Raw genomic sequence first — 110,046 nt, forward strand, 5'->3', positions numbered from 1 at the left:
CCGAGGGCGAGGGCGAGGGCGAGGGCGAGGGCGAGGGCGAGGGCGAGGGCGAGGGCGAGGGCGAGGGCGAGGGCGAGGGCGAGGGCGAGGGCGAGGGCGAGGGACATTTGGCGGCGGCTGCCAAACGCTGGTCACGGGCACCTGAGGGGCCGTGCTGTCCCATTAGGCGGTCGCCAGGTCGCCAGGTCGCCAGGTCGCCAGGTCGCCAGGTCGCCAGGTCACCAGGTCACCAGGTCACCAGGTCACCAGGTCACCAGGTCAGCCCCCCACCCCACACCCACCCACACGGCGGCACGGCCGCCCACGCGAGGACCCGCGTGGGCGGCCGCACCTCTTCCAGCCCCACTCAGACGCGCCGCCACAGCGCGGGTGTCGTGGGTGGCTCCCAGCCGACGATCGCGGTGTGCGCGATCTGGCACACGTACGAGCTCCCGCCGTACGTGACCTGGTCACCCACCCTGTACGCGGTTCCGGCTTTCCACGTACCACCGGGCGTGCCCGTCGGTGAGGTAGTCGGTGAGGTCGTCGGGTTGGTGGGCCCGGGCCCTTGGGGCACGTTCAGCACGAAGTCGAACGTGGCCTGCCGCCCGCCCCCGCCGGTGGTGACGTTCATCAGCAGCCGGGGGTCGAACAGCGAGTCGGTGGCGTTGCGGGGCTCGTTCGGGAAGTACAGCTGCGTGGTCAGGATCGGCCGACCGGGCGCCTGCACTTTCACGTGGATGTGCCTGGTGCGCCCCGGGTAGAGGCCGGGCACGATCGTCGTGAGACTGAAGCCTCCCGAGGTGTTGGTGAACTGGTGCCCTCGGAAGCGGTAGGTGGTGTTGTCGTAGTTCCCGGCGTTGTCGGCCTGCCAGAAATCCAGCAGCGCCCCGGCGATGCCCTGACACCCGAGACCGTAGACGGTGCCGGTCACCGTCAGCCTCGTCCCGTTGCCGTCGAGCATGGTGCTTCGCTGCGGCGAGTTCGGTTTGAAGTAGGGCCCCTCCATCTGCGGGGGCGTGGGGTCGTCGCCGTCGTCGCAGAAAGGCGTGGGGTCGAGGGACTGGCCCGACGGCGTCTTCTCGCCGGAGAACGCCGGCGCCGCGGCCATCACCAGGGGCGCGGGCAGTGCCACCATTGCGGCCTTGAGCAGGGTCTTGCGGCTCATCCCGGAGCGGTCGTCCTTTGTGGACTCGACCGCTGGTTCGCCGTTGTCGCCGGTCATCGCTGTCTCCTCGTCGTGCGGGGGATCTCGTCGAGCTAGATCGACGCTATTCGCGCGGCCCCTCACGGGTCGATGGACTCAATGCGGGGAACATGGTGATTTCGGCTCCCGCGCCGGTAGTCGCCCGGGCTCGTCCCGGTCTCGCGCCGGAAGAAGCGGCAGAAGTAGGCCGGGTCGGCGAAGCCGAGTTCGCGGGAGACCTGCCCGACTGTCAGGTCGGTGCCGCCCAGCAGCCGCCTCGCCTCGATGATCCGCGCCTCGCGGATGAGCTGCCCCGGCGTGCGCCCGGTGACGGCCTTCACGACCTCGCTGAGGTACCCGACCGAGACGCCGAGCTTCGCCGCGCAGGTCCGCACCGACGGGTCGGCGCGGTGCTCGCGCGCGACGAGCCGGCTGAACTCCTGCGCCACCGCGGTCGCCCGGTCGGACCGCCCGAAGACGCAGTCGTGCCCCGGAACCCGCCGGGCGCGCACCAGCAGCACGTGCAGGTAGGCCTGCAGGACGGTGAGGAAGTCGCGCTCACGCCGCCGGTGCTCCTCCTCCATCAGGCACAGCAGGGTCGCGAACTCGCCCGCCTCGGCCGCCGACAGTCCCAGCCACGGCCGTTCCGACAGGGCCTGCCAGGCGTCGCGGTCGGCGGGGTGGTCGAGGAGGAACCCCTCGGTGAACAGCAGCACGCGCCCGTCGAGCCCGGTGGCGTTCTGCCAGTGGTGCACCTGGCCGGGCGTGATGAACCCGATGTGCGGCGGCCGCAGGGGATGCGCGGCGAAGTCGATGACGTGGGCGCCGTCGCCGCCGGTCACCAGCACGATCTCGTAGAAGGTGTGGCGGTGCGGATAGTCGGCCCGCGATAAGGGCCCGATGGTGTCGAAGGTGCCCACGGCGAAGGGCACGACGTCCGGCTCGGGAACGCACAGGCGGTGCAGCGGAAGCGGGTCGGTGTCAGGCATGCCGGGTGACCAACGTGAGGCGGAGGGTGAACACTTAATGAGGTTTGACGATCGGCGCGGTGGACGCAAGTCGGACGAAACGCCGAATCGGCCGGCGGCTCACGAGGGCACGAAAAAGGCCAGACCCGCAGGTCTGGCCTTTTCTTCCCGGTCGGGATGGCGGGATTTGAACCCACGACCCCCTCGTCCCGAACGAGGTACGCTACCAAGCTGCGCCACATCCCGGGATTGCTCACGGCAGAGAAACACGCAGTTTCGTGCCGCCGGGCAATACTAGCCGACGTCCCGCGTCAGCCGCCAAGGGGTATCACCCCCGGGGCACGAGTGTGAGCACGCTCGCTTCCGGCGGGCACGCCAGGCGCACCGGGGTGTACGGACTCGTCCCCATTCCCGCCGAAACGTGCAGGTAGGCGTCGCCGTGCCGGGACAGGCCCTTCACGCGCTTGCGGTCGAGGTCGCAGTTGGTCACCAGCGCCCCGTAGAAAGGAACGCACACCTGCCCGCCGTGGGTGTGGCCGGCGGTGATCAGGTCGTAGCCGTCGGCGGCCATCGCGTCGAGGATCCGCCGCACGGGCGCGTGCGTGACACCGATCGACACGTCCGCGTCCGCCGACACCGGGCCCGCGACGGCCGGGTAGTCGTCGAGGTCGATGTGCGGGTCGTCGACGCCGGCCAGCTCGATCGAGCGCCCCCCGGCGGTGACGGTGGTCTTCTGGTTGTTCAGGTCGGCCCAGCCGCCCTTGACGAGCAGCTCGCGCAGGTCGTCGGTGGGCAGCGGGTTCCCCGGCTTGTTCACCTTGTTCTTGTTGAAGTACCCGAAGGGGTTCTTCAGCACCGGCCCGTAGTAGTCGTTCGACCCGAACACGAACGCGCCCGGGTAGTCGAACAGCGGCTCCAGCGCCCGCGCCACGCCCGGGACGGCGTCGGGATGCGCGAGATTGTCACCCGTCAGCAGCACCAGGTCGGGGTCCAGCGCCGCCAGCGACGCCGTCCAGTCCTGCTTCAGCCGCTGCCCCGGGGTCATGTGCAGGTCGCTGATCTGGAGGACGCGGAGCGGCTCGGCGTCGGCGGCCAGCACCGGAACGTCGAAGCGGCGGAGCGTGAACTTGAGCCGCTCGTACAGCGACGCGTAGGCCAAAGTGGCCGCCCCCGCGGCGGCGATGACGGACGCGGCGGCGATAACCCTGCGCTTTCCCATGCCTTACAGGGTAGTTTTACCCCTCATGAGCACGAGCAAGGGGCAGCTGGAGAACGACCTGCACGCGGCGATGAAGGCTCGCGACGAGCTGACGACCGCGACACTGCGGATGGCGCTGACGTCCGTCAAGAACGCCGAGGTGGCCGGAAAGGTCGCCCGGGAGCTTTCCGCCGACGAGATCGAGAAGGTCCTCGCCAAGGAGGCCAAGAAGCGCCGCGAGGCCGCCGAGGCCTTCGCCGACGCCGGGCGCGCCGAGTCGGCCGCGCAGGAACTGGCCGAGGAGCAGGTCCTGCTGCGCTACCTGCCGCAGCCTCTCGGCGAGGCCGAACTGGAGGCCCTCGTCGAGCAGACCATCACCGAGGGCGGCTTCGCCGGCATGGGCCAGATGGGCCAGGCCATGAAGGCCGTGCAGGCCAAGGTCGCCGGACGCGCCGACGGCAAGGCCGTCTCGACCCTCGTCCGCGCCAAGCTCGGCGCCTGAGGAGCAGCGCGCACCAGCGAGACGACGGCCCCGGATCCATTGTGGATCCGGGGCCGTCGTCACGTCAGTCGTCGCACTGGCCCGGCGGGAAGCAGGGGGAGGGCAAGTCCGGTAAGTCCCCGTCAGGTGGGTCGTCCCCATCGGTCGGCGGTGGATCGGCCTTCTTCTTGCCGGTGCTCACGTACAGGATGATCGTGCTGCCCTCGGCGGCGCGCCCGTCCGGGCTGGTCCAGTAGACCTGGCCCTTCGCGCAGTCGGAGCGCTCGCCCTGCACGACCTCGGTCTTGAAGCCGGCGTTGTCCATCTTGTTCTTGGCGTCCTCGACCGAGTCGCAGTTCACCGACGGCACGTCGCGCGGATTCTTGCCGTAGATCATCGCGTCGGAGGGCTTCTTGAACTCTCTGGCCTCGGTGCCCTTCTCGGCGGCGTTGAGGATGTCCTCCGACACCACATAGTGCGGTGCGGACCTCATGCCGTTCGACGACTTGCCGACGAAGTCGGGGTCGGTGTGGAAGGTCGCCAGCGCGTTGTTGCGGGTGTAGCCGGCGAACCAGAGCGAACCGTTGTCGGTGGTACCGGTCTTGCCGGCCACGTCACGCTGGCCGACCTGGAGCCCGCCGGGGAAAGTACCGCCGTTGCACTTGGCGGTCGATGAGGTGGCCGCGACCGGGCAGCGCGCCGCGTCGGTGGCCGCGCGGGCCACGTCCTGCGAGATGACCTGCTGGCAGGTCGGGTCACCCGCGGCGACGGGATTGCCGTCCCGGTCGGTGATCGACTGGATCGGCGTCGGCTCGCAGTACTTGCCCTCGGCGGCGACGGTCGCGTACGCGTTGGCGACCTCCATCGGCGTGGTCGCCGCGACGCCCAGGGTCAGCGTGCCCCAGCCGTCGGGCTCGCCGCAGAAGTCCTCAAGCGGCTCCTGGTCCTGGCAGCCGGGGGTGGCGCGCTCGCGGTCGGGCGCGTTGTGCCAGTCGATGCCCAGCTTCTGCCAGGCGTCGACGACCTTGTCGGCGCCGACGCGCTCGATGAGCTGCACGAAGTAGGTGTTGACCGAGCGGCCGAAACCGGACCACATGTTGAAGCGGCCGGTCTGGTAGTCGGCACTGTCGTTCTTCGGGCACCAGCGGTAGGAACCGTCGGGGAAGCGCGGATCGCAGGCCGAGTCGACCTTCTGGTAACCGGCGCTGTAGATCTTCGACGTGTACCGGTGCGGGCTCTGGAACGCCTGCGTCAGCGGGACGCCGTTCTCCAGTGCCGCGATCATGGTGAAGAACTTCGCCGTCGAACCGATCTGGTAGCCGCCGTTCCCGTCGCCGTCGGTGGTGAACAGCGGAACGGTCGTGTTGGGATAGGTGCCCTTGATTCCCTCGGCGGCCAGTTTCGGGTCGGAGTGCGGCGGGTTCTTGCTCGTGTCGAGGCTGTACTTGCGGTTGACCGCCATCGCCTTGACCCGGCCGGTTCCCGGCTCGATCACGACCGTGCCGAGCGCCAGGTGGCTGTTCTTGCTCTCCTGGTTGAGAATCGTCTCCATCGCCTCGGACTGCACGTCCGGGTCGAGCGAGGTGACGATCTTGTAGCCGCCCTGCTTCAGCTTCGCCAGCCGGTCGGCCGGCTCGGCGCCGAAGGCGGTGTTCTTTCCCCACCAGTCCTTGAGGAAGTCGCAGAAGAAGCCCCAGTCGTTGTGCTTCTTGGGTACCTCGACGCACTCGCTCGGCTGGGCCTTGAGCTTGAGTTCGAGCTTCTTGGCCTTCTCCTCCTCGGCGACCTGCGGGGTGATCTTCCCGTTGGCGACCATGCGATCCAGCACGTGGTTGCGGCGCTCGGTGGCGGCCTTGTCGTCGTTCTTGCTGGGGTCGTAGGCACCGGGCGCCTGGACCAGACCGGCGATGAAGGCGGCCTCGTTGAGCTTCAGATCCTTTGGCTTCTTGGAGAAGTAGGACTGCGAGGCGGCGTAGATGCCGTAGGAACGGTTACCGAAGAACGCGATGTTGAGATAGCGCTCAAGGATTTCGGGTTTGTCGAGTTCCTTCTCGATCGCCATCGCGTAACGCATTTCGCGGATCTTGCGGGCGGGAGTGTCCTCTGTGGCCTCGAAGATCTCTTCGTCGGTCTGTGCGTTGTATTTCAAGACATTCCGCACATACTGCATCGTCAAAGTCGACGCGCCCTCGGAAACTTCCCCGTCTGCGCTATTTGCCATGAGCGCACGCACAACCCCGCGGGGGTCTACTCCGTTGTGCTCATAGAAGCGAATGTCCTCGACGGAGATGATCGCGTCCTGCATCACCTGCGGGATGTCGGCGAGGGCGACGGGTTGACGGCTCTCGTCGTAGAAGGAGGTGATCAGCGTCTTGCCGTCATTGGCGTACACAGAGGTGAGCTGGGGGATCGGTTCGACCCGAAGCTCGTCGGGCAGGTCCTCGAAGGACTCGGCTCCGGCCTTCGCGGCCAGCCCGCCCACGGCGATGGCGGGGAAGGCCGCCGCCGCCACGACGAGCCCGGCCAGTAGTCCGCACACCAGTAGAGATGTGACGTTGTTGAGCAGGCTGCGGTCTCGGGGCATCCACTTCACCGCCTCAGAGTACGTGACCCGATCTGCGCGGCGGAGTGCCGCGTGCGGGGGTCCACAAGGGTTCATTGGGGGCGACGCTTCGACGAGTGTCGGGGGTTGTCTCTTCAGGGTAGTCGTAACCACATCGTGATCAACTTGCCGCCAAGGGGTAGCCATAACCCCGCAAAAGGGGTACTGTCCGAATCCGACAGCAACAGTGCGTAACTGATCGACTACACATTCGTTTGCCGCGCGACCGGTGAGGGGTGTTTACGTCATCAGACCTGGGGGCAAGAGGTACGTAACAAGAAGGTGGGGATGTGCTGATGGAGTTGATGGTCGACTGGGCGAGTCAGGCCGCGTGCCGGGAAGGTGACCCGGACGCGCTCTTCGTACAAGGCGCAGAGCAGAACGCCGCAAAGAAGGTCTGCCGTGGATGCCCGGTGCGGATGGAGTGTCTCGCCGACGCTCTTGACAACCGTATCGAATTCGGCGTCTGGGGGGGCATGACCGAGCGTGAACGCCGCGCCCTGCTACGCAAGCACACCGATGTTCGCAGTTGGCGGCGGGTCTTCGAGGCCGCACTCACCAAGGAAGCCGAGCAGCGTTCGGTTTCGAGGGGGCACAGTCTCACGCCGTCCGGCTTCTAGGCCGTGCGCGTTACAGCCGCCTGACTCGGGAGGTTCCCGGCATGTTCGAGTCAGGCGGCTTCTCATTGCCCGTCGGCCGCCAGCAGATCCCCGACATGCCGCAGCGCCTCCAGGTCGTGCACGTCCCCGGCCTGTGCTGCGACCCGCGTGGTGGGCACCCCTGGGTGCGCGGTGGTGAACCGGCCCGCGACCCGCTCCTCCCGCTCGGCCTGGGCGACCAGGTCGGCGTGAATGCGCAGGACACCTGCGGTGACGGGGGACAGTCCGTGCTCTTCGAGGCCCTCGGCGGCGCCCAGACTGCGCTGCGCGGACAGCCCGGCGACCCCGGTGGTATGCACCCGGTTCAGGATGAGCCCGGCCAGCGGCATGCGCTCCTCGGTGAGGCGGCCGGCGAAGTAGGCGGCCTCCCGCACGGCGTCGGGTTCGGGCGTGGCGACCACCAGGAACGCCGTCTCGCGGTCCTGCAGGACGCGGTAGGTCTGCTCGGCGCGCTGCCGGAAGCCGCCGAAGGTCGAGTCCAGCGAGGCTACGAAGGTGCCGATGTCGGTGAGCAACCGGCCGCCGAGGATCTTGGCGATCGTGTTCGTGAAGAACGACGTCGCCGCCGTCATCACCGAGAACACGCTGCGCCCGCCCCGCGCGGGGGCCAGCAGCAGACGCAGCATCTTCCCGTCGAGGAAGCGCGCCAGGCGCTGCGGGGCGTCGAGGAAGTCGAGCGCCGAACGCGACGGGGGAGTGTCGACCACGATCAGGTCCCAGGAGTCGGCCGCGCGCAGCTGCGCGAGCTTCTCCATGGCCATGTACTCCTGCGTGCCCGAGAAGGTCGAGCTCATCGCCTGGTAGAATGGGTTGGCGAAGATCTCGGCGGCCTTCTCCTCGCTGGTGTGCGAGAGCACGACCTCGTCGAAGGTCCGCTTCATGTCCAGCATCATCGCGTCGAGCTGCCCCCCGCGTGCCTGCTCGACCGTGCGCGGGGTGTTCGACAGCTCCGTCAGGCCCAGCGACTGCGCCAGCCGCCGCGCCGGGTCGATGGTCAAGACCACCGCGCGCCGGTCGTGCTTCTCGGCGGCGCGCAGCGCCAGCGCCGCGGCGGTCGTGGTCTTGCCGACCCCGCCCGACCCGCAGCACACGATGATGCGCACGTCGCGGTCGCCGAGCAGCGCGTCGATGTCGAGGCTCATCGGGGCTCCTCCCCTGTGAGCAGCTCCGCGAGGTGGTAGAGCCCGGACAGGTCGACGCCCTCGGGGAGCAGTGGCAGCTCGATCAGCGGGTAGGGCTCGCCGGCCAGTTCTGCACGTAGCCCCGCCTCCAGGTCGAGACGGACCTGGTGGGCGCGGACCTCTTCGAGCAGGCCGGTGACGACGGCCTTGTCGGCGGGGAGCCCGGCGGCGGTCAGGCCGCGCTTGAGCTCGGCCTGCGTGACGCGGGCGCCGGCGATGGGATCGGTGCGGACGTTGTTCAGGATGATCGACCCGATCGGCATCCCGTGCGCGCTGAGCTCGGTGATCGCGTCGGCGGTCTCCTGCACCGGCATCTCCTCCAGCAGCGTCACGACGTGCACGGCCGTGGTCGCCTTCGAACGCAGGATCGCCGCGACGCCCTCGCTCTGCGACTTGATCGGCCCGACCTTGGCGAGCTTGGCGGCCTCGGCGGTGACGTTCAGGAAACGCGTGATCCGCCCGGTCGGCGGAGCGTCGAGGACGACGGCGTCGTAGGCGCGCCTGCCGCCGGTCATGCGCGTCGTGGCCTCCTTGACCTTGCCGGTGAGGAGGATGTCGCGCAGGCCCGGCGCGATGGTCGTGGCGAAGTCGATCGCGCCGAGCTTCTTCAGCGCCCGCCCGGCGCGCCCGAGCTTGTAGAACATCGTCAGGTAGTCGAGGAGGGCCTCCTCGGCGTCGACGGCCAGCGCGTACACCTGGCCGCCGTGCGGACCGCGGGCGATGCGCCGCTCCTCGTAGGGAAGCGGGGGCACGTCGAACAGCTGGGCGATGCCCTGCCTGCCCTCGACCTCCACCAGCAGCGTGCGGCGGCCGCCGGCCGCCAGGGACAGCGCGAGCGCGGCGGCGACCGTCGTCTTGCCGGTGCCGCCCTTCCCGGTCACGATGTGGAGCCGGGTGCTCGCCAGCTTGTGGCGCGGGGTCTGTTTGGACATCAGGATCTAGGCTACGACGCCTTTCACGCCGGCGTCGCGAAGCCGCACACGTACCATTCGGGGTCCTTGACCACGGTGAACGTCCATGTCTGCGCCTCGGCGCCGGTGGGTGTGGTGCTGGACACGTCGGCGGTGACAGTGGCGTCACCGGAGTTTTCACTCGTTGTGGTGACGTGGTTCCAGGCGATGTCGACGTCTCGGCCGGTGGACTCCTCGGCGCTGGCCACGGCGTCGAGGTAGGCGGCGAAGTCGGAGTCGCGGATGGCCGGGCAGACGAACTCGCGGGCGGCCCGGGGGTCGCGGTCGGTGAGCAGTGCCCCGAGGAAGCCCTCGACGGCGTGCTCCGGGCTGACCGGGCCGCGATCGGCGAGTTTGTCGATCAGGAGGTATCCCCCGGCGGCCGCCAGCGCGCAGAAGGCGAGCAGCGCGACGAGGAGCGCGTAAGCGCCGGCCCGGCCGCGTGCCTTGCGAGGGGGCGTGTCCTCTGGCGGCGGCTCGTAGGGGGACTGCTCGGTGGTGTCAACGCCCGCGGGCTCATGCGTCATTTGTCCCCCCGAGGGAAGGCTAGGTATGCAGGGTAGCGCTCTGTGGTGTCTAACGTGGCGGTGTCGGCGAACGTGACGGGCCGGTGAGCTGTCGTGACGCTTTCGGTATCGTCGCGCCATGCAGAAATGGGAGTACGTGACCGTCCCGGTGCTGGTCCACGCGACCAAGCAGATCCTCGACAACTGGGGCGAGGACGGGTGGGAGCTCGTGCAGGTCGTGCCGGGCATGAACCCGGAGAACCTGGTGGCCTATTTCAAGCGGCCGAAGGGGGAGGGCAAGTGAGCGTTCGCGACAGGCTCGCCGAGCTGGGCCTCGAACTGCCGAAGGTCGCCGCGCCGGTGGCCGCCTACGTTCCGGCGATGCGCAGCGGCGACCACGTCTACACGGCCGGGCAGCTTCCGTTCAAGGACGGCGCGCTGCTGCGGACCGGTTACGTCGGCGGCGAGGTCAGCCCCGAGGACGCCAAGGAGCTGGCCGCGGTGTGCGCGCTGAACGCGCTGGCGGCCGTCGACTCCGTCGCGGGCCTCGACAGCATCGTGCGGATCGTGAAGGTCGTCGGCTTCGTGGCCTCCGCGCAGGGCTTCACCGGCCAGCCGGGCGTCATCAACGGCGCCAGCGAGCTGCTCGGCGAGATCCTCGGCGAGGCGGGCGTCCACGCTCGCAGTGCCGTCGGCGTCTCGGAGCTGCCGCTGGGCGCGCCGGTCGAGCTGGAGCTCATCGCCGAGGTGCGCTAGGGCTTGCGCGTAAGAGGGCCCCGGGTCTCCCGGGGCCTCACTTTTTCGCCGACGGCCGGGCGCGGACGTGCATGCGCTCGCCCTGGCGGCCGAAGAGGCTGAGGATCTCGACGGGCTCGGTGTCGGCGGAGCCGAACCAGTGCGGCGTGCGGGTGTCGAACTCGGCGGCCTCGCCGGGCCCGAGGACGAGGTCGTGCTCGGCGAGGACCAGCCGCAGCCGCCCGGCGAGGACGTAGATCCACTCGTAGCCCTCGTGGGTGCGGGGGTCGGGCTCGTCGCCGGTCGGGGGGATGACCATCTTGAAGGCCTTCGGCGCGCCCGGCTGCCTGGTCAGCGGGATGATCGTGGAGCCGAAGCCGGAGTCGACCGGGCGCAGCCGTACGCGCGGGTCGCCGACCTCGGGGGCGCCGACCAGCTCGTCGAGCGGGACGCGGTGGGCGCGGGCGATGGGCAGCAGCAGTTCGAGGCTGGGCCTGCGCTGGCCGGACTCCAGGCGCGAGAGGGTGCTCTTGGAGATGCCGGTGGTCTTCGACAGCTCGACGAGGGTGACGTTGCGGGAGGTGCGCAGCCGCTTGAGGCGCGGGCCGACCTCGGCGAGGGTGTCGGCGAGGTCGGGTTCGGGATGGTCGGGGTGCCGATGCTCGTGGGCCATGGGCTCATTGTCCCGGAAACGGCAACGAAGGTTGCCGGTATTCGCGGGGACCCGAGCGGAGGCGCGGATCACCCCGGCGGATGTCGACGCAGGTCGGCGGCCCGCCGTCCGACGGCCCGGCGGGGTCGGGCGTCCACAAGGGCCGAAGCGGGTTTTCGCGCCTCGCGCGACGGGCATTCGATCACTCCACCCCGAGGAGGAAACATGCCCGGTTTCATGTCCCGCGTCCGCCCGTCCAAGCCCGCGGCGATCTTCGGCGCCGTCGTCGGCGTCGCCGTCCTGATCTTCGGTTTCGTCTCGCTCGGCACCGAGGGGCCCTTCATCTGGTTGTGGGGGGCCATCGGCGTGGGCATCATCCTCTTCAACCTGTGGGCCGCCTTCTCGCAGCGGGGCGCGACCCAGGTCGTCGAGAGCGAGGAGCGCCGATGAGGCCCGACACCCCGCCCGACCGCCGCCGCCGTGCGGCCGGCGCGGCGTAGCCTTCCTCCATGGCCGAGAGCAAGGCGAGCACCCCGCTCGCGCTCAAGCGGCGGGCCCGCCGCGTCAACCGCGTGCTCGCCGAGACGCACCCCGACGCGCACTGCGAGCTCGACTTCACCAATCCCCTTGAGCTCACCGTCGCCACGATCCTGTCGGCCCAGACCACCGACGTGCGCGTCAACCTCACCACCCCGGCCCTGTTCGCGCGCTACCCGACCGCGGCCGACTACGCCGGCGCCGACCGGGCCGAGCTGGAGGAGATGATCCGCTCCACCGGCTTCTACCGCAACAAGGCCAACTCCCTCATCGGCCTGGGCCACGCCCTGGTCACCGAGCACGACGGGGAGGTCCCCGGGAAGCTGGACCAGCTCGTCAAGCTGCCGGGGGTGGGCCGCAAGACCGCCAACGTGATCCTCGGCGACGCCTTCGGGGTTCCCGGCATCACCGTCGACACCCACTTCGGGCGCCTGGTGCGCCGCTGGGGCCTCACCCGGGAGGAGGACCCGGTCAAGGTCGAGCACGCCGTCGGCGCGCTCATCGAGAAGCGCGAGTGGACGATGTTCTCGCACCGCACGATCTTCCACGGCCGCCGCGTCTGCCACTCCCGCAAGCCCGCCTGCGGCGCCTGCACCCTCGCCAAGCTGTGCCCGTCCTACGGGGAGGGCCCCAAGGACCCCTCCGTGGCCGTGAAGCTGCTCAAGGGCCCGCGTGTGCCCGAACTCGCCGAGGCGGCCGGCGTCGCCGATCTGCTCCCGGAGGAGACACCCGCGTGAAGTCCCGCACCTGGTTCCCGGCGATCCTCGCCGCCCTCGTCCTGCTCGTCTCGGCCTGCACGGGCCCGGACGACGACGCGGCGAGCGAGTCCACCGAATCGGCGGCGGGGGGCATCCCGTGCCCCGAGCCGTCGGTGATGCCCGCCGGGGGCGGTGACCCCATCACGGCGGTGACGCTGCCCTGCCTCGGCGGCGACGGCGAGGCGATGCCGCTGTCGGACGGGGCGCCGATGGTCATCAACATCTGGGCGTCGTGGTGCGCGCCCTGCCGCGACGAGCTGCCCTCGGTGGAGGCGTACGCGGCGAAGGGCAAGGTCGCCGTGCTGGGCGTGAACACGCAGGACACCGAGGACGCCGCGCGCTCCATCGTGGAGGACTTCGGCCTGACCTTCCCCTCGCGCTTCGACCCCGACGGCACGCTGCTGGCCACGCTCGGCAAGCGCGTCCTGCCGGTGACCGTGCTGGTCACCGCCGAGGGGACCGTCGCGCACACCTACAGCGGCCCGGCGCTGTCGGAGGACGCGCTGGCGGCGCTCGTCGAGAAGCATCTGGACGTCGCCTAGGCTCCGGCGCCGGGTAGCCTCCCTTGGATGATCGTGCCTCGTCGTACTCCCAGGCCGCGCCCATGAGGGCCAGGACCGATCTCACGTTGCCCGACTGGTGGCACCCGCTGGCCGACAAGGCCGCGGGCACCGAGGGCGAGCCGTGGGTGCGTCTGGCGCCGCCCAACATGGAGGGCCGCCACAGCGCCGTGCTCATCCTGTTCGGCGAGGGCGCGCACGAGGGCCAGACCGGTCCCGACGTGCTCATCTGCCAGCGCGCGGCGAACATGAACAACCACGCCGGACAGCCCGCGTTCCCCGGCGGCGGCACCGAGCCGGGCGACGCCGACGCGGTGGCCACCGCGCTGCGGGAGGCCAATGAGGAGGTCGGGCTCGACGCCGACAGCGTGGTGGTCGTCACGACCCTGCCCGAGGTGTGGATCTCGGTGAGCAACTTCCGCGTCACGCCCGTTCTGGCGTGGTGGCGCGACCCGCACCCGGTGCACGCGCGGCAGACCGAGGAGGTCGCCAGCGTCGTGCGCGTCCCCGTCAGCGAGCTCGTCGACCCGGCCAACCGGGTGCGCGCCCAGCACCCCTCGGGTTACGTCGGCCCGGCCTTCCAGGTCCGTGACCTGCTGGTATGGGGCTTCACGGCGGGAATCCTGTCGGCCGTGCTGGACCTCGCCGGCTGGTCGAAACCGTGGGGACCGGGGCGGCTGGTGCCCGTCTCGTAAGCCCCTGTCGATGGCGGTCGGCCCGTACCCTGGGACAAACGGCGACGAGGAGCTTGCATGAGCGGCGGCACGTTGGTGGACATCGTTATCGTGCTGCTGGCGCTGATGTTCGCGATCAACGGCTACCGCCAGGGTTTCGTCGTCGGCGTGATGTCCTTCCTGGGCTTCTTCGGCGGCGCGCTGATCGGCGTGAACCTCGCCCCCTACCTCATCGACTACTTCGAGGCGCCTCTGACGCGGGTGGTCATCGCGCTGGTCGCCGTCTTCGGCCTCGCCGTCGCCGGGCAGGCGGGGATGGCCACGATCGGCGCGCGCGTGCGCAGCACCATGCGCCGCAACGGCACCCGCACCGTCGACCATGTCGGCGGCGCGATCGTGTCGCTGCTGGCGGTGCTGCTGGTCGCGTGGATGGTGGCGACGCCGCTGGCCTATTCGAGCATCCCGGGCCTGGCAGGCGCGGTCCGCAACAGCTCGATCGTGCACATCATCGACGACTCGGTGCCCGAGCCGGTCAAGGGCGTCTACGACGCGCTGCGCCGCACGGTCGACACCAACGGCTTCCCCGACGTGTTCGGCGGGCTCGGCCCGTCGAATCCCCACGAGGTCGCCGCGCCCAACGAGGAGCTGCGCAACTCCGACGCGGTCATCGAGGCCCAGCCGTCGGTGCTGAAGATCCTGGGCGAGGCGCCCCGCTGCGACCGCCGTATCGAGGGCTCCGGCTGGGTCTTCGCGCCCGAGCGGGTGATGACCAACGCGCACGTCGTGGCCGGGACCGACAGCCTCGTCGTGGAGACCGCCGACGGGCACCTTCCCGGTCGCGTGGTCGCCTACGACCCTTCGCGCGACCTCGCCGTCATCTATGTCCCGGGCCTCGACGCGCCCGTCATGGACGTCGCCGACGGCCGCGCCGAGGAGGGCGAGGACACCATCGTCCTCGGCTATCCGATGGACGGCCCCTACACGGTCACGCCGGCCCGGATCCGCTCCTCCGGGCCCGTGCGGGGCCCGAACATCTATGACAACGGCGAGGTCACTCGCGATGTCTACGCGCTGCGCGCCCAGGTCATCAGCGGCAACTCCGGCGGGCCGCTGATCTCGACCCAGGGTGATGTCTACGGTGTGATCTTCGCCGCCGCCGTCGACGACAAGGACACCGGCTACGCGCTCACCATGGACGAGGTGACCCCGGTGCTCGACGCCGGCCGCGACGCCACCGGAGCCGTCGGCACGCAGGACTGCACCTAGGTCCTGGCGGCTACACGCCCTTGCCGCGGGTGTTGATCTCGGCGATGTTCTCGTTGATGCGGAAGATGACCGCGAGGTACTCCAGGAACATGCGCGTGAGCAGCACCGACAGGGCTACGCCGGGCGCGCCGATGAGCAGGATCGCGATGCCGAAGACCGGGTAGGTCGCGAAGCCGACGATGACCGAGACCAGGTAGCTCAGGCCGATCATCACCAGGCTCACGACATAGGTGATCTGGAGGAGGGTGGGCGTGGCGAAGCTGCGAAACGAGAAGTCGAACAGGGCCGTGAAGAAGCTCGGCTGGGCCGGTCCGGCGGCCGCGTAGTTGGCCGGTCCGGTGAACTGGCCCGTGGGCGGGGCCTGGTAGGGGCCGGTCGGGTACTCGGTGCCCGCCTGCGGCTGCTGGTAGTAACCGCCGGGCTGCTGTCCGTCGGTGTACTGCGGCTGCTGGGGTTGCGAAGCGGGGTCCTGAGGGTAGGTCATGCCATGCATGTTGCCACGAAGACGCCAGGCGGGTCCTGCGCGAATGGTCAGCCACAAAGGACGGAAGTACCGCGAAGACGCAGCGTGTCACGCGTGTCGCGGGTACAAATGAGAAAGATCGGCGCGTCCTGGCAAGTGCGTGCACTCGTACGCATAGACTCGGCTTGCGTCAATGTTGTGCGCAGTGGAGGTCGCGATGGATGAGGTACTGGCCCGGGCAGGGCTCTTTCAGGGCGTCGACCCCGAAGCGGTCGACGCGCTGACCAAGGAACTGGAGCACATCGAGGTCCGCAAGGGCCAGACTGTGTTCAACGAGGGCGAGCCGGGGGACAGTCTCTACATCGTCCTCAACGGCAAGATAAAACTCGGGAGGCGCGCCGCCGACGGCCGGCAGAACCTGATCGCGGTGATGGGCCCCAGTGACATGTTCGGCGAACTGTCGCTGTTCGACCCGGGTCCGCGCACGGCGACGGCCACGGCGGTCACCGACGTGCGTCTGGCACGCCTGGGCAAGTCGTCGCTGCGTCCGTGGATCACCGATCGGCCGGAGATCGCCGAGCAGCTGCTGCGCGTCATCGCGCGCCGTCTGCGCCGGACCAACGACTCCCTCGCCGACCTGATCTTCACCGACGTGCCCGGCCGTGTGGCCAAGAGCCTGCTGCAGATGGCCTCGCGCTTCGGTACCCGCGACGGTGGCGTGCTGCGAGTGACGCACGACCTGACGCAGGAGGAGCTGGCGCAGCTCGTCGGCGCCTCGCGCGAGACGGTGAACAAGGCCCTGGCCGACTTCGCCGCGCGCGGCTGGCTCCGGCTGGACGGCAAGAGCGTCATCATCATGGACCCGGAGCGACTCGCGCGCCGCGCGCGAGTGTTACGGGTAGAGGGGTGAGCACGCCCCTCGGTAAATTCACCGCGACGGCGGTCCCTTCCGGGGCCGCCGTTTCGCGTACCCGGGGTATGCCGGGCGGTTCCTCAGAGCGGGTCACCGCCGGCGACGTGGAAGTGCAGGTGCTTGGAGTCCTGGTAGCGGCCCAGGTTGGTCAGGACGCGGGCGGCGCCGTGCTCGGCGGTGACGCGCGCGGCGACGTCGCGCACGACCGCCAGGACCTCGTGAAGGGCTTCGACGCCGGCGTCGCCGAGGTCGATGAGCGAGGGGATGTGCGCCTTGGGGACGACCACGATGTGCACCGGCCAGTGCGGCCGGGTGTGGTGGAAGGCGAGGACGCCGGCGGTCTCGGCGACGACGTCGACAGGTGTTCGGCCGGAGAGGGCCTCGTCGCAGTAGAAGTCTTCGGTCACCACCCGACGGTAGCCGCCGGACGCGCACCGGGCCGTCGAGTGTCCACAAGGGACTAAACTGTTCGGCGTGAACACGCTGGCGCGCCTGATCAACGGGCCCGGCCTGATGCCCGGGCACCTGCGCGCCCGGCTCACCGGCGAGGATCTGGTCTTCCTCGCCGAACGGCTGAGGGGCTCCATCGTCTACCGCGACCTGCGCGCACCCGGCCACCGCGCGAACCGGCTGCGGTCGGCGGCCACGGGCGCCATCGGCATCAGCACGCAGGGCCTGGTCGTCTACGCCAACAAGGCCAAGCAGATCGACGTCCCGCACCGCCATCCGTTACGGCAGAGGATCGGCGTCCGCCTCGACGGCGAGCACAGGGTGCTGTTCACCTTCGAGCTCGGCCTGACCAACACGCTGCTGGCGGGCTCGGCCGAGGTCCGGCTGAAACTGCCGCCCGAGCAGGCCCGCAGGGTCGTGGGCATCCTGACCGCCGCCTGAGCCCGATGATCGCGCACAGTGGACGGTCGCGCGAGGGGGTCTAGGATCACCCCATGGGACTGGCCGGCGACATCGCCGCGGCGCTGCACGGCGCCCGCGAGACCATGGGCGACGCCCGTGCCGGAGCGCTGGCCGCCGCCGAGACCCTCGCCGCCGCCCGCGACAGACTCGCCGCCGTCACCGAGGGCACCTCCCGCGACGAGCCGGTGCGCTCGCTCGCCGCGCTCGAACAGGCCCGCGAGCACATCCGCCAGGCCGCCGCCGCACTGTCCACATGCGACGACACCGTCGGCGGCTACACCTGCGCCGTGCTCGGCTTCCCCACCGGGGCCACGAGAACCGCCCGCCCACCCGCCGGCGGCGGATAGCCGGGCGGCACGCGGCTACTTGACGAAGGCCGAACCGGTGCGCACCTGGTCCTGCTGGCGCGCGATGCAGTAGAAGGTCCGCTCACCGCTGTCGAAGTCGGCCGCCACCGGCGGCAGCACCTCGGTGATCCACGTCTCCAGCTCGTTCACGCCGACCAGCTGCTTGAGGACTTCCTTGCTCATGCAGGCGTTCTGCACGACCTCGGCGGCCGCGACGTCGGGATGGTTGGCCGAGGTCACCGAGTCCGGCAGCGCGCCGGTGGCGAAGGCCTCCCACTCGTGCTCGCTGGTGCACTCGGCCTCCTTGGCCGAGGCGACCCCCGAGTCGATGTTGAAGTCGTTGAAGCACTTCGGGGCCGTCATGCACCCCACGCCCTCGGCCTCGAAGCCGCACACCGGACCCGAGGCGCCCGTGGGCTCCCCGTCGCTTTCGGGCTCGCCACCGCTGAACAGCGACACGATGCCCCAGGTGATCAGGATCAGCACGACCAGGATCACCGCGCCGGAGATCACGAAGAACTTCGTGCGCGACCCGCCGTCGTCGCCGTCCTCACGACGCCGGTCAAGGCGGCTGCGGACGAGCTCGGTGCCCGGGATGCGCAACCGTGAGCGCTCCGGCGGCGGGGGCGCCTCGGGGTAGCGGCGCGAACCGGTGTCGGTCAGGTCGTCGGGCCCGTACGGCGGCGGAGGCGGCCCGGGGTACTTGGGAGCGTTGTCGTGCGGCGGCCACATCGGCGGCGGCGCCTGCTGCTCCCCGGGAGGAGGCCCGAAGTTGTGCTCGCCCGAGCGGTACGGATCGGCCGTGCCGGGAGGGGCGAAGGCGTGCTCGCCCGAGCGGTAGGCGTCGGCCTCGGCCGGGGGCCGCGACGGCGGGCGCGGCGGCGCGGTCGGGACCGGTGGGGGCGGCGGAGGAGCCTGGAACGGCGGTGGACCGGCCTGCGCGGGCTGCGGCATGGGCGGACGGCTCATCGGCGGCGGAGGGGGCGCCTGCATGGGCGGAGAGGGCAGCGGGGGAGCCGAGGGGGGCATCGGCGGGGCCGCGTTCGCTGCGGCCGGTACCGGGCGCGGCCGCGAACGTGGAGCGGAGGGGGCGGGCTGAGGCGGGACGGGGGCCGGCACCGGCGGGCGACGCGTGGGGGGAACGGTCACCGGCTTGGCCAGCGGAACACTGTCGAGCATCTCGCGGAACTGGTCGGCCGTCGGTCGGCCGTCGGGGTTGCTGGTCATCGCCGCGCGCAGCATGCCGACCAGTAGCGCCGAGGCGCCGGCGACGTCGGGGATGGGGCGCCCGAACAGTTCCATGACCTCGCGCAGGTCGCTGATCTCGCCGGTGAAGCGCGGCGGGTGTCCGGCCAGCAGCGCGTAGAGGGTCGCGGCGAGGGAGTACACGTCGCTGAACTGGCTCGCCGGCTTCATCTGGAGCGTCTCCAGCGGCGCGTACGCGGGCGTCAGGTGCCCGATCGTGGCGTGCACGCCGGTGTCGAGCACCGAGTCGGTGACCACGGCGAGGCCGAAGTCGGCGAGGACGGGTTTCCCGTCGGGCCGGATGAGGATGTTGGCGGGCTTGATGTCGCGGTGCAGGACACCCCGTTCGTGCGCGCCGGAGAGAGCGTCGGCCAGCTGCACGCCGATGTCGCGGACCTCGGCGTCGCTGATGGAGCCCTCGGCGTCGAGCCGGTCGGCGTAGGAACCCTCGCACAGCTCCATGACGACGTAGGGGCGGCCGTCGTCGGTGACGCCGGCGAAGTACAGGTCGACGACGTTCGGGTGACCCGACAGCCGGCCCGCGGCCCGCACCTCCTGCTCGAAACGGCTGCGCTGCTCATTCTGCGCGAACGGGCGCTTGTCGATGCGGAGCGCGACCTCACGGCCGGTGGAGACCTGGACGGCCCGGTAGACGACGGTGTAACCGCCGCGGGCTATGACCGACAGCTCGGCCAGGTCGGGTAGATCGGGGAGGTCGCCCGCTTCGGGGGACCAGAATTGAGCGCTCACGCAGGCAAAGGTAGAGCACGGCGGCTAGATCATGTATCCACCGTTTCGGCTCTTATCCGGATCAGTTGTGGCGAAGGGAAGCCCTTTATTCAGGATTTAATGAAACCCGGTGAGCCGTCCGGTTCCAACCGTTCCCGCCCGCGGCTCAGCGTGCCGGTTCCCGCAACGTTTCGTGCGCGTTGCGCAAGCGTGCCAGCAACTTGTCCGCCTCGCCTCGGTGACTGCGCTGCTCGGTCGAGTACGCCAGCGTGACGGCCTCCTCCGCGGCCGCGACGGCCTCCTCCTGACGGTCGTTGGCGGCCAGCGCCTTGGCGTAGGCCAGCTGGGCACCCACCCGGCTCGAAATGTCCTCACCGGGCGCCTCGACGGCCCGCTTGGCCCATCGCAGCGCCTCCTCGGCCCTGCCCTCGGTGCGCAGGACGTCGGCGTAGCGCGCCACGGCCCGGCGACGCGGGTACAGCAGGGTCGGGGAGCCCAGGTGCGCGGCGATGTCGCCGAACAGCCGCAGCGCGGCGGCGTTGTCGCCGCCGGCCCGGTGCGCCTCGGCCAGCAGGGCCAGCGGACCGACCCGCGCCGACTCCAGGACGTCGAAGGGGACCGCCAGCTCCAGGGTGGACAGCGCGGCGCGTTCGGCGCCCTCGACGTCACCGGCGTCGAGGAGGCAGTGCCCCAAGACCGTGCGGGCCATCCCGATCAGCAGGGGGTGGCCGGTGCGCAGACCGTAGGTCTCGGCGTCGAGGGCCAGTTCGCGAGCGTGGTCGGACTCGCCGAGGCCGCGCGCGACGACGGCGCGCACGACCAGCGCCAGACCCCGGCCCCAGTCGTCGTCGACGCGGTCGTAATCGCGGTAGGCCTTGCGCGCGGCGGAGTCGGCGTCGGAGAGGTCGCCCAGCTCGGCGGCGGCGTAGGCGCCGACCGCGCGCAGCGTGCCGACCGCCCAGGTGTCGCCGACCCGCTCCCCGAAGGGCAGGAAGGCGGTGGCGAGCTTCGAGGCCTCGTGCAGGCGGCCGGCGAGCAGGCGGGTGAACGCGGCCGTGCCGCGCACCCACGCGCGGCCGATCGGGTCGCGCAGGGAGGCTATCCGCCGGGCGGCCTGGCCGAGGAAGCTGTCGGCGGCGTCGAAGTCGCCGATGCTGGTCGACACCCACGCCAGGTGCTGGAGGGCCCAGGCCTCGGAGCGGACGTCGCCGGTGTCGCGGCCGACGCCCAGCGCCTCGGTGAAGCGGGCCTCGGCCTCGCGCAGGCGCCCCGACACGTAGTCGAGCATGCCCAGGCGCACGAGGACGTCGGCGCGGACGGTGGGCAGCTCGGCGCGGTCGGACAGGTCGCCCGCCGCGCGCCAGATCGCCGCCGCCCGCAGCGGCTCACCGAGGGAGCGGTAGATCCGCCCGGCCAGAAGCAGCGTGAGAGCGGCGACCTGCGGGTGCGACGGGATCGTCGCCACGGTGTCGCCGGTCAGCGACATGCCCAGCTCGGCGGCGATCTTCTCCACGTCGACGAGGGCGTCCTCGGAGCGGTCCAGGCGCAGCAGCGCCCGGCCGCGCACGAGGCGGTCGGCGACCGACAGCGCGCGCAGCTCCGCGGAGCGGTCGATAAGCGTCGCGGCCTGCGCCGGTTCGCCCTGCACGATCGCGCGGCGCGCGGAGCGGCCGAAGGCCTCCACGGCGAGGTCGGCGACATCGTGGACGTCGTTGTCGGGGGAGATGCCGATCTTCTCGGCGAGGCTCAGCGCGCGGGTGGCGTGCGTGGCGATGAAGTCGTCGGCGGCGTCCTCGGCGAGGGTCCCGCCAGGAGCGCCCGCCGCGGCCCACCGGGCAAGGCGCGCGTGGCGCTCGGCGCGCTCGGCCATGCCCAGGCCCAGGTAGGCGGCCTCGCGCATGAGCGGCGTGACGAAGCGGAACCCGCCGGAGTTGCGGCGGCGCAGCATGCCGCGCGCGAACAACTCCTCAAGGTGCCCCTCGTCGGTGTGGTCGTGGAGAGCCGAGAGCGCGCCGTCGGGAATGGTGTCGCCGATGACGGCGGCGTCGCGCAGGACCATCTTGGTGTCGGTGGGCAGCGCGTCGATGCGCGCGGCGAGAACCCGGGCGAGGTCGGTGGACACGAGTTTCCCGGCAAGCGAGCCCGGCGCCAGACGCCACTGCCCGTCGATCTCGTAGAGCAGGCCCTGCTCGGTGAGCAGCGCGACCAGCTCGGCGAGGTAGTAGGGGTTTCCCTGCACCGCGCCGAGGAGGCGGTACTCGTCGTCCTCGCGGAGTTTCCCGCCGCACAGGGCGGCCAGCAGGCGCGCCGCGTCGGCACCGCGAAGCGGCGGCAGGGTCTGCGCCTCGGCCTCCGACACGCGGGTGAGGACACCGGCGTGGCGGACCAGTTCCGGGCGGCCCAGCAGCAGCACCAGCACCGGCCCGGACAGGCGCGCCACGGCCGCGCCGAGCGCGTCGAGGGCGTCCGGGGTGGCCTCGTGCAGGTCGTCGACGATCAGCAGCAGCGGCGTCTGCGTGGCCAGCAGGTTGAACAGGTCGGCGACCGCGGCCGGCATCGACTCCTGATCGTGGTGCTCGGGGCCGGGGCCACCGGGGCGGCCCGGGGCCTCGCCCGGCGCCGGCGCGAGCCCGAGCAGCGCCAGCAGCATGTCGACGCTGAACACCGCCGGGGCCTGCTCGCCCTCGGTCTGCTTGCGGTGGCGGTCGGCGAGGCGGCGCAGGCGCTCGGTGGCGGTCTGGCGGTCGTCGCCGACGGACAGGCCGACCGCGCGGCGGACCAGGTCGGCCAGCGGGCCGAGGCGACGGCGGCGGCCGTAGGCGGCGGCGCGGACGGCGACGACGCGGACCCCGCGCGCCGAGGCGCGGCGGCCGACCTCGATGCCGAAGCGGGTCTTGCCGAAGCCGGCCTCGGCGGTCAGCACGAGGGTGCGCGGCTCGCTGCGGTCGACGACCTCCGACAGGCGCCCGGCGACGATGCCCAGCTCGACCTCGCGGCCCACGAAGGGGGCCTGGTCGCCGAGGCTGGTGCGCGTGCCGGGGGCGTCGTGGAGGCCCAGAAGCTCGTAGGCGTGGACCGGTTCGCGCTTGCCCTTGAGGCGCAGCGGCTCCAGTTTCCGCCAGGACGCGACGTGCTTGGTCGCCTGGACCGTCTCGTCGCTGGTGTAGACCGTGCCGACGGCGGCGGCGTCGGCCAGCCGCGCGGCGGTGTTGACCGTGTCGCCGATGACGGTGTACTCGACCGAGGCCTGCATGCCGGCCACGACGAGGCCGGTGCGGATCCCGACGCGCAGGCCCAGCGGCACGCCGCCGCCCTGCTCGGCGTCGAGGACCTTGCGGACGTTGCGCTGCATCGACATGGCGGCGCGGACGGCGCGCTCGGCGTCGTCCTCGTGCGCCACGGGCGCGCCGAACACGGCCATGATGCCGTCACCGGTGAGTTTGTCGACGTGCCCGCCGTGCTCGGCGACCGCCTGGGCGCACACGGCCAGGACGCGGTCGGTGACCACGCCGACGCGCTCGGGGTCGAGGTCCTCCGACCACGCGGTGAAGTCCGACAGGTCGCCGAAGAGCACCGTGCAGACGCGTCGCTCCGTTTCGGGCAGCGACGCGACGGGGGACAGCGGGGCACCGCAGCTGTGGCAGTAGCGCGCGCCGGGTACTACGACGTTCCCGCAGAAAGGACAGGTCACGGTTCCCCCAACTCCCGAACGGTGTCGATATGTTCCCGGTCACTCACACCCTTTGAACGATCCGCCGGCACCCCGAGGTACTCCAGCTGTGCTCGCACGGTCGCCTCGGCCGCCGGCCACACGGAGCGGTCGACCTCGGCGTAGACGATCTTGACGATGTCCATGGCGCCTGTCGCCCCGTTTTCCAGCGCCGCGCGCACCTGCTCCAGGCGCTGCTCGCGGTGCGCCCGGTACTGCTCGGCGGCCGCCCTCACCGAGGGCAGAGTGGGGCCGTGACCAGGCAGAACGGGCAGGTCGCCGTATTCGGCGAGCAGGTCGAGGCTGGCCAGATAGGAGCCGAGGTCGCCGTCGGGCCACAGCACGACGGTGGTTCCGCGGCCGAGGACGGTGTCGCCGGTCAGGACCGCCGCCTCGCCGTGTTCGCCGCGTTCGACGTGCAGACTCAGCGAATCGGCGGTATGTCCCGGAGTGTGCCGGACGTGCACGCGCAGTCCGTTCACATTCAGTGTCTCGCCGTCGGTCAGCGGCGGTCCGCCGACGCACCACTTCGGGTCGAAGGCGCGCACGGGGACGCCCAGATGGGCGCCCAGCCCGGCGGCGCTGTCGGAGTGGTCGGGGTGCCAGTGCGTGAGCACGATCAGGGCCGCCTCGCCGTACGCCTCGATCGCCGCGAGGTGCCCGGGCAGTGCCGGGCCCGGGTCGACGACGATCACGCGGTCGGCGGCGGAGGCGCGCAGCAGCCACGTGTTGGTCCCGTCGAGGGTCATCGGGCCGGGATTGGCGGCGCGCAGCAGACGCGCCCACGCGGGGGCGTGGGCGCTGTCGGAGGGGCCGACTGTCGCGGGGGTCACGCTGGCGAGACTACGTGGGCTCGCTGACAGTTGGCTGAATTTGGGACGCCGAGGGGCTGGTGGGGCGGGGTCCGCCCCACCAGCCCGGGCCGCTAGTCGAAGCGGTCCTGGTTGAGGAAACGGGCCACCGCGCGCCACGTGTTCGGGCCCGGCACGCCGTCGATGGGGCCGGTGTAGCCCCACCCTGCGGCGAGCCGCTGGAGCGCGGCCCACGTGTTGGGGCCCGGGTCGCCGTCGGCGGGACCGGCGTATCCGTGGTGCGCGGCGAGGTAGCGCTGCATCGCAGCCCAGGTGTTCGGGCCCGGGTCGCCGTCGATCGGCCCGGTGTAGCCGGCGTCGATGCGGACCCAGTTCTGGAGCCGCTGGTAGAAGATCGGGCCGGGCACGCCGTCGCTCTCGGTGGAGGTCTTCGGCAGTCCGCCGCCTCCGCCTCCGCCGAGGAAGACGAGCGGGTTGATGCGTGTGCCGTTCGGGTCGATCATGTGCCAGTGCAGGTGCGGTCCCGTCGAGGACCCCGAACCGGGCGCGCCCGCCGCGCCGCCCGAGAGGGCGACGATGGCCCCGGCGCCGACCGATGCGCCGTTGCCGTGCACGAACTGCGACAGGTGCATGTACTGCGTCCGGTACCCGTTGGGGTGGCTGATCGTGACGGTGTGCCCGCCGGTGCCGTTGTACGGGATGTTCGTGATCGTGCCGGAGCCGCAGGCGGGGACGCCCGTGCCGACACCCATCGGGTAGTCGATGCCGCCGAGGGAGCCGCGGTCGATGTGCGCCTGCCAGCCGTCGGAGATCGGGTAACCCGAGAAGGGGTTGTAGAAGTTCGCGGCGAATGCCGGGGTCGACGGGAGGATGATCCCGCCGGTCACCGCGAGGGAGGTGGCCGTGGCGCCTCGTAACAGGGTGCGCCGGGTGAGCTTTCTGGCCATGGTGCTCCTTCCAGAGGGGGTGGAAGGGAACCAGTGTGTCCGATGGGGGCAAGTTCTGCGGTCAGAAGGACGGCGGTCGCCGGTAGTGCCCGTTGCGGCGCAGGAGTACCAGTGTCGTCGTCAGCGCGATCGCCGCTATGACGGCGACGACAGCCAAGAGGATGTACGGGGTCGGGCCCGGCCCCTTGGCGGCGGTGTCGGCGGCGGCCGGGGGTGGGGCGTCGCCTCCGGGACCGGCCGCGCCGGACTCCGGCACCTGCGTACCCGAGGGCTGCGGCTGCGTCCCCCCGCCACCGTCGACCGACGACAGGAGGGGGTTGATCGCGACCTCCGGGATCTGCGGCGACAGCGCCCCGACCGGGTTGACGCGGCCGAAGCCGTACACGTCGTCGCGGCCGGGTTTCCCGAGATCGGCGGCGGTGAAGATGAGCCGGTTGATGATGTTGGCCGCGCTCATGTCGGGAAACTTCGACCGCACCAGCGCGGCGGTCGCCGACACCAGCGGCGCGGCGAAGCTCGTGCCCTGGATGTTCCAGTACCCGTCGGGGTGCGCGGAGGTCAGATGGTCGGCCGGCGCCGACAGCACCGTCGGGACGCCCGTCAGCGCCCCGTCCCAGAACTCGCCGTCCGGCGACAGGCCGCTCACCGCGACGACCCCGGGCATGCGCGCGGGAAACCACACCGACTGCTCGTCGTCCTTGCTGCTGTCGACGTTGCCGGTGCAGGCGACCACGACCACCTCGCGGCTCAGCGCGTAGGTGATGGCCTCGCCGAGTTCGGTGCTCTTCCCGACTCCGCCCAGCGACAGGTTGACCACGTCGGCGCCGTGGTCGACGGCCCACCGCACGGCCCGCGCGACCACACCGGCGTCGTCGTACCGGTTGTCCTTGTCGAGGACCCGCACGGGCAGGATCATCGCGTCGTAGGCGAGCCCCACGACGCCGTCGGGATCGTTCTGCCCGGCGATGAGCGCGGCCACCGAGGTGCCGTGGCCGACCGGATCGAAGGTCCCGTCTCCGCCCGAGCCGTCGTCGCTCTTGACGAAGTCGGCGCCGGGGAGGACTTTTCCGCGCAGGTCGACGTGGCCGGCGTCGACGCCGGAGTCGACGACCGCGACGACCGCCCCCGCGCCGGTCGACTGGGGCCAGGCGTCGGCGGCGTGCAGGGCGTCGAGCTGCCACTGCTTGGGTCGGACGTCGTCGGCGTGAGCCGGTACGGGGAGTGCCACGGTGGTCGACAAGACCACCGCGACCGTTACGGCCGCGGCTTTTCGGAGCCTCCGCGCAATCCCCATTGCGTAGATAGTGGCATGCCCTCGCACCTTTCGTCCCACACGATGGAGATCCACTTGTGCGGTGGCCGATCGTAGGGTGGGGTGACCAAGCGTATTCGCTGTACTGTGATGCCGCGACACCTCTTTTAGTGCTGGGGAGACAGCGGTCATGACCTGGGAGCCCGCTACCGAGTCCGAACGGCGGATGCAGGACGTACTTCGCCAGGGTGACCAGGAGAGCTACTTTCTGTTGCTATCTCGTGGCGATCTGTACATCCCGGTGGCGCCGGGGAATTCCGCCTGGGCGACCTGGTCCACCGAGGACCGGACCCACGTACTGGCCTTCACCTCGGAAGTCGCCCTCCGGGCGTGCCTTCGCGAGCACGCCGGCCCGCACCGTCGGGTCCGGCTCGAAGAGCTCGTGCACACCTGGCCCGACGACGACTGGTGGCTCGCGGTCAACCCCGGGCTGCCCATCGAGGGCTACCTTCCGGCGTGGTTCGTCAAGCAGGTCTCGACCGGCGACGTGTCACTGCCGACCGACGAGAGCGCGGCGCCCGAACCCGACCTGATGCCGGTCTACGGCGGAGGATTCGGCTTCGAGGAGCAGGGCGGTGCCGGCGGGTACCGCGGCGACTCGGGCTACCCGAGCTACGCGCAGGCCGAACCGGCCTACCAGCAGCCCCCGCACCTTCAGCCCGGCGGCGGTTTCGCCCCGCCCGAGCCGGAGTACCAGCCACCCCGTCAGGAGCTCCCTACCCGGCAGGGCGAGCTCCCGTCGCGTTACGCCCCCGAGCCCGTGTACTCCGACTTCGCGCCGCCGGCGAACGCGCCGGCCCCGCTGCCGACGCGCGAGCCCTACGCGCCGCCGGAGCCCGCCTACCAGCCCGAACCGGCCTACCAGGCCGAGCCCGCCTACGCCGCCGACTCGGCCTTCCAGCCCGCCGGATTCCAGGCGGACCGGGGCTACGGAGCCGAGGCGGGTTACGCGCCCGAGCCCGCGTACGCACAGGAGACCGCATACGCGCCCGAACCGGCGTACTCCCGCGAACCGGCCTACGACAACGACCGCGGCTACCAGTACGACGAGTCGGCCTACCGGCCCGAGCACGCCTCCTCCTACGGCCCGCCGGCCGACACCGGCTACGCCGAGGACGCCTACGCCGAGCCCGTGCTCACCCACCGGCCGCTGCCCGAGCAGCGCTCCCCGGCGATCCCCGAGCCCCCGACGCCCACCGGACTGCTCGCCGAGCCCTCGGCCTACGCGCTGGCCGGGCCGACCGAGGACGAGGTCGAAGACGAGCTCGCCGCCGCCGGAGCCGCCGGGGACACCCCGCGCTTCCTGCGGGCGCTGCTGTCGGGCTGGGTGTACGTGCCGCTCAACGACGGGGCCCCGGAGAACGTCCGGCCGGGCGATCCCGGTTTCACCTGGCGCACCGACCTGATAGACGGTGCCTACAGCCTGACGGTGTTCACCTCGCCGACGCGGATGGCGCGGCGCCTGGGGCCGTGCGAGTTCGTGAAGGTCACCTTCGTGCGGGTCGCGCGCCACTGGCCCGACCGCAGCTACAGCCTCGCCATCAACCCCGGCACCGAGGTCGGCGCGAACATGCCCGGCACGCAGATGTCGACGCTGATCAGCTGGGCCGGCAAGAAGGGCCTCATCGAGCGCGCCGACATGATGGAGCAGTCGGCCGAGGCCGCCGTCGGCGTGCGCCACGACGACCTGTCGGCGGGCGGTTACGCGCCCACCCCTGCGCAGCAGCGCAAGCTCGGCCCGACGCTGATGCAGAAGCTCATCCCCGCCGCGCAGGTGCCCTTCTACCTTCAGCGCGGCTACGACCGGATCGCCGGCTTCGTGCACCCCGCCGAGGATCTGGCCGACTTCGAGACACCGGAGTCGCTGCGCACCGCTCTCGGTCTGATCCACGACGGGGCCTCCGACGTGTACGTGATCCGCTGGATCTCGCACCGCGCGGACCTCTACCGGATCCCCTACGGCGGCAACTCCGAGGACGAGATGCGCCGGATGGAGGGCTGGGTCATCGAGCCGCCTCCCTTCCGGGGCAACGGTTTCGCGCCCGGTGACGCCGGCGCGGTCGTCGCGGAGTTCAAAGTGGACAGCATCCGGCTGCCGCACGGCGCTACGATGCACCGGCTCAGTTCCATCGACGGCGACACGCTCGTCGCCTCGTTCGACGCCGACCAGCAGACCTGGCTGACCGCGGAGGAATCGCTGTGACGCCCATGCCGCCACTGGCCCATGTGGACGGTTACATCGCCCGCTGGCGGGACCGGGAGTACGAGGCCAGTCCCGACGGGGACTACATGCGCCTGTACACGCCCGATCCCGAGGAGGGCTTCACCGAGGTCGCGCCCGGCCGTTTCCGCAGAAGCGTTCCGGCGCCCGAGGTCGAGGACTTCTACTACCTGCGCACGGTCTGCAAATGGCGTGGGGAACCCTTCCACGTCATAGGGGAGACCGGGAACTGGCTGCGGGTCGAGTACGTCGGGGGTCAGGAGCCGGTCGCGGCCGGACTGGGCCTCGACCGCTACGACGCGGGCGTCTACCAGGGCTGGGCCCTGCGCGACGAAGTGACGGACCTGCACCAGAAGCAGGTGTGAACCGCGCCGACCGCCTGTACGCACTCGTCGAGGAGCTGCGGGCGGTCTCGCCGCGTCCCCGCAGCGCCCGCTGGCTCGCCGAGCGTTTCGGCGTGTCCGTGCGGACCGTCGAGCGCGACCTGCGCACCCTCCAGGAGGGCGGCGTGCCGATCCACGCCGAGACCGGCCGCAAGGGCGGCTACGTGGTCGATCGGCCGCGCACCCTGCCGCCGCTCTTCGTGACGGCGGAGGAGGCGGTCGCGATGACGGTCGCGCTGCGGCTGCTGCGAAGCGGGCCGTTCGCCGAGCCCGCGGGGTCGGTGCTGCACAAGCTGCGCGCGGTGCTGCCGCCGAGGGAGCTCGCGGAGGCGGACGCCTTGGGGGAGTCGGGGTAGAGGCCCCGGGACGGGACCGGCTGCGGTGTCCCTCACCGCGTGGACCCGAACGGCGATCCGGGTCCACACGGCAGAGATCGACCTCAGTCGGCGACGTGCTCGGCGTACGCCTGCACGGTCTCGGCGAAGACCTCGGCGCCCGGCCGCGCCCACAGTTCGTCGTTGAACAGCTCGACCTCGATCGGCCCGCTGTATCCGGCTTCGTCCACGGCCGCCTTGATCCGCCGCATCTCAACGCATCCGGTGCCCACCTGGCCTCGCCCGGTGAGCACGCCCGCCGGCAGCGGCGTCACCCAGTCGGCGACCTGGAAGGAGGCGATCCGGCCGGCCGCGCCCGCCCGGGCGATCGCCGGGTACAGGTTCGGGTCCCACCAGACGTGGTAGGTGTCGACGACGACGCCGACCTGCTCGGCCGGGAACGGCAGTGACAGGTCGATCGCCTGGTCCAGTGTGGACACCACGCAGCGGTCGCTGGCGAACATCGGGTGCAGCGGCTCGATCGCCAGCGTGACACCGGCCTCGCCCGCGTAGGGCGCGAGTTCGGCCAGTGCGTCGGCGACGCGCTCGCGGGCGCCGTCGACGTCGCGGGAGCCTTCGGGCAGACCGCCGGAGACGAGCACCAGTACCTTCGTGCCGAGCGCGCGCGCCTCGTCGACGGCCCGCTTGTTGTCCTCGATGGACTCACGGCTCCCGGTGGTGAAGAACCCGCCCCGGCACAGGGTCGTGACCGGCACGCCGGTCCGGTCGAGTGCGGCGACGGTCCGTTCGAGCCCGTACTCGGCGACCGGTTCGCGCCACAGCCCGATCCCGATCCCTTCCCGGGCGCAGGCCTCGATCGCCTCGCCCTGGTCCCAGAACTTCGCGGTGGCGTGGTTGAAGCTGAGCCTGCTCACCGTGCCACCCCCGCGACCGTCAGCAGCGCGCGCATCTTCTCGGCGGCGGCGTCGGGGTCGGGGTAGAGCCCGGCCTCGTCGGCGAGGACGAAGAGCTTCGCCAGGTATCGGACGTCGCGGGCGTTCTCCAGACCGCCGACCATGCGGAAGGCGTCCTGGTGGCCGGCCAGCCAGGCCAGGAAGACCACGCCGGTCTTGTAGTTGAAGGTCGGCGCGGCGAAGGTGTGCCGGGCGAGGTCGACCGTCGGGTCGAGGATCTCCCGGAAACCCTTGGCGTCACCGGCGTCCAGCCGCGCCACGGCCGCCGACGCGTGCGCCGCCAGCGGGTCGAAGATGCCGAGGAGCGCGTGGCTGAAGCCCACCTCGTCGCCCTCGATGAGCTGCGGATAGTTGAAGTCGTCGCCGGTGTAGCAGCGCACGCTCTCGGGAAGCCTGCGGCGGAAGGCGATCTCGCGGTCGGCGTCGAGCAGTGAGATCTTCACGCCGTCCACTTTGGACGTGTGCGCCGCGATCACCGCGAGCATCGTCTCGGCGGCGGCCGACAGGTCGGCGTCACCCCAGTAGCCGGTCAGCGCGGGGTCGAACATCGGCCCGAGCCAGTGCAGGATCACCGGACGCGATACCTGCGAGAGCAGCCGGTCGTAGACGCGGACGTAGTCGTCGGGGCCGGAGGCGGTGGCCGCCAGCGCCCTGCTGCACATGAGGATCGGGACCGCGCCGGCCGCGTCGACCACGGCCAGCTGCTCCTCGTAGGCGGCGATCACGCCGTCGAGTGTGGACGGACCGGTGAGCTGGTCGGTGCCCGCGCCGCAGGCGATCAGGCCGCCGGCGGAGGCCGCCTCGGCCGCCGAGCGCCGGATCAGCTCCTGCGTCGCGGCCCAGTCCAAGCCCATGCCGCGCTGCGCGGTGTCCATCGCCTCGGCGACGCCCAGCCCGTGCGTCCACAAGTGACGCCGGAAGGCGAGCGTCGCGTCCCAGTCGAGCGCGGCCGGACGGCCGGGGCCGTTGTCGGCCAAGGGATCGGCGACCACGTGCGCCGCGGAGTACACCACTCGCGACTTCAGGGCCGCGCCCGAAGGCGCGGGAGCGGTCGCCCCGCTCATCGTGTGCAGGGTGCCGTCGGGCAGGCGAAGCGAGGTCACAGGCTCAGCTCCGGCAGTTCGAGCCGGCGGCCCTGCTCGGCGGCGGAGATGCCGACCTCGGCGAGCTGCACACCGCGGGCGCCCGCGAGGAAGTCGTGGTTCCAGGGCGCGTCGTCGACGACGTGGCGCAGGAAGCTCTCCCACTGGACCTTGAAGCCGTTGTCGAACTCGTCGTTGTCGGGCACCTCGGTCCACTGCGCGCGGAAGTCGTTCGGCTCGGAGATGTCGGGGTTCCACACCGGCTTCGGCGTCACCGAGCGGTGCTGGGCGCGGCAGCGGCGCAGGCCCGCCACGGCGCTGCCCTCGGTGCCGTCGACGTGGAACTCGACGAGCTCGTCACGGAACACGCGCGTGGCCCACGAGGAGTTGATCTGGGCGACCACGCCGTCGGAGAGCTCGAAGATCGCGTAGGCGGCGTCGTCGGCGGTGGCCTTGTAGGTCTGGCCCTGCTCGTCGACGCGCTCGGGGATGTGCGTCGTGACGTGCGCGGTGACGGCCTTGACCGGCGAGAAGATGTGCTCCAGGACGTACTGCCAGTGCGCGAACATGTCGAGGACCATGCCGCCGCCGTCCTCGGAGCGGTAGTTCCACGACGGCCGCTGCGCGTCCTGCCAGTCGCCCTCGAAGACCCAGTAGCCGAACTCGCCGCGCACCGACAGGATGCGGCCGAAGAAGCCGCCGTCGACGAGCCGCTTGAGCTTGCGCAGGCCCGGGAGGAAGAGCTTGTCCTGGACGACGCCGTTCTTGACGCCGGCGTCGCGGGCCGCGCGGGCGAGGGTGAGGGCCTCGTCGACGGTCGTGGCGATGGGCTTCTCGCAGTAGACGTGCTTGCCCGCGGCGATGGCCTTGGTGACCGCGGCGAGGCGGTGCTGGGTGGTGAGGGAGTCGAAGTAGACGTCGATCGACGGGTCGGCGAGGACGGCGTCGAGGTCGGTGGTGTGGCGCTCGATGCCGTGGCGGTGGGCGATGGCGGCGATCTTGTCGGCGTTGCGGCCGACGAGGGTCAGCTCCGGCCAGATGACCGACCCGTCGGCGCGCGGGACGCCGCCCTGCTCCCGGATGGCCAGGAGGGAGCGCACGAGGTGCTGGCGGTAGCCCATGCGGCCGGTGACGCCGTTGACGGCGATGCCGACGGGGATGCGGGTGCTCATTCGGGGCTGGCCTCTCTTCAAGATCAACTTGGCAAGCGCTTTCCAATCTGGGTGGAGGGTAGCCGGAGCAGGCGCGGGGGGTCAAGAGAGGAGGGGTGGGTGCGCGGCCGGCCGGGCGCGAAGTCACCCGCGCGCACGGACAAAAGTCTCGTACGCGCGGGGAGGTCCGCGGTGTGTGGGCGGGGAGGGGAGCCCTTGCCGGGTGCCCAGAGGGGCTTGGCTCCACCCTCCCCGCAGGCCGGATGTACCCGACCTCACCACGCCGCGGCCCACTTTCGCGGCGAGGGGTCTATGCGTTCTGTCTACTCCTCGCCGTGTGAAACTGGTGTGACGTGACGGCACGCGGTGCCATCCTCACGCCGGGCTCAGAAATAGCCCGGTTCGCGCACCCTCCCGCGAAGCAGCCACCACATCCCGGCCTGCGCGGTCATCAGGAACGGCGTCACGATCAGCAGCGCGGGCACCAGCACCGCCAGCGTCGCGCCGTCGGCGGCCGACTCCCGCAGCGGCAGCCGCGCCCCCAGTCCGAGACCGACGAGCAGCATCGCCGCCGAGGTCAGCGCGTACAGCCGCCACCCGCCGACGCGGCCGACGAGCCCGGCGACGCGCTCCCCGACGGCCCCGCCGAGCCGCGTGCCCGCCCAGCCCAGGCCGTGGAAGGCGAACACCGCGGCGACCAGCGCCGCCAGCATCAGCGCGCCGATCCCGGGGAGCGGCCCGACCCTCCCGATGCCCGTCTCGCCGGCCCACACGAACACCAGCCCCCACGCCCCGGCGACCGCCCAGCTGCCCGCGCAGATCGCGATGTCGCACGCCGCACGCCAGCCCCGCGCGTCGACCCGCCCCCGCGACCACAGCCCCATGTCGCGCACCATCCAGCCGACCAGCAGCGCCACGATCGCCGGGAACATCCCCGACAGCAGCTCTCCCTCCAGGTCGGGGAAGGCGCCGACGAGCACCCCGGCGGTGGCCACCAGCCACACCTCGCTGCCGAGGAAGGCCGGCGCGATGGCGGTGACGACCAGCCGCCGCTCGCGCTCGTCGCGGCCCAGCACCGGAAGGAGCATCCCGGCGCCGATGTCGGCGCCGCCCAGCAGTAGGTAACCCAGCCCGTAGAGGGCCAGCAGCGCCACGGCCGCGTATTCCATGTCGGTTCCTCTCAGTACGCCAGGACGGGGCGGGTCTCGGGCGCGTCATCGGCGCCGAGGGTGGTGGCGGCCGGGCCGCGCGCGGCGGCGCGGAACAGCAGCCAGTAGTTGACGACGATCAGCAGCGCGAAGACCGAGCCGAAGGCGATCAGCGACCCGCGCATGGCCGCCGGGGAGACGTCGCTGACGGCGTCGGAGGTCTTCAGCAGCCCGTTGACGACCCACGGCTGGCGGCCCATCTCGCGAAAGATCCAGCCGGCCGTCATCGCGACGAAGGGCAGCGGGATCGCCGCGGTCAGCACGGCGTGCCAGAGGCGAAAGCGCAGCGCGATCGGCCGGTAGGCCATCAGGAGCAGCGAGATCACGCCGAGGAGCAGCAGCGGCAGGAACAGCAGGATCATCACCAGCCCGGCGCCCCGGACGGCGCCCACCGAGGGCAGGTAGTCGCCGGGCCCGAACTTCGCGACCGCCTCGGCCTGGAGCCGCGCGAGCTGCGCGTCCGACCCGGAGAACGCGGCCATCTTCGCCGGCTGGATCTCGCGCACGAAGGCCAGCTGGACCCCGCCGGTGACGACGGTGAACATCACCGCCGGTACGGCCACGGCGATCCCGGCGCGCAGCGAGCGCAGGAAGAAGTCGTGCTCGGGCGTTCGCCGCATCAGGTGGAAGGCGCTGATCCCGGCGAGGAAGAAGCCGCCGACGACCATGGCGCCGCCGAGGATGTGGAAGAACGCGTGGAGGGTGCTGGGGTTGGTCAGGACGGCGGCGGCGTCGGTGAGGCGGATGCCGTCGGTGCCGCGCTCGTAGCCGACGGGGTTCTGCAGGAAGCCGTTGGTCACCAGGATCCAGTAGGCCGAGGCGTAGGCGGTGATCGTGACGATCCAGATGAAGGCGAGGTGGACCCAGCGGTTGACCTTGTTCCACCCGAAGATCCACAGGCCGAGGAAGGTCGACTCGATGAAGAAGGCCACCAGGGTCTCCATGGCCAGCGAGGCGCCGAAGACGTTGCCGGCGTAGTGGGTCAGGCCCGACCAGCTCAGCCCGAACTGGAACTCCATGACCAGGCCGGTGACGATGCCGAGGGCGTAGTTGATCAGGTAGAGCTGGCCCCAGAAGCGGGTCATGCGCCGGTAGACGGGTTTGCGGGTGAAGGTCGCCGCGGTCTGCATGAACGCCAGCAGCACCGAGAGCCCGAGTGTGAGGGACACGAAGAGGAAGTGCGCGCCGGCGGTCAGCGCGAACTGCCAGCGGGCGAGGTCGAGGGTCTCGGCGTTCATGCCCGAATCGTGCGGGGACGGTTCGGCCGTCGGCGTCGGGCGCGGGTTGGGATCTCGTGTACCCCCTGGGTTGTGCCGGGCGCGCGGGTGTACGACTGGGGTTGCGCCGGGAGGTGCCCGTATTCGCCGAAGGAGCCGCCGTGACCGATTCGCCGACCATCCGCGAGGTGACCCTGCGGACCGGGATCCGGCGCACGAAGCCCTTCTGGGCCCTGGGCCGCAAGGGAATGGACCAGGGCGTGTCCGGTGGACCACAGGAGAAGCCCTAGGACGTCAGTCGAGCGGCTCCAGCTTCACGATGCTCCGCGACGGCGAACCCGCCCACAGGATTCGCAGCGAGGGCTCGCGCTCGACCTCCCAGAGCGCCTCCCGCAACGCGTCGTCCATCGCGGGTCCCGGCCGTTCGTAGTAGACGCCGCTGTCCTGGGTTTTCAAACCGCCGACGTCGGCGAGGCCCGGATGCTCGGCGAACACCATCTCCAGGCCGACCCGCCAGTACTCGGGCTGGTAGTGCTCGGTCTCGGTCCAGGCGGCGGACACGTCCACCGCCAGGATCCGCTCGAACGAGAGGCTCGGCAGCCGGTCGTTCCAGCCGTAGCGGCCCCAGGAGACCGCGAACCCGTCGGCGTCGGCGTCCTCGGCGGTCTCCAGCCCGGCGAGGTCGACCGCCAGGAACGCGCGGAAGACCTCCCAGGCCGCCGCCGGATCGCTCACGCGCGCGGGATCGAGGCGGCGCTCGGTCAGCATGCCGCGAAGGACCTCGGCCGAGTCCCGCCACGAGATGTGCACACGGCAAGCTAGCAGCCGCCCGCACCCCCCGCCCGCCCGCCGCATGGCAAGGTGGTCGGCATGCCCGCGCCCATCCCGTTTCCGCGCCGCCGAGCCAGCAAACTGCGCCACCCCGACGTGCTCGCCGCGCACTGGTACGAGTACGTCCTCGGCGAGGACGAGTCGGGAGTGTGGGCGATCCTCCCGCGCGGCGGGAAGACGTGGTGGGCCGTGTCGGGCGACGTGACGACGATGGGCGACGACCAGCTCCGCCTGTACCCGCACGGCGGCGGCTGGGCGGCCCAGTTCTGGCAGCCCGGCCGGGAACTGCACATCCTGCACCCCGACGGCACCGAGGTGACGCGGCAGGTCGCGGTCCTCGACTACGTCGACATGGTCCTCGGCCCGGTCTGCGACGCCACCGGCGTGTCCTTTGTGGACCTGGTGCTGGACGTGGTCCGCTACCCCGACGGCACGGTCGCGATCGTCGACGAGGACGAGGTCGACGAGGAGGTCGTGCGCTACGGGATCCCGCTCGGCCACATCGATCGGGCCCGCGCCGACGCCGCCGAGGTGCACACGGCGATGGCCCGGCGCCTGCCGCCCTTCGACGGCACCGCCGAGCTGTGGCGCGCGAGGTTCCACGCGAGCGTGCCCGCCGGCTGAACCGGCGGGCACACCTCGGCTAATCCTTCTCCAGCGCGATCTTCGGCAGCGCCCGGTCCAGCCACTTCGGCAGCCACCACGCCTTCGTGCCGAGCAGTCGCATCACCGTCGGCACGACCAGGCAGCGGATGACCAGCGCGTCGAGCAAAACCGCGACGGCCAGTCCGAGGCCGAACTGCTGGAGCATCCGGTCGGGGCTGAGGACGAAGGCGCCGAACACGACGATCATGATCGCGCCGGCCGCGGTGATCACCCCGCCGGTCGTGGCGAGCCCCTCTCGGACGGCGTGGGAGGCGTCGGCGGTGCGGCGCCACTCCTCGTGCATCCGCGAGACCAGGAACACCTCGTAGTCCATGGACAGGCCGAACACGATCGCGAAGATCATGACCGGCACGAAGGCCTCGATCGGTCCTGAGTGGACGCCGAACCAGCCCTCCTGGAACACCAGTGTGATCACGCCGAGGGAGGCGCCGATGCTCAGCAGGTTCAAGATCGCGGCCTTCACCGGGATCAGCAGCGAGCGGAACACCGCCATCAGCAGCAGCGCGCTCAAGCCGACCACGACCAGCAGGAACAGCGGCATCCGGTCGCTGACGGCCTCGGCGAAGTCGACGGAGGCGGCCGTCGAACCGCCGACGAGGTAGGTCGCGCCGGTGTCGCCGGCGACGGGCGGCAGGACCTCGACGCGCAGCCGCTCGACCAGGTCGGCGGTCGCCTCGTCCTGCGGCGCGGTCTCGGGGAACACCAGCAGCATCGACAGCTCGCCGGGCGCGATCGGCTGCGGCGGAGCGACTTCGGCGACCCCGTCGGCGGTCCGCAGGGCCTCGTAGGCGGCCTCCGCGGCGGCCTCGTCGCCTTCGCCGAGCACGATCAGCGGACCGTTGAAGCCCTCTCCGAAGCCCTCGCCGAGCAGGTCGTAGGCCTGGCGGCTGGTCGTGGCCGCCGACTCGGTGCCGGCGTCGGCGAAACCGAGCCGCATGCCCAGCGCCGGTGCCGACAGCGCGATCAGCAGGGCCAGCGCGAACAGCAGCGGCACGAGCGGCCGTCGCTGCATCAGTGCCGCCCACCTGCGCCAGCGCGCGCCGGGCTCGCTCGTGGCCTTGGCCGCCCGCCGCAGGATCCGGGCCTCGATGCGCTTGCCCAGCACCGAGAGCAACGCCGGCAGCAGCGTCACCGAGGCGAGCATGGTGACCAGGACGGTCAGCGCGACTCCGAGCGCGACGCCCTGGAGCCCGCCGAGTCCCAGCGCCAGCAGGCCGAGCAGCGCGATGATGACCGTCGCGCCGGCGAACAGGACCGAGCGGCCCGCGGTGTCGAGGGCGGTGCGGGCGGCGGCCTCGCGACCCGCGCCGCGCCGGATCTCGCCCCGGAAGCGCGTGAAGATGAGCAGCGCGTAGTCGACGCCGACGCCGAGCCCGACCAGCATCATCAGCGGCACGATGTAGCCGGGCAGGGTGAAGACGTTCGAGGCGATCGCGATCAGTCCGAGGGTGCTGCCGACGGCGAAGACGGCGGTGAGCAGCGGCACCGCGGCGGCCAGCAGCGAACCGAACATGAACAGCAGGATCACCAGGGCCGCGAGCATGCCGGCGCCCTCGGCCGCCCCGCCCGCCGACTCCTCGGCGCCGCGCACGGCGTCGCCGCCGAGTTCGACGCGCAGGGAGTCCGACTCGACGCCTTTGGCCGCGTCGATGATGGCGCGGACGTCTTCGGCGGGAACGTCGGTGGCCTGCGCGTCGAGGGTCGCGGTGGCGAAGCCGATGGTCCCCGTCTCGCCGATCGAGCCGGGGGACTCGAAGGGGTCGCTGACGTCGGCGACCGACGGCATCGTGCCGATGTCGCCGAGCACGCCGGTGATGGCGGCCCGCTGCGAGGCGAGCCCGGCGTCGGACTGGAAGACGATCTGGACGGTCGTGCCCGACTCGGCCGGCGCGTACTTCTCGAAGGCCTCGCTCACGGCCTGGGACTCGGTGCCGGGCAGTGAGTGGTCGTCGCGGTAGTCGGTGCCGATCGCCTGCGAGGCGACGGTGACACCGGCCAGTACGGCGACCCAGAGCAGGAGCGCCGGCCACCGGCGGCGCTGCGACCAGGCGGCGAGGCGTTCCATACGGCTCGGCGCCGAGGGCGGCGGTGCCCCGGGCGAGGGCTGCGGAGCGAGTGTGCGTGTCATGGGGCAACAGTGGGCGCGCGGCATGGCCGTCGGCGTCGGCCTGCGGAGGGCACTCGGGGTACGGCGGTGGTTGCGCCGGCGGGCGCGGAACGTACGGCCGGAGTTGTTCCGGCCCTTAGGGGGAGGGGCGGCGGAGGTCAGGGTCGCCGCTCCTCCCCGGTGGTCCTAGGGGCGTACGGCAACGGCGTCGACCTCGAACAGCATGCCCGGCAGGGCCAGCGCGGCGACCCCGTTGAGGGTCTGCACCGGGGGCTTGTCGCCCCAGATCCCGCCGATGACGCGGCCGATGACGGCGAGCTTGTCGAGGTCGTGACCGACGATGAAGGTCCGCAGCTGCGCGACGTGGGACAGGTCGAGGCCGACGGCGTCGAGGGCCCTGCGCAGGTTGTCGAAGGAGAGCTCGACCTGGGCGGCGAAGTCCTCGACGGCGACCTGGCCGGTGGCGTCGGAGGCGTACTGCCCGGCGACCAGGACGAGCTCGCCGGAGGCGACGGCGACGTGGCTGTAGCCGAAGCCGACCGGGTCGTGGAGGGTCTCGGGGTTGAGGATCTTGTGCGGCATCGCGAATCCTTCGCTACATTCTGGATCTTAGATGTCTAAGATAATCGCGGGTGGAGATCGCCGCAATGTGCTCCGCGCGACAATCCCGGGACAAGTCCTAGGCGGGGTTGTCCTCCCAGCGCCGCTCCATCCACATCTCCGGCTTCGGGTGCGCGTCGAAGCCGTACCGCCGGTACAGCTCGTGCGCGTCGTCGGTCGCCAGCACCATGCGGCGCAGCCCGAACTCCTCGACGTCGGCCATGATCCGCTCCATCAGCAGCTTCCCGACTCCCTTCCCGCGCACGGAACGGTCCACGTACACGTCCGACAGCCACGCGAAGGTGGTCTGGTCGGTGACGACACGCGCGAAGGCCACCTGCCGACCGTCGGCCGTCGCGAAGACGCCGTAGGGGATGGAGCAGGCGATGGCCCGCTCGACCCGCTCGCGTGAGCGGCCGTCGGCCCAGTAGGTGTCGGCGGAGAGCCGTTCGTGGACCCAGTCGACGTCGAGACGGGCGGGGTCGGAGGAGATCTCGAAAGCGGACATGGGCGTGATCCTGCTAGACCCAGCCGGGCTTCACCAAGCCACTTTCGTATGCCAGGATCACCAGCTGCGCGCGGTCGCGGACCCGCGCCTTCGTCATGATCCGGCTGACGTGCGTCTTCGCCGTCGCCGGGCTGAGCACCAGCCGCGCGGCGATCTCGTCGTTGGTGAGGCCCTCGGCGACCAGCGTCATGACCTCCCGCTCGCGGTCGGTCAGCGCGTTCAGTCGCGGCGAGGGGTCGGGGTGCTTCACGCGCTGAGCGAACTCGCCGATGAGCTTGCGCGTGATCGACGGCGCCAGCAGCGCGTCCCCGCGCGCGACGACCCGCACCCCGTGCAGCAACTCCATCGGCTCGGTGTCCTTGACCAGGAAACCGCTGGCACCGGCGCGCAGGGCCCCGTAGACGTAGTCGTCGAGGTCGAAGGTGGTCAGGATGATCACCCGCACCTCGGCGAGCTTCGGGTCGCCGACGATGCGCCGGGTCGCCTCCAGCCCGTCCAGCTTCGGCATCCGGATGTCCATCAGCACCACGTCGGGCCGCAGCTGACCGGCCAGCGTCACCGCCTCCAGGCCGTCGGCGGCCTCACCGACGATCTCGATGTCCGGTTCACCGTCCAGAATGGACTTGAAACCGGCCCGGACCAGTGTCTGGTCGTCGGCGAGCAGGGCCCTGATCATGCGGTGCCTCCTGGCGGGTCGAGCGGGAGGACGGCCCGGACGGCGAAGCCGGTGCCGCCGGGACGCGGTCCGGCGTCGAGCGAACCGCCGATCGCGCGGGCGCGTTCGCCCATGCCGAGGATGCCGTGCCCGCTGCCGGCCGTCGCGGGGACCCCGGTGCCGTCGTCGGTCACCTCGACGACCACTTCGCGCTCCCCGTAAGCGATGGCGACGGTCGCCGTGGCAATCCCGGCGTGCTTGGTGACGTTGGTCAGCGCCTCCTGGACGATGCGGTAAGCGGCCAGGTCGACCTCCGTCGGGAGGGGCAGGACGGTGCCGGTGACGTTCGTGGCGACGTCGAGGCCCGCGTTGCGGCTGCGTTCGACGAGCGCGTCGAGCTCGCCGAGCCCGGGGGCGGGCGCGATGGGCAGCTCCTCGTCGACCTGCCGCAGGACGCCGAGGGTGGAGCGCAGTTCGCGCAGGGCCTGCTTGCTGGAGTCCTTGATGGCGACGAGGGCCTGTTCGGCGCGGTCGGGCTCGAAGCGGTGGAGGGCGGCGCCGGCCTGCACGTTGATCAGGGAGATGTTGTGGCCGATGACGTCGTGGAGTTCGCGGGCGATGCGCAGCCGCTCCTCGCTGGCGCGCAGCCGCGACTCCTCCTCGCTGACGCGCTCGGCGGCGCGGGTGCGCTGCTCGGCCTCGGCGAGGTAGGCGCGGCGGTTCTGGACGACACCGCCGATGGCGATGATCGCGGTGAGCCAGCCGGCGAGCATGAACACCGCGACGTCGTCGAGGTGGCGGCGGTCGGCCTGGGCCTCGACCGAGACGATCGTCAGCATCGGCACGACCGCCAGGACGGCCGCGGCGATGAGGCTCGACTCGGCGGCGACGGTGTAGAGCGCGACGAGGAAGGACAGCACGATGATGCCGTCGGGGCCGGTCAGGGGGTAGTAGAGGGCGTTGCAGGCCAAGGTCACCAGCGCGACGCCGATGGGGAAGCGGCGCCGCCAGTACAGGACCGCCGAGGAGATCGCGATGAGCGGCCATGCCAGCCACGCGTTCGCCTCGGGCCACTGGGTCCGGCTGTTGAGGCCGACCAGGGCGACGACGAGGACCACGACGCCGACGGCCAGCGCGACGGCCGCGTCGGCGGTTCGCCCGCGCGGAGGCCACCAGCTCTTCACCACCCCCGCAGCATAGGCGGCCCTCATCCCTCAGTAGGAGTCTCGGCGCCCGGCGTCGTTCGGGAAGATGGGGCCGATTACATCCGCAAGGGAGACGTGCCTCCAAGATCACCATGGGAACGTTGATTCCATGATGGAGATCGACGGGCTCCGAAAGAGCTACGGCGACAAGGTCGCGCTCGACGGCGTCACCTTCACCGTCCGGTCGGGAGAGATGTTCGGGTTCGTCGGCGCCAACGGCGCGGGCAAGACCACGACGATGCGCATCGCCATGGGCGTGCTCGAACCCGATGCCGGTGAGGTCCGCTACGAAGGCCGCCCCCTTGCCTTCGCCGACCGCAGGCGCTTCGGCTACATGCCGGAGGAGCGCGGCCTCTACCCCAAGATGAAGATCGCCGAGCAGATCGCCTACTTCGGGGAGCTGCACGGCATGTCGGCGGCGAAGTCGAAGAAGGCCGCCGCGGAATGGCTGGAGCGCCTCAACCTCACCGACCGTGCCGGCGACCACGTGCAGGACCTGTCGCTGGGCAACCAGCAGCGCGTCCAGCTCGCCGTGGCGCTCGTCCACGAGCCCGAGGTGCTGATCCTCGACGAGCCCTTCTCGGGCCTCGACCCGATCGCCGTGGACACGATGGCCGACGTCCTCGCCGAGCGCAACGCCGCCGGGGTGCCCGTCCTGTTCTCCAGTCACCAGCTCGAACTCGTCGAGCGGATCTGCGACTCGGTCGGCATCATCGCCGACGGGCAGATGGTCGCCGTCGGCTCGGTCGGCGAGCTGCGCCGCAAGGAGGGCCGCCGGGTCCTCAAGGTCGCCGTCGAGGGCGCCGCACCCGGATGGGCCGACGCGCTGCCGGCCAAGGTCGTCGGCAACGACGACGGCGCGCTGCTCATCTCGACCGACGACGACCAGGCCGTGCTGGCGGGGGCCGTCGCCGCCGGGCGCGTGACGCACTTCGGCTGGCAGGAACCGACACTGGTGGAGATCTTCCGGGAGGCCGTGGCGTGAACGGTTTGTTTCTGGTGGCCCGGCGCGAGGTCCTCGTCCGCGGTCGCACCAAGGGCTATCTGGTCAGCATGATCATCAGCGCGGCCGTCGTGGCCGTGCTGGCGTTCCTGCCGAAGCTGCTCGGCGGGCCCGACGAGTACAACGTCGGCGTCGTCGGGGCCGAGTCGGCGGTCATCAGCGAGGCCCTGACCACGCTGCAACCGACGCAGGAGACCACCGGCGACGAAGGTCCCGCGACGGTGACCGTCACCGAGTTCCCCGACGAGGCCGCCGCGCGCGCCGCCGTCGAGGACGGTGACGTCGACGCCGTGATCCTCAACGGCGACACGCTCCTCACCGACGGAGGTGTCAATTCCGAGCTGTCGCTGATCGTCGACACCGCCTACAAGCAGGTCGCCTCCGCTCAGGCGCTGGAGTCGGCCGGGCTGCCGCCCGACCAGGTCGCGCAGGCCATGGCGAGCGTGCCGGAGATGAAGCAGCAGTCGATCGGCGAGGACGCCGACGAGGCCGGCGCGAGACTGGCGATCGCCTCGATCGTGGTGATCTTCCTGTTCTTCATGCTGATGTACCCGGTCATGTTCGTGGCGATGGGCGTCATCGAGGAGAAGTCGAGCCGGATCGTGGAGATCCTGCTGTCGACGCTGCGGCCCTGGCAGCTGCTCGGCGGGAAGATCATCGGGCTGGGCATCCTCGGGCTGATCAACGTCCTGGTGATCACCGCGGCCGGGCTGATCGCCGCCAGTGCCAGCGGCATCATGCCCGACCTGCCGCCGGGGACCATCTCGACGCTGTTCGCCACGCTCGGCTGGTGGGGCCTCGGGTACGCGTTCTTCGCCGCGCTGGCCGGGGCGCTGGGGTCGCTGGTGTCGCGGCAGGAGGACGCGAACGCGACGATCACGCCGCTGACGATGCTGATGGTCGCGTCCTACCTCGTGGCTCTGCTGACGGCGAGCAACCCCAAGTCGTCCCTGGCGGTGGTGCTGTCCTACGTGCCTCCGTTCTCGGCGATGATGATGCCGATGCGCAGCGCGTCCGGCTCCGTCGAATGGTGGGAGCAGGTGCTCAGCGCGGTGCTCCTCGCCGCCGCCGTCGTGGGTGCCCTGGCGCTGGGTGCGCGGATCTACCGCCGCGCGGTGTGGCGCATGGGCTCGCGGGTGAAGCTGATGGAGGCGCTGCGGGGGTAGCGCTGGCGGAGTAGGTGGAGGCGCTGCGCGGATAGTGCTTCTGGCGGCGTTGGGTGGATAGCGGATAGCGGATAGCGGATAGCGGATAGCGGTGCGCGGAAGCAGGCGCGGAGCGCTGGACGTGTGGAAGGCCCGTCGCGGGAGGAATCCGGCGGCGGGCCTTTCGCCGACGTGGCCCGGCTCGGCGGCTCGCCTTCGATGCGTGCGGGTTGGCTGCGGCGATGGGCGTTTGCGTTCTCCAGCATTCTCCAGCACACGCCGGGGACCAATCTCCAGCGTTCCCAGCCCGTTGTCTCACAGGCTGCGGCTGCCCTCGCCGCTGGCGGAGGGTTGACCACCCAGACCGCTACCTCGGCCTTCTAACCGCCTCGTCCTGGCCTGCCCCGTCCGGCCTGGTGGGCCTCCGTCACCTGTCTGTCTTTGCCGGTGTTGCGCGCCGAAACTGGCAGTCACCGGCGTTTGGCACCGTCAACGGTGACCCTCACGCCGACAAGCACCCCGACCCTCGTCCACCGCGCCATCGCACGGGCCATCACGCCGCGCCACCGCCAGGCCGTCGGCCGCGATGTTTCACGTGAAACATGCGTTCGAGAGCACCCGCGACGGAGAGGGACCCCGCCGGGGCCCCTCCCTTCGTGCCTAGTGCCGGGTGCGGCGGCCGCCATCGTCGACGGCGGTGGCCCGCGTCGCCACGACGGTCGGCACGCCGACCAGGGCCGGGATCACCGTCCCCGCCGCGAGCGCCGCGAGCGCCGCGAGCAATCCTCCAGTGCGAAGTAGCAGACACCAGCAGGAATGCGCCGATCATCAGGCCCACCAGCGTGGTGACGAGCTGGTCGGTGCCGATTGCCGACGACACCCCCAGGACCTCGCCCTTGACGTCGTCGCCGGCGGCGCCCCACAGGAGCAGACCGCCGAGGAGACCGCCGACCAGCTGGGCGACGACATGGCCGGCGGCGTCGAGCCAGCCGACCCTGCCGCGCACGGCCAGGGAGAGGGTCACGATGGGGTCGAGGTGCGCGCCGGACGCTCCGGCGAACAGCCAGCCGTGGGCGTACCGAACGTCCTCAATGTCCAGTCTCCCATCGACCGTCTAAAAGAGACAGTCTCCGGAATCGCCACCGCCAACGCGACGGCCCATCGCGGCGGTGGAGCCGGCGACCGCCGGACGATCACATTTCCTTGATCCAGCGCAGGATCTCGCCGGTCACCAGCTCCGGAGCCTCCAGATGCGGGAAGTGACCGACGTCTTCGAGCAACAGCCACTCATAGCGCGCCTTCACATAACGGCCCGACCCCTGCGCCGTTCGCGGCAACACGGCAGTGTCGTAGGCGCCGTGCAACTGAAGCGTCGGCACCCGGATCGGCTCCTGCATCAACCGCACGAAACGCCGCCCCGCGACACGGATCCCCGTCCGGAACACCCACCGGTAGGCCTCCAGCGCGCAGAACGACACCTGCGGGATCTGCATCGCCTCCCGGCAGCGGCGGCTGTACTCGACGAAGTCGGCGGTCCCGGCCCAGCGCGGACCCGCCCAATGCCGGATGAACCGACCGATCATCCGCGCGCCGTCCTTGGTGACGACGTGCTCGTACCGCGGCAACTGGAAGCGCAGAATGTGCTTGCTCGCCGCGAGCTGACCGCGCGGGTCGACGGCAAGCGCCGTACGCAACCGCAGCGGATGGGCCGCCGACAGCACGATCAGCCGCCGCACCATCTGCGGATGGAAACTCGCCGTCGCCCAGCCGAGCATGCCGCCCAGGTCGTGGCCGACGATGACGGCGTCGCGCTCGCCGAGGGCGCGGATGAGCCCGGAGACGTCGCTGGCCATCGTGTAGGCGTCGTAGCCGCGCGGGGGCTTGTCGCTGGCGCCGTAACCGCGCAGGTCCATCGCGGCGACGCGGTAGCCGGCGTCGGCCAGGGCCTCGATCTGCTTGTGCCAGGTCCACCAGAATCCGGGGTATCCGTGCAGCAGGAGGATCAGCGGCCCGGTGCCCATCTCGGCGACGTGGAAACGGGAGCCGTTGGCGTCGATGAACCGGTGGCGCCAGGGACCATCGATCAGGACGTCGGTCTCGTCGAACGTCGCGGGCTGCATCATTGCTACAGCCTACGAAGTGGGACGATCCCTGTCCTGAGAAGAGACTGAGAGTCGGGTCACGCTCCGAGGTCGGGTGCGGACACCAGTTCGACCGACTTGTCGGTGACGCGTTCGGGATGGAGTTCGAGCACGACGATCTCGTTGACGCCGGTCTCGACGAGCGGCCACGGCACGTACAGCGTCCTTTGTGGACCGACCTGCCAGTACCGGCCGAGCGCGAAGCCGTTGACCCACACGTAACCCTTGACCCAACCGGGCAGCGCGAGGAAACCGTCGGCGACGTCCTCCGCGGTGAAAGTGCCCCGGTGGAAGGCCGGACCCGCGGCGGCATCCCCAGTGCCCCATGGCAACCCGGAGATGTCGTCGAGACCGAAGACCCTCGACTCCCAGCCGTGCAGCGTCTGCAACCGATGCCGCACGCCGCCCAGGATGCCCTTGCACTCGCCGACCAGCGGACCGTAGTTGACGCGCCCCATCGACTCGACGAGCAGTTCCAGCGTCGCCTCGGGCGCCGCCGAGGCGAGGTCGAGTTCGTTGACGCCGTCGCGTTCGAGGACCGCGAGTTCCTTGCCGTCGAGGTAGACCTGGGCGCGGTCGCGCAGGTCGTCGACGGTGAGCTTCTGGGTCTCGCGGGGACCGCGCAGGGTGTGGCGGTACATGACCACGGCGTGGTCGACGCCGAGCTGCTCGAAGGTCGGCGGCACGGCCGAGGTGTGAAACGGCAGGCCGGCCATCGCGGTGCGCAGCGGGAGAGTTTCGGTGAGGGCGATCCGGCGGGGCGGGAGGACCGGCGCGGGTGCGGGCGGTTCGACGTCGAGGGGCAGGAAGCGGCCGATGACCTCGCGGAAGAGGCCGTACTTGACGGTCGCCGCGCCGCGCTCGTCGATGGGGGCGTCGTAGTCGTACGACGTGACGGTCGGCTGGTAGCGCCCGTCGTGGTTGGCGCCGGCCCAGGTGCCGAAGTTCGTGCCGCCGTGCGCCATGTAGATGTTGACCGACGCGCCCGACTCCAGCATCTCGGCCAGGACGTCGGCGGCGTCCTGCGGATCGCGGGTGTGGTGCGGTTCGGTCCAGTGGTCGAACCAGCCGTTCCAGAACTCCATGCACCACGCCCGGTCGCCGGGCCGGACCTCGGCGAGCTTGGCGAATGCCTCCGCCGGCCGCGACCCGAAGTTGACCGTCGCGGGGATCCCCGGCACGGTCCCGCCGGTGAGCATCGCGTCCTCGGGCCCGTCGGAGGTGAACAGCGGAACGTCGATGCCGCGCTTCGCCAGACTTTCGGATACGTACCGAAGGTATGTCAAATCGCTGCCGAAGGAGCCGTACTCGTTCTCGACCTGGACGGCGATGACGTTCCCGCCGCGCGTGGACTGGTGGGCCGCGACGCGCGGGATCAGCTCGTCGAAGAAGGCGTCGACGGCCGCGAGGTAGACGTCGTCCATGCAGCGCAGCGGCTGGTCGCGGTTCTCGGCGCGCAACCACACCGGCAGGCCGCCGTTCTCCCACTCGGCGCAGATGTAGGGGCCGGGACGCACGATCGCGGCCAGGCCCTCGTCGGCGGCGGCGCGCAGGAAGCCCTCGATGTCGGCGAGGCCGCCGAAGTCGAACTCGCCGCGCCGGCGCTCGTGCAGGTTCCACGGCACGTAGGTCTCGACGGCGTTGGCGCCCATCGCGCGCAGCATGCGCAGGCGGTGCGGCCACTGCTGCGGGAGCACCCGGAAGTAGTGCAGGGCACCCGACACGATCAACCGGTTCGGGTCGGTGAAATCAGCGGTAGTCAACACGATCCGACACTGTACCCACACAAGATCCCGGTGACCAGCGGCGGTGCGAGACCCCTCGCGGACAAAAAGACGAAAAGGGATCGCCGCTAAGGCTTCCGTACTCGCAGGTAAGGGCGTACAAAGGTAATGCGGACCTCGCACAACGTCTTCGGGATACGTTCCCAGACTGTTGAGGAATGAGCTCCGTGCACGGCCGCCGGGTACCCACGCGCGACCAGCCGCGGGAGGCGCGACGTGCCGGGACCGACAGTGGTCCCGACACGACGAGATAAGCGCACGCATGGTAGCCAGGAATGGACGTGCCAGCGATGACGGCACCTCGTAGAGGTGCCGTCCTCCATGTGTGCCGGGTCCCGGCGCGCGGAAGTCGTCGTCCTAGTTACTGCCGGCCAGGTGCAGGTGCCGTCCCCGAAGCGCCGGCGCACCGTCCTCGTCCCAACGGAACGTCCGCAGCGCCGAGGCCGGGCCCACCGTGAACGACTCCGCCGGCAACGCCGAGGCCCGAACCCGCAACCATTCGATCCCGTCCACCAGCGCGATCTCCGCCGGCCCGTCGTACTCCACCCGGTCCAGCGACAACCGCGTCAACGTCGGGTGCGCGAAGACCGATCCGTTGATCCGCGCCCGGGTGATCCGCAAGGTCCTGATCTGCGGCGTCGCCTCCGCGAAGTCGACATCCCGCAAGTCGATGACCTCCCCGTCGGCGGGCCGCACCGTCAGCGACCGCACCCGCGTCCCCGCCTCCCGCAACCTCCGCGCCAGCCCCGCCAGGTCTCCGCGCGCGGCGCCGATCACCACCAGATCGAGCGCGGAGTCGTCCCGCGGATGACGCGACAGACCACCCGGCCGGGCGAACGAAGTCGTCATGGTGGCCCCGGGCGCGGGGCGGTACTCGCCGAACGCGATCATCTCTTCAGCTCCTGTCGTTAGGTGGCGAGACCATAACCGCGCCCACCGACAAGACCGTCCCTTGTGGACTTTCGGTGCGCGCCGAAGGATCGCGGGTCTAGCGTCGGGGACATGACCGGACCGCGCGAAACCGTCGCCGAACGCTTCCTCGCCCTCAACGGCGACCACCCCATGACGCCCGCCGACGACGCCTACGTCACCGAGCACTACGCCACCCTCGACGAGATCTGCGCCGGCCGCCGGGAAACCCCCGACGAACTGCGCGAACACATCCTCGCCGGACGTCTCCCGCTCCCCGGCTACCTCCGCTCCGACGGCGCCGAGATGGTCCACCGCGACTACCTCGCCCTCCCCGACGAGCACGGCCTCCACGCCCTCCCCGAGATCTTCGGCGACGAATACCCCGCCTACCTCAGCGGACGCTACGTCTGCCTCAAGTCGGTCACCGCCGCCAATATCCGCCGCAAGGACGAACTCGTCGTCGCCATCGAGGCCGGCACCGCAGACCCGCGACCCGCCGACGGAGTGCGGCGCGACGAGCTGCGCGCCCTCGTCGACGAACTCGACCTTCTCGAACCGCCCTTCACCGACTACGACCGGCTGCGTTTCGGCGGTCCGGTCTCCCGCGACCGCTGCATCGTCGCTGTACGCCGCGATCACCTCGGGGCTACCTTGACCGCATGACCCTGACCGTTGGACTCGTCGGCGCCGGATTCATGGGCGCCGGCATCGGCTGGGCGCTGCGCGAAGGCGGCGCCCACGTGCTCACCTCCGTCGGCGGGCGCTCGTCGCGGACCCGTGCGCTCGTCACCGACCGCGGACTGACCGCCGTCGACAGCCTCGACGAGGTCGTCGATGTCGCCGACGTGCTGCTCTCGATCGTGCCGCCCGCCTCGGCGCCGGCGGCCGCGGGCGAGGTCGCCGGCGCGGTCGCGCGTACCGGGCGCAGGCCCCTGTTCGCCGACCTCAACGCCGTCGCGCCGCCCACCGTCGAGGCGATCGCCGAGGTCTTGGCCGATCTCGACGTCGTCGACGGCAGCATCTCCGGATCCCCGCCCGACCGCAGCCCCGGCGCGATCGTGTACTTCTCCGGCCCGCGCGCCGCCGAGATCGCCGGTCTCCCGTGGCGCGACGCGATCCGCCCGGTCGTCGTCTCCGACCGCCTCGGCGCGGCCAGCGCGATCAAGATGTGCACCGCCAGCGTCTACAAAGGACTCGGCGCGCTCATGGCGAACGCCCTGGCCACCGCACACACGCACGACGTCGTCGACATCGTCGTCGAGGACCTGCGCCGCATGGCCGACCCGGTCGACAAGGTCGCCCTGTCGGCGGCCAAGGCCGACCGCTTCGTCGGCGAGATGCTGGAGATCGCCGCGACCCAGCGGGAGGCCGGGCTGTCGCCGGCGTTGTTCGAGGCCGTCGCCGAGGTCTGGCGAACCGTGGCGACGACCGAGCTCGCGGGCGTCGCGCCCGAAGATGTCGGCCGTAACGGCGATGCCGAAGCCGTCGTTCGGAGGCTGCGGACGGGTGAACTCGCGCCGTAGAGTGGCGCCGCGGTCGTAGCCTGCGCACGAACGCGAACACACCCCCCACGCGAAAGACATACGCCGATGGACCTTCTTGCCGCGGACTTCGAGAGCAACGCCCTGTTCAACGGGCTCGCCTACAGCTTCACGATCAGCGGCGTGCTGCTGATGATCGTGGCCGCCATCGGCGGGAAGAACACCATCGGCAAGCGGGTGTTCTTCGGGATCCTCGGGCTGGTTCTGGTGGTCGTCGGGCTGCTGTGCCTGGGCGGGGTGTGGAACGAGATCTGGATCGGCGGCGGGAAGTCGACGCTGTGCATCCTGTTCGGGCCGTGGGCGGCGCTGATCTGGGGGGTCGTCGGGCTGTTCAAGGCCAGTGAGAGCGGCGGGGACAAGCGCGACGTGCCCGCGCCGACCGCGCAGCAGTGGAACCAGCAGCAGGGCCTGCAGCAGTGGGGGGCGCCGGGGGCGCCGGGCACGGGGGCGCCGCAGCAGTGGGGGCAGGCGCCGCAGGGGCAGCCCGGGCAGACTGGTCAGCCGCAGCAGGGGTGGGGGCAGCAGGCTGCGCAGCCGCAGCAGTGGGGACAGCAGCCCGGCCAGTACGGGCAGCCGCAGGCGCCGCAACAGTGGGGGCAGCAGCCTCCGGCTCAGCCGGGCTGGGGTCAGCAGCCGCAACAGGGTCAGCAGCCAGGGCAGCCGCAGTGGGGCCAGCAGCCGGGACAGCCCGGGCAGCCCGGCCAGGCGGGGCAGCCGCCGCAGGGGTGGCAGCAGTACCCGCCGCAGACTTGAGTTCGCGGCGCCGACCGGCCGCCGGCTGTCGGTTGGTCCTCGTCGATGTGAGAGCCGCGCCGACCCGTTCACGCCTTCGATCACCACCTTGGCCGCGCCTCCAGCGCGGCGCGCGAGCCGGGCCGCCGTCGACCAGTTCACGCTCCGGTCGCCCCGGCGCCCACCACTGCCGCGCCCGCACGGGGCGTTGCCCGGAGGGGGCCAGTGGCTCGGGTGCGCGTGGGCGGCGTTCGGTGGGCAGGCGTCGTTGCATCCAGGCGAAACGCCCCCAAAAATAACGGTAAGGGTGAGGTCTGACAGTTTGTGGCGACCCCGGAGTTCGCCTGTGTCGCATCCTGGCGAATGCCCACCCGCCGCAGGCCGGAGTTCACCTCGCGGGCGCCACGTTCCCACCCAACGCCCACACCCCACGCCCCCACCGGCGAACGCCTGCCCGCCCCAATCCGCGACCCGCCCACGTTCCCCCTGCAACAGACCTGCAAGCAACCTGCAAACTCCAGCCCTTGATATTTGGAAAGCGCTTTCCTTAGCCTGAGGTTTCGCCGGCGTACCCGGCCGATTTCCAGTCGGTCACCCCACACCGGCGGTCCCCGCACCACCCCGCAAGCGGCTCCGGGCGGCAGCGCGAAGCCTGCGCCGCGCTCACATCCTTGGAGAACCGATGTCGAGAACCAAGACTCTCCTCGCCGGAACCGCCCTGGCCTTAACCGTCGGCTTACTGGCACCCGGCCATGCCCTCGCGGCCCCGGTCACCCACGAAGCCGAGACCTCTCCGGCCACCTGCACCGGCACCATCGACAGCAACTGGGGCGGCTTCACCGGCTCGGGCTTCTGCAACGCCAACAACGCCGTCGGCGCCGGCGCCCAGTTCACCGTGAACGCCTCGGCGGCCGGCAACGCCACGGTCGGCGTCCGCTTCGCCAACGGCACGACGACCGCCCGGCCGGCGCAGCTCGTCGTCAACGGCACCACCGTCCAGACGCCCTCGTTCGAGGGCACCGGCGCCTGGGACACCTGGGTCACCAAGACGCTGACGGTCGCGGTCCCGGCGGGCACCAGCACCATCCGCCTGAGCCCCACCACGGCCAACGGCCTCCCCAACGTCGACCACCTGGCCTTCGAGATCGGCGGCGGTACGACACCCCCGGCCGACGCGCTCTACGTCGCCCCCAACGGCACCGACGGGGCGGCCGGCACGATCGCCAACCCGACGACGCTCGGTTCGGCGATCACCCGCATCGCCGCTGGCGGCACGATCTACGCGCGTGGCGGCACCTACGCGTACTCGCAGACGGTCACCATCGCGACCGGCAACAACGGCACGTCGGGCGGCCTCAAGAAGCTGACCGCATACCCGGGCGAGCGGCCGGTGCTCAACTTCGCAGGCCAGAGCGAGGACCCCGCCAACCGCGGCCTGGCCGTCAACGGCAACTACTGGCACATCAGCGGCATCATCGTCGAGCGCGCCGGAGACAACGGCATCTTCGTCGGCGGCAGCAACAACATCTTCGAGCGCACCGTCACGCGCTTCAACCGCGACACCGGCCTCCAGCTGTCGCGGGCGCTGTCCAGCACACCCCAGTCGTTGTGGCCGGCGAACAACCTCATCCTCAGCGCCGAGTCGCACGACAACGCCGACTCCGACGGTGAGGACGCCGACGGCTTCGCCGCCAAGCTCACCTCCGGCCCCGGCAACGTCTTCCGCTACGCCGTCGCCCACAACAACATCGACGACGGCTGGGACCTCTACACCAAGACCGACACCGGCGCGATCGGCGCGGTCACGATCGAGGACTCCCTCGCCTACGAGAACGGAACCCTCAGCGACGGCTCCCAGGCGGGAAACGGTGACCGCAACGGCTACAAACTCGGCGGCGAGGACATCTCCGTCAACCACGTCGTCCGGCGCAGCATCGCCGTCGACAACGGCAAGCACGGCTTCACCTACAACCGCAACCTCGGCACCCAGACGATCTCGGCGAACGTCAGCGTCGACAACGCCGAGCGCAACTTCAACTTCGACGGCGGCAGCTCGGTGTTCCGCGACAACACGTCCTGCCGCAGTGGCAGCGGGACCAGCGACCGCATCGTCGGCAACACCGACTCCTCCAACCAGTTCTGGTCCGGCTCGAACGGCTCCCGCTGCTCCTCCTACAGCGGCGCCCTCGGCTGGTCCTTCGCCTCGGACGGCCGTCTGGTCGTGACCTTCGGCGGCAGGGTCGTGACCTTCTGACCGAGCGGCTTCACCGAGGCCGGGCGGGTGCGCGCAGGCGCGCCCGCCCGGTCAGCCGATCACCCGCGCGCAGACCGTCTCCATGACCTCGCAGCCCTCCTCGACCGCCGCCGCGTAATGCCGCAGCCACGACCGCACGCCGTCGGAGGTCCCGGTCGCGAACGCGTTCGACGACCCGAGGTACTCCGGCTCGCGCGCCGCGTGCCCCGCGTCGACGGCGATGAGCCCGCGCGGGTCGAGGCCCCGAACGGCCAGCGTCAACTTCGCTGCGGCCCTCGCGACCAGGCCGTTTCCCGTGTCGAAGACCCGCAGCGACAGCAGTTCGGCCTCGACGACGGCCGCCAGCAGGATCGCCGGCGACTCCCGGTCGGTCAGCGCCAGATCGCACAGCATCGAGAAGCGCTCACCGCCTCGAACCGGCCGGCCGAGCTCGTCGCCGGTAGCGAGCCCTCGCGCGGCGAGCAGGTGGAGGCGCGCGAGGGCCTGGCGCGGCGCCTTCTCCCATACGGTGACCAGTTCGGGCAGGGCGGCGGCGACTCGCAGCGCGCCCTGCACGACGGGGTCGGTGACCGCGCCGCCGCGCACCTCCTCGATGTCGTAGGAGGCGCCTTCGAGGGCGGCGGAGGCGACGGCGTCGACGAGGGAGACCTCGGTCGCCACGGTCGCGCCGTGCTTGCGCAGGGTCCGGTTCCACAGGGCCTTGTCGACGCGGGCGCGCGCCGACTCGAGCGCACCGGCGACGTCGGGGAGGTCCGTGAGGGGCGAGAGCGTGGTCATGACGCGACGTTACCGGCCGGTACCCGGGCGGCGGATTCGGGCTTAAGCTCCCAAAAGCAGTTGATCTTGCGTGATACTGCTCGCTGCTAGCAGTTCCACTCCATCGGCGTGCACCCCACGTGCTATCCGTGCGCATGTCGGGCGCGCTAGTGTCATGGGTCATACGGATCGACATCACGTCGCAGCGGAGCAGTAACGCGCGCGCAACGCCAGTACGACAAGGGAGCTCGTTGACCATGACAGACACCCCGCAGGAGACTCTCGCCAACCTCCTCACCGAGACCCGCAGGTTCGACCCGCCCCCGGCACTGGCGGCCACGGCGAACATCACCGCGGACGCGTACGAGCAGGCCTCCGCCGACCGCCTGGGCTTCTGGGAGCAGGCCGCGCGCCGCCTGCACTGGGGCACCGACTGGGAGCAGACCCTCGACTGGTCGAACCCTCCCTTCGCGAAGTGGTTCGTGGGCGGGAAACTCAACGTCGCCTACAACTGTCTCGACCGGCACGTCGAGGCGGGAAACGGCGACCGCGTCGCCATCTACTGGGAGGGCGAGCCGGAGGGCGACTCGCGCGTCATCAGCTACGCCGAACTGCTCACCGAGGTCAAGAAGGCCGCCAACGCGCTGACCGACCTGGGTGTGGTCGCCGGTGACCGCGTCGCGATCTACCTGCCGATGATCCCCGAGGCGGCCGTGTCCATGCTCGCCTGCGCGCGTATCGGCGCGACCCACAACGTCGTGTTCGGCGGCTTCTCCGTCGACGCGCTGTCGGGCCGCATCAAGGACGCCAGCGCCAAGGTCGTCATCACCGCCGACGGCGGCTACCGCCGTGGGAAACCCTCCGCGCTGAAGCCGACCGTCGACGAGTCGGTCGCGCTGTCGCCCTCGGTCGAGAAGGTCCTGGTCGTCCGCCGCACCGGCGAGGACGTCGCGTGGACCGACAAGGACGTCTGGTGGCACGACGTCGTCGACGGCGCCTCCGACGAGCACGAGGCCGAGAGCTTCGACGCCGAGCACCCGCTGTTCATCCTGTACACGTCGGGCACGACGGCCAAGCCGAAGGGCATCCTGCACACCACGGGGGGCTACCTGACGCAGGCGTCGTACACGCACCACGCGGTCTTCGACCTCAAGCCCGAGACGGACGTGTACTGGTGCACCGCCGACATCGGCTGGGTGACCGGGCACTCCTACATCGTCTACGGGCCGATGTCGAACGGCGCGACGCAGGTCATGTACGAGGGCACGCCCGACACGCCGCACCGCGGGCGCTTCTGGGAGATCGTCGAGAAGTACAAGGTCACGCTGCTCTACACCGCGCCGACCGCGATCCGCACCTTCGCCAAGTGGGGCGACGACATTCCCGCGAAGTTCGACCTGTCGAGCCTGCGCATTCTCGGCTCGGTCGGCGAGCCGATCAACCCCGAGGCGTGGATCTGGTACCGCGACAACATCGGCTCGGGTAAGACGCCGATCGTCGACACGTGGTGGCAGACCGAGACGGGCGCGATGATGATCTCGCCGCTGCCCGGCGTGACCTCGACCAAGCCCGGTTCGGCGCAGACGCCGCTGCCCGGCATCGCCGCCGACGTCGTCGACGACGAGGGCAACTCGGTGCCCAACGGGGGTGGCGGCTACCTGGTGCTGCGCGAGCCGTGGCCGAGCATGCTGCGCACCATCTGGGGCGACGACGAGCGCTTCATCGAGACCTACTGGTCGCGCTTCCAGGGCATGTACTTCGCCGGCGACGGCGCCAAGCGCGACGCCGACGGCGACATCTGGCTGCTGGGCCGCGTCGACGACGTGATGCTGGTGTCGGGGCACAACATCTCGACGACCGAGGTGGAGTCGGCGCTGGTGAGTCACCCGAAGGTGGCCGAGTCGGCGGTGGTCGGCGCGACCGACCCGATCACCGGGCAGGGCATCGTCGCGTTCGTGATCCTGCGCGGTTCGGTGGAACCCGACGACGGGCTGACCGGCGAGCTGCGCAACCACGTGGCCGCCAAGCTCGGGCCGATCGCGAAGCCCCGGCAGATCATGCTGGTCCCGGAGCTGCCGAAGACGCGTTCGGGGAAGATCATGCGCCGGCTGCTGCGCGACGTCGCCGAGCACCGTTCGCTGGGTGACGTGACGACGCTGCAGGACTCGGCGGTCATGGATCTGATCTCGCAGGGCATGGAGAAGCGGAAGTCGGACGAGGACTGAGTCCTCCCGCCGCCGCAGCGGCCCGGGCCTGACGGTCCGGGCCGCTTTCGCGTCGTCCCCGGCCCACCACGATGCCGGGGCGCGCCGGTCAGTCGGAGTCCTCGCGACCGGGTTCTGGTGCCGCGCGCGCCTCGCGCGCCTGGCGTGGAGGCGGGGTGCGCCATTCGCCGAGGTTCTCGACGGCTGTGGACGAGAGCAGTTCGAGCGTGAGGCCGCGCCCGGAGCCGGACGGCTCCGGAGGTGCCTCGTGGTCACGGGTGATCATGCCGACCCCCTTCTCACGGCAAACTGCTCATGCAGAATGCGTCTGACTGGTTCAACGAGTCGAAGGCGCGTCGGGTAACGGATGGAAAGGGGTGATTTGCGAGGGGTGCTTGTGCGACGAGTCAGTCGCGGCGGTGCTCGGCGAAGACCTCGTCGAGGGATTCGGCGGTCACCGCGCGCCTGATCCAGGTGCGGAACTGCTCCTCGTCGGCGGTGTTGCGGATTTCTTCGACGAGGTCGTCGCCCAGTTCGAAGCCGCGATCACCGAGCAGCCAGATGAGCGCCGTGGCCTCGCCCCGCAGCTCTCCGTCGGCCTCCGCCTCGGCGCGGTGGCGACGGATGAAGTCGCTCTTGAACTTGTACGTCATGGTGGTCATTGTGCGCTCCAGGATCGTGAACGCCGAAAAGTTGAGCGTGTCGGCGAGGTCTTCGTAGTACTTGGCGGCTTTGGCCTGCTCGATGCGATCGAGCAGTTCGAGCAGGGCGGCGGCGATCTCATCGAAGCGTTCGTGGCCCTGGTGAGCCAGCGCGGCCAGGATCGCGAGTCCGATGTTTCCCGTCCAGTTCTCCGGGCTGGTGATGACGGGGAAGTCGCCGGGTGAGACGGCCGTGGGGGTGATGCTCCCCGAAGGCCCCAGGCTGATCGGCTCGCCCGCCCAGTTGGCGACCGCCGTCGTCGGGCACCAGACGATCAGGGCGATCGGCGCCACCATCTGGCGGCGGATGTCGGTGGCGTAGACCGGCCAGGTGAACTTCTTGCGCGGGTCCACCTTTCGCTGGACCTCGATGGCGACCATCAGATCCGTGCCATCGGGGAAGGTCACTTTCGCGACCTTGTCCACGCGGAGTTCGGCGGGGTTGAGCTGGGTGCAGCGTTCCGAGGCGTACTCGACGCCGGCGGCCGGATCCCATGGAAGACCCACGTGGGCCATCAGATCCTTGAGCAGGTCCGGCGATTCCGTGAGCAGCTCGATCGGCGCCTCGTGTTCGCGAGTCACCATCTGACCTCCAAGTTGCAGTAGCAGATTGCTTCTGCGGAGATCAACGATCAACCATCACTCAAGGTGCGGACATCTGTACGAACTGTCGACTATGCGACAGGTGTTCGATCCATCCAGGCGCCGCTACGCGCGCGAGTCCAGCTCGTTCGCGCGGGTCAGGTCCTCGGCGAAGTCGACCTCGACGCACCCGAAGGCGGAGATGTCGACGGCGCGGACGCGCATGCCGCCGGACGAGATGGCGCCCTCGACGCCGCCCTCGAAGTAGTCGCTGTCATCGACGAGGTCGAGGTGGCGGACGAGCGTCGCGCGATCGTCCCCGGAGACGTAGTTGATGCCCACGGCCTCACCCAGCCCGCCGACGACCTTCTTCGACAGCTCGCGCACGTACCCGTCGTCGTCGAGGGTGTACTTGACCTCCTCGTCGGCGACGCGTTCGGTGTTGACGCACACGAAACTGCCGCCTTCGGCGATGACCGGCGCCAGCTCGGGCAGCAGGCCCGGCTCGAAGACGACGTCGCCGTTGAACCACAGCACCCCGCCCGCGGGCGCCAGCCGCAGCGCCTTCAGGAGGCTCTTCGAGGTGTTCGTCTGGTCGAACAGCTCGTTGTAGACGAAGGACGCGTCGCCGGCGGCGGCCTCCATGACCTGCTCCATCTTGAAGCCGACCACGATCGACACGTGTGCTGCCGGGAAGGTCGCCTGGATGTGCTCCAGCTGCTGACGCAGGATGCTGCGTCCGTCGGCGAGCGGGGTCAGCGGCTTCGGGTGGGGCCGGCCGAGGCGCGTGCCCATTCCCGCGGCGAGGATGACGACGTTCAGGGACATCCCCACACGTTACCCGCCGTTCAGCTCCACGACCGAGTCGCGCACGACGAGCTCGGCGACGGCCTCCACGACCGTGTCGGCGGGGCCGTCGAGGGCCAGGGAGAGCGCCCGCGAGCCCATGTCGCTCAGCGGGAGCCGCACGGTCGTCAGCGCCGGCGACAGGTCGGCGACGACGGGCACGTCGTCGAACCCGGCGACCGACACGTCGCCGGGCACCGCGATGCCGCGTTCGCGCAGGGCCGTGCAGAAGCCGGTGGCCATGACGTCGCCGGTGACGAACACGGCGGTGGCGGCGGTGTCGAAGTCGCGGCCGGCCTCGTAGCCGCCGTCGCGGCTGAAGTCGGCGTGCCGGACGGCGCCCTGGTCGAGGGTGATGCCGGCGGCGGCGAGGCCCTCGGTGAAACCGGCGAGGCGTTCGCCGACGGTCAGCAGGGTCGGCGGACCGGCGACGACACCGAAGGTTCGGTGCCCGGCGGCGGTGAGGTATTCGGCGAGGCGGCGGGCGCCGGCGTGGTTGTCGGGGCGCACGACGGCGCCGGGCAGGCCCGGCTGGCCGACGGAGACGACGTTGGCGCCGCCGGCGCGCAGTTCGTCGAGTTCGGCGGCGAGTTCGGCCTCGGCCTCGGCGTCGGTGGTGCGGGATCCGACGAGGATGGCCGCGCGGGGGCGGTGGGTGCGCAGGGCGGCGAGGTGGCCGGCCTTGGCGCGGGGGTCGCTGCCGGTGTCGGCGATGAGGACGCGCACGCCCCGGGCGTCGGCGGCCGACAGGACTCCGCCGGCGATCGCGGCGAAGTAGGGGTCGGCGACGTCGTGCAGGAGGAGGGCTATGGTCCCGGATGTCTTACGTGCGAGCGCCTGGGCTTGAGCGTTGGGGGTGTAACGAAGCTCACGCGCGGCGGCGAGGACACGTTCGTGGAGGGTTTTGGTGACCCGGTGGGGGGAGCCGTTCAGGACGCGGGACGCGGTCGCGGGGGAGACACCCGCGAGGGCTGCCACGTCCGCCAGACGGGCCTGCCGTTGCGTGGACATTGGGGGAAGGTAACACCCCCGGGCCAGGGAGTACGAGTCAGTGAACGGGCCTGTCAGGCGCTCGACGCCAGGGCGAGGCGGCGCTTGCGGCGCTTGGCGTAGAGGACCAGTCCGGCCGCGACGATGACGCCGAGGCCGATGGCGAGCGTCGCGGTGGGGATCGCGGGACGTTCGCGCAGGCTGGCGAAGCGGCGGCGCAGCGAGATCGGGTGCTTGAAGGTCACCATGGGCCAGTCGCGTTCACCTGCGACGCGGCGCAGCGCTCGGTCGGGGTTGACGGCGGTGGGGTTGCCGACGATCTCGAGCATCGGCACGTCGGTCACCGAATCGCTGTAGGCGTAGGACTCCGAGAGGTCGTAGCCGCGCGCGGCGGCGAGTTCGGTGATGGCCTCGGCTTTGACCGGGCCGGCCACATAGGTTTCGACGGCGCCGGTGTAGCGGCCGTCGGCGACGACCATGCGGGTGGCGATGACGTCGTCGACGCCGAGGAGCCTGCCGATCGGGCGGACCATCTCCTCGCCGGAGGCCGACACGAGGATGACGTCGCGTCCGGCGGACTGGTGTTCTTCGATGAGGGCGGCGGCCTCGGCGTAGATGTACGGGTCGATCAGATCGTGCAGCGTTTCGGCCACGATCTGGTTGACCTGCTCGACGGGCCAGCCGGCGCACAGTTTCGCGAGGTAGTCGCGGGTCCGGGCCATCTGGTCCTCGTCGGCGCCGGCGATCTTGTAGACGAGCTGGGCGTAGGCGGCGCGCAGCACGGCACCCCTGCTCATCAGGCCGCCTTGGTACAAAGGTCTGCCGAAAGCGAGAACACTCGACTTGGTGATGACCGTCTTGTCGAGGTCGAAGAACGCGGCGCTACCTGCCATGTCGATCAGTCTAGGTGGGGTAGACAAACGGCCGTGTGTCGTGCCACGTCATGCCTCCCGGCTCGACGCCGGGGTGCATCTTCGGGCATGCTTGTGGTACACACACAAGTGACGCGGTTTCATCTCCAACCTTGTTCCCGCGTCCATATGAACCCTCAGCGGTTGCCTCCCCCCGTGGCCGCTGAGCGGGTCTGGCTCGCATCCCCCCCGGAGCCGGACCCCCCGACGGCCCCTGTCTTCCCCCCCGATAGGGGCCGTCCTCTATTCCCCCGCAGCTCGCGCGTCCATTGCTGCCTCGATCCCGGCCAGCGCCAGTGCGAGGACTTCGCCGCTCGGACGCTCGTCGGCCCGCTCGATGTGGACGACCGGGAAGGGCCCCGACTCCAGTAGCCGCCGCGTGGTGGCGCGCTCCCGCTCCAGATGCGCGACGGCTCCGACGGTGTCGGCGACGGGCGGATCCGGGTCGTAGGAGTCGAGTTTGCGCACGTACCAGTCGATCCAGCCGGCCTCCTCGCGCGCAATCGCGCGGGGAAGCGCCGTCGCCGGATCGCCGTCGAGGTGCACGACGACGGTGGCCGTGTCCCCGACCGCCTCGCCGAGGTCGGCGACGAAACCTGCCAGTTCGTGCTCCCCGTGCCCCCACGCCAGCATTGACGGGAGGTAGGGGAGCAGGGCGTCGGTGACGGCGATGTCGTCGACCGTCCGCGCGTAGGCGGCGGTGGCCTGAACGAGTGCGGCGGGCGTGACCCGCTTGGTGGAAGCGAACTCCGCGGCGACTCGGGCGAACGCCGGGCGGGTGAGGATCTCCTCCTCGCGGAAGTGGTCGACTCGGCGGCCCGCGGCGGAAAGGGCTTCGTCCAGGGCCGCGCAGAGCGTCGACTTTCCGACACCCGGCGTCGAGCCGGTCACCGCGATCAGCAGAGGCATGGCGCCAGTGTGCTGCCCGACGGCCGCCGATGAGCGGTGCGGGGCCGCCCTGTTCACAGAGTTATCCACAACCGGTCAGTTATCCACAGCCCTCCCCGGGCTCCACTGGCGCGGGCGCTCCGGCTCGGGGACCGTCGAGTCAGCACATTCGGCCCGAACCAGGAGCGAAGCAGCCATGCCGTACAAAACAAGCACCGAACGCCCGCTGTTCATCACCGCCGACACCACCGTCCTCGACGGACTCCTGCGCATCACCTCCGCCGCCCGGCTCGACCCGATCGTGGCCCCGGACGTCACGGCGGCCCGCCGCTACTGGTCGCGCTCGCCATGCGTGGTCATCGGCCCCGACGCCGCCGAGGCCTGTGCCCGCGCCGAGTTCCCACACCGCGACCGCGTCGCCGTCCTCCTCCCCGACGACCCGCGCGCCCGCACCCAACCGTGGGGAGCGGCGGTGCGCATCGGTGCCTCCTACGTCGCCCCGCTCACCGCCGCCCACGCCTGGCTGAGCCGCTGGTTCGACCTCGAAGAGGCCCCGCTCGCGCCCGTCCTCGGCATCGTCGGCGGCGGTGGGGGCGCCGGTGCCAGCGTCGTGGCGGCGGCCCTCGCCGTGCGCGCGGCCCGCTCGGGAGCCCGGACCCTCCTCGTCGACTTCGACCCTCTCGGCGGCGGCCTCGACCTGCTCCTCGGCTGGGAGCGGCATCCCGGCCTGCGCTGGCCCGACCTCGACGAACCACCCGCCGAACTGCACGACGCCCTTCCCCACGACGAACGCCTCGCGCTGCTGTCCACCCGCGGCCCTGACCCGCTCAGTCTCGAACCTGCCGCTCCCGTCCCACCGCAGCTCGCCGACCGTGTTCTCGACGCCGCCCGCCGCTCCTTCGAGATCGTCGTCGCCGACCTGCCCCGCCGCCCCGACGCCGCCGCGACCCGCGTCGCCGAACGCTGCACCGGCGGCTACCTCGTCGTGCGCGGAGATGTCCACGGCAGCGCCGCCGCGCGCCGGGTCGTCACCGCCTACGGTCCGCACTGGGACCCGCCCCGCCTCCTCGTCCGCAAGACCCCCGGCGTCGCCCTCCCGCCGGCCGAGATCGCCGAGACCCTCGGCCTGCCCCTCGGCGGCGTCTACGAGACCGACCCGGTCCTCGCCGGGAACCTCCACCACGGCTCCTTCGAGCACATCCGCGACCGCAGCCGCATCGCCAACCTCTGCGCGGACCTGCTCGCCGACATCGAGGAGATGGCGGCGGCATGAAGACCTCCACTCTCGACGACGCCGGCCCGCTCGAGCCCTTCGTCTGCGACCCCGAGGTCACCGACCTCCTCGTCAACGGCCCCGAACACGTCTGGATCGACCGCGGGCACGGCCTCGAACGCGTCGAGGTCGACGTCGGCGGGGCCACCGCCGTGCGGCGCCTCGCGCAGCGCCTGGCCGCCGCGTGCGGTCGCCGGCTCGACGACGCGCACCCCTACGTCGACGCCCGCCTCGCCGACGGCACCCGCCTGCACGCCGTGCTGCCACCGGTGGCCGTGCGCGGCCCGTACCTGTCGCTGCGCATGTTCCGCTCGCGCGCCTTCACCCTCGGCGAACTCATCGACGCCGGCACGCTCACCCCCGGCGCGGCCGAGCTGCTCGCCGCGCTGGTCGCCGCACGTCTCGCCCTGCTCGTCACCGGCGGCACCGGCTCGGGGAAGACCACCCTGCTCAGCGCACTGCTCGGCCTGGTGGACCCCTCGGAGCGGATCGTCATCGTCGAGGACGCCGCCGAACTGCGCCCGGACCACCCGCACGTCCTCAGCCTCGAAGCCCGCACGTCCAATGTGGAGGGAGCCGGTTCGGTCGAACTCAAGGACCTCGTGCGGCAGGCCCTGCGGATGCGCCCGGACCGCATCATCGTCGGCGAGTGCCGCGGCGCCGAGGTCGCCGAGCTCCTGACGGCCCTCAACACCGGCCACGACGGAGGCGCCGGGACCGTTCACGCGAATAGTCCCGCCGACGTCCCGGCGCGCCTCGAAGCCCTCGCCCTGCCCCACGGCCTCGACCGTACGGGGCTGCACGCCCAGGTCGCCGCCGCGCTGCGGATGGTCCTGCACCTGCGCCGGACCCCGTCGGGGCGGGTCCTCGACGAGGTGAGCCTGCTGCGTCTCGGCCCGGACGGGCGCGGAGTGCGCGCGATCCCGGCTTGGCGCAGGAATTCGGGCGCCGGCCCGGCCGCGCCCGAACTCGCCGAGCTGCTTCGCGTCCGAGGCGTCGACGTACCCGAAGTCCTGGAGGCAGGCCGATGCTGAGCACCCGAACGCCCGTCGTGCGCCGTGGACGGCGCGGCCATCTGGGCCCTGACGGCGGGCCGATGCCGAGTCGGCGGTCGCTGGCGTCTTTGGCCCACGTGTCCGCCGAGCCGCCGAACTGGTCCCGCCGTCCGGGAGCAGCACCCCAGTACGCGAGCCTCCGCCGGCTCGGCGCCGAAACGGTGCTCGGCCGGCCCGACCGCGATTACCCACCCGCGCCAGGTGGCCGTGTGCTCTCTCGCGCACACCGCCCCGAAGGCGCGTCGATGCTCAGCACCCGGACCGGTCGCGCCCGCGCCCGCCTCGCCGCCCTCGGTCCCGTCCGCCGTCCGTCCACAACGGACCGTAAACGGGCCCTGGAGCGCCTGTCGCCGCTGCGATCCCGCCGGACGGCCTTCACCTACATCGCGGCGCTCGCCGCCGCCGGGTTCGCCTGGGAGGGGCCCGTCGCCGCCTTCCTGGCCGCCGTCTACAGCGCGGCCGCGCTCGTGGCCCTGCACCGCCACCGGGACGCCAAGTCGGCGGCCCTCGCCCGCGAACGCACCCGCCGCGCCATCGCCCTGCTCGCCGCCGACCTTCGCGCCGGCGCCCCTGCCCACCGGGCGGTCCAAGAGACCCTCGCCGCCCTTCCCACCGAAGGCGACCCGCTCTGCCGCACCGCCCGCCGCCGGCTGCGCGCCGCCTGGCAGGTCGCCGACACCACCGGCGCGGCCTGCGCCGACATCCTCGACCGCCTCGACGCCGACCTGCGCGCCAGGCTCCGCCGCGAAGCCCGCGCCGCCGTCCATGTCAGCGGCTCACGCGCCACCACGATCCTGCTCGCGGCCCTGCCCGTCGCCGGGCTGCTCATCGGCTCGGCACTGGGCGGCGACGTCCTCGCCGTCTTGTTCCACACCCCGGCCGGCGCCGCCTGTGCGCTGGCCGCCGTCGCACTCCAGATGCTGGGCCTGACCTGGGCCCGGCGGCTCACCACACCCAGGGAGGTTCCGTCATGACCACGCGCACCGGACTCGCCGAACCGGCCGACGACCAGCCCGCCGAGGACGGATTCTGGCCCTGGCACCTGTTCGCGCCATGGCACGCCGAGATCCGCTTCGGTGAGGACACACCGGTGATCCGGGCCATCGGGCCCGTCCACCGCCATCGCGGCACCGAACACGCCGGGAGCCGGGAATGAAGCCCGTCGAGCGCCTGCGCGGGCTGCGGACCCGCTCGGCGCCCACCTCGGCCCGCGAGCGCCTGCGAACCCGCGCCGCACGCCCGGCGCTGGCCGTCCTCATCGTGATCGCCGCCGTCGTCGTGCTCGGCCCCCTGGCCGGTCTGGTGACCGGATGCGCGGCGGCCTTCGCCGTCGACCGCGCCCTGCGCACCCGCGAACCACGAGCGGTTCTCAGGGCCCGCGCCATCGCCGCCGACGAGCTTCCCTTCGCCCTCGACCTGCTCGCCGCCTGCCTCACCGCGGGCTCGCCGACCGTCACGGCCATCCGCACGGTCGCCTCGGCCTCGGCGCCACCCCTGGCCGAACGCCTGCACGCCGTCGCGGCCGCGCTCGACCACGACCGCGACCCCGAGGAGGCGTGGAGACCGCTCGCCGACCTGCCCGGCGGGGAGCGCCTGATCGCCGCCGCCGTCCGCAGCAGCGGTTCGGGAGCCGCGCTGGCCGCCGGGCTGCGGCGCCTCGCCGAGGAGTCGCGGGAAGCCGCCGCGCACGCCGGTGAGGCGGCCGCCGAACGCGCCGGAGTCCTCGTGGTCATGCCCGTCGGGCTGTGCTTCCTCCCGGCCTTCGTGCTCATGGGGCTCGTACCCGTGATCGTCGCCGTCCTCGGCGACGTCATGCCGACCAACCAGTGAAAGGACAGGTTCATGGAACCGACGAAAACGCGCCGCCTGCGCGGCGACCGGGGCTCGATGTCGGGCGAGTACGCGATGGTCGCCATCGCCGCCGTGGGCTTCGCCGCGATCCTCTACAAGGTCGTCACCTCGGGAGCGGTGACCACGGCCCTCACCGCCATCATCGAAAGGGCACTGAGTTGAGCCGCCTCAGCCTGCGGCCCCGCAGCCGCCCGCGGTCTCACCGCCGGCACGGCAACGACCGCGAACGCGGATCCGTCACCGCCGAGTTCGCCGTCGTCCTCCCCGCCGCCGTCCTGCTGCTGACCGCGGGCCTCAGCGCCGTCAACGCCGTCACCACCCGCATCCAGTGCCTCGACGCCGCCCGGGAGGCCGCCCTCGCCGGCGCCCGGGGCGAGTCGGCGACCGCCGCCGCCAACCGCCGCGCCCCTCCCGGCGCCACCGTCACGGCGGCCGCCGCCGGTGACACCTTCCACGCCGAGGTCACCGCCTCGGTACCGCTCCTCGGCGACCTGCTGCCGCCGATCACCGTGTCCGGCGACGCCGTCGCCGCGATGGAACCGGAGGACACCACGTGGTGACCCCACCACCGCCCCACCCACCACCCCGCCCCCGACGAGTCCTCACCCGCTGGGGCAGGACCACGGCGACCCGGCCCACCCGGATCCGAGGCCCTCCCGACTCGACGGGTCCCGGCGGCCTGGACCCGGCGCCTGGACCCGGTGGGTGGGGATGGCGGGTGGGGACGGTGGGTGGGGATGGTGACCTGGACCCGGTGGGTCGGACCCGGTGGGTGGGGACGGTGACCTGGACCCGGTGGGTTTGGAAGGCGGGTGGGGACGGTGGCCCGGTCCCGGTGAGTCGGGGACGGTGAGCCGGAGGGCGGCCGGTGCGCGGTGGGTCGGGCTCGGGGAGCTGGTCCGGGGGCCTGAGCCTGCTGGCAACCGCCACCCGCTATCTGCCACCCGCGTCGGCGCTGCATCGCTCTCCTTCGCGCTGGGCCGCCGCCCTGCTGCTGCGAGCTCCGGCCGTGGCCGCCGGCCCTGCGCCCTTTGCTCGCGGTCTCGGCCTCGGTCTCGGCCTCGGTCTCGATCGCTTTGGCACACAGCCAACCCCAACGGCAGCGCCGTAGTCCATTCCCGCCGTCACCGTCACCGTCGCCGTCCCCAGCCGTGACCGTTTCCTGCCGACTCCAGCCGCCGCTGGCTCTTCACCTTCACTGTCGCGTCGTCCACTGAGAGGGTCCGCCATGCTCCACCTCCGTTTCCGCGCCTCGCGTCACTTCCCTCGTCGCCGTTTCCGCCGTTCCCTCGATCGCTTCCAGGGCCTTCTCCGCCGCCGCTCCCGCGCCGGCGGCGACTCCGGGGCGGTCTCCGTGAGTGCCCTCGGCGTCGGCTTGAGCGTTCTGCTCTTCGCTCTACTCGGCGTCACTCTCGGCGCCGCCCTCCACGCGCGCCACCAAGCCCAGTCGGCCGCGGACTTCGCCGCCCTCGCCGCGGCCTCGCGCGCCCTCGAAGGCCAACAGACCGCGTGTACGCACGCCCGCAACATCGCCGCCGCCAACAACGCGACCGTCACCTCCTGCGTCATCACCGGCTTGGAAGCGACGGTGACGGTCGAGGTCACCCCGGGCTTCGTGCCCGCCGCCGAACTCGGCGGCCAAGCGATAGCCTCCGCCCGTGCGGGTCCTGTGTGGGTCTAGGCCGGGCGACGGTCTTCCTCTCGGGAGCCCGCACACGCCAGAATCCGCCGGCCCGACTGCGCGAGTCGTCCCGCTGGGCTACGGCTGCGCGTGCCGAGTCACGCCCTTCGGCCGGGCCGCCGCTCGGAACTCCGACCGCCCCGCCACATGCGACCACCCCGCGACGGGCGAACCCCCGCCACGAGCGATCCACTGCCCCGCCACCGGCGCCCCTCCCCACGCCGGGTGACTCGCTCCCCGCCGCGGGGGACGCGGCCCGCCGTCGTCGCCGGAAACACTCGCGCCATGTCCCCGTCAGACCGCCTCACGACCATCCGGCGCATCGCGGGCTTCGCCGCCGCGGGCTCCGTTTCCCTCTACCTCGCCGTGAAGCTGGTCTGGGTCGCCTCCGCCCTCATCGTCGGCAACACCAGGCTCCCGGGGCAGTCCATGGGGGACTGGATCGCGCTCAACGTTGTCACCATCGCGATGGCGGGCGTCGGGGTGGCCCTGGGCCTTGCCCTCGCGATGCGTTGGGGTGCGCGTCTTCCGGCGGCGCCGGTGGTGTTCGTGGCCTGGGTCGGGGCGGGGTTGCTGGTGCCGATGATCCCGGTGATGATCTTGCGCGGGCTGATCGGGGAGAGCGGTGACGCGACGGCGGCGGCCACGACCACCACGACGACCACCACGACGACGGCGGCCACGGCGCCGGCCTGGCACGATGTCCTGCTCGTGCTCGGTTTCGGGGGGATGGCGGCGGGTTTGGCCGTCGCGGTTCCGATCTACGTGTGGCAGCGCTGGCCGCGGGCCTTCGACGCGGGACCGGTGGGTCGCCGGCCGTGGTGGGTGCTCGCTGCGGCCGGCGGACTTGCGGCACTGTGGTCCTACTGGGCGTTCGGGGGCGAGGTGGGGCTGCGGGTGAGCGGCACGCCCGTCGGTGACCGCCTGCTCCTGGCCAACTCGGCGCTGTGGGCGCTGGTCGGCGCAGTGAGCCTTGTTGCCCGCGGGCGGGTGCTCACGGCCCTTGGGTTCGCTGCCTCCGGCTCGCTGTTCGGCTGGGGCGCCTGGAGACTGCTCGCGACGGTGGCCGCTCCCGGCGGCTTCGCGCCACCGGCGCTCACGCCCGTGGCGCTCGTCGAGTACACGCTCGGCGTGGTGGTGGGCGTCGCGATGTTCGCGACCTTGCTTCGCCGCGTCAGAGGCTCTTGCTGAAGTACGCCAGCGTCCACTTCGGGAATCGGCGCCGGTGCGTCTCCACGTAACCGATGCCCTCGTAGAACGCCATCGCCTCGGGCATGTTGGTCGCGGTGTCCAGGTGCGCGAATCGGTACCCGACCTCGCGGGCTCGCCGTTCGAGGGCGGAGATCACCGTCCGCCCGACGCCGAGGCGCCGCGTGGCGGGATGGACGCGGACGTTGCGGATCTCGACCCCGTCGGCGGCGCCGGGACCGGCCGCGCGGATGCCGCCGCAGCCGACGACGCGGCCCTGGAACTCCGCAACGAGGAAGGCGATGTGGGAGGCGGGATCACCGATGTCGGCGAAGTTCTCCGGCGGTGCCGCCGCCTCGGGGAGGTCGATGGGGCGGCCGGGGTCGGCGGTGCGGCCGACGTTGGGCAGCGTCGCCAGCGTCCACAAGGTGCGCAGGTCGTCGGGGCGGGCCTCGCGGACGGAGATGAGCGGCCCGGGCTCGGTCGAGGCCAGCGCGAACAACTCGTCCACACCCAGCGGCCGGTCGAGCAGGTTCAGCACGGTCACGTCGTTCCCGGCGCGGTCGGCGGTGTGCTCCAGCCGGAAGGCCGACTCCCACACCTCGGCGGTCCGCTTCGACTCGGCGACCTTCCCCTCGCCCACCCGCACGTAGTTGTTGTACGACAGCCGCAGCCTGTCCTCGCCGGGAAGCCGCCAGGTGAACGCGCGGATCTCGGCGCCGCCGGCCCGTGCCAGCTCGTACCACCCCGTCCCGTCGGGCATGAGCGCGACGGAGGCCGCCTCCATACCGCCCAGGTAGAGGGGATCGGTGTGCCACAGACCGGTGAGGGACATCCGATCATGGTGCCGCGTGAAAGGACCCGCGTCCAATCATTAGGGGCCCTGAGTATTAGCGTCCTTCGTTTTCGCGCCGGAAGTCCGCTCCCGCAGCGAGTCGAGCACCACCCGCAGCACCGCGAGGGCCCCGGCCTTGTCGAGCGGCTCGTTGCCGTTGCCGCACTTCGGCGACTGCACGCACGAGGGACAGCCGGCCGGGCACTCGCACGCCCTGATCGCCTGCCGGGTCGCCGCCAGCCACGTCTCGATCGCCTCGAAACCGCGCTCGGCGAAACCCGCGCCGCCCGGATGCCCGTCGTAGACGAAGATCGTCGGCGTCCCGGTGTCGGCGTGCTCGGCCGTCGACAGGCCCCCGATGTCCCAGCGGTCGCAGGTCGCCACCAGCGGCAGCAGGCCGATCGCGGCGTGCTCGGCGGCGTGCAGCGCGCCCGGCACGTCCTGCTTGGACAGCCCGGCGTCGGTGAGCGCCGAAGGCGCGATGGTCCACCACACGGCGACCGTCCGCAGCGAGCGCAGCGGCAGGTCGAGCAGCTGCTCGTCGATGACCTGCCCGCTGGGGACGCGCCGGCGCTGGTAGGAGGTGATCTGCCCGGTCACGTCGACCTCGCCGAGGTAGGCGGCGACGGGCCCGGCGTCGACCCGGCGGGTCACCGACAGGACGGTCAGGTCGGTGACGTCGCGGGGATGGGTGGTCCAGTCGGGGTTGGCGGGGTGCACCATCGCGGTGGCGTCGTCGAGGTCGAGGGTGTCGACGAGGTACGTGCGGCCCTGGTGGGCGTACACCGCGCCGGGGTGGGTCAGGAAGTGCGAGGAGGCCGCGTCGACGGTCCCGAGGAGCTGCCCGGTGTCGCCTTCGACGACCGCGACGGGTTCGCCGCCGGTACCCCGCAGGGAAAGTTCGGGCCGGTCGTGGCGGGTCCAGAACCAGCCCGCCCGCCGTTTGCGCAGCAGTCCCGCCTCGCACAGCATTTCCAGCGCGGTGGCGGCCGGCTCGCCGCCGAACAGCTCGACGTCGGCCTCCGTCAGGTGCGACTCGGTGGCCGCGCGGCACAGGTGCGGCGCCAGGACATAGGGGTTGGCCGGGTCGAGCACGGTCGCCTCGACGGGTCGGTCGAAGATCGCCTCGGGGTGGTGCACGAGGTAGGTGTCCAAGGGGTCGTCGCGCGCGACCAGGATCGCCAGCGCCTCACGTCCGGCACGTCCCGCGCGGCCCGACTGCTGCCACACCGAGGCCAGCCGTCCCGGGTACCCCGCGAGCAGTACCGCGTCGAGGCCGGCGATGTCGACGCCGAGTTCGAGGGCGTTGGTCGCCGCGAGCCCGAGGATGTCGCCCTCCCGCAGGCGGCGCTCCAGGTCGCGGCGCTCCTCGCGCAGATAGCCCGCGCGGTAGGCCGCGACACGCCCGGGCAGATCCGGGTCGACGTCGGCCAGCGCCTGCCTCGTGATGCTCGCGACCGCCTCCGCTCCGCGCCGCGACCCGACGAACGCGACCGTGCGCACACCCGACACGACGAGGTCGGTGAGCAGGTCGGCGGTCTCGGTCAGCGTCGACTTGCGCACCGGCGCGCCGCCCTCCCCGGTGATGTCGGGCAGCATCGGCGGTTCCCACAGCGCGAAGGTCGTGCCCGCGCGCGGGGAGGCGTCCTCGGTGACGGCGTGCACGTCGGCGCCTATGAGCCGGGCGGCGGTATAGGCGGGGTCGCCGGTCGTGGCCGAGGCCAGCACGAACACCGGTTCGGCGCCGTAGAGCGCCGCCACCCGCCGCAGCCTGCGCAGAAGCAGTGCCACGTGCGAGCCGAACACGCCCCGGTAGGTGTGGCACTCGTCGACGATCACGTACTTCAGGCGCCGCAGGAACCTCGCCCACCGTTCGTGCCGGGGAAGCATGCCGTGGTGCAGCATGTCCGGGTTCGACAGCAGCAACCGCGCGTGCCGCCGCAGCCATTCCCGCTGCTCATAGGGGGTGTCGCCGTCGAAGACGGCCGCGGTGACCGAGCTGAGCTCCAGTTCGGCGACCGAGCGCATCTGGTCGGCGGCCAGGGCCTTGGTCGGAGACAGGTACAGCGTGCAGGCGGCGTCGTCGTCGAGCATGTCCGACAGCGCGGGCAACTGATACGCCAGAGTTTTACCCGAGGCGGTTCCCGTCGAGATCACGACGTGCCGGCCCGCGTGCGCCGCCTCGGCGGCCTCCACCTGGTGCGTCCAAGGCGCCTCGACCCCCTGTTTGACCAGTGCCGAACGCAGCTCTCCGGGCACCCATGACGGCCACGCCGCGACCGTCCCGGCCTGCGCGGGGATCCGCCGGACGTGCCGCAGCGACTCCGCGTCGCGGCTGAGCCGCAGCCGCTCCAGGAGCGCCGTCGGCACTGAGATCTGCCTCATGATTGACGAGCGTCGCACAGAAGGTCGTGAGCGGCCCATCCCGACTGCCGCTAACCTGTCCTTGCGGCGAGGCGACCGGCGGAAGAATGATGAGTACGGTCGAGGTGAGACCTACTACAGCCCCGGCGCCGACCTGTACGGGAGGGTAAATGGAACTCGCGCTGTCCACGCAGACCGACGGTGACCGCTCGGTCGTCGCGGCCCGTGGGGAGATCGACCTGTATTCGGCACCTGGCCTGCGCGAACGCCTGCGCTCACTGGTGACCGACGGCGTACGGCACTTGACGGTCGACATGAACGGCGTTGAGTTCTGCGACTCCACCGGCCTGGGGGTGCTCGTCGGCACGCTCAAACGGCTGCGTGAGGTGAACGGCACATTGGTCATCGTGTGCAACCAGGAACGCATCCTCAAGATCTTCCGGCTGACCGGACTGGACCAGATCTTCGACATCCAGGACACCGCCAGTCCGGCCGGTTCGTGACCATGCCCGTGGTGCGGGTCAGCTTCACACCGGCGCCGGCGCATGTACGGACCGTCCGGCTCGTGGCCGGCGCGGCCGCGCTGCAGGCGGGGCTGAAAGGCGAGGCGGTCGATGAGGTCCGCTTCGCCGTGGGTGAGGCGTGTGCCCAGGCCGTCGCGCGGCATCAGCGCTACGGTCTGCGCGACCGGGTCCGCATCGAATGCGAGGGCAACGGCGCGGGCTTCACCGTGCGCGTCTCCGACCGCGCCCCCGTCGACGACGCCGCCAACAGCGACCCGGTCGCGATGGCCCTGCTGTCCGGCCTCGTGTCGGACCTGCGCATGACCGCCTCGTCCGACCCACCGGGCACGACCGTCCACTTGTACTTCCGCTAGCCCTCTGACCTGCGGGTTTCCCGACCGCACGAGTCGCCGTCGTACCCGTGTTCTATTCTTCGGCCATGACTACGTACGTGCTCGTGCCCGGCGCCTGGAGCGGCGCCTGGCTCTGGGAGCCGGTCACCAGGGAGCTGCGGGCCCACGGCCACGAGGCCCACCCCATCACCCTGCCCGGCCTCGCCGCGCACGCCGCCGAGCCCTCGGCCACGGTCACCCTCGCCGAGCACGTCGCCTTCGTGCGGGAGTTGCTGGCCAGTCTCGACCTGAGCGACGTCGTGCTCGTCGGGCACAGCTACGCCGGAATCGTCACCGGCCAGGTCGCCGCCGCCGAACCCGAGCGGGTCGCCCACGCGATCTTCGTCGACGCGAACCTGCCCGTCGAGGGGGAGAGCCTGGTCGGCGCCTTCTCCGCCGAGGGCCAGCAGTACCTGCGCGGGCTCATCGCCGACAACGGTGGCCTGTGGCCGCCGGTCTCGATCGAAGACCTCGCCGAACTCGGCGTCGAGGGGCAGCCGGCCGAGTTCTTCCGCTCCAGAGCCGTCCCGCACCCCGGGCTCACCGCCACGCAGCCCGCCGTGCTCGCGCGCCCGCTGTCGCAGCTGCGCGCCACCTACGTCAACTGCACCGTCCCCAACGCCGAACTCGTCCCGCAGGCCGCGGCTCTCGCCGACGCGCCGGGCTGGACCTTCGCCGAAATCCCCACCGGTCACTGGCCGATGCTGACCGCTCCCGAGGCCCTTGCCGAAATCCTTCTTAAGGCCGCCTAAGCGCCCGTGGCGGCGCCGATGGCTCCAGGTACTGTGCGCGCATGAGCAGACGCCCCTTGTGGACCTTAAGGCGCGCCGTTCCCGACGGGGTGGAACTCGCCTGGCGCGACACCGGTGTGGTCCCGGCCGACGGCGACCTCGGCTGGGACAACCCCTGGGCGGCGGCGCCCGAGGCGACCGCCGCGCCGGGCGCTTGGGACGAGGTCCCCGTCATGCTCCTCCACGGTCTGGCCGGTGACGGCCGCAGCTGGACCGACTTCGCGCGGCGCCTGGCCGCCGTGGGCCGCCGGGCGATCGTGCCCGACCTGCGCGGCCACGGCCAGAGCGGACGCAGCGCCGACTACACCTTCGAGGCCTTCCGCGACGACGTCCTCGCCCTGGCCGGGGAACTCGCCCTGGAGCGCGTGGACGTGGTCGGCCACGCATTAGGCGGGCACGTGGCCACGATGGTCGCCCAGGCGCGGCCCAAGCTGGTCCGGCGCCTGGTCGTCGAGGAGAGCCCGCCCCCGCCGCGCGACGAGGCCGAGGCGATGCCCTTCGCCGACCGCAACCGGCGCCCGCGGGCGCGGATGGGCCCCAAGGAGGTCTTGAGCACGCTGCCGACCCTGCTGCGCTTCGACCAGCGGGCGCTCGGTCACGTCGCCCCCGCCTACCGGACGCCTTCGCCCGACTGGTGGGCCGCGCTGCCCGCGATCACCGCCGAGACGCTGCTCCTCTACGGCGGCCCGAGCGGGCCCGTCCCGTTGAACCGGCTCGACGCGCAGGCCGAGGCCATCCCCGACTGCCGGATCGCCACCTTCGCCGAGGCCGGGCACCGGATCCACAGCGGAAGCCCCGAGCAGTTCGCCGAGGTCGTCCTGCCCTTCCTCACTGCTTGAGCGGCGACCCGTAGCGCAGCAGGTTCCCGTCAGGGTCGATGTGCGCCCCCTCCCGCAGGCCGTAGTCGGTGTCGACAGGCGGCACGAAACGGCCGGACGCGCCCGACCGCGACCACTCCTCCGACAGCTCCTCGGCGTCGTCGACGTACAGGTAGGCCGAGACCACCGACAGGTCCGGTTCGAGGCCGTCGACCCGCGACAGGTGCAGTTCGATCCCACCGCGTCTGGCGAAGGCGTACTCCGCCTCGCCGGCGTAGGTCTCGACGGTGAAGCCGAGCGCGCGGTAGTGGGCGACCGACGCGGAGAGATCCCCGACCGGCAGAACGGGCGAAACCCTTGTGAAAGTCACCATGTCCGCAGCGTAGGCGCCCGGTACGACAGTTCAGGCGATCGCGTTGAGCAGCCCTCGCACGTCGGGGCTGACCGGTCCGGGGGCGTCGCCGGGCTTGACCCATTCGAAGGCGTCGTGCTCCTCGGGGCAGAGCCGGACCGGCTCGACGGCGGTGACGCGCAGCTCCCAGTTGTGCTGCCGCATCCGGATCCCGCGCGAGGTGTAGTCGAAGGAGCCGAGGTAGGCGCCGACCTTCTCGACCACCAGGCCGGTCTCCTCCAGCACCTCGCGGTGCAGCGCGGTGAACAGGTCCTCGCCCGGGTCGACCTTGCCCGAGGGCAGCTCCCACTGCCCGGCCATGTACTCGGCCGGCGCGCGGCGCAGCAGCAGGATGAGGCCGTCGTGGGCGATCACCCCGCCGACGACCTGCTGTTGAATGCCGTCGCGGGCGTCGCCTTCGGTCAGCGTTTTCGGTTCTGGCATGTCGGTCCCCCTCGGCCGTCGGTCTGGCGAGCCTACGGGGTCGGCGACCACGGCGCCCCACGGATCCGGCGGCGGGCGAGAAGGCGAGCGTTTCAGTCGAGCGGGAGCAGGACCCGGAAGGTCGCGCCCTCTCCCGGGGAGGTGTCGAGCTGCACACAGCCGCCGTGGCCGGTGACGATGGCGGCCACGATGGACAGCCCCAGCCCGGCGCCCGAGGCGGCCGAGCCCTGGTCGCGCACGCGGCTGGGATCGGCGCGGTAGAGCCGCTCGAAGACGCGTGCGGCGTCGCCGGCGGTCAGGCCTGGGCCGGAGTCGGCGACTTCGAGGACGGCGACCGGCCCGGCGGGGCGCGTGCTGATCTCGGCGGTGTGCCGTTCGGTGTCGGCGCCCGAGCGGCCGAGGCGGACGACGATCCGCGCGTCCGGCGGCGTGTGCCGCAGGGCGTTGGCGACCAGGTTGGCCAGCACCTGCCGCAGGCGGGGCTCGTCGCCGGGGACGGTCACCGGCTCCAGGACGTCGTCACCCGGCAAGGCCTCCAGGGTCAGCGACCGGCCCGGCGCGCGGGCGTGGGCGTCGCGGACGGAGTCGGCGGCCACCGCGAGCAGGTCGACGGGGTGCCGGTCGAGCGGGCGCCGGCGGTCGAGGGAGGCCAGCAGCATCAGGTCGTCGACGAGCAGGCTCATCCGCTCCGACTCGTCCTCGATGCGGCCGATCGTGTCGTCCAGGACCGGCCCCGGCGGCGCCCCGCCGCGCCGGTACAGCTCCGCGAAGCCCTTGATCGAGGTCAGCGGCGTGCGCAGCTCGTGCGAGGCGTCGGCGAGGAACTGCCGCAGCCGCGCCTCCGAGGCCGCCCGGTCGTCGAGGGCCCGCTGGATCCTCGCCAGCATCGTGTTCAGCGCGCCGCCCAGCCGCCCGGTCTCGGTGTGCGGGTCGACGTCCTGGACGCGCGAGTCGAGGTCCCCCTCGGCGATCCGCGCGGCGGTGGCCTCCATTCGCGTCAGCGGGCGCAGCCCGATGCGCACGACCCACGAGGCGCCCACCGCGAGCAGCACCAGGATCAGCAGGCTCACCCCGCCGCCGATGAGGACGAGCCGGGCGAGGGTCGAGTCGACGCTGTTGAGGGACAGCGCGACGAGGGTGTACCCGCCGCTCCTGTCCCGCACGGCTTCGAGACGCCACACGTTGCCGTCGGCGTCGGTCACGGTGAACGGCTCCCCGTCGGCGGCGTGCGCGGGCACCGACCCGACGCCGGACAGCTCCTCCGGTGTCTCGCCGAAGTTGGACTCGTCGGCGAAGAGGTAGTTTCCCGCCTGGTCGTAGTAGTAGACGCGGGGCGCCTCGGTGGCGAAGGGGTGGCCGCCGCCGGGGGTTCCGGGCAGGCGCGGCGCCGGCATCTCCCCGGGAACCTGGCCGGAGGCGAAGCGGGCGCTCTCCTCCAGCTGCTTGTCGATGCGGTCGGTGAGATAGCCGCGCAGCAGCACCGCGGCCGTGCCGATCGCCGCCGTCAGCGCCACCGCGATGATCGCCACGATCATCACCACCATCCGCGTGCGGACGGGCCAGTGGCTCCAGCGGCGGACCCTCACTTCGCCCTCGGCACCCGCAGGGCGTAACCCACACCCCGCACGGTGTGGATCAGCGGCGGATGGCGCTGGTCGATCTTCTTGCGCAGGTAGTACACATAGGACTCCACGATGCGGCCGTCGCCGCCGAAGTCGTAGTTCCAGACCCGGTCGAGGATCTGCGCCTTGCTCACCACGCGCCCGGCGTTGACCATCAGGTAGCGCAGCAGGTTGAACTCCGTCGGCGACAGCTCGACGTGCTCGCCGCCCCGCCGCACCTCGTGGGCGTCCTCGTCGAGCTCCAGATCGGCGTAGCGGAGCACGCCGTCGTCGGCGCCCGCCTTGGAGCGCCGCAGGATCGCCTGCACGCGCAGGATGACCTCTTCGAGGCTGAACGGCTTGGTGACGTAGTCGTCGGCGCCCACGGTGAGACCGGCGACGCGGTCCTCGACGGCGTGGCGCGCGGTCAGGAAGAGCACGGGCACGTCGCGGCCTCTGCCGCGCAGGCGCCGGGCGACCTCGAAGCCGTCGACGTCGGGCAGCATCACGTCGAGGATCACCAGGTCGGGCGCGTAGTCCTCGGCGACGCGGACGCCCTCGCCGCCGTCGTGGGCGACCCTCACGTCGAAGCCGGTCAGCCGCAGCGTCGCCGACAGCAGGGCGCCGATGTTCGGCTCGTCGTCGACGACCAGGACCTTCGTCTTGGCCGCCCGGACCGTCGGATGGCTCACCGGGTTCTCCTCACTCCAAGGGCTCGGACACCAGGGTGGCGCGCGGACCTCAAAGGCACCTCGGAACGGACTGGACGCCCGATGTGAACCGAGGGTGATCGTATCCGTGTGGAGCGTGACCGGTGGTGGGATCGGACGACCGCGCCTCCGAGATCGTGGCCTGCCGATCACTCACTGAAACGCCGTCACTCGGTACCCACTGCACTCCGTAACGTGCCCACGACTCGCACCCCGCGTGGCCAAGATCTCTTCGGGTATGCGCCGCCGATCCCGCGCGCATCGCCGCCGCGGTTGGGAAACCCGGTCCTACCTGCATGATCGGCACCGACCGTGCCCTGTCTCGCCGATTGAGTAGGCGACCGTCGGCGGAACGTGAACGGAGGCCATACGCATGTGACCTTGCACACCGGGTGCCGATACACTCCCCGGGTCGTCTCGCACAGGCCGTCACCGACGGTCCCACAGCGGGACCTTTCTTAATCGGTTACTGGAGGACGGATGTCCCAAACGTTGCTCGCCAACGGCGACGAGAACGCGGTGTCCCTGACTGGTGCGAACTTCACCTATGTCATCATTGCCGCCGCTATCGCCCTCGTCGCCCTAGGCTTCGCCGCCGCCCTGGTCAAGGCAGTGCTCTCGGCCAGCACCGGCACGCCCAAAATGCAGGAGATCGCCACCGCCGTGCAGGAGGGCGCCTCGGCGTACCTGCGCAGGCAGTTCAAGACACTTGGCATCTTCGTGCTGGTCGCCGTCGCGCTGTTGTGGTTGCTGCCGGTCGCCGACGGAGGCAACGCGGTCAAGGCGGGCCGCTCGTTGTTCTTCGTCGTCGGCGCGGGTTTCAGCGCCTTCATCGGCTGGGCCGGCATGTCGCTGGCGACGCGCGCGAACCTTCGCGTCGCGTCCGCCGCGCGTGAAGGCAGCCGGGAGCGCGCGATGTCGATCGCGTTCCGCACCGGCGGCGTGGTCGGCTTCCTCACCGTGGGCCTCGGCCTCGTGGGCGCGGCCGGGGTCGTATTGATCTACAAGGGCGACGCGCCCACCGTGCTCGAAGGCTTCGGCTTCGGCGCGGCGCTGCTGGCCATGTTCATGCGTGTCGGCGGCGGCATCTTCACCAAGGCCGCCGACGTCGGCGCCGACCTGGTCGGCAAGGTGGAGAAGAACATCCCCGAGGACGACCCGCGCAACCCGGCGACCATCGCCGACAACGTGGGCGACAACGTCGGCGACTGCGCCGGCATGGCCGCCGACCTGTTCGAGTCCTACGCGGTCACCCTCGTCGCGGCCCTCATCCTGGGCAAGGCGGCCTTCGGCGACTACGGCCTGGTGTTCCCGCTGATCGTGCCCGCCATCGGCGTGCTCACCGCGATCGTCGGCGTCTTCATCACCAAGCTGCGCAAGTCCGACAAGGACGGGATGCAGCCGATCAACCGCGCCTTCTACATCTCGGCGGTCATCTCCGCCCTGCTGTGCACCGGCGCGGCTCTGCTCTACCTCCCGAAGACCTGGGACGCCATCGGCATCGAGGGCATCTCGGCCCCCGTCAGCCCGCAGCTCCTGGCGATCGTCGCGGTCATCATCGGCATCGTCCTGGCCGCGGTCATCCTGGCCCTCACCGGCTACTTCACCGGCGTCGGCAGCAAGCCCGTCGACGACGTCGCGAAGACCTCCGGCACCGGCCCGGCGACCGTCATCCTCTCGGGCATCTCGCTCGGCCTGGAGTCGGCGGTCTACTCCGCGCTGGTCATCGGCGCGGCGGTGTTCGGCGCCTTCCTGCTCGGCGGCGGCAACATCACCATCGCGCTGTTCGCGGTCGCGCTGGCCGGTTGCGGCCTGCTGACCACGGTCGGCGTCATCGTCGCGATGGACACCTTCGGGCCCATCAGCGACAACGCGCAGGGCATCGCGGAGATGTCGGGCGACATCGACGAGGCGGGTGCGCGCACCCTGACCGACCTCGACGCCGTCGGCAACACCACGAAGGCCATCACCAAGGGCATCGCCATCGCGACCGCCGTGCTCGCCGCGACGGCGCTGTTCGGCTCCTACACGGGCGCGATGAAGGAGGCCCTGGAGAAGGCCGGCTCGACGCTGTCGGTCGACTCGCTGCTGAACCTCGCCGACCCGCGCAACCTGGTCGGCCTGATCATCGGCGCGGCCGTGGTGTTCATGTTCTCCGGACTGGCGATCAACGCCGTCTCGCGGTCGGCCGGCGCGGTCGTCTACGAGGTGCGCCGCCAGTTCCGCGAGCACCCCGGGATCATGGACGGCACCACGCGTCCGGAGTACGGCAAGGTCATCGACATGTGCACCCGTGACGCGCAGCGCGAGCTGATCACGCCGGGTCTGCTGGCGATTTTGGCGCCCATCGCCGTCGGCTTCGGCCTCGGCGTCGGCGCCCTGGCCGGGTACCTGGCCGGCGCGATCGCCTGCGGTGTCCTCATGGCGATCTTCCTGTCGAACTCGGGCGGCGCCTGGGACAACGCCAAGAAGATGATCGAGGACGGCGCCTACGGTGGCAAGGGCACCGAGGCGCACGCCGCGACGGTCATCGGCGACACGGTCGGCGACCCGTTCAAGGACACCGCCGGCCCGGCCATCAACCCGCTGATCAAGGTCATGAACCTGGTGGCGCTGCTCATCGCGCCCGCCGTGGTCATGTTCAGCGTGGGCACCGACGCCAACCTGGGCGCGCGCATCGGCATCGCCGTGGCGTGCTTCCTGGTGATCGCGGCCGCGGTGATCTGGAGCCGCAGCAAGCCGATCGCCGTCGGCGGCGACGAGCTCGAGGAGGCCGCGTCTCCCGACGCCCCAAAAGATGACAAGGTCGGCGTGTAAGCAGCGCTGACCCGACGTTCGAGGCCCCGGTTCCCCTGAGGAACCGGGGCCTCGCCTTGTACCGTCGGGCCATGACCGACCGCGCCTGGGCCGCCGAGGCCGTCGCCGCCCTCCGCTCCCATGTGGACGGTGTGACGCCGGTGCGGCGGCTGCCGTCGCCGTTCTACACCGTCGACATCAGGGCCGTCGACGAGTCGGGCTTCCCGGCGGGGCTGAAGTACAAGACGGTCCGCGACCTGTTCCTGCGCGACATCGCCGACGGCGCCATCACGGCCGGGACCTCGCTGGTCGAGGCGTCCGGTTCGGCGACGGCGATCGCGGCGGCGCACTTCGCGCGGCTGGTCGGGCTGCCGTTGACGGTGGTGCTGCCGGCGCGGACCTCCCCGGCGCAGATCGCGCGGATCGAGGGCTACGGGGCGGTGTGCCGTCCCGCCGAGCGCCCGGCGGCGATGTACGACGAGGCACGGGCCTTCGCCGCCAAGACGGGCGCGCACTACCTCGACTACCTGGGCCGCGCCCTCGACGCCGTGGACTGGCGGCGCAGCTCGATCGCCTCGGCCCTGGCGGCCGAGGAGCCGCGGTGGATCGTCGTCGGCGTGGGCAGCGGCGTGACGGCCACGACGGTCGGCCGGTACCTGCGCAACGCCGGCGGCACCGAGACGCGGCTGGCGGTCGTCGACGCGGAGAACTCCTCCTACTTCCCCGGCTGGGCCGAGGGGGTCTCCGGCTACGGAACCGGCATGCCCTCGAAGATCCCGGGCATCGGGCGGCCGAGGATGGAGCCGGCGTTCCGCGGATCGCTGGTGGACCTGGTGATCCCGGTCCCCGACGGCGCGAGCGTCGCCGCGATGCGCTGGTGCCACGACGCCACCGGGGTCCCGGTCGGCCCGTCGACGGGCGCGAACCTCTGGGGCACCTGGGAACTGGCGCGGATCATGCGCCGCGACGGTGTGCGCGGGACGATCGCCACGCTGTTCGCCGACGCCGGTGAGCAGTACTCCGGCACCTTCCACGACCCGGCATGGGTCGCCGAGCGCGGCTTCGAGGTCGAGACCTACGCCGAGCGGATCGCCGAGCTCTACTCCCACTGACGGCAGCGGCCGGGGAAGACCGCGGCGACCTCGCCGCGCAGCGCGTCGACGGTGTCGTCGGGGTCGAGGCCGGCGCCAAGGTGCAGGGCGTAGCCGTCGGTGAGGGCCAGCAGCCGTTCGGCGGCGGCCTCGGGGTCGGTGCCGAAGGGGACCTCGCCGCACTCCTTGCCGTTGTGGACGGCCGTGGCGAGCTGGGCGCGCATCGAGGCGAGGGTCTGCGAGTAGAGGGCGGCCAGCGCGGGGTTGGCGGTCGTGCGGCCGAGGAAGGCCAGGGAGACGCGGTGGTCGGAGGCGCTGTCGCGGTCGAGGGGGAGGTATTCGCGCAGGGCGCGGGCGACGACGGCGCGGATGGGGAGGTGCTCGGTGACCGATTCGCGCACCGAGGCCTCGACGCGGGCGCCCATGCGCTGGACGACCTGGCGGTAGGTGGCCTCCAGGAGGGCGTCCTTGCTGGCGAAGTAGTGCTGGACCTGGCCGACGGAGACGCCGGCGGTCTCGGCGGCCTTGGCGACGGTGACGCCGTCGAGTCCTTCGCGGTCGATCAGGCGCTGTACGGCCGCGGCGATCTCGGCGCGGCGGGCGGCGTGATCGACGAGTTTCGGCATGTGAGCACTGTAGCGGTCGCGCTCCCGTTTTCGTATGGCTATATTAATACCGTGATACGAAAAAGATCGGCCGCCACCGCGCTGGCCCTCACCCTCCTCGCCGTTTCCGTACCCGCGTACGGAAACCCCGCCGCCGACACCGACATCGCCGGCCGCGTCGCCGAACACCTCGACGCCACCGGCACACCCGGCGCCGCGCTCGCCGTCACCACAGCCGGGGCCACCACCTACACGCACGCGTGGGGAGTCGACGGCGACGAGCGGCCCGTCACGCCTGACACGCCGTTCCTGTGGGGCTCGGTGGCCAAACCGGTCACCGCGACCGTCGCGCTGAGCCTCGGCGTCGACCCCGCCGCGCCCGTCGGCCGGTACCTGCCGGAGTTCACGCCGACCTGGCGCGGCGAGCCCGCCGAGGTCACCGTCGGCCAACTCATGAGCCACACCAGCGGGATCACCTCGATGGCCGCCACCGACGCCGGCGACAACGGACCCGGCGCCGTCTCACGGGTCGCCGCGCGGCTCTACGACTACGAACTCGACACCGCCCCCGGCGAGGCCCACGTCTACACCTCCAGCAACTACCTGCTGCTGGGTGCGGTGATCGAGGCCGTGACCGGCCGCGAGTTCGCGGAGGTCCTCACCGAGACCGTGCTGACCCCGGCCGGCATGACCCACGCCGTCACCGGTCCCGACGACCCGCTCCCGCCCGGGCACGCCCAGTACTTCGGCCGCCCCTTCTCCTTTGACGACCCTTTCGACCGCTCCGGCCTCCCCTACGGCTACCTCGGCGGCTCGATCACCGACCTGGCCGCCTACGCCCGCTTCGCGCTGACCGGCCCCGCGGTCATGACCGAACCCCAGCCCGGCACCGACGGCCGCTACGGCCTCGGCTGGAGCCTCGGGCGGCTTCCCGGCACCGATGAACCCATGGTCTGGCACTCGGGCGCCACACGCGGCTACCAGGCGGTGCTGATCCTCCTGCCCGCCAAGGGAATCGCCGTCGCACTGCTCCAGAACACCTACGGCGAGGCCCGCGCCGAGCAGCTTCTCAACGCCGGCTTCGACGCCGCCCTCATGAGCGCCGGGTACCGACCCGGCTCCACATACGGCCCGAACGCCCTGCTCCACCTGCCCTGGGCGGCGAGCCTGGCGGCCCTGACGGTGCTCGCCTGGGCGGCATGGCGGGCGTTTCGGCCCCGCGTCCGCCGACGGTGGCTCGCCCTGATCTGGGCGGCCGTCGCACTGGTTCCCTTGGCGCTGCCCGCTTCCGCGGGCGCCGACTGGCGCACCATGTGGTTCTGGACGCCCGACGCGGCCTGGACGCTGGCCGCGTGCACGGTCGCGGCGGTGCTCGCCGCGCTCGTCGAGGCCCTCAGACCAGCCGCCGCCACACGCGCTGCACGTAGGTCGTGATCGCGGGGATGTCGACGCCCCTCGGCCACAGCTTCGCCAGCAGCGCCATCCCGTCGGCGGGCCGGACCGAGGGGTCCTTGTCCAAAGTGGACCGAACGATCCGGGCGAAGGGCCCGTCGAGCTTGTCGATGAACTCCAGCAGCTCCGGATCGGGCTCGTCCATGAGGATCTTGCGGGTGATCGAGGCGATGTCGGGGGCGTCGAAGGGCCCGTGGCCGGTGGCCGCGATGACCAGGCAGCAGCCCCAGGCCCACACGTCGGCGGCCGGGCTGACGTTGGCGCCGCGGAACTGCTCGGGCGCCATGTAGGCCATCGTGCCCAGGTGCGTGCCGGTACGGGTGAGGCGCGTGGCGTTGCGCATGTGGACGATGCCGAAGTCGATGAGCTTGGGGCCGGTCGAGGTGAGCATCAGGTTCGACGGCTTGATGTCGCGGTGCACCAGGAAACTGCGGTGCAGCCCGGCCAGCGACAGGGCCAGCGCGAGCCCGAGGGCGTGCAGTATCTCGGGATCGGTGATGGGGCCGACCTCGTAGACGTAGTCGTCGAGGGTGAGCCCGTCGAGAAGTTCCATCACCATGTACGGCCGCTGCCGGTCGATGCCCGACCCGAGGATCCGCACGGTGAAGGCGTTGTCGATCATCGCCAGCGTGTCGGCCTCGCGCTGGAAGCGGATCAGGTCCTTCTGCGCTCCCAGGACACTGCCGGCGACGGTCTTGAGCGCCACATCGGTGTTGGTCCAGGGATCGCGGGCGACGTAGACGGTGCCCATGCCGCCGGAGCCGAGGCGTTCGATGAGCTCGTAGCCGCCGATGCGGCGCGGGTCGTCGGTCGACAGCGGCGCGGTGGGCGGCGAGGAGCGCAGGGGACTGTCGGGCGGGGCGGCCTGGAGGTTGACGGGATCGGGAGCGAGCGGGGCGTCGATCACCGGGATCTCCTCGGTGGGGAAGTCCGGGACGTAGTCGGGCGCGGAGGCGCGCAGATCGTCCATGGTGGGCGGCGAAAGTCGCGGGGACGGGCGCAGCCGCAGCCGGCCGTCGGTCTCGTCGTACTGGAGGTAGCGCTCGGTCAGCTCGGCGGGCGGTCCGACCGGACGCAGCAGCGCCGGGAGGAGCACGCAGCCGAGCAGTTCCCACACCGAGATGAAGACCGAGGCGCCGAAGGGAAGCACGACCAGGGTCGCGAACAGGGCGAAGGCCAGCGACACCGCCGGGCGGCGGCGGGCCGGATCCCAGCGCAGGACCCACGCCGGCAGGGCCTGCGTGCGGGTCTGCTTGTCCTGCCAGGAGACCGTGAGCCACCAGATGATCCCGCAGGCGAGGCCGCCGAGCGCGATCCGGGCGGCGCTGCCGTCGCCGTTGACGAGCTGCCAGCCGGCGCTGGTCAGCGCGACAGGGGAGTCCGGCGCGTCGACGACCGCCGACAGGCCGGTGTCGCGGGCGCCGAGGTAGAGGGCGGTCAGCAGCAGGGCGAGGGAGACCGTCAGCCCGGTGACCACGAAGCGGTCGGCGAAGCGGAAACCCTTGCGGGGCGGGCGATAGCGCTCAAGGCGGCCCCGCTCGGCCTCGGCCGCACGACTGGAGAAGCGCTCGGCGGTGAGGATTCCGCAGCGGATCGGCCAGGACACCAGCTCGTTGCGCCGGCCGCCGGCCGCGACCATCCACAGTGGAATCGTCACGGTCCGGGCGAGGAGCGCCGCGACGATCAGGGCGACGGTCCAGGACACGCCGGGCGCGCCGAACAGGCCGAGCCCGTCGAGGAGCTCCCGAACCGCGGTGAGCGCCCACGCGGCAGGCATGCCGAATGCGGCCAACACCTCCGACAACGCTTCGACCTTCCCGCTCTCCGTGGCACCCCAACGGACGGTCTGCCCGACAACCCCAGTGGCCGCACCTTACCGTGCCGGTGCGTTGTACGTGGAGTCTCAGCCGCCGATTTTTCCCGCGATCAGCGGCCACCCTCGTCCTATTTGGACGATCTCGTCGCCCTCGGGGCACAGGCGGTCGACCAGCGCCGACCCGTCGGCGGGCCGCTCGTCGACGGGCTTGCGCAGCGCGTCGGTGACGACCGCGCCGAGCTTGGCGTCGATGGCGTAGACCTTCTGCAGGAGCTCCGAGTTGGGCGGCGCGGTGATCACCTTGTGGGTGATCTTCGGGATGCTGTCGGCGTCGAAGGGCGCCTTCACCGTCGCGGCCATCACCAGGCAGCAGGCCCACGCCCACACGTCGGTGGCGGCGGTGACCCGCGAGTCCTCGAACTGCTCGGGCGCCATGAAGGCGAAGGTCCCCAACTGCACGCCGGTCTTCGTCAGCCGGGTGCTGTCGGGGTTGAGGGCGATGCCGAAGTCGATGATCTTCGGGCCGCCGGTGGTGAGCATGATGTTGGCGGGCTTGATGTCGCGGTGCACGACGCCCAGGTCGTGCAGGGTCCGCAGACCCTCGGCGAAGGCGACGCCCAGCGAGCGCAGCGCGGTCGGGTCGGTGACCGGGCCCTTGATGTGCACGTAGTCGTGCAGGGTCAGGCCGTCGAGAAGCTCGGTGACCAGGTACGGGCGGCCGCGGTCGATGCCGGAGTCGAGGACCCGGGCGGTGTAAGGGCCGTCGGCGAGGGCGAGGGTGTCGCACTCGCGCTGGAAGCGCTCGCGCTCCAGGTCGCTGTCGAGGACCATGCCGTTGGTGGTCTTGAGGGCCACGGTCGTCGACGTGCCCGGGCGCTGCGCGAAGTACACCGTGCCCATGCCGCCGGCGCCGATGCGGCCCAGGAGCTTGTAACCGCCGACCATGCGCGGGTCGCCCGGCAGGAGCGGGTTTCCGCGGGGAGCGGCCGACAGGACCGGTGCCATGCGCGGCGGGGGCCCTCCGTGAACGCCCGGCAGGGCCGGGACGGGGACCGGCAGCGGCGGCGGAGGCGCCATGGGAGGCGGATTGGTCCCCCAGCCTCCAGGCGGCGTCGGCGGGGGCGTGGTGCCCCATCCACCCGGCGGGAGCGGCATGCCCGCGTGTGTCGGGACGATCGCGCGGATCCGCGGCGAACCGTCGTAGGGGTCGGGTTCGACGAAGCGGTCCCACACCTCGTCGGGCTGGTTCACCGGCCGCAGGAACGCGTAGGCGAAGATCGCGCCCAGCGCCGTCCACGTCACCACGAACAGCAGCGCGCCGAAAGGCACGAACAGCAGCCCGCCGACGAGGTACTTCGCCACCCGCAGCTTGTACCCGCCGCGACGGCCCCAGGTCAGCGACCACGTCGGCATCAGCCAGCTGCGGACAGTGCGGTTGTAGGAGTAGGAGACCAGCGCCCACAGCACGGCCCCGCCGACCATCGTCGCCAGCAGAACCCACGGGTCGGAGATGGTGAAGACCTGGTAGAACACCGAGGCCATGGAGGTGTCGTCGGCGAGGGCCTTGAGGCCGATGTCGCCCGGGTCGGCGCCCCAGAACACCGACCACCACAGCACGATCATGCAGCCGCTGACGAGACCGACCGAGGCCTTGAACCAGGCCTGGGCGGAGTTGTAGGTCGGGTGGCTGCGGCGCAGGGCCCCGCGGACCTTCGCGGTCTCCTCCGGTGGGAGGCGGTGCGCCAGCAGCGAGGCGCGCACGGGCGCGCAGGCCACGTCGTTGCGCTCGCCGGCCATGGAGCGGATCCACAGCGGGAGCGTGATGATGCGCAGGAGGACGGCGGAGGCGATGACCACCGCGATCCACGACGGCGGGTTGCCGAACCAGGACACCTTGTCGAGCAGCATCCGGGTGAGTTCCAGCAGCCACAACGCCGGTAGCCCCAGAACGGCGAGTAGATCGGCCACGGCAGTCCTTCCCCAGGGTTCGCCACGCACGATATCCCGTGCGCGCTCACGTTCGCTTGCTCAATGGTGCCCGGCGGTAGGTTGACAGGCGTGTGCGGACGCGTGCTTCTTTTCCTGACGGTGGTGTCGGCTCTGTTCCTCAGCGGATGTGATGCGGAGGAACCGGGCGTAAGCGCCGGGGAATGGGCGGCGACGGTGTGCACGACGCTCGACCCGTGGCGTGAGCGGATCGACGCGCTGACGGTACAGGCCCAGAGCGCGATCGGGCCCGACACCGGGCCCGAGGAGACCAAGGCCGAGCTCGTGAAGCTCCTCGACGGCGCCGCGACGGCGAGCGAGACGGCGCGGGCGGCGGTGTCCGACGGGGCCGCGGCGGCGGTCGAGGGCGGGGAGGACGCGCGGGCGACGGTGGTCGCCTACCTGGAGGGCGCGCGCGACGCGTACGCGTCGGCGGGGGACGCGATGGAGGGGCTCGACGCGGGGGCGGAGGGGTTCTACGACCAGGTGGCGGCGACGATGGCGGAGCTGAACACGGCGTACGCGGCGGGGCCGGACCTGGCGGGGGTGAGCTCGGTGGAGCTGAGCGAGGCGTTCGCGACGGTGGGGGAGTGTGGGTGAGGGGTGAGGGGTGAGGGGTCCGGCGTCCGGCGTCCGGGTGTGGGGGCGCCGGGTGGACGCGGCGGCGGTGCCCGGCGTTGGCCCAGCCGGCGTTAGTGGGCCCGCGCGGCCCGCCGGAGACGCTGTCGTCAGGCGCGGTGCCCGAGGGCGGAGAGCGGGTGGAGTGCACGTGAGGCCCGGGTGGACGCCTGAGGCCGCGGCCGGGTTGCGGCCGAAGAAAATGTCATAAGTGCGCCGTATCGTAAGTTTTGGGGCCCCCTTGGGGTCGGGGATGACGCCTGCCCGGATTACCCGGCCCGCCGGGCACGCCCGGCGCGTTTCCTTGCGGCGCTCTGCGGTCCCTCGCGCTCCCGGGGGCGCGAGGGTTTCGCGCCTCGACCTCGGCGCGGGGCGCGCATCGGCCCGCGCTCCCGAGGCGCGTGGGCTTAGCCGCCGATCACGAGCCCCATCGCGGTCTCGGCTCACCCCCGGGTGGTCCCGGCCCGCCCCGTGTGGCTGCGCTCCCGCGCGCCCACCCCCGGAGGCGTCACGCACGCCCAGCCATCCCGCCGAGGCGCCACCATGCTGGAGAGCCTCGGCGCCCCGCCCTCGCCCCCGCCTCCCCGCCCCTACCTCCGCCGCTCCGCCTCGGTCCCCACCCCGTCCCGCCTCAGCCCGAACCCACACCTCTTTCTCTAGGTCCGTTGAGCGCCCACCGAGCGCCCACCGAGCGCCCCCGCCCCCGTATCCCCGCCGTGTCCCCCGCCACTCCTCACCGTCCGAAACCCGACGATCACACGCCAACACCAATACACCCCTCCCGGCCCACGCAGCGGCGTTGTACGGTGCAGACCGGAGTTCGAGGCCAGCTTCAGTGGTCCGCGGGTGAGCGGCCGGCTGGCGCGTTACCTTGGATCCTTGGTTTCCGAGTAGCGAGCTGTCTGTACAAGTGGGGTAAGTAGTGGCCCGATCCGCCGGCACGAAGCGCCTGGTCATCGTCGAATCACCGGCGAAGGCCAAGACCATATCCGGCTACCTCGGCCCGGACTACATCGTCGAGGCGAGTCTCGGGCACATCCGAGACCTGCCTCGCAACGCCGCCGAGGTGCCGACCAAGTACCGCGACCAGTCCTGGTCGCGGCTCGGCGTCGACGTCGACAACGACTTCACGCCCTTGTACGTCGTCAACTCCGAGCGCAAGGCCCACGTCAAGAAGCTCAAGGACCTCCTCGCCGAGTCCGGCGAAGTCTTCCTCGCGACAGATGAGGACCGCGAGGGTGAGGCCATCGCCTGGCACCTCGTGCAGGCGCTCAACCCGAAGGTCCCGGTCAAGCGGATGGTGTTCCACGAGATCACCAAGCCCGCCATCGCCGAGGCCGTGGCCAACCCGCGCGACATCGACCAGTCCCTTGTGGACGCACAGGAGGCCCGGCGCATCCTCGACCGCCTGTACGGCTACGAGGTCTCCCCGGTCCTGTGGAAGAAGATCATGCCGAAGCTGTCGGCCGGCCGCGTCCAGTCGGTCGCCACGCGCATCGTCGTGGAGCGCGAACGCCAGCGCATGAAGTTCCACGCCGCCGACTACTGGGGCATCACCGCCGCCCTGCGCACCGAGCAGGCCAAGGGCGCCGAGCCCTTCACCGCCGCGCTGCTGACCTTCGACGGCGACCGCGTCGCCACCGGCAAGGACTTCGACTCCTCCACCGGCCGCGCCAAGGCCAACGTCGTCCACCTCGACGAGGCGGGCGCGCGCGGCCTCGCCGAGCGCCTGTCGGGCGTCGACTACCAGGTCACCCGCGTCGAGGAGAAGCCCTACCGCCGCCGCCCGTACGCGCCGTTCATCACCTCGACGCTTCAGCAGGAGGCCGCGCGCAAGCTGCGGCTGTCCAGCGCGCAGACCATGCGCGTCGCCCAGCGCCTGTACGAGAACGGCTATATCACCTATATGCGTACCGACTCCACGAACCTGTCGGAGACCGCGCTCGCCGCGGCCCGCCGCCAGGTCGCGGAGCTCTACGGCGACCGCTACGTCCCGCCGGAGCCGCGCCGCTACTCCCGCAAGGTGAAGAACGCCCAGGAGGCGCACGAGGCCATCCGCCCGGCCGGCGACGCCTTCCGCACGCCCGGCGACGTCGCCAAGGAGCTCTCCGCCGAGGAGAACCGCCTCTACGAGCTCATCTGGCGCCGCACGATCGCCTCGCAGATGACCGACGCCGTCGGTAACTCCGTCTCGATCCGCATCAAGGCGACCTCGACGACCGGCGAGGACTGCGAGTTCGGCACCTCCGGCAAGACGATCACCGACCCGGGCTTCCTCAAGGCCTACGTGGAGTCGCTCGACGACGAGGCCGACGAGGCCGACGACACCGAGCGGCGCCTGCCGAACCTGGAGAAGGACCAGCCGCTGTCGGCCGACGCGCTCAACCCCGAGGGGCACCGCACGCAGCCGCCCGCGCGCTACACCGAGGCCAGCCTGATCAAGGGCCTCGAAGAGCGGGGCATCGGCCGCCCGTCGACCTACTCGTCGATCCTGCAGACCATCCAGGACCGCGAGTACGTCTTCAAGCGCGGCCAGGCGCTCATCCCGACCTTCCTCGCCTTCGCGGTGGTCGGCCTGATGGAGCAGCACTTCACGCGCCTGGTCGACTACGACTTCACCGCCGCGATGGAGGGCGAGCTCGACGGGATCGCCTCCGGCGACGGCGCGCGCCTTGGCTTCCTCCAGCAGTTCTACTTCGGTGGCGTGGGCGCCGAGGGCACGGTGGCCGCGTCGGGCGGGCTGAAGAGCCTCGTCGACGACCAGATGCCGCAGATCGACGCCCGCCAGGTCAACTCCATCCCGCTGTTCAGCGACGACGAGGGGCGCACGGTCGTGGCCCGCGTCGGCCGCTACGGCCCCTATCTGGAGCGGCACAAGCCCGACGACACCGAGGCCGGTGAGCGCGCGTCGATCCCGGACGGGACCCCGCCCGACGAGCTGACGCGCGAGAAGGTCGAGGAGCTGTTCCAGGCCGGCAGCGACGAGCGGGAGCTCGGCGCGCACCCGGAGACGGGTGAGCCGGTGGTCCTCAAGTCGGGGCGCTTCGGGCCGTACGTCAACAGCGGGGAGAAGACCTCGTCGCTGTTCAAGAGCCAGGAGATGTCCTCCCTGACGCTTGAGGACGCCGTGAAGCTGCTGTCGCTGCCGCGCCGGATCGGTGAGATCGACGGCGAGGAGGTCCTCGCGGCCAACGGCCGCTACGGGCCCTATGTCAAGAAGGGCAAGGACTCTCGTTCGCTGGAGACCGAGGACCAGTTGTTCACGGTCACCCTCGACGAGGCGAAGGCGCTGCTGGCACAGCCGAAGAAGCGTGGCCGGGCCGCCGCGGCGCCGCCGTTGAAGGAACTCGGCGACGACCCGGTGTCGGGCAAGCAGATGGTGGTCAAGGAGGGCCGTTTCGGGCCCTACGTGACCGACGGGGAGACCAACGCCTCGCTGCGCAAGAGCGACTCGATCGAGGAGATCACCAGCGAGCGCGGTTCGGAGCTGCTGGCCGAGCGCCGGGCGAAGGGCCCGACGAAGAAGGCGACCAAGAAGGTCGCGAAGAAGGCCACGGCGAAGAAGACGGTGAAGAAGACCGCCGCGAAGAAGGGCACGAAGAAGGCTTCGGCGAAGAAGTCGGGTTGAGGCGCGTCCGCGAAGTTTTAGTGGAAGCGGTTCACGTTTCGCGTGTGCGGCGGCTCTTACCCGTATGACTTGCAGGAGTCGCCCACCGCGAAGGAGCGACCGCGGGCGCGCCACCGGGAGGGGGCGCGGTCGTGGAAGAGCGTGAGACCGTCGCCGTGCCCGGAGCCCGGGCCGCCGTCGACGCCGAGTTCAGTGTCTTCTACCGCACCGACATGCCCCGCCTCGTGGGCTTTCTGCGCTGGCAGGGCGTCCCGCTCTCCGACGCCACCGACGTGGCCCAGGAGGCGATGCTGGAGGCCTACCGGCGCTGGGCCGACATCGAGTACCCCAAGGCGTGGGTGCGGCGCGTCGCCTCACGCTGCTGGGTCCGCCGGGTCGCCTCGGCGCCCGAGGAACCGGTCGCCGATCCGCCCGGCGGCGTCCTCACCGTCACCGACATCGAGGCGTGGGAGGGCCGCCATCACGTCCTCGGCCTGCTCGACCTGCTGCCAGCCCGGCAGCGGCAGGTGCTCGCGTGGTGGCTGGACGGCTTCCGGGCCACCGAGATCGCCGTGGAGTTGCGGATGAGCCCCGACGCCGTCCGGGCCAGTCTGTTCAGAGCACGCCGCGCACTCGAGAACCATCTGGGGGAATCCGACGATGAATGAGACCGTGCGACGAAGGCTCGTCGCCGAGCACGAGCGCGTCAACGCCGGCCTGTCCCGTGGCCTCGACCTCGGCACGGGCCTGCGGGCCGCCATGCTCCCCGCCCGTTACGCCGACCTGGCCGACGACCTCGGCACGGTCCTCGACCTGGAGGCGGGCCTGGCGGCCATCACCGGCGAACGGGGTGCCCTCACCGGCATCGTGGCGGTCATCGCCGCCGCCCTCGACGCTCCGCTCGCGGCGCGCCTGGCGACCCGCGCCGACCTGGGCGAGGTCATGAAGCTCCTCGACGAGGTGAACACCGCCTGGGCGCTGACGGTGGCCGAGGGCGGGCTGCCCGCCGGCGTGGCCGAGGACCTCCACCACGCCGTGGAGCGCGCCGCGGCGCTGTCGCTGGTCGTCGCCGAGGTGTTTCGCCGCCAAGGCGCCGACCTGGCCGCCGCGTCGGCCGACTGGCTCGCCGACGTCGTCGCCCGCGCCGCGCGGCTCGCCGCAGGCCTCGCCGGGGCCGGCGCCGGCGAGATCGCGCGCGTCACCGCCGCCTGGCCGCTGCACCTCGCGGGCGCCGGGGTCGGCTTCGAGGGCCACCTGCTGGCGACCGTCGCCGAGGGCCTCGACGACTTCACCGACACCGACCTGGCCGCCGCCGGGCTCGGCGACGTGCCGCTGACCGGCATCCGCTGGTCCTCGCGCACGCGCTGGCCGGCGCACTGGCCCGAGCGGGTCGAGGCGATGTCCGTGCGGCTCGGCGAGGACCTCTTCGAGATCCGCGCGGGCACCCAGTCGAGGGTCGCCACCTGACACGGGTGGACGATCACCCGCGCGCCTCACCGTGCAAACCCCCTCAACTCCGGCATGATGGCCACATTGGTTGAGCAGAGCCCGTCCCCGGCCGCCACCACCGTTCAGTGTGCGCTGGACTTGACCCGGGGCGGCGTCGGCGCAGGGGGCACGACGGTGAAAGTAAGTGATACGCAGATTGCACGCCGGGCACCATTGCGAAGGGTGCCGGTGCAGGAACGCAGCGCGGCCAGGGTCGGGCGCATGCTCGACGCCTGCGCCGCCCTCGTGGACGAACTGGGCTACGAGGGCCTGACGACAACGCTCATCGCGCAGCGAGCGGGCGTGGCGATCGGTTCGGTCTACCAGTTCTTCCCCGACAAGCGGGCCGTCGTGCAGGCGCTGACCGTGCGGCACCTGGAGAGTTTCCTGGAGAACCTCAACTCCAGGCTCGACGCCCGTCTGGGGGGCGAGAAGCCGGACCACTGGTGGGACATCGTCGACGCGGTCATCGACGAGTACATCCACATGCACCGCATCGAACCGGGTTTCCGGACCCTGCACTTCGGCGACGTCGTCGACGTGCACCTTCTCGACACGGACCGGGAGAACAACGACGTCATCGCCCAGCGCCTCCAGGAACTCATCATCGACCGGCTCGGCTTCGACGACCGTCCGCGGCTGCGTTTCGCGCTGGCCATCGGCGTGGAGACCGGCGACGCGCTGATCAACCTCGCGTTCCGGCGCGATCCCGCCGGCGATCCGGAGGTGCTCGGGGAGGCCAAGGCGCTCATCCGCGACTACCTCTCGCGTCACGTCGACTGACGGTCTCAGCCTGGCTTCAGGATCGGTGGGCTGTACTTGAGGCGATCCGGGCGTCACGCCCGGATCGCCACTACTCCCGCCTCGCCACCCGAAGCGACCGCTCGACGTGGTCTTCTCTCCCTCTCCACCAGGGCGGACGCCGACGGCGGCGGGGCGGTGTGGCGACCTGGCACCCTTCGCGGCGGACGGCGGAGCCGCCGCAGTGCGGTATGACTCAGACCACCGTATTAGTCTGACTCGACAGTGAGTTGGCTACACATGACGGTCGACGCACGGAGGAAGGGACGCGCCAAGGACATGTCAGTCGCGACAGATCTCCGCGCGATCCTGCGCATTCGCCCGTTCCGCCGCCTGTGGGCGGTGCTCGGGCTATCCGCCATGGGCGACTGGCTCGGCCTGCTCGCGACCTCGCTGTTCGCGGCCAACCAGGTCGAGGGCGCCACGGGCAAGGGCCTGGCCTTCGGGTCGGTCATCGCCGTGCGCCTGCTCCCCTCGCTGGTCCTGGGTCCCCTCGCGGGGATCTTCGCCGACCGCTGGGACCGCAGGCTCACCATGGCCATCTGCGACATGCTGCGTTTCGCGCTGTTCGCCTCGATCCCGCTGGTCGGCCTGTCCCTCGGCGGCGGCATCCGCGCCGTCGGTTACGCCGCGATCGCCCAGTTCGCCATCGAGGCCGTCGCCATGGTCTGGATGCCCGCGAAGGAGGCGGCGGTCCCCAACCTGCTGCCCAAGGCGCGCCTGGAGACCGCCAACCAGCTCACCCTGGTCACCACCTACGGCCTCACGCCGGTCCTTGCGGCCGGTGTCATCGGCCTGCTGACCAGCTTCGACGCCGAGCTGACCAGCCTGGGCAGATGGGCCTCGGCGGTCGACCTCGCCTTGTACTTCAACGCCCTGACCTTCCTGGCCGCCGCGCTCGTGGTGATCTTCGCGATCCCGGAGCTGAGCCAGCGCAAGAACGGCAACGGCCCGCCCGGCGCACAGCCCGAAAAGCAGGGCATGCTGCGCGAGTTCGCCGAAGGCTGGAAGTACGTCGGGCGCACCAAGCTCGTCCGGGGCCTGGTCCTGGGCATCCTCGGCGCCTTCGCCAGCGCCGGCGTGGTCATCGGCACCGCGCAGTTCTACGCGCGGGCCCTCGGCGGCGGCGACGCCACCTTCTCCACGCTGTTCGCGACGCTGTTCATCGGCCTGGGCGTCGGCATCGTCGCCGGGCCGAAGATCGTCGGGCAGCTGTCCCGGCGGCGCTGGTTCGGGCTGAGCATCATCGTCGCCGGCTGCGCGGTCATCCTCGACTCGATCGCCCCGCACGTCGCCGTGGCGATGCTCGGGACCTTCCTGGTCGGCGCGGGCGCCGGAATGGCGTTCCTGTCGGGCATCACGCTGCTGGGCGGCGAGGTCGCCGACGACGTCCGCGGCCGCATCTTCGCGTTCATCAACACCGCCGCCCGCGTCGTGCTCATGGCCACGATCGCCGGTTCGGGCCTCATCGCCGGCTTCGGCCTCGCCCGCCGCGTCGACTGGGGCATCCTCCACGTCGACCTGTCGGCGACGCGCTTCCTGCTGCTGGCCGCCGGCGTCATCGGCATCTCCACCGGCATCTCGGCCCTGCGCCAGATGGACGACAAGCCGGGCGTGCCGATCCTCAAGGACGTCTGGAGCTCCATCCGCGGCCGTCCGCTCAGCCTCGGGCAGCCCGCCGAGGGCAAGGGCTACTTCATCGTCTTCGAAGGCGGCGACGGCTCCGGCAAGTCCTCGCAGGTCGTCAAGCTCGCCGCGCACCTGCGCCTGTCGGGCCACGACGTCGTCCTCACCCGCGAACCGGGCGCCACCGACATCGGCCGCCGGATCCGCACGCTCGTGCTGGACCCGTCGACCGGCTCGGAGCCGTCCCCGCGCGCCGAGGCGCTGCTCTACGCCGCCGACCGCGCCCACCACGTCGCCACGATCGTGCGGCCCGCGCTGCGCGAGGGCAAGGTCGTCATCTCCGACCGCTACGTCGACTCCTCGCTGGCCTACCAGGGCGGCGGGCGCGACCTGCCGACCGAGGAGGTCGCGTGGCTGTCGGACTGGGCGACGGCCTCGCTCAAGCCCGACCTCGTCGTGCTCCTCGACATCGACCCCGCGATCGGGCTGGCGCGCGCCTCGGGCCGCGCCGGTCACGACCACATCGAGCGCGAGTCGGTGGCCTTCCACGAGAAGGTCCGCTACAAGTTCCTCGACATCGCCGCCGAGGACCCGCGCCGCTACCTCGTGGTCGACGCGACCCTCTCCGAGGAGGAGATCTTCGCCCTCGTCCGCGCCAAGGTCGCCGAGCGGCTGCCCGGCGGCAGCAGCGACGACGAGACCGTCACCCCGGGCACGCTGGCCACCGACGGCGACTTTCGCCAAGGTCCCGCCGATCCCTTCCTGATGGAAGCCGACCTCGGCGACCCGCGCACCCCTGCGAGGGAGGCGGGCGCGTGAGCGCGCCGATCTTCGACGAGCTCGTCGGCCAGGAAGAGGTCGTCGGGCTCCTCGACGCAGCCGTCACCGCCGGGCAGGCGGTCCTCGCCGGGCTCGGCGGGGATACCTCGTCGATGACGCACTCGTGGCTGTTCACCGGCCCGCCCGGGTCCGGTCGTTCGGTCGCCGCGCGCGCTCTGGCCGCCGCGCTGCAATGCCCCAAGGGCGGCTGCGACGCGTGCGGGGCGTGCCACACCGCGCGCGGCGGCACCCACGCCGACGTGCGCTTCGTCGTCCCCGACGGCCTGTCCATCGGTGTCGGGGAGATGCGCTCCCTGGTCACGCGGGCGCAGAGCGCGCCGACGCAGGGCCGCTGGCAGATCCTGCTCATCGAGGACGCCGACCGCCTCACCGAGGCCGCCGGGAACGCGCTGCTGAAGTCCATCGAGGAACCGCCCTCGCGGACGGTGTTCCTGCTGTGCGCGCCCTCCGTCGACGACGTCCTCGTCACCATCCGCTCGCGCTGCCGCGTGGTCGCGCTGCGGCAGCCTCCCGCCTCGGCGATCGCGCGCCTGCTCGTCGAGCGCGACGGGATCGACCCGGAGGTCGCCGACACCATGGCCTCGGTCGCGCAGGGCCACGTCGGCCGCGCCCGGCGCCTCGCCCGCGACTCCGAGGCCCGCGCCCGCCGGGCCGCCGTGCTGGGTGTGCCGCGGCAGTTGACCGGTGTCGGGGCGTGTTTCGATGCCGCTGATGCGTTGATCACCGCTGCTGAGACTGAGGCCGAGGCCTCGACGACGGAGCTTGCCGGCCGTGAGAAGGCCGATCTGGAGACCGCGTTGGGTAAGGGTGGCAGTGGTAAGGGCGCTTCGAAGGCGGCCCGGGGTACGGCCGGGTTGGTGAAGGATCTGGAGAAGCGGCAGAAGTCGCGGCTGACGCGTGCGCAGCGTGATGCCCTCGACCGGGCGCTGGTCGATCTGGCGGCGTTCTACCGCGATGTGCTGGTGACTCGCTTCGGGGCCCGGGTTCCTTTGGTGCACACCGATCTGGCCGCCGCGTCGAGGGCGGCCTCGGGTGCGTTCTCGGCCGAGAGCGTGGTGCGCCGCATCGACGCGATCCTGCGCTGCCGGGAGGCGATCGACAAGAACGTCCGGCCGCGCATCGCGGTCGAGACGCTGATGCTGCACCTCTGGCGAGGCTGACCCACGCGGGCGCCCACCCCCTCAGCCGCCACCTGCGGCCCTCACGGGAAGTCGGCTACGCCAGCGTCGCGACCGTGACGATCTCTGGGCTGCCGGCCGTCCAGGGCCTTCGATCCCAGTCGCCGTAACGGTTCTCGACGACGAAGCCGGACGCGGCGACGAGCTTGGCGAGATGCTCGGGGTCGATGAAGCGCAAGGTGCCGTCGTCGGTGAACGACTCGTCGGTGTCGTGCGAGCGGTATGCCGTGCGGAAGTCCACCAGGTCGGGTTCGCGCGTCCCGAGCAGCTCGTGCGAGACGGTGAAGTCCTCACCCAGAGCCGAGCGCACCCGCGTCGAGGTCTCCGCCGGAGTCCAGTGCTCCCAGGCCTTCGCGGCCGGATCGCGCGTCTCGAAGGCCAGCGTCCCGCCCCACACGAGGTGGCGGGCGAAGCGGTCGAGGGCCGCGCGCACGTCATCGTCGTCGAGCAGCGCCTGGAAGGCGTGCCCGGTCATGAGGATCAGCTCGAAGCGGCGGCTGAGGTCGAGCGTGCGCGCGTCGCCGGCGTACCAGGCGACGTCGGAGCGCTTGGCCTTCGCGGCGGCCAGCATCGCCGGCGCCGGATCGACGCCGGCCAGGTCGCCGGTGTGGCCTTCCCGGCGGGCCCGGGACAGCAGTTCCCCGGTGCCGCAACCGATGTCGAGCACCGACGCGGCGCCCATGACGTGCCCGAGGTAGAAGTCGTCGCCCGGACCCCAGCGGTTGAGCGGGTCGTAGGTCGCGGCCAGACGCGGATCGCGGTAGGCGTCGGTCATCTCGGACGCACCGGGCGCTCGCGGGCGGGCCACACGGTCTCGTCGAGGAAGGTCTCGACGGCCTCGACGATCCCGGCCATCGCGGCCAGCGACCCGCTGAGCGGGCCGGGCACGTAGAAGCCGTGGTCGGCGCCGGGGATCTCGTGCACCCAGGGCGTCAGTTCCCTTGCCAGCTCCGGATTCCAGGACGGGTCACCGGTCCCGCCGACGAGCAGGAAGGGCGCGGTCGCGCGCCGCAGGCCGGCCACCACCCACGGGCTGGTCAGCAGCGGCGTCAGCCAGACGGCGGGCGTCTCGTGGTCGGCGGCCAACGGGGAGGCGAAGGTGCCCAGCGACTTGGCGATCACCAGCGGCCGGTCCGGTCCGTACTTCTCGAAGGCCGGCTTGAGGTCGACCTCGGTCCAGGGGCCGCGCTCGTCGTCGGCCAAGTGCGCGAGACCGACGCCGGGATCCATGCGGCTCCACCACAAGTACTCGACCTCGGCGCCGCGGTATTCGGCGGCGTCGGCGGGATAGGCGCACCAAGGCGTGTAGGGCCCGCCGCGGCCGCCGGGGATGACCAGTGCTCGTTTGGTAACTGTCGCATCCGTCACCTGTAGGAACCTAACCGGTGCGGTCGCGAAGCCGCTACCCTCAGGCCGCATGGCAGCCGATCTCGTCGACATTAGAACGTTCGTCTACGACTGGTTCGCGCGCAACGGGGAGCCACCATCCTTAATGGACATAGGGCGGGCGCACGGGCTCGACGAGTCGGGCGTGCTCGCGGCACTGCGCAAACTCCACGACGGACATCTCGTCGTGCTCGACGAAACACACCGTGAAATCGTCATGGCCCATCCTTGGGCCTCGGCGCCAATGGGTTTCGTCGTCGCCGGGCCGGCGCAGAAATGGTGGGGAGGGTGCGCTTGGGACTCCTTCGCCATCCCCGCCCTCGTCGGCCGCACCTGCCTGGTCGCGACGCACTGCGGCGGCTGCGGGGCGGCCATGGCCTTGGACGTCAAGCCCGACCGCGCGCCCATCGAACCCTGGGTGGCGCATCTCCCGGTGCCCGTTCTGCGTCAGTGGGACGACGTCGTGGCGACCTGTTCGTCCCAGCTTCTCTTCTGCCGTCCGGCGCATGTGGACGAATGGTGTGCCCGAACCGGTTCACAAAAGGGCGAAGTGCTCGACTTGAGGACTTTGTGGACGCTGGCGACTCGCTGGTATCACGGCCGGATGACTCGCGAGTACCGCAGGCGCACGCCCGGCGAGGCCGGTGTTTTCTTCGCCGGGATAGGACTCACCGGAGATTTCTGGCGGACCGAATAAAAAGGGAACCGGACCCGGCCGCAAAGCCGGGTCCGGTTTCGACGTCGCACGCGCTCTTCGAGCGCTTTAAGTCCGCAACTCCGAGATGCAGCACTTCACGCTGCCCCCGCCCTTCTTCAGCTCCGACAGGTCGACCGGCACCGGCACGTAGCCGCGGGCCTCGACCTTCGCCGCCATTCCGCGCGCCTCGGCGTTGAGGAACACGTTGCGGCCGTCGGAGACCAGGTTGAGCCCGAAGGCCAGGGCGTCGGCCTCGTCGGCGAGGACCGCGCCGGGGAAGAGCTGGCGGAGCACCTTCCGCGAGGACGCGCTGAACGCCTGCGGGTAGTACGTGATCGTCTCGTCGTCGAGGACGGCCAGGGCCGTGTCGAGGTGGTAGAAGCGGTCGTCGACCAGCTTCAGCGACACCACCGGCCGGCCCAGCGCCTCGCCCGCCTCGGCGTGCGCGCGGGGGTCGGTGCGGAACCCGTACCCGGCGAGGATGAACCCCGGCCCCGGCACGTAGGCGAAGTCGCCCTCGCCCTCGTTGGTCTCCGTCGGGGCCACGAAGCGCCAGCCGCCGGCCCGGAACCACTTCTCGTACGCGGCGGCCTCCGGCTGGCGCTGCGGGTAGCGGAAGCGGGCGCCGTAGACCGCGCCGTCGACCATGAAGGCGCCGTTGGCGGCGTAGACCATGTCCGGCAGCCCCGCCTCGGGCTCGACGGTGTACACCGTGTGGCCGTGGTCGGTGAGGGCCTCGCACAGCTTCGCCCACTGGCCGATGGCGAGCGTGGTGTCGACCGGCGTGGAGGTGTCCATCCACGGGTTGATGGCGTAGGAGACGGTGTAGTGCTCCGGAGGGCAAAGGAGGTAGGTGCGCGACGTTGCGCTGGTGTCGGTCATCGAGGTCCTTCGAAGAGCAGGCCGGTCGTCAAGGGGACCGGGCGTACCGGATTTGGATCGTACTTGCCCGGGCGCGGCCTTCGGCCCGTCCGATCGGATATTTCGGGCGGCCGCGGGGGCGGCGCCGCCCGGTACAACGAGCGGCGGGCGGGCGGGGGAGCGGTGGGGTGATCGGGGTCGCAGCCTCGGCGGAACCACGTTCCGTACCTCGACGTCCAAGCGGCATGCGTGACACCAAGCCCATGCCCCCCGCAGTGGTGGTGCCCCTCCTCCTCGTCGCGGGGCTCCTCTCCGCCTGCACCTCCCGCGAGGACACGGCCGACCTCAGGCCGCCGGTCGACGCGAAACTCGCCTCCTACGACTCCTGCGACCACGCTCTGACGAGCCTGCGCGAGGCGATCCTGCCCTACATCGGCCCATGGGGGGTCGACATCGACGGCGGCGGCAACTCCGAGGAGTTCAGCGGGCCCGACGCCGCCGCCGGGGACGCCAAGGGGGCCGCGCCGGAGTCGGCGACGGACGCCGCGGCGCCCTACTCGACGACGAACGTCCAGGAGGCGGGGATCGACGAGCCCGACATCGTCAAGACCGACGGCAGGCGCATCCTGACCCTGCGGGACGGCTCCCTGCGCGTGGTCGACACGGCCGGCCGGACGGTCCTGAAGGACATCCCGCTCAACACTCCGGGCGGCGGCATGTACTACGGCGCGAGCTCGATGCTGCTGTCGGGTGACAAGGTCCTCGTGCTCAGCCAGGACCAGGCGGTCCACGACCTCCCCGCCGACGCCAACGGCAAGCCCTGGAACGGCGCCACGGGCCTCCAGATCGCCGTGGTGGACCTCGCGGTGGGCGCGGTCACCGAGACCTTCTCCTTCACCGGCAGCGAGGTCGACACGCGGCAGTACGGCAGCGTCGTGCGGGTCGTGGCGAGCTCCAGTCCGCAGCTGCGCTTCCCGGAGGGCGACGGGAACGATTCGCCCTCGGTGGCCGCCGCGCGCAACCGCGACGCGGTGAACGCGTCCACGATCGGCGACTGGATGCCGCGTTACCGGCACCAGGGCGCCGACGGGCAGGTGAGCGAGGGCACGGTCGGCTGTGAGTCGATGAGGCACGCCTTCTCGTACTCGGCGACCTCGATGCTCACGGTCTTGACCTTCGACCTCGCCGGCCCGCTCGGGGACGGCGCTCCCGTGTCGATCGTCGCCGACGGGCAGACGGTTTACGGCTCACCGTCGGCGCTGTACGTCGCCAACGACCGCCGCGCCTTCGCCGCCAAGGCGGCCGAGGCGGGCACCGAGCTGTACCGCTTCGACGTGTCGCAGCCCGGCCCGCCGGTCTACGCCGCCTCGGGGACCGTGCCCGGTTATGTGCTCAACCAGTACTCGATGTCGGAGTTCGAGGGCCACCTGCGGGTGGCGACGACGAGCGACCCGTTCTCGATGCGGTCGGGGGCGAAGTCGCACAGCGGCGTCTACGTGTTCAAGCAGGACGGCGAGGGGCTCGTCGAGGTCGGGCGGGTCGAAGGGCTCGGCAGGGACGAGCAGATCTACGCCGTCCGTTATGTCGGGCCGACGGCCTACGTGGTCACCTTCCGGCAGACCGATCCCCTTTATGTGGTGGATCTGTCGGTTCCGGCGGCGCCGAAGGTCGACGGGGAGCTGAAGATCACCGGCTTCTCCTCCTACCTGCACCCGGTCGGGCCGGGCCGGCTCATCGGGGTCGGGCAGGAGGCGACCGAGACCGGAATGGCGACGGCGGCGCAGATCTCGCTCTTCGACGTGTCGAATCCCGCCGCTCCCGGCAAGCTCGCCGACTACGAGGTCTCCGGCGCCACATCCGAGGCGCAGTACGACCCGCACGCCTTCCTCTACTGGGAGCCCACGCGGCTGCTGGTGGTGCCGATCGGGCCGAGCTGGACCTTCGACGACGGCGGGGAGAACCCCGGCGGCGCGCTGCTGCTGCGGGTGGAGGACACCGGACTGACGAAGGTCGGCGTGGTCGCCCACGAGGGCGCCGATCTCTACGCCTCGACCATCAACCGTTCGCTGATCGTCGGCGAGACACTGTGGACGCTGTCCTACGCGGGGCTGAAGGCCACCGATCTGACGGGGAAGACCGAACTGGCCTGGATCGCCGCCTAGACAACCGATCGCCGGGCGCTTTCGGGCGCCCGGCGCCTTTGCGAGAGGCCGCCCGGCTGACAGTAGCCAGCCCCACCAGGGCGCGGTTCTAGGTCGCCGTACTGGCCGCCGGGCGGCCCGGCCTGCGCGGCGGTGGCACCGCGCGAGTTCTTGTCACCCGGCACCGTGGCCACCAAGGCGCACGACACCGGGGACGTCTACTTCTGACCCGCCTCGGCCTCGGCGCGCAGCGCCCGCGACGACACTTCGGCGTCGGCGAGCTGGCAGAGCTGCCGGACGATGTCGTCGACGGCGTTCTTCAGGTGGAACCCGGCTTCGCGCGCGGAACACACGTCGGACAGCTGGTCGCCCTGGATGTAGGAGCGCAGCAGCTCGCGCGCGCGGTCCTGAAGGGACTCCAGCGAGTCGATCGCGTTGATCGCCTCACGTGTCGCGTCGTGCTTGAGCCGGGACTTCATCGCACTGCTCCCACCCGAGTGCTCGTGGCTTGGGTCACAGGTAGTCTCACACGACGAATGGCGAAACGCAACTAGCAGACGGAGATTTCGCACTACGTGTCAGTCTCCATGCTGTGGGAGGATCACGCCATGGCCACCAACACCGTCCGCAGGCGCCGACTCGGCATAGCGCTCCGTGAACATCGGCGCTCGGCCAAGGTCAGCATGGAGGACGCCGCCGAGGTCATCAGTGTGCACAAGACGACGATCTCGCGCATGGAACGCGGGCAGGCGGCGACCAAGCCCCTGTTCGTGCAGGCCCTGCTCGAACACTACAAAGTAGACGGTCTCGAAGCGTCCGCCCTGGTGGAACTGGCGAAGGAGGCCAGCCGCCCCGGCTGGTGGCGTGCCTACGCCGGCGTGGTGGACGAACGGCATCTCGACCACATCGCACTGGAGTCCGAGGCGTCACGGATCTCCACGTGGGAACCGGTCTTGATCCCGGCGCTGCTTCAGACCGAGGAGTACGCCCGCGCCGTGCTGGAGCGCGCCGGGGTGGAATCACTGACTCACACGCAGATCGACCGTCGTGTGCAGGCCCGCGCCGAACGTCAGGCACGGCTGCACAGCGACGATCCGCCCGCTCTCTTCGCCATGTTCGACGAAGGCGCTTTGAAGCGTCCCGTCGGGGGTAAAGAAGTACGGAGCGGGCAGCTGGCGCACCTGCTCGAGCTCGCCGAGATGCCCAACATCACCATCCAGTTGATCCCCACCTCAGCGGGAGCCCACGCCGGTGTCACCGGTTCGGTCACCCTGCTGGACTACGCCAGCGACGAGGATCCGCCCGTGGCGTTCCTTGAAACGGTCGGTGGGGACCTCTACCTGGACGAACCGGGCGAGCTTAAGGTGTGCAGAGCCGTCTTCGACGCCTTGAGGTCAGATGCCTTGAGTCGGGATGAGACGGTGCAACAGATAGCCCAGCTCGCCGCGGAAAGCGAGCTGGGCTGAGAGGAACCAATGGTGGAGATATATAGAGACTACGCGACGTGGCGCCGCTCGACGCGTAGTGGACAGACCGGTAACTGTGTGGAGGTCGCTGACCTCGGCGTAGGCGTCGGTGTGCGCGACACGAAGGACCGTGACGGCGGGACTCTCGTGATCAGCGCGGGCGAGTGGGCGAACTTCGTCGACTCGCTGAAGAAGTAGGTTCTTCGAAGCACTGAGCAAGTGGTACGAAACCGTCGAAAAGGCCCCCGGTCGGATCATCGGCCGGGGGTTCGTTGCGTGATTCATCCACTGTGGACCTATGCGCTCGGGTATGCGCTCGAAAGGCGATCATGAACGCATACGCCCGCCGGTTCGGCGGGCACCGTCCCTTTGGAGTCCGCTCATGAAACTGACCCGCCGACTGGCCCTGGTGGCCGCGACCGTCGCCGCGATCGTCCTCGGCAGCGCCGCCGCCGCCCACGCGAGCTCCGACATCGGCTGGGTGACCACCACCGGTACCGGCGGAAAGGCCTACTTCGACGCCGATCTGGCCGGCGTCGAGGGCTGGGAGTCGATCACCGTCTGCGACACCTACAGCGATGGCGGAGCCGCGGTGGTGACCCTCTTCGACGACACGGACTGGGCACTGAAGGGGACCTTCAAGGACACCGTCAACGACGGCTCCTGCACCACCTACTCGGGGAACTACGTCACCGACGAGCACTACGTCTCCATCCAGGTCTGCGTGGTCACCAGTGGAACGCGCAGCCACTGCAGCCAAGAGGTCGGCGGAGTCTCCTAGGACCACGCCGAACGGCCGCGCGCCGGAACCCGCCGCAACCTCGGCCGGGTTCCGGGGCGTTGGGGCCACTGTGGACCGGACGAACACCCACCCTGACGGCGTTCTCCCGTCGCCCGCGCCATAGTCCCCCGAAACCGCGAAGAGCCCCGGGGCATGTCGCCCGAGGCTCTCCACAGTGGACTTCGCTACAGGTACATGCCCGTGCGGGGCTCGTCCTCGGGCGCGTCGGTGGCCGGCTCGAAGAAGCGCCGCCCGCCGAACTTGCCCTGGAGCCGGTCGTCGAGGTCGTCGGCCAGCCGCGTCATCGACTCGACGGCGAGCATCAGGTGGGTCGGCTGGAAGTCGCGGCCGTACACCGGCACCGAGACCCAGATCGTCCCGCTGAGGTAGTACAGGCGCCCGATCGGCAGGCGCTGGGTGAGCTCCGACAGCTCCCGGTACAGGCGCTCGTTGGGGTCGACCTCGGTCAGCAGCGGCGAGTACACGTCCACCACGGCGGGCCGGTCGGTCGACTTGATGAACACCATCGCCGAACCCGCCCGCAGGCTGATCTCGCCGTTGTCGTCGACGGACAGCCGGTCGGGCTCGGTGCGCTGCATGGCCGCGACGACCTCGCGCACGACCGACCCGAGCCCGCTGGCCTCGGAGGTGATCGCGCGCGGCTCGGTCGAGGCGGGGATGCTCGGTGCCAGACGCGCGGTGGCCAGCGTCGGGGCCTCGGTGTCGCCGGTGAAGTCGTAGGTCAGGAACGCCGGGTGGGGCGCGTTGTACATGTCCCGGAAGGTGCGGGTGATGATCTCGGCGAGGTCCTGCGACTCCGACAGCGGCAGGCGCAGCCCGAAGCGCTCCCCGGCGCCCTCGACGACGCCCGGGGGCTGCCAGCCGAGCGTGACCAGGTGCGCGATGGTCGTCCGGTCGAGGTTCACGCCGTCGGGCAGGGTGGCGTTGCTGGTGGCGTCGGCGTGCAGCTCCTCGCCCTTGAGGCGCGAGATCTGCACGTCGTAGACGGCCTCCCCGGTTCCGGTGGCCGTCGGGTCGAGGACCAGCTCGAGATCGCTGCCCTCGGGCAGCTGGCCGATGGCCTCCGCCAGCGCGCCGGTGAACGCCGACCAGGCGGCGTCAACCTTCGCCGCCAGGTCGGTCCTGGTATCCGCCACGCCCGCTCCTCCTATAACCCCGACTGCGGCCCCACCCTACAAGGACCGGTCATCGGACAGTTCCGCCCGCATCTTGGGAAGTGACGCGGGGTGCTTGTCGCGGATCCAGTTCAGCAGGCCTTCGCGCACGTGGCAGCGCAGATCCCACACCACGGAGCCGTCGGCGGCCGACACGACGGCCCGCAGGCGCATGCGCCCTTCGACGGCCTCGGTCACCTGGAGGTGGACGGTGTCGCCGTCCCAGTACTCGCACTCGCGGACGATGCGCTGGAGCTCCTCGCGGACGGGTTCGAGGGGGAGGGTGAAGTCGACGTCGAGTTCGACGGTGCCGAGTATGTCGACGGAGCTGCGGGTCCAGGTGTAGAAGGGGTTCTCGGTGAAGTAGGTGGTGGGCAGCACCAGGCGGCGCTTGTCCCAGATCCGCACGACCACGTAGGTCAGGGTGATCTCCTCGACGTGCCCCCACTCGCCCTCGACGACCACGACGTCGCCGATGCGCAGTGCGTCGCCGAAGGCGAGCTGGAGGCCGGCGAACAGTCCTTTGAGCCACGACTGGGCGGCCAGGCCGAGGACGATGCCGATGATGCCGGCCGAGGCGAGGATGCTCATGCCGATCGCGCGGACGGTCGGGAAGGTCACCAGGGCGGCGCTGACCGACAGGACGAGGACACCGGCGACCGACACGCGCCGTATGAGGATGACCTGGGTGCGGCGGCGGCGCTCCATGGCCGACTCGCCGGGCTTGTCGACGCGTTTCATGACCATGCCCTCGGCGACGTGCAGAAGGGCGATGAGCAGCCACGCGACGGTGCCGAAGGTCACCAGGCGCAGGACGAGGTCGACGTGGACCCGCCATTCCCAGTACCAGATGAAGGGGATGACGATCTGGACGGCGACGAGGGCGAAGGTGATCTGGGCGGGCAGGTAGGCCTCGTCGGCGAGCCGGGCGAGGCTCGAACCGGGTGAGGCGTACTTGCGGGTGACCCAGCGGGCGGTGGCCACCAGCGCCACCGAGAGCCCGACGGCGAGCAGGACGAGGCCGATGCCCAGCGCGAACTCAGCGAACTCAGACATGCCCGCCAACCTATAGCGTGCCGTCGGCGGCGCGGAACCGTCAACCGGGCCGCGATCGCATGTGGGACAAGGCTTTCGAGTGGGCGGATTGTCGGATAGGCGAGAATTGGCGTCCGCGCAAGTTCGGCTCAAGGTTCTTGCGAGCGGTTCGCGACAGTCTGTCGGGGTGGCGCCAAGGGGCGCCCGTCATTCCGGCGACGTGCCGCGACGTGGACTGCTACCAGCCGGGTTGCTTCCGGATCTGCTGCACCGGTAAACCCTGCGGCCCCTGCGCCTGCCCGTAGCCGGGCGCCGCTCAAGGTCGGCTCAAGGTTTCGGCGGCCTGACCCCGCCATCCTGATCGAGGTGACGCCCACCGGCGTCCGACAGATCGACGAAGGGAATGAGCCATGCGTTCGATGACCCGTCTCGCCGACAAACTGGTGAACCGGCTCGCGCCGAAGGCCTCCGCCGCGGCGGCGGAGTGCCCGGTGAAGACCTGTGCGCAGCCTGGCTGCTACCGGCACTGCTGCCCTGGGAAGCCGTGCGGCGCCTGCTGGTGCTGAGCCGGTTTCGGGCGCCGGGGACCCACGGGCCCCCGGCGCCCTCCGCCCGATGATCGTTTCCCTTCCCGGGCGCGTCCGTGACGCCGTAGGTTGGGGTCATGGAACCGGGCGAAAAGAAACTCACGTCCACCGGGCCCAAGTCCGTGGCGGCCGGCCTGCCCGGCGTGAGCGCGGGGCTGTCGGCGAGCCTGCGCGAGATGGGTGCGTCCCGAAGCGCCCGCGCCCTGCTCAAGGTGAACAAGGTCGACGGCTTCGACTGCCCGGGCTGCGCCTGGCCCGACCCCGAGCACCGGCAGCTCGCCGAGTTCTGCGAGAACGGCGCCAAGGCCGTCGCCGAGGAGGCCACCGTCAAGCGCGTCGGGCCGGAGTTCTTCGCCGCCCACTCCCTGACCGACCTCGCCGGCCGCACCGAGCACTGGCTCGGCAAGCGGGGCCGCCTCACTCATCCAATGCTGCGCCGCGAGGGATCCGACCACTACGAGCCGGTCACCTGGGACGAGGCGATCGGCGTGCTCGCCACCGAACTGTCCGCATTGGACAATCCCGACCAGGCGCTGTTCTACACCTCCGGCCGCACCGGCAACGAGGCCGCCTTCCTCTACCAGTTGCTCGCCCGCGCCTACGGCACCAACAACCTCCCCGACTGCTCCAACATGTGCCACGAGTCCTCCGGTGTGGCACTGACCCAGACGATCGGCATCGGCAAAGGCTCGGTGACCCTCGACGACGTCCACGCCGCCGACCTGATCGTCGTCGTCGGCCAGAACCCCGGCACCAACCACCCGCGCATGCTCACCGCCCTGGAGAAGGCCAAACGCGGCGGCGCGTCCATCGTCGCCGTCAACCCGCTCCCCGAGGCCGGGCTGCTGCGCTTCAAAAACCCCCAGACCGTGCGCGGCATGCTCGGCAAGGGCACCGTCCTGGCCGACGCGCACCTGCCCATCCGTCTCGGCGGCGACCTCGCGCTGTTCCAGTGGATCGGGCACCGCCTGGTCGAATGGGACGCCCTCGACCGGTCCTTTGTGGACGAATCAACCGCGGGCCTGGCCGAGTACACCGCCCACATCGCCGACGTCGACCCCGCCGCCGTCACCGCCGCGACCGGACTGTCCCTTGAGGACATCGACGCGCTCGCCCGCCGCTTCGCCGAGTCGGAGCGGATCGTCGTCTGCTGGGCCATGGGACTCACCCAGCATCGCGACGCCGTCGCCACGATCCAGGAGATCGTCAACGTCCAGCTGCTGCGGGGCATGATCGGCAGACCCGGTGCCGGGCTGTGCCCCGTGCGCGGCCACAGCAATGTCCAGGGCGACCGCACCATGGGCATCTACGAGCACCCGCCGGCCTGGTCGGCCGACCTCGGCCGCGAGTTCGGCTTCCACGTCCCCGAGCACCCCGGAACCCATACCGTCGCCGCGATCCGGGCCATGCGCGACGGCACCGCCAAGGTCTTCGTCGGCCTCGGCGGCAACTTCGCCGCCGCCACACCCGACACCGCCGTCACCGAGGCGGCCCTGCGCGACTGCCGCCTCACCGTGCAGATCTCCACCAAGCTCAACCGCTCCCACGTCGTCTGCGGCCGCACCGCGCTGATCCTGCCGACCCTCGGCCGCACCGAGGCCGACGTGCGCGCCACCGGCGAGCAGTTCGTCACCGTCGAGGACTCCATGAGCGCCGTCCACGCCTCCCGGGGCCGACTCGAACCGGCCGGCGAGAACCTGCTCAGCGAGGTCGCCATCATCTGCCGCCTCGGCGGGGAGCTGCTGGGCGAGGGCATCCCGTGGCGCGCCTTCGCCGAGGACTACCGGCTCATCCGCGAACGCATCGCCCGCGTCGTGCCCGGCTTCCACGACTACGAGGCGAAGGTCGCCGGCACCGCCGGATTCGTTCTCCCGCACCCGCCCCGCGACGCGCGGGTCTTCCAGACCCCCACCGGCAAGGCCCACTTCACCGTGAGCGGCCTCGACGTCATCGAGATCCCCGAAGGGCGGCTGCTGCTCCAGACCCTGCGCAGCCACGACCAGTACAACACCACCATCTACGGACTCGACGACCGATACCGAGGCATCCACAACGGCCGCCGCGTGGTCATGGTCAACCCCGACGACCTCACCGACCTCGGACTGGCCGACGGCGACATGGTCGACATCCACAGCGAATGGCCCGGCGACACCGACCGCCACGTCCACGACTTCCGCGTCATCGCGTACCCGACCGCGCGGGGATGCGCCGCGGCGTACTTCCCGGAAGCGAACCCCCTCGTGCCGCTGGACCACACGGCGAAGGGTTCGCACACGCCGGTGTCGAAGGCGATCAGGGTGCGTCTGGTGAGAGTTCAGCGATCTTGATCACTGCAAGCGCTTAAGGATGTGAGAACCGTCCCTCCGGGGGTCTAGCGTGCCGGTGTGCCGTCCCCCTTGATCACCCGCGCCAAAGCCCTCCTGCCCGACCCCGGCCCAGCCCGCGCCCTCACCTACGCCTCCCTCATCGGCTCCGTCGGACGCGGCCTGTTCATCACCGTCTCGGTCATCTACTTCCACAAGTCCGTCGGCCTCTCCGAAGTCGAGGTCGGCCTCGGCATGACCCTGGCCGCCTGCCTCGGACTCTTCGCCGGCGTCCCCATCGGCGGCTGGGCCGACCGTCGCGGCCCCCGCGGCATCGCCGTCGGCTTCGGCGTCGCCGCCGCCGTCGTCGACCTCGGCTACCTCCTCGTCGGCGACTTCATCGGCTTCGTCGTCGTCGCCGCCCTGGTATCGGTACTGGGCACCGGATCCCACGCCGCCCGCGGCGCCCTGATCGCCGGCAGCGTCCCGCCCGAACAGCAGGTCCGCACCCGCGCGTACCTGCGGTCGGTGACCAACGTCGGCTGGACCCTCGGCGCGCCCCTGGCCGGGATCGCCCTGCAAGTCGACCGGCGCGAGGTGTACGTCGCCCTGATCCTCGTCACGGTCGCGCTCTACTTCACCGCCGCCCTGATGTACCTGCGCGTGCCCGCCCTCAAGCCGACCCCGGCGGCGAAGAAGGAGTCGCGCACCCTCGCCCTGCGCGACAAGCCCTACGTCGCCCTCACCGCCCTCAACGCCGTGATGACCGTGCACTTCCAGGTCTTCAACGTCGTCATTCCACTGTGGGTGGTCAGCCGCACCTCGGCCCCGGCGTGGATGGTCTCGGTGCTCGCCGTGCTCAACACGACCTTCATCATCCTCCTCCAGGTCCGCGTGAGCCGTGGCAGCGCGACGATCCGGGGAGCCGCGCGAGCCCAGCGCAACGCCGGGTTCCTGCTCTTCGGCGCCTGCGCGCTCTACGCCCTCGCCGCCGACCGCTCCGTCGGCCTGGCCATCGCA

Annotated in this window: 106 protein-coding genes and 1 tRNA gene (1 of these 107 running past the window's edge); 54 read left to right on the top strand and 53 right to left on the bottom strand. The window is 71.2% G+C overall.

Annotated elements, in window-relative coordinates; genetic code table 11:
- Positions 1 to 346: 346 nt before the first annotated feature.
- The 4 genes from AB0I28_RS05070 to AB0I28_RS05085 all read right to left on the bottom strand — a co-directional run bounded on the left by AB0I28_RS05070 (position 347) and on the right by AB0I28_RS05085 (position 3,352).
- Entirely contained in the window at positions 347 to 1,204 is an 858-nt protein-coding gene (locus AB0I28_RS05070) for a carbohydrate-binding protein (RefSeq protein WP_357489603.1), read from the bottom strand.
- A gap of 62 nt (positions 1,205 to 1,266) precedes the next feature.
- Positions 1,267 to 2,154: an AraC family transcriptional regulator gene (locus tag AB0I28_RS05075; RefSeq protein ID WP_357489607.1), complete on the bottom strand. Its 888-nt coding sequence runs from the start codon at positions 2,152 to 2,154 to the stop codon at positions 1,267 to 1,269.
- 151 nt (positions 2,155 to 2,305) lie between these two features.
- Positions 2,306 to 2,379, bottom strand: a tRNA-Pro gene (locus AB0I28_RS05080).
- Between the two features lie 82 nt (positions 2,380 to 2,461).
- Positions 2,462 to 3,352, bottom strand: coding sequence for a metallophosphoesterase (locus AB0I28_RS05085; protein ID WP_357489611.1), 891 nt, complete (start codon positions 3,350 to 3,352; stop codon positions 2,462 to 2,464).
- A 25-nt stretch (positions 3,353 to 3,377) separates the two neighbouring features.
- Between AB0I28_RS05085 and AB0I28_RS05090 the strand changes: the two genes are divergently transcribed.
- Complete coding sequence (locus tag AB0I28_RS05090; RefSeq protein ID WP_357489614.1) at positions 3,378 to 3,833, top strand: GatB/YqeY domain-containing protein; 456 nt, start codon at positions 3,378 to 3,380, stop codon at positions 3,831 to 3,833.
- Positions 3,834 to 3,897: 64 nt separating this feature from the next.
- On the opposite strand, the gene AB0I28_RS05095 is transcribed toward AB0I28_RS05090, so the two are convergent.
- On the bottom strand, positions 3,898 to 6,396 hold the full coding sequence (locus AB0I28_RS05095; RefSeq protein ID WP_357490826.1) for a transglycosylase domain-containing protein: 2,499 nt from the start codon (positions 6,394 to 6,396) through the stop codon (positions 3,898 to 3,900).
- Between the two features lie 314 nt (positions 6,397 to 6,710).
- On the opposite strand from AB0I28_RS05095, the gene AB0I28_RS05100 reads away from it, so the two are divergent.
- Positions 6,711 to 7,034 carry a WhiB family transcriptional regulator gene (locus AB0I28_RS05100; protein WP_357490828.1) on the top strand — a complete coding sequence of 108 codons (324 nt, stop codon included), beginning with the start codon at positions 6,711 to 6,713 and terminating at the stop codon, positions 7,032 to 7,034.
- A gap of 62 nt (positions 7,035 to 7,096) precedes the next feature.
- Here AB0I28_RS05100 and AB0I28_RS05105 read toward each other — a convergent pair whose 3' ends face one another.
- From AB0I28_RS05105 to AB0I28_RS05115, 3 genes are read right to left on the bottom strand one after another with little or no spacing between them, the layout of a single operon-like run.
- The gene (locus AB0I28_RS05105) at positions 7,097 to 8,215 is read right to left on the bottom strand and encodes an ArsA-related P-loop ATPase (protein ID WP_357489617.1); all 1,119 of its coding nucleotides are present in this window, start codon (positions 8,213 to 8,215) and stop codon (positions 7,097 to 7,099) included.
- Complete coding sequence (locus tag AB0I28_RS05110; RefSeq protein WP_357489620.1) at positions 8,212 to 9,186, bottom strand: ArsA-related P-loop ATPase; 975 nt, start codon at positions 9,184 to 9,186, stop codon at positions 8,212 to 8,214. Before AB0I28_RS05110 ends, AB0I28_RS05105 begins: the two co-directional genes overlap by 4 nt.
- Positions 9,187 to 9,209: 23 nt before the next feature.
- A complete protein-coding gene (locus AB0I28_RS05115; RefSeq protein ID WP_357489623.1) occupies positions 9,210 to 9,731 on the bottom strand; it encodes a hypothetical protein in 522 nt (173 codons plus the stop codon).
- Positions 9,732 to 9,849: 118 nt separating this feature from the next.
- On the opposite strand from AB0I28_RS05115, the gene AB0I28_RS05120 reads away from it, so the two are divergent.
- On the top strand, positions 9,850 to 10,014 hold the full coding sequence (locus AB0I28_RS05120) for a DUF4177 domain-containing protein (RefSeq protein ID WP_357489625.1): 165 nt from the start codon (positions 9,850 to 9,852) through the stop codon (positions 10,012 to 10,014).
- Positions 10,011 to 10,466 (top strand): RidA family protein, encoded by a 456-nt coding sequence (locus AB0I28_RS05125; RefSeq protein ID WP_357489627.1) that lies wholly within the window; start codon positions 10,011 to 10,013, stop codon positions 10,464 to 10,466. Before AB0I28_RS05120 ends, AB0I28_RS05125 begins: the two co-directional genes overlap by 4 nt.
- A gap of 37 nt (positions 10,467 to 10,503) precedes the next feature.
- On the opposite strand, the gene AB0I28_RS05130 is transcribed toward AB0I28_RS05125, so the two are convergent.
- Positions 10,504 to 11,118: an XRE family transcriptional regulator gene (locus tag AB0I28_RS05130; RefSeq protein ID WP_357489629.1), complete on the bottom strand. Its 615-nt coding sequence runs from the start codon at positions 11,116 to 11,118 to the stop codon at positions 10,504 to 10,506.
- A gap of 204 nt (positions 11,119 to 11,322) precedes the next feature.
- On the opposite strand from AB0I28_RS05130, the gene AB0I28_RS05135 reads away from it, so the two are divergent.
- The 5 genes from AB0I28_RS05135 (at position 11,323) to AB0I28_RS05155 (ending at position 14,892) form a co-directional block, all read left to right on the top strand.
- On the top strand, positions 11,323 to 11,547 hold the full coding sequence (locus tag AB0I28_RS05135; RefSeq protein ID WP_357489631.1) for a hypothetical protein: 225 nt from the start codon (positions 11,323 to 11,325) through the stop codon (positions 11,545 to 11,547).
- A gap of 59 nt (positions 11,548 to 11,606) precedes the next feature.
- On the top strand, positions 11,607 to 12,371 hold the full coding sequence (gene nth / locus AB0I28_RS05140; RefSeq protein ID WP_357489633.1) for an endonuclease III: 765 nt from the start codon (positions 11,607 to 11,609) through the stop codon (positions 12,369 to 12,371).
- On the top strand, positions 12,368 to 12,934 hold the full coding sequence (locus tag AB0I28_RS05145) for a TlpA disulfide reductase family protein (RefSeq protein WP_357489635.1): 567 nt from the start codon (positions 12,368 to 12,370) through the stop codon (positions 12,932 to 12,934). The genes nth and AB0I28_RS05145 overlap by 4 nt, the downstream gene beginning before the upstream one ends.
- 62 nt (positions 12,935 to 12,996) lie before the next feature.
- Positions 12,997 to 13,647: a CoA pyrophosphatase gene (locus AB0I28_RS05150; RefSeq protein WP_357489637.1), complete on the top strand. Its 651-nt coding sequence runs from the start codon at positions 12,997 to 12,999 to the stop codon at positions 13,645 to 13,647.
- A 57-nt stretch (positions 13,648 to 13,704) separates the two neighbouring features.
- Positions 13,705 to 14,892 (top strand): MarP family serine protease, encoded by a 1,188-nt coding sequence (locus tag AB0I28_RS05155; protein ID WP_357489639.1) that lies wholly within the window; start codon positions 13,705 to 13,707, stop codon positions 14,890 to 14,892.
- 10 nt (positions 14,893 to 14,902) lie between these two features.
- Here the strand turns inward: AB0I28_RS05155 and AB0I28_RS05160 are convergent, their stop codons facing one another.
- Positions 14,903 to 15,376: a DUF4282 domain-containing protein gene (locus AB0I28_RS05160; protein ID WP_357489641.1), complete on the bottom strand. Its 474-nt coding sequence runs from the start codon at positions 15,374 to 15,376 to the stop codon at positions 14,903 to 14,905.
- 196 nt (positions 15,377 to 15,572) lie between these two features.
- Between AB0I28_RS05160 and AB0I28_RS05165 the strand changes: the two genes are divergently transcribed.
- Complete coding sequence (locus tag AB0I28_RS05165) at positions 15,573 to 16,265, top strand: Crp/Fnr family transcriptional regulator (RefSeq protein WP_184788238.1); 693 nt, start codon at positions 15,573 to 15,575, stop codon at positions 16,263 to 16,265.
- An 83-nt stretch (positions 16,266 to 16,348) separates the two neighbouring features.
- Here the strand turns inward: AB0I28_RS05165 and AB0I28_RS05170 are convergent, their stop codons facing one another.
- Positions 16,349 to 16,675 (bottom strand): HIT domain-containing protein, encoded by a 327-nt coding sequence (locus AB0I28_RS05170; protein ID WP_357489643.1) that lies wholly within the window; start codon positions 16,673 to 16,675, stop codon positions 16,349 to 16,351.
- 67 nt (positions 16,676 to 16,742) lie between these two features.
- Here AB0I28_RS05170 and AB0I28_RS05175 point away from each other — a divergent pair, with 67 nt between their 5' ends.
- Together AB0I28_RS05175 and AB0I28_RS05180 are read left to right on the top strand one after the other, a co-directional pair.
- Positions 16,743 to 17,159, top strand: a complete 417-nt coding sequence (locus AB0I28_RS05175; protein WP_357489645.1) for a hypothetical protein — start codon at positions 16,743 to 16,745, stop codon at positions 17,157 to 17,159.
- 53 nt (positions 17,160 to 17,212) lie between these two features.
- On the top strand, positions 17,213 to 17,527 hold the full coding sequence (locus AB0I28_RS05180; RefSeq protein ID WP_357489647.1) for a hypothetical protein: 315 nt from the start codon (positions 17,213 to 17,215) through the stop codon (positions 17,525 to 17,527).
- Between the two features lie 15 nt (positions 17,528 to 17,542).
- Here the strand turns inward: AB0I28_RS05180 and AB0I28_RS05185 are convergent, their stop codons facing one another.
- The 5 genes from AB0I28_RS05185 to mycP all read right to left on the bottom strand — a co-directional run bounded on the left by AB0I28_RS05185 (position 17,543) and on the right by mycP (position 26,197).
- A complete protein-coding gene (locus AB0I28_RS05185; protein ID WP_357489649.1) occupies positions 17,543 to 19,522 on the bottom strand; it encodes a serine/threonine-protein kinase in 1,980 nt (659 codons plus the stop codon).
- Positions 19,523 to 19,667: 145 nt separating this feature from the next.
- The gene (locus AB0I28_RS05190; RefSeq protein ID WP_357489651.1) at positions 19,668 to 23,192 is read right to left on the bottom strand and encodes an adenylate/guanylate cyclase domain-containing protein; all 3,525 of its coding nucleotides are present in this window, start codon (positions 23,190 to 23,192) and stop codon (positions 19,668 to 19,670) included.
- Entirely contained in the window at positions 23,189 to 24,043 is an 855-nt protein-coding gene (locus tag AB0I28_RS05195; RefSeq protein WP_357489653.1) for an MBL fold metallo-hydrolase, read from the bottom strand. The genes AB0I28_RS05190 and AB0I28_RS05195 overlap by 4 nt, the downstream gene beginning before the upstream one ends.
- Positions 24,044 to 24,135: 92 nt before the next feature.
- Positions 24,136 to 24,969, bottom strand: coding sequence for a peptidoglycan DD-metalloendopeptidase family protein (locus AB0I28_RS05200; RefSeq protein WP_357489655.1), 834 nt, complete (start codon positions 24,967 to 24,969; stop codon positions 24,136 to 24,138).
- Between the two features lie 61 nt (positions 24,970 to 25,030).
- Complete coding sequence (mycP, locus tag AB0I28_RS05205) at positions 25,031 to 26,197, bottom strand: type VII secretion-associated serine protease mycosin (RefSeq protein WP_357489657.1); 1,167 nt, start codon at positions 26,195 to 26,197, stop codon at positions 25,031 to 25,033.
- A gap of 214 nt (positions 26,198 to 26,411) precedes the next feature.
- Between mycP and AB0I28_RS05210 the strand changes: the two genes are divergently transcribed.
- Genes AB0I28_RS05210 through AB0I28_RS05220 form a run of 3 tightly spaced genes read left to right on the top strand, consistent with a single transcriptional unit; the run spans position 26,412 to position 29,241 of the window.
- Positions 26,412 to 28,484: an SseB family protein gene (locus tag AB0I28_RS05210; protein ID WP_357489659.1), complete on the top strand. Its 2,073-nt coding sequence runs from the start codon at positions 26,412 to 26,414 to the stop codon at positions 28,482 to 28,484.
- Between the two features lie 5 nt (positions 28,485 to 28,489).
- The gene (locus AB0I28_RS05215) at positions 28,490 to 28,867 is read left to right on the top strand and encodes a hypothetical protein (RefSeq protein WP_357490830.1); all 378 of its coding nucleotides are present in this window, start codon (positions 28,490 to 28,492) and stop codon (positions 28,865 to 28,867) included.
- Positions 28,864 to 29,241: an HTH domain-containing protein gene (locus AB0I28_RS05220; RefSeq protein WP_357489661.1), complete on the top strand. Its 378-nt coding sequence runs from the start codon at positions 28,864 to 28,866 to the stop codon at positions 29,239 to 29,241. The genes AB0I28_RS05215 and AB0I28_RS05220 overlap by 4 nt, the downstream gene beginning before the upstream one ends.
- Positions 29,242 to 29,324: 83 nt before the next feature.
- Here AB0I28_RS05220 and AB0I28_RS05225 read toward each other — a convergent pair whose 3' ends face one another.
- The 5 genes from AB0I28_RS05225 to AB0I28_RS05245 form a co-directional block, all read right to left on the bottom strand.
- Positions 29,325 to 30,134 (bottom strand): sugar phosphate isomerase/epimerase family protein, encoded by an 810-nt coding sequence (locus AB0I28_RS05225; RefSeq protein ID WP_357489663.1) that lies wholly within the window; start codon positions 30,132 to 30,134, stop codon positions 29,325 to 29,327.
- Entirely contained in the window at positions 30,131 to 31,237 is a 1,107-nt protein-coding gene (locus tag AB0I28_RS05230; RefSeq protein ID WP_357490832.1) for a dihydrodipicolinate synthase family protein, read from the bottom strand. The genes AB0I28_RS05225 and AB0I28_RS05230 overlap by 4 nt, the downstream gene beginning before the upstream one ends.
- A gap of 35 nt (positions 31,238 to 31,272) precedes the next feature.
- The gene (locus AB0I28_RS05235; protein WP_357489664.1) at positions 31,273 to 32,427 is read right to left on the bottom strand and encodes a Gfo/Idh/MocA family oxidoreductase; all 1,155 of its coding nucleotides are present in this window, start codon (positions 32,425 to 32,427) and stop codon (positions 31,273 to 31,275) included.
- Positions 32,428 to 32,792: 365 nt separating this feature from the next.
- Entirely contained in the window at positions 32,793 to 33,575 is a 783-nt protein-coding gene (locus tag AB0I28_RS05240) for a cytochrome d ubiquinol oxidase subunit II (RefSeq protein ID WP_357489666.1), read from the bottom strand.
- A gap of 11 nt (positions 33,576 to 33,586) precedes the next feature.
- On the bottom strand, positions 33,587 to 34,852 hold the full coding sequence (locus AB0I28_RS05245; RefSeq protein ID WP_357489668.1) for a cytochrome ubiquinol oxidase subunit I: 1,266 nt from the start codon (positions 34,850 to 34,852) through the stop codon (positions 33,587 to 33,589).
- Positions 34,853 to 34,992: 140 nt separating this feature from the next.
- Here AB0I28_RS05245 and AB0I28_RS05250 point away from each other — a divergent pair, with 140 nt between their 5' ends.
- A complete protein-coding gene (locus tag AB0I28_RS05250; RefSeq protein ID WP_357489670.1) occupies positions 34,993 to 35,121 on the top strand; it encodes a hypothetical protein in 129 nt (42 codons plus the stop codon).
- A 4-nt stretch (positions 35,122 to 35,125) separates the two neighbouring features.
- On the opposite strand, the gene AB0I28_RS05255 is transcribed toward AB0I28_RS05250, so the two are convergent.
- A complete protein-coding gene (locus AB0I28_RS05255) occupies positions 35,126 to 35,599 on the bottom strand; it encodes a hypothetical protein (RefSeq protein ID WP_357489672.1) in 474 nt (157 codons plus the stop codon).
- Positions 35,600 to 35,701: 102 nt separating this feature from the next.
- Here AB0I28_RS05255 and AB0I28_RS05260 point away from each other — a divergent pair, with 102 nt between their 5' ends.
- Positions 35,702 to 36,286, top strand: a complete 585-nt coding sequence (locus tag AB0I28_RS05260; protein WP_357489674.1) for a DUF402 domain-containing protein — start codon at positions 35,702 to 35,704, stop codon at positions 36,284 to 36,286.
- 19 nt (positions 36,287 to 36,305) lie between these two features.
- Here the strand turns inward: AB0I28_RS05260 and AB0I28_RS05265 are convergent, their stop codons facing one another.
- The 5 genes from AB0I28_RS05265 to AB0I28_RS05285 all read right to left on the bottom strand — a co-directional run bounded on the left by AB0I28_RS05265 (position 36,306) and on the right by AB0I28_RS05285 (position 41,385).
- The gene (locus tag AB0I28_RS05265) at positions 36,306 to 38,456 is read right to left on the bottom strand and encodes an MMPL family transporter (protein WP_357489676.1); all 2,151 of its coding nucleotides are present in this window, start codon (positions 38,454 to 38,456) and stop codon (positions 36,306 to 36,308) included.
- Positions 38,457 to 38,621: 165 nt separating this feature from the next.
- Positions 38,622 to 39,017, bottom strand: a complete 396-nt coding sequence (locus AB0I28_RS05270) for a RidA family protein (RefSeq protein ID WP_357489678.1) — start codon at positions 39,015 to 39,017, stop codon at positions 38,622 to 38,624.
- A gap of 97 nt (positions 39,018 to 39,114) precedes the next feature.
- On the bottom strand, positions 39,115 to 39,543 hold the full coding sequence (locus tag AB0I28_RS05275; RefSeq protein WP_357489680.1) for a GNAT family N-acetyltransferase: 429 nt from the start codon (positions 39,541 to 39,543) through the stop codon (positions 39,115 to 39,117).
- A 13-nt stretch (positions 39,544 to 39,556) separates the two neighbouring features.
- Positions 39,557 to 40,219 carry a response regulator transcription factor gene (locus AB0I28_RS05280; protein WP_357489682.1) on the bottom strand — a complete coding sequence of 221 codons (663 nt, stop codon included), beginning with the start codon at positions 40,217 to 40,219 and terminating at the stop codon, positions 39,557 to 39,559.
- Positions 40,216 to 41,385, bottom strand: coding sequence for a sensor histidine kinase (locus AB0I28_RS05285; RefSeq protein ID WP_357489684.1), 1,170 nt, complete (start codon positions 41,383 to 41,385; stop codon positions 40,216 to 40,218). Before AB0I28_RS05285 ends, AB0I28_RS05280 begins: the two co-directional genes overlap by 4 nt.
- 127 nt (positions 41,386 to 41,512) lie before the next feature.
- Here AB0I28_RS05285 and AB0I28_RS05290 point away from each other — a divergent pair, with 127 nt between their 5' ends.
- Together AB0I28_RS05290 and AB0I28_RS05295 are read left to right on the top strand one after the other, a co-directional pair.
- Complete coding sequence (locus AB0I28_RS05290) at positions 41,513 to 42,388, top strand: ATP-binding cassette domain-containing protein (protein WP_357489688.1); 876 nt, start codon at positions 41,513 to 41,515, stop codon at positions 42,386 to 42,388.
- Entirely contained in the window at positions 42,385 to 43,572 is a 1,188-nt protein-coding gene (locus AB0I28_RS05295) for an ABC transporter permease (RefSeq protein WP_357489692.1), read from the top strand. Before AB0I28_RS05290 ends, AB0I28_RS05295 begins: the two co-directional genes overlap by 4 nt.
- A gap of 532 nt (positions 43,573 to 44,104) precedes the next feature.
- Here the strand turns inward: AB0I28_RS05295 and AB0I28_RS05300 are convergent.
- From AB0I28_RS05300 to AB0I28_RS05315, 4 genes are all read right to left on the bottom strand, one after another.
- Positions 44,105 to 44,575, bottom strand: coding sequence for a hypothetical protein (locus AB0I28_RS05300; protein WP_357489694.1), 471 nt, complete (start codon positions 44,573 to 44,575; stop codon positions 44,105 to 44,107).
- Between the two features lie 169 nt (positions 44,576 to 44,744).
- The gene (locus AB0I28_RS05305) at positions 44,745 to 45,674 is read right to left on the bottom strand and encodes an alpha/beta hydrolase (RefSeq protein WP_357489696.1); all 930 of its coding nucleotides are present in this window, start codon (positions 45,672 to 45,674) and stop codon (positions 44,745 to 44,747) included.
- 56 nt (positions 45,675 to 45,730) lie between these two features.
- Positions 45,731 to 47,458, bottom strand: coding sequence for a beta-galactosidase family protein (locus AB0I28_RS05310; protein WP_357489699.1), 1,728 nt, complete (start codon positions 47,456 to 47,458; stop codon positions 45,731 to 45,733).
- Between the two features lie 375 nt (positions 47,459 to 47,833).
- Entirely contained in the window at positions 47,834 to 48,367 is a 534-nt protein-coding gene (locus AB0I28_RS05315) for a hypothetical protein (RefSeq protein WP_357489701.1), read from the bottom strand.
- A 111-nt stretch (positions 48,368 to 48,478) separates the two neighbouring features.
- On the opposite strand from AB0I28_RS05315, the gene AB0I28_RS05320 reads away from it, so the two are divergent.
- From AB0I28_RS05320 to AB0I28_RS05335, 4 genes are all read left to right on the top strand, one after another.
- Complete coding sequence (locus AB0I28_RS05320) at positions 48,479 to 49,051, top strand: DUF6058 family natural product biosynthesis protein (RefSeq protein WP_357489704.1); 573 nt, start codon at positions 48,479 to 48,481, stop codon at positions 49,049 to 49,051.
- The gene (locus AB0I28_RS05325) at positions 49,048 to 49,911 is read left to right on the top strand and encodes a DUF1932 domain-containing protein (protein ID WP_357489707.1); all 864 of its coding nucleotides are present in this window, start codon (positions 49,048 to 49,050) and stop codon (positions 49,909 to 49,911) included. The genes AB0I28_RS05320 and AB0I28_RS05325 overlap by 4 nt, the downstream gene beginning before the upstream one ends.
- Before the next feature lie 66 nt (positions 49,912 to 49,977).
- Entirely contained in the window at positions 49,978 to 50,682 is a 705-nt protein-coding gene (locus AB0I28_RS05330) for a hypothetical protein (RefSeq protein WP_357489710.1), read from the top strand.
- Positions 50,683 to 51,343: 661 nt separating this feature from the next.
- Positions 51,344 to 52,915: a carbohydrate-binding protein gene (locus tag AB0I28_RS05335; protein WP_357489713.1), complete on the top strand. Its 1,572-nt coding sequence runs from the start codon at positions 51,344 to 51,346 to the stop codon at positions 52,913 to 52,915.
- A gap of 51 nt (positions 52,916 to 52,966) precedes the next feature.
- Here AB0I28_RS05335 and AB0I28_RS05340 read toward each other — a convergent pair whose 3' ends face one another.
- Complete coding sequence (locus AB0I28_RS05340; protein WP_357489716.1) at positions 52,967 to 53,692, bottom strand: oxidoreductase; 726 nt, start codon at positions 53,690 to 53,692, stop codon at positions 52,967 to 52,969.
- Between the two features lie 236 nt (positions 53,693 to 53,928).
- Between AB0I28_RS05340 and acs the strand changes: the two genes are divergently transcribed.
- Positions 53,929 to 55,896, top strand: a complete 1,968-nt coding sequence (acs, locus tag AB0I28_RS05345; RefSeq protein ID WP_357489719.1) for an acetate--CoA ligase — start codon at positions 53,929 to 53,931, stop codon at positions 55,894 to 55,896.
- A gap of 88 nt (positions 55,897 to 55,984) precedes the next feature.
- Here the strand turns inward: acs and AB0I28_RS05350 are convergent, their stop codons facing one another.
- The 6 genes from AB0I28_RS05350 to AB0I28_RS05375 all read right to left on the bottom strand — a co-directional run bounded on the left by AB0I28_RS05350 (position 55,985) and on the right by AB0I28_RS05375 (position 60,814).
- A complete protein-coding gene (locus AB0I28_RS05350) occupies positions 55,985 to 56,161 on the bottom strand; it encodes a hypothetical protein (RefSeq protein WP_357489722.1) in 177 nt (58 codons plus the stop codon).
- Between the two features lie 121 nt (positions 56,162 to 56,282).
- Positions 56,283 to 57,161, bottom strand: a complete 879-nt coding sequence (locus tag AB0I28_RS05355; RefSeq protein WP_357489724.1) for a hypothetical protein — start codon at positions 57,159 to 57,161, stop codon at positions 56,283 to 56,285.
- Positions 57,162 to 57,284: 123 nt separating this feature from the next.
- Positions 57,285 to 57,986, bottom strand: coding sequence for a phosphocholine cytidylyltransferase family protein (locus AB0I28_RS05360; protein WP_357489725.1), 702 nt, complete (start codon positions 57,984 to 57,986; stop codon positions 57,285 to 57,287).
- 9 nt (positions 57,987 to 57,995) lie between these two features.
- A complete protein-coding gene (locus AB0I28_RS05365; protein WP_357489727.1) occupies positions 57,996 to 59,015 on the bottom strand; it encodes a LacI family DNA-binding transcriptional regulator in 1,020 nt (339 codons plus the stop codon).
- A 53-nt stretch (positions 59,016 to 59,068) separates the two neighbouring features.
- Positions 59,069 to 59,887, bottom strand: a complete 819-nt coding sequence (locus tag AB0I28_RS05370; RefSeq protein WP_357489729.1) for an HAD-IB family hydrolase — start codon at positions 59,885 to 59,887, stop codon at positions 59,069 to 59,071.
- Positions 59,888 to 60,148: 261 nt separating this feature from the next.
- The gene (locus AB0I28_RS05375) at positions 60,149 to 60,814 is read right to left on the bottom strand and encodes a hypothetical protein (RefSeq protein ID WP_357489731.1); all 666 of its coding nucleotides are present in this window, start codon (positions 60,812 to 60,814) and stop codon (positions 60,149 to 60,151) included.
- A gap of 175 nt (positions 60,815 to 60,989) precedes the next feature.
- On the opposite strand from AB0I28_RS05375, the gene ssd reads away from it, so the two are divergent.
- The 9 genes from ssd (at position 60,990) to AB0I28_RS05420 (ending at position 67,844) form a co-directional block, all read left to right on the top strand.
- Positions 60,990 to 62,066 (top strand): septum site-determining protein Ssd, encoded by a 1,077-nt coding sequence (gene ssd / locus AB0I28_RS05380; RefSeq protein ID WP_357489733.1) that lies wholly within the window; start codon positions 60,990 to 60,992, stop codon positions 62,064 to 62,066.
- Positions 62,063 to 63,100, top strand: a complete 1,038-nt coding sequence (locus tag AB0I28_RS05385) for a TadA family conjugal transfer-associated ATPase (RefSeq protein ID WP_357489735.1) — start codon at positions 62,063 to 62,065, stop codon at positions 63,098 to 63,100. The genes ssd and AB0I28_RS05385 overlap by 4 nt, the downstream gene beginning before the upstream one ends.
- Before the next feature lie 266 nt (positions 63,101 to 63,366).
- Complete coding sequence (locus tag AB0I28_RS05390; protein ID WP_357489737.1) at positions 63,367 to 64,095, top strand: hypothetical protein; 729 nt, start codon at positions 63,367 to 63,369, stop codon at positions 64,093 to 64,095.
- Positions 64,092 to 64,277: a hypothetical protein gene (locus AB0I28_RS05395; RefSeq protein WP_357489739.1), complete on the top strand. Its 186-nt coding sequence runs from the start codon at positions 64,092 to 64,094 to the stop codon at positions 64,275 to 64,277. Before AB0I28_RS05390 ends, AB0I28_RS05395 begins: the two co-directional genes overlap by 4 nt.
- The gene (locus AB0I28_RS05400) at positions 64,274 to 64,951 is read left to right on the top strand and encodes a type II secretion system F family protein (protein ID WP_357489741.1); all 678 of its coding nucleotides are present in this window, start codon (positions 64,274 to 64,276) and stop codon (positions 64,949 to 64,951) included. The genes AB0I28_RS05395 and AB0I28_RS05400 overlap by 4 nt, the downstream gene beginning before the upstream one ends.
- A 12-nt stretch (positions 64,952 to 64,963) precedes the next feature.
- Positions 64,964 to 65,134: a DUF4244 domain-containing protein gene (locus AB0I28_RS05405; RefSeq protein ID WP_357489743.1), complete on the top strand. Its 171-nt coding sequence runs from the start codon at positions 64,964 to 64,966 to the stop codon at positions 65,132 to 65,134.
- Positions 65,131 to 65,532 carry a TadE family type IV pilus minor pilin gene (locus AB0I28_RS05410; protein ID WP_357489745.1) on the top strand — a complete coding sequence of 134 codons (402 nt, stop codon included), beginning with the start codon at positions 65,131 to 65,133 and terminating at the stop codon, positions 65,530 to 65,532. Before AB0I28_RS05405 ends, AB0I28_RS05410 begins: the two co-directional genes overlap by 4 nt.
- A 668-nt stretch (positions 65,533 to 66,200) precedes the next feature.
- On the top strand, positions 66,201 to 66,653 hold the full coding sequence (locus AB0I28_RS05415; protein WP_357489747.1) for an Rv3654c family TadE-like protein: 453 nt from the start codon (positions 66,201 to 66,203) through the stop codon (positions 66,651 to 66,653).
- A gap of 285 nt (positions 66,654 to 66,938) precedes the next feature.
- The gene (locus AB0I28_RS05420) at positions 66,939 to 67,844 is read left to right on the top strand and encodes a hypothetical protein (RefSeq protein ID WP_357489749.1); all 906 of its coding nucleotides are present in this window, start codon (positions 66,939 to 66,941) and stop codon (positions 67,842 to 67,844) included.
- Here the strand turns inward: AB0I28_RS05420 and AB0I28_RS05425 are convergent.
- Together AB0I28_RS05425 and AB0I28_RS05430 are read right to left on the bottom strand one after the other, a co-directional pair.
- On the bottom strand, positions 67,828 to 68,676 hold the full coding sequence (locus AB0I28_RS05425) for a GNAT family N-acetyltransferase (protein WP_357489751.1): 849 nt from the start codon (positions 68,674 to 68,676) through the stop codon (positions 67,828 to 67,830). The two genes, AB0I28_RS05420 and AB0I28_RS05425, sit on opposite strands and share 17 nt — an antisense overlap.
- Positions 68,677 to 68,715: 39 nt before the next feature.
- A complete protein-coding gene (locus tag AB0I28_RS05430) occupies positions 68,716 to 71,061 on the bottom strand; it encodes a DEAD/DEAH box helicase (protein WP_357489753.1) in 2,346 nt (781 codons plus the stop codon).
- A 149-nt stretch (positions 71,062 to 71,210) separates the two neighbouring features.
- Here AB0I28_RS05430 and AB0I28_RS05435 point away from each other — a divergent pair, with 149 nt between their 5' ends.
- The 4 genes from AB0I28_RS05435 (at position 71,211) to AB0I28_RS05450 (ending at position 73,565) form a co-directional block, all read left to right on the top strand.
- Positions 71,211 to 71,543 carry an STAS domain-containing protein gene (locus AB0I28_RS05435; RefSeq protein ID WP_357489755.1) on the top strand — a complete coding sequence of 111 codons (333 nt, stop codon included), beginning with the start codon at positions 71,211 to 71,213 and terminating at the stop codon, positions 71,541 to 71,543.
- A gap of 2 nt (positions 71,544 to 71,545) precedes the next feature.
- Entirely contained in the window at positions 71,546 to 71,917 is a 372-nt protein-coding gene (locus AB0I28_RS05440; RefSeq protein WP_357490834.1) for an ATP-binding protein, read from the top strand.
- 65 nt (positions 71,918 to 71,982) lie between these two features.
- A complete protein-coding gene (locus AB0I28_RS05445; protein ID WP_357489757.1) occupies positions 71,983 to 72,687 on the top strand; it encodes an alpha/beta hydrolase in 705 nt (234 codons plus the stop codon).
- A 41-nt stretch (positions 72,688 to 72,728) separates the two neighbouring features.
- Complete coding sequence (locus AB0I28_RS05450) at positions 72,729 to 73,565, top strand: alpha/beta hydrolase (protein WP_357489759.1); 837 nt, start codon at positions 72,729 to 72,731, stop codon at positions 73,563 to 73,565.
- Here AB0I28_RS05450 and AB0I28_RS05455 read toward each other — a convergent pair.
- The 4 genes from AB0I28_RS05455 to AB0I28_RS05470 all read right to left on the bottom strand — a co-directional run bounded on the left by AB0I28_RS05455 (position 73,555) and on the right by AB0I28_RS05470 (position 76,672).
- Positions 73,555 to 73,917 (bottom strand): VOC family protein, encoded by a 363-nt coding sequence (locus tag AB0I28_RS05455; RefSeq protein WP_357489761.1) that lies wholly within the window; start codon positions 73,915 to 73,917, stop codon positions 73,555 to 73,557. The genes AB0I28_RS05450 and AB0I28_RS05455 overlap by 11 nt on opposite strands.
- A 30-nt stretch (positions 73,918 to 73,947) precedes the next feature.
- Positions 73,948 to 74,379, bottom strand: a complete 432-nt coding sequence (locus AB0I28_RS05460; protein WP_357489763.1) for an NUDIX domain-containing protein — start codon at positions 74,377 to 74,379, stop codon at positions 73,948 to 73,950.
- Between the two features lie 92 nt (positions 74,380 to 74,471).
- A complete protein-coding gene (locus AB0I28_RS05465; RefSeq protein ID WP_357489765.1) occupies positions 74,472 to 75,965 on the bottom strand; it encodes a HAMP domain-containing sensor histidine kinase in 1,494 nt (497 codons plus the stop codon).
- Positions 75,962 to 76,672, bottom strand: a complete 711-nt coding sequence (locus AB0I28_RS05470) for a response regulator transcription factor (protein WP_357489767.1) — start codon at positions 76,670 to 76,672, stop codon at positions 75,962 to 75,964. The genes AB0I28_RS05465 and AB0I28_RS05470 overlap by 4 nt, the downstream gene beginning before the upstream one ends.
- A gap of 498 nt (positions 76,673 to 77,170) precedes the next feature.
- Between AB0I28_RS05470 and AB0I28_RS05475 the strand changes: the two genes are divergently transcribed.
- Positions 77,171 to 79,507 (top strand): sodium-translocating pyrophosphatase, encoded by a 2,337-nt coding sequence (locus tag AB0I28_RS05475; protein ID WP_357489769.1) that lies wholly within the window; start codon positions 77,171 to 77,173, stop codon positions 79,505 to 79,507.
- A 71-nt stretch (positions 79,508 to 79,578) separates the two neighbouring features.
- On the top strand, positions 79,579 to 80,598 hold the full coding sequence (locus tag AB0I28_RS05480) for a pyridoxal-phosphate dependent enzyme (protein WP_357489771.1): 1,020 nt from the start codon (positions 79,579 to 79,581) through the stop codon (positions 80,596 to 80,598).
- Here AB0I28_RS05480 and AB0I28_RS05485 read toward each other — a convergent pair.
- Positions 80,586 to 81,203 carry a TetR/AcrR family transcriptional regulator gene (locus AB0I28_RS05485; protein WP_357489773.1) on the bottom strand — a complete coding sequence of 206 codons (618 nt, stop codon included), beginning with the start codon at positions 81,201 to 81,203 and terminating at the stop codon, positions 80,586 to 80,588. The two genes, AB0I28_RS05480 and AB0I28_RS05485, sit on opposite strands and share 13 nt — an antisense overlap.
- Before the next feature lie 51 nt (positions 81,204 to 81,254).
- On the opposite strand from AB0I28_RS05485, the gene AB0I28_RS05490 reads away from it, so the two are divergent.
- Positions 81,255 to 82,616, top strand: a complete 1,362-nt coding sequence (locus AB0I28_RS05490) for a serine hydrolase domain-containing protein (RefSeq protein ID WP_357489775.1) — start codon at positions 81,255 to 81,257, stop codon at positions 82,614 to 82,616.
- Here the strand turns inward: AB0I28_RS05490 and AB0I28_RS05495 are convergent.
- Positions 82,576 to 84,429 (bottom strand): serine/threonine-protein kinase, encoded by a 1,854-nt coding sequence (locus AB0I28_RS05495; RefSeq protein WP_357490836.1) that lies wholly within the window; start codon positions 84,427 to 84,429, stop codon positions 82,576 to 82,578. The genes AB0I28_RS05490 and AB0I28_RS05495 overlap by 41 nt on opposite strands.
- Before the next feature lie 108 nt (positions 84,430 to 84,537).
- Positions 84,538 to 86,418, bottom strand: a complete 1,881-nt coding sequence (locus AB0I28_RS05500; protein ID WP_357489777.1) for a serine/threonine-protein kinase — start codon at positions 86,416 to 86,418, stop codon at positions 84,538 to 84,540.
- Positions 86,419 to 86,541: 123 nt separating this feature from the next.
- Here AB0I28_RS05500 and AB0I28_RS05505 point away from each other — a divergent pair, with 123 nt between their 5' ends.
- From AB0I28_RS05505 to AB0I28_RS05535, 7 genes are all read left to right on the top strand, one after another.
- Positions 86,542 to 87,036: a hypothetical protein gene (locus AB0I28_RS05505; RefSeq protein ID WP_357489779.1), complete on the top strand. Its 495-nt coding sequence runs from the start codon at positions 86,542 to 86,544 to the stop codon at positions 87,034 to 87,036.
- Between the two features lie 940 nt (positions 87,037 to 87,976).
- A complete protein-coding gene (gene topA / locus AB0I28_RS05510) occupies positions 87,977 to 90,682 on the top strand; it encodes a type I DNA topoisomerase (RefSeq protein WP_357489781.1) in 2,706 nt (901 codons plus the stop codon).
- A 131-nt stretch (positions 90,683 to 90,813) separates the two neighbouring features.
- A complete protein-coding gene (locus AB0I28_RS05515; RefSeq protein WP_357489783.1) occupies positions 90,814 to 91,329 on the top strand; it encodes an RNA polymerase sigma factor in 516 nt (171 codons plus the stop codon).
- Entirely contained in the window at positions 91,322 to 92,128 is an 807-nt protein-coding gene (locus AB0I28_RS05520; RefSeq protein WP_357489785.1) for a hypothetical protein, read from the top strand. The genes AB0I28_RS05515 and AB0I28_RS05520 overlap by 8 nt, the downstream gene beginning before the upstream one ends.
- Before the next feature lie 243 nt (positions 92,129 to 92,371).
- Complete coding sequence (locus AB0I28_RS05525; RefSeq protein ID WP_357490838.1) at positions 92,372 to 92,932, top strand: TetR family transcriptional regulator; 561 nt, start codon at positions 92,372 to 92,374, stop codon at positions 92,930 to 92,932.
- Between the two features lie 360 nt (positions 92,933 to 93,292).
- Positions 93,293 to 95,395 (top strand): dTMP kinase, encoded by a 2,103-nt coding sequence (gene tmk / locus AB0I28_RS05530; RefSeq protein WP_357490840.1) that lies wholly within the window; start codon positions 93,293 to 93,295, stop codon positions 95,393 to 95,395.
- The gene (locus tag AB0I28_RS05535; protein WP_357489787.1) at positions 95,392 to 96,576 is read left to right on the top strand and encodes a DNA polymerase III subunit delta'; all 1,185 of its coding nucleotides are present in this window, start codon (positions 95,392 to 95,394) and stop codon (positions 96,574 to 96,576) included. The genes tmk and AB0I28_RS05535 overlap by 4 nt, the downstream gene beginning before the upstream one ends.
- Positions 96,577 to 96,631: 55 nt before the next feature.
- On the opposite strand, the gene AB0I28_RS05540 is transcribed toward AB0I28_RS05535, so the two are convergent.
- Together AB0I28_RS05540 and AB0I28_RS05545 are read right to left on the bottom strand one after the other, a co-directional pair.
- Positions 96,632 to 97,369 (bottom strand): class I SAM-dependent methyltransferase, encoded by a 738-nt coding sequence (locus AB0I28_RS05540; protein ID WP_357489789.1) that lies wholly within the window; start codon positions 97,367 to 97,369, stop codon positions 96,632 to 96,634.
- On the bottom strand, positions 97,366 to 97,962 hold the full coding sequence (locus AB0I28_RS05545; RefSeq protein ID WP_357489791.1) for an alpha/beta hydrolase: 597 nt from the start codon (positions 97,960 to 97,962) through the stop codon (positions 97,366 to 97,368). The genes AB0I28_RS05540 and AB0I28_RS05545 overlap by 4 nt, the downstream gene beginning before the upstream one ends.
- Positions 97,963 to 98,011: 49 nt before the next feature.
- Here AB0I28_RS05545 and merB point away from each other — a divergent pair, with 49 nt between their 5' ends.
- Positions 98,012 to 98,677, top strand: a complete 666-nt coding sequence (gene merB, locus AB0I28_RS05550; RefSeq protein ID WP_357489793.1) for an organomercurial lyase — start codon at positions 98,012 to 98,014, stop codon at positions 98,675 to 98,677.
- 66 nt (positions 98,678 to 98,743) lie between these two features.
- On the opposite strand, the gene ddaH is transcribed toward merB, so the two are convergent.
- Positions 98,744 to 99,559 carry a dimethylargininase gene (ddaH, locus tag AB0I28_RS05555; protein ID WP_357489795.1) on the bottom strand — a complete coding sequence of 272 codons (816 nt, stop codon included), beginning with the start codon at positions 99,557 to 99,559 and terminating at the stop codon, positions 98,744 to 98,746.
- 242 nt (positions 99,560 to 99,801) lie between these two features.
- On the opposite strand from ddaH, the gene AB0I28_RS05560 reads away from it, so the two are divergent.
- On the top strand, positions 99,802 to 101,700 hold the full coding sequence (locus AB0I28_RS05560; protein WP_357489797.1) for a beta-propeller domain-containing protein: 1,899 nt from the start codon (positions 99,802 to 99,804) through the stop codon (positions 101,698 to 101,700).
- 197 nt (positions 101,701 to 101,897) lie between these two features.
- Here AB0I28_RS05560 and AB0I28_RS05565 read toward each other — a convergent pair whose 3' ends face one another.
- Positions 101,898 to 102,158, bottom strand: a complete 261-nt coding sequence (locus AB0I28_RS05565; protein ID WP_357489799.1) for a hypothetical protein — start codon at positions 102,156 to 102,158, stop codon at positions 101,898 to 101,900.
- 129 nt (positions 102,159 to 102,287) lie between these two features.
- Between AB0I28_RS05565 and AB0I28_RS05570 the strand changes: the two genes are divergently transcribed.
- The 3 genes from AB0I28_RS05570 to AB0I28_RS05580 all read left to right on the top strand — a co-directional run bounded on the left by AB0I28_RS05570 (position 102,288) and on the right by AB0I28_RS05580 (position 103,926).
- Positions 102,288 to 103,145, top strand: a complete 858-nt coding sequence (locus AB0I28_RS05570; RefSeq protein WP_357489801.1) for a helix-turn-helix transcriptional regulator — start codon at positions 102,288 to 102,290, stop codon at positions 103,143 to 103,145.
- A gap of 9 nt (positions 103,146 to 103,154) precedes the next feature.
- Positions 103,155 to 103,343, top strand: coding sequence for a DUF397 domain-containing protein (locus tag AB0I28_RS05575; protein ID WP_357489803.1), 189 nt, complete (start codon positions 103,155 to 103,157; stop codon positions 103,341 to 103,343).
- 184 nt (positions 103,344 to 103,527) lie between these two features.
- Complete coding sequence (locus tag AB0I28_RS05580; RefSeq protein WP_357489805.1) at positions 103,528 to 103,926, top strand: hypothetical protein; 399 nt, start codon at positions 103,528 to 103,530, stop codon at positions 103,924 to 103,926.
- A 185-nt stretch (positions 103,927 to 104,111) separates the two neighbouring features.
- Here the strand turns inward: AB0I28_RS05580 and AB0I28_RS05585 are convergent, their stop codons facing one another.
- The gene (locus AB0I28_RS05585; protein WP_357489807.1) at positions 104,112 to 105,083 is read right to left on the bottom strand and encodes a hypothetical protein; all 972 of its coding nucleotides are present in this window, start codon (positions 105,081 to 105,083) and stop codon (positions 104,112 to 104,114) included.
- Positions 105,084 to 105,119: 36 nt separating this feature from the next.
- On the bottom strand, positions 105,120 to 106,157 hold the full coding sequence (locus AB0I28_RS05590; RefSeq protein WP_357489809.1) for a mechanosensitive ion channel domain-containing protein: 1,038 nt from the start codon (positions 106,155 to 106,157) through the stop codon (positions 105,120 to 105,122).
- A gap of 643 nt (positions 106,158 to 106,800) precedes the next feature.
- Here AB0I28_RS05590 and AB0I28_RS05595 point away from each other — a divergent pair.
- Positions 106,801 to 109,050, top strand: coding sequence for an FdhF/YdeP family oxidoreductase (locus AB0I28_RS05595; protein ID WP_357489811.1), 2,250 nt, complete (start codon positions 106,801 to 106,803; stop codon positions 109,048 to 109,050).
- Between the two features lie 57 nt (positions 109,051 to 109,107).
- Positions 109,108 to 110,046, top strand: partial view of an MFS transporter gene (locus AB0I28_RS05600; protein ID WP_357489813.1) — the 5' portion only. Its footprint extends 318 nt past the window's final position; only the first 939 of its 1,257 coding nucleotides appear in the window; its start codon is at positions 109,108 to 109,110; its stop codon lies off the right edge, out of view.

The organism is Phytomonospora sp. NPDC050363 (assembly GCF_040655735.1).
GTDB lineage: Bacteria > Actinomycetota > Actinomycetes > Mycobacteriales > Micromonosporaceae > Phytomonospora.

Excerpts from the sequence above, each read along its gene's own strand:
- AB0I28_RS05105 (WP_357489617.1), bottom strand. The coding sequence starts at position 8,215 with ATGAGCCTCGACATCGACGCGCTGCTCGGCGACCGCGACGTGCGCATC.
- AB0I28_RS05370 (WP_357489729.1), bottom strand. The coding sequence starts at position 59,887 with ATGGCAGGTAGCGCCGCGTTCTTCGACCTCGACAAGACGGTCATCACC.
- AB0I28_RS05305 (WP_357489696.1), bottom strand. The coding sequence starts at position 45,674 with ATGATGCAGCCCGCGACGTTCGACGAGACCGACGTCCTGATCGATGGT.
- AB0I28_RS05400 (WP_357489741.1), top strand. The coding sequence starts at position 64,274 with ATGAAGCCCGTCGAGCGCCTGCGCGGGCTGCGGACCCGCTCGGCGCCC.
- AB0I28_RS05165 (WP_184788238.1), top strand. The coding sequence starts at position 15,573 with ATGGATGAGGTACTGGCCCGGGCAGGGCTCTTTCAGGGCGTCGACCCC.
- AB0I28_RS05365 (WP_357489727.1), bottom strand. The coding sequence starts at position 59,015 with ATGTCCACGCAACGGCAGGCCCGTCTGGCGGACGTGGCAGCCCTCGCG.
- AB0I28_RS05425 (WP_357489751.1), bottom strand. The coding sequence starts at position 68,676 with ATGTCCCTCACCGGTCTGTGGCACACCGATCCCCTCTACCTGGGCGGT.
- AB0I28_RS05075 (WP_357489607.1), bottom strand. The coding sequence starts at position 2,154 with ATGCCTGACACCGACCCGCTTCCGCTGCACCGCCTGTGCGTTCCCGAG.
- AB0I28_RS05335 (WP_357489713.1), top strand. The coding sequence starts at position 51,344 with ATGTCGAGAACCAAGACTCTCCTCGCCGGAACCGCCCTGGCCTTAACC.
- AB0I28_RS05350 (WP_357489722.1), bottom strand. The coding sequence starts at position 56,161 with ATGATCACCCGTGACCACGAGGCACCTCCGGAGCCGTCCGGCTCCGGG.
- AB0I28_RS05290 (WP_357489688.1), top strand. The coding sequence starts at position 41,513 with ATGATGGAGATCGACGGGCTCCGAAAGAGCTACGGCGACAAGGTCGCG.
- AB0I28_RS05440 (WP_357490834.1), top strand. The coding sequence starts at position 71,546 with ATGCCCGTGGTGCGGGTCAGCTTCACACCGGCGCCGGCGCATGTACGG.
- AB0I28_RS05180 (WP_357489647.1), top strand. The coding sequence starts at position 17,213 with ATGGGACTGGCCGGCGACATCGCCGCGGCGCTGCACGGCGCCCGCGAG.
- AB0I28_RS05090 (WP_357489614.1), top strand. The coding sequence starts at position 3,378 with ATGAGCACGAGCAAGGGGCAGCTGGAGAACGACCTGCACGCGGCGATG.
- AB0I28_RS05320 (WP_357489704.1), top strand. The coding sequence starts at position 48,479 with ATGACCGGACCGCGCGAAACCGTCGCCGAACGCTTCCTCGCCCTCAAC.
- AB0I28_RS05260 (WP_357489674.1), top strand. The coding sequence starts at position 35,702 with ATGCCCGCGCCCATCCCGTTTCCGCGCCGCCGAGCCAGCAAACTGCGC.
- merB (WP_357489793.1), top strand. The coding sequence starts at position 98,012 with ATGGCAGCCGATCTCGTCGACATTAGAACGTTCGTCTACGACTGGTTC.
- AB0I28_RS05355 (WP_357489724.1), bottom strand. The coding sequence starts at position 57,161 with ATGGTGACTCGCGAACACGAGGCGCCGATCGAGCTGCTCACGGAATCG.
- AB0I28_RS05485 (WP_357489773.1), bottom strand. The coding sequence starts at position 81,203 with ATGCCGAAACTCGTCGATCACGCCGCCCGCCGCGCCGAGATCGCCGCG.
- AB0I28_RS05275 (WP_357489680.1), bottom strand. The coding sequence starts at position 39,543 with ATGTCCGCTTTCGAGATCTCCTCCGACCCCGCCCGTCTCGACGTCGAC.
- AB0I28_RS05155 (WP_357489639.1), top strand. The coding sequence starts at position 13,705 with ATGAGCGGCGGCACGTTGGTGGACATCGTTATCGTGCTGCTGGCGCTG.
- ddaH (WP_357489795.1), bottom strand. The coding sequence starts at position 99,559 with ATGACCGACACCAGCGCAACGTCGCGCACCTACCTCCTTTGCCCTCCG.
- acs (WP_357489719.1), top strand. The coding sequence starts at position 53,929 with ATGACAGACACCCCGCAGGAGACTCTCGCCAACCTCCTCACCGAGACC.
- AB0I28_RS05210 (WP_357489659.1), top strand. The coding sequence starts at position 26,412 with ATGACCTGGGAGCCCGCTACCGAGTCCGAACGGCGGATGCAGGACGTA.
- AB0I28_RS05215 (WP_357490830.1), top strand. The coding sequence starts at position 28,490 with ATGCCGCCACTGGCCCATGTGGACGGTTACATCGCCCGCTGGCGGGAC.
- ssd (WP_357489733.1), top strand. The coding sequence starts at position 60,990 with ATGCCGTACAAAACAAGCACCGAACGCCCGCTGTTCATCACCGCCGAC.
- AB0I28_RS05460 (WP_357489763.1), bottom strand. The coding sequence starts at position 74,379 with ATGCCAGAACCGAAAACGCTGACCGAAGGCGACGCCCGCGACGGCATT.
- AB0I28_RS05240 (WP_357489666.1), bottom strand. The coding sequence starts at position 33,575 with ATGGAATACGCGGCCGTGGCGCTGCTGGCCCTCTACGGGCTGGGTTAC.
- AB0I28_RS05520 (WP_357489785.1), top strand. The coding sequence starts at position 91,322 with ATGAATGAGACCGTGCGACGAAGGCTCGTCGCCGAGCACGAGCGCGTC.
- AB0I28_RS05120 (WP_357489625.1), top strand. The coding sequence starts at position 9,850 with ATGCAGAAATGGGAGTACGTGACCGTCCCGGTGCTGGTCCACGCGACC.
- AB0I28_RS05435 (WP_357489755.1), top strand. The coding sequence starts at position 71,211 with ATGGAACTCGCGCTGTCCACGCAGACCGACGGTGACCGCTCGGTCGTC.
- AB0I28_RS05280 (WP_357489682.1), bottom strand. The coding sequence starts at position 40,219 with ATGATCAGGGCCCTGCTCGCCGACGACCAGACACTGGTCCGGGCCGGT.
- AB0I28_RS05560 (WP_357489797.1), top strand. The coding sequence starts at position 99,802 with ATGCCCCCCGCAGTGGTGGTGCCCCTCCTCCTCGTCGCGGGGCTCCTC.
- AB0I28_RS05595 (WP_357489811.1), top strand. The coding sequence starts at position 106,801 with ATGGAACCGGGCGAAAAGAAACTCACGTCCACCGGGCCCAAGTCCGTG.
- AB0I28_RS05480 (WP_357489771.1), top strand. The coding sequence starts at position 79,579 with ATGACCGACCGCGCCTGGGCCGCCGAGGCCGTCGCCGCCCTCCGCTCC.
- AB0I28_RS05525 (WP_357490838.1), top strand. The coding sequence starts at position 92,372 with ATGCTCGACGCCTGCGCCGCCCTCGTGGACGAACTGGGCTACGAGGGC.
- AB0I28_RS05245 (WP_357489668.1), bottom strand. The coding sequence starts at position 34,852 with ATGAACGCCGAGACCCTCGACCTCGCCCGCTGGCAGTTCGCGCTGACC.
- AB0I28_RS05395 (WP_357489739.1), top strand. The coding sequence starts at position 64,092 with ATGACCACGCGCACCGGACTCGCCGAACCGGCCGACGACCAGCCCGCC.
- nth (WP_357489633.1), top strand. The coding sequence starts at position 11,607 with ATGGCCGAGAGCAAGGCGAGCACCCCGCTCGCGCTCAAGCGGCGGGCC.
- AB0I28_RS05385 (WP_357489735.1), top strand. The coding sequence starts at position 62,063 with ATGAAGACCTCCACTCTCGACGACGCCGGCCCGCTCGAGCCCTTCGTC.
- AB0I28_RS05540 (WP_357489789.1), bottom strand. The coding sequence starts at position 97,369 with ATGACCGACGCCTACCGCGATCCGCGTCTGGCCGCGACCTACGACCCG.
- AB0I28_RS05430 (WP_357489753.1), bottom strand. The coding sequence starts at position 71,061 with ATGAGGCAGATCTCAGTGCCGACGGCGCTCCTGGAGCGGCTGCGGCTC.
- AB0I28_RS05265 (WP_357489676.1), bottom strand. The coding sequence starts at position 38,456 with ATGACACGCACACTCGCTCCGCAGCCCTCGCCCGGGGCACCGCCGCCC.
- AB0I28_RS05445 (WP_357489757.1), top strand. The coding sequence starts at position 71,983 with ATGACTACGTACGTGCTCGTGCCCGGCGCCTGGAGCGGCGCCTGGCTC.
- AB0I28_RS05475 (WP_357489769.1), top strand. The coding sequence starts at position 77,171 with ATGTCCCAAACGTTGCTCGCCAACGGCGACGAGAACGCGGTGTCCCTG.
- AB0I28_RS05315 (WP_357489701.1), bottom strand. The coding sequence starts at position 48,367 with ATGATCGCGTTCGGCGAGTACCGCCCCGCGCCCGGGGCCACCATGACG.
- AB0I28_RS05235 (WP_357489664.1), bottom strand. The coding sequence starts at position 32,427 with ATGAGCACCCGCATCCCCGTCGGCATCGCCGTCAACGGCGTCACCGGC.
- AB0I28_RS05340 (WP_357489716.1), bottom strand. The coding sequence starts at position 53,692 with ATGACCACGCTCTCGCCCCTCACGGACCTCCCCGACGTCGCCGGTGCG.
- AB0I28_RS05115 (WP_357489623.1), bottom strand. The coding sequence starts at position 9,731 with ATGACGCATGAGCCCGCGGGCGTTGACACCACCGAGCAGTCCCCCTAC.
- AB0I28_RS05255 (WP_357489672.1), bottom strand. The coding sequence starts at position 35,599 with ATGCTGACCGAGCGCCGCCTCGATCCCGCGCGCGTGAGCGATCCGGCG.
- AB0I28_RS05420 (WP_357489749.1), top strand. The coding sequence starts at position 66,939 with ATGTCCCCGTCAGACCGCCTCACGACCATCCGGCGCATCGCGGGCTTC.
- AB0I28_RS05100 (WP_357490828.1), top strand. The coding sequence starts at position 6,711 with ATGGAGTTGATGGTCGACTGGGCGAGTCAGGCCGCGTGCCGGGAAGGT.
- AB0I28_RS05450 (WP_357489759.1), top strand. The coding sequence starts at position 72,729 with ATGAGCAGACGCCCCTTGTGGACCTTAAGGCGCGCCGTTCCCGACGGG.
- AB0I28_RS05375 (WP_357489731.1), bottom strand. The coding sequence starts at position 60,814 with ATGCCTCTGCTGATCGCGGTGACCGGCTCGACGCCGGGTGTCGGAAAG.
- AB0I28_RS05590 (WP_357489809.1), bottom strand. The coding sequence starts at position 106,157 with ATGTCTGAGTTCGCTGAGTTCGCGCTGGGCATCGGCCTCGTCCTGCTC.
- AB0I28_RS05160 (WP_357489641.1), bottom strand. The coding sequence starts at position 15,376 with ATGACCTACCCTCAGGACCCCGCTTCGCAACCCCAGCAGCCGCAGTAC.
- AB0I28_RS05575 (WP_357489803.1), top strand. The coding sequence starts at position 103,155 with ATGGTGGAGATATATAGAGACTACGCGACGTGGCGCCGCTCGACGCGT.
- AB0I28_RS05405 (WP_357489743.1), top strand. The coding sequence starts at position 64,964 with ATGGAACCGACGAAAACGCGCCGCCTGCGCGGCGACCGGGGCTCGATG.
- AB0I28_RS05085 (WP_357489611.1), bottom strand. The coding sequence starts at position 3,352 with ATGGGAAAGCGCAGGGTTATCGCCGCCGCGTCCGTCATCGCCGCCGCG.
- AB0I28_RS05325 (WP_357489707.1), top strand. The coding sequence starts at position 49,048 with ATGACCCTGACCGTTGGACTCGTCGGCGCCGGATTCATGGGCGCCGGC.
- AB0I28_RS05230 (WP_357490832.1), bottom strand. The coding sequence starts at position 31,237 with ATGAGCGGGGCGACCGCTCCCGCGCCTTCGGGCGCGGCCCTGAAGTCG.
- AB0I28_RS05095 (WP_357490826.1), bottom strand. The coding sequence starts at position 6,396 with ATGCCCCGAGACCGCAGCCTGCTCAACAACGTCACATCTCTACTGGTG.
- AB0I28_RS05390 (WP_357489737.1), top strand. The coding sequence starts at position 63,367 with ATGCTCAGCACCCGGACCGGTCGCGCCCGCGCCCGCCTCGCCGCCCTC.
- AB0I28_RS05200 (WP_357489655.1), bottom strand. The coding sequence starts at position 24,969 with ATGGCCAGAAAGCTCACCCGGCGCACCCTGTTACGAGGCGCCACGGCC.
- AB0I28_RS05580 (WP_357489805.1), top strand. The coding sequence starts at position 103,528 with ATGAAACTGACCCGCCGACTGGCCCTGGTGGCCGCGACCGTCGCCGCG.
- AB0I28_RS05150 (WP_357489637.1), top strand. The coding sequence starts at position 12,997 with ATGAGGGCCAGGACCGATCTCACGTTGCCCGACTGGTGGCACCCGCTG.
- AB0I28_RS05330 (WP_357489710.1), top strand. The coding sequence starts at position 49,978 with ATGGACCTTCTTGCCGCGGACTTCGAGAGCAACGCCCTGTTCAACGGG.
- AB0I28_RS05455 (WP_357489761.1), bottom strand. The coding sequence starts at position 73,917 with ATGGTGACTTTCACAAGGGTTTCGCCCGTTCTGCCGGTCGGGGATCTC.
- AB0I28_RS05130 (WP_357489629.1), bottom strand. The coding sequence starts at position 11,118 with ATGGCCCACGAGCATCGGCACCCCGACCATCCCGAACCCGACCTCGCC.
- AB0I28_RS05270 (WP_357489678.1), bottom strand. The coding sequence starts at position 39,017 with ATGCCGCACAAGATCCTCAACCCCGAGACCCTCCACGACCCGGTCGGC.
- AB0I28_RS05415 (WP_357489747.1), top strand. The coding sequence starts at position 66,201 with ATGCTCCACCTCCGTTTCCGCGCCTCGCGTCACTTCCCTCGTCGCCGT.
- AB0I28_RS05110 (WP_357489620.1), bottom strand. The coding sequence starts at position 9,186 with ATGTCCAAACAGACCCCGCGCCACAAGCTGGCGAGCACCCGGCTCCAC.
- AB0I28_RS05070 (WP_357489603.1), bottom strand. The coding sequence starts at position 1,204 with ATGACCGGCGACAACGGCGAACCAGCGGTCGAGTCCACAAAGGACGAC.
- AB0I28_RS05135 (WP_357489631.1), top strand. The coding sequence starts at position 11,323 with ATGCCCGGTTTCATGTCCCGCGTCCGCCCGTCCAAGCCCGCGGCGATC.
- AB0I28_RS05360 (WP_357489725.1), bottom strand. The coding sequence starts at position 57,986 with ATGTCCCTGAACGTCGTCATCCTCGCCGCGGGAATGGGCACGCGCCTC.
- AB0I28_RS05565 (WP_357489799.1), bottom strand. The coding sequence starts at position 102,158 with ATGAAGTCCCGGCTCAAGCACGACGCGACACGTGAGGCGATCAACGCG.
- AB0I28_RS05570 (WP_357489801.1), top strand. The coding sequence starts at position 102,288 with ATGGCCACCAACACCGTCCGCAGGCGCCGACTCGGCATAGCGCTCCGT.